Raw genomic sequence first — 115343 nt, 5'->3', positions numbered from 1 at the left:
TTAAGCCCCTTCGCATTTGGGCGGCTGATGGAAAGTGAAGGGTTATTCTGCACCTTAAAATTCAATTCGCTCGTATTCCCTTGAACATCCTTGACCACATATTTTACCTCATGCACCTCATTGTCTTTCAACGTTATTTTACCGAGGTTATCCAAGTTTTTGAAGATGTTGATCGGATTGTTAGGATCTTTGAAGCTCTTTTGCACGCGTACCCCTGACTTTTTTAAATAAGGGTAGTCTACGTAGGACTGTATCGCACGGGTCTGATCAAAAGGAATGGATTCGAACAGTACCGTGCTGATGTTTTTATTGTCTAAAAATAGTTCAATCGAATATACACCATATGTAAAAGAGATTCCTCTCCGTTTATCAACGGTGTTGATTCCCAATCCAAAGGTACCATTCACAGAGATAGGGGCGTTTGTTGCTAAACTATAATTGCCGCTACCAACAGATCTGATGGTTTGATGCCTGCGGGGCGTATTTTCATCAAACAGTTCGGAACCCAAATCGTAGACCGTCATACCGCGGATAATCGGTTTGACACCGTCTGGAAACAACAGTCCAAACAATTGCGGATTGAGCGGCAATTGTGCTTTTGTATCCCGGATTTCAAAATGAAGATGTGGACCTGCAGACCCGCCTGTATTGCCCGAATTTGCAATAAACTCACCTTTTCTTACAAGTACTTGGTTGGGTTTGAGAAATATATCGACATCAAAACGTTTTTGCTTGTACTGCTCATCTTTAACGATTTTCGCAAGATCCGAATTAAAGCTTTCGAGGTGCATGTACACCGAGGTGTAACCATTGGGATGATCAATGTAAACATAATTACCACCACCACCTATCTGTACCCTGACGCGGGATACAAAACCTTCGGCTGCTGCATGTACAGGAATATTGATGCGTTGTTGTGTCCGGTAATCGTCTCCACCATGGAAATGCGTTGCGCGCAATTCGCCGAACGATCCTGAAGCCTGCGGCGCAATGTCCATGGGCCGTACAAAATAGTTTTGTGGATAATTGCGGCTTTTGATAATATCTTGTCCCTTGCTTAGACCTGCCATGCAGGCCAGCAGGGAGAGCATTGCTGTCGTTTTTTTTATCATGCTATTCCCAGCTATTTGATTTTACAGCTAAACATCTTCTGTTCGCCAATGAAACCTTCCAATAAATCGCCGATGGCTACAGATCCGACACCAACTGGAGTTCCGGTGTAAATGAGGTCACCTTTGCGTAGGGTAATAAATTTGGAGGTATATACAATCAGATCTTCGTAGGAAAATATCATATCCTTGGTATTTCCCTGCTGAACTTTTTGCCCATTTTGCTGCAGGGAGAAATCAATCGAATTTACTTCCGCAAATTCTTCTTTAGGAATCAGGTTGCTGATGACTGCCGAATGGTCAAATGCTTTTGCCAATTCCCAGGGAAGGCTTTTTGCTTTAAGTTCCTGCTGTACATCTCTGGCGGTGAAGTCAATCCCTAGGCCGATAGCATCGAAATAGGTTGATGCAAATTTTGGTGTCACATGTTTTCCTTCCTTACAGACCCGGAGGACAACTTCGGTTTCGAACTGAATGTTTTTGGAGAATTCGGGGTAATAGAAATCTTTGTTATCCTTTAAGACCGCTGTATCGGGTTTTAAAAATATAATGGGATTCTCTGGGACTGGATTATTGAGCTCTTTCGCGTGGTCGATGTAATTGCGACCTATTGCAATTATTTTCATGATATAAATTTTTAAGGCAATGAAACTTTCAGATTTCTTGCGAACTCATGAGCTCGGTTTTCATCGCGTGTACATTTGAGGCGCTATTAGAAAGTACTATATGCTATTTGTGAATTACCTACACTTGGCCGGAATGCGCTATGCTAACGAACGTCATGTGAGGAACGATATGGTTATCTTCTAAAAACTTATCGTGCATCCATACTCGGTATACTTTAGTTTTCATTTACCACAACAAACTTAATAAATGTCCAAAGCTTATCCAAAAATGGAGAAAAACAACTACATGCGTAATTTAGATCAAAGTATATATTTATATAGGTTTTAGTTAGGTTTTGTTTAGGTTTTAGTTAGGTATAGTATAGGTTATAGCTAACTAAAACCTATAGTATACCTAATCTAATACTAGTTCATACCTAATTTAATTCAAACATTAATACAGATCGATTGTTAAGAGATCATTGTTAAGATGATAATTAAACAAAAAAATTAAAATATGGCAATACTAGAAGATGGACCCAATGGTGGCTTTCGAGGTAAAGTTGGTTCGATATATGGATACAATCGTATGGGGCAATGGATTATTCGCGGAGCAAGGAGAAAAAACAGTAAACCTCCGACTGAAGCTCAGCGATTACATCGCCAAAAAATGAAGGCTGTCGGAAAATTTTGTGCAGAGAACAAAGCTGTCTTTGATTTTGGCTATGAGTTAAAAAAAGAAAATGGATCTAAATATGGTGCATTTCAGCTTGCGCAAAAGCATGTTTTCAATGATGTGTTGGCTTTTGATACTGACTATAATCCCGTCGTGAATTTTGAAAATTTGAACGTGTTTGTGGGGGATTTAATACCGCCTGAGGGTACTAAGGTGAGTGTGAGTGAAGGACGTATATTTTTGGAATGGATACCAAACCCAGCGTATGATGATGAAATTTATAAGTTAAATCTAGCATTTGTTAGCTTAAATGATTTCTGCTCGTTAAAACCAGCAGTTGCATCTGCTAAGGATGGTCAATGTTTCGTCAATGTACCAGTTGAATTAAATCAGAAAGCTGATTATCATGTCTACATCGGGTTTTGGGATACCTATCATGGTGCATTCTCAAATTCGACCTATTGTGGCGTCATTTAATAGGATTTTTCCACCTACTTGTGTATCTTTAACACTATGAATAAAATACAGGCGGTATTGTTCGATCTAGACGGTACGTTAATTGATTCGGAATATTTCTATTTCAAAAATTGGGCACCTATATTAAAACAGGAATTTAACCTTCAGATCAGCTATGAAGATTGGATTCGCGATTTTGCTGGACATACTTTAGCACATAATGTCAAGCGTCTTACCGAGGACTATGGCTACGACGTGACGGAAGAACATATGTGGAAGCGTACACGTGCGGCTTATGCCGATTCTAACATGAGCGATATAGAATTGATGCCTGGAGCACGAGAAATTTTAGCTTTTTTGAAAGCAGAAGATATCCGTATTGGGCTGGTGACCTCAAGTTATAGAAGCACTGTCGATACTGTTTTGGGCAAACATGAGCTTTTGGATTATTTTGAGTTTTTTGTCACGCGTGAGTGTGTGGAGCTGCCAAAACCCAATCCGGAACCTTATCGTTTGGCATTGACACATCTGGGTCTACCAGCCGACCGCTGTGTGGCTATTGAGGATACGTCAACAGGAAGTACATCGGCATTGGGAGCAGGGACACAGTTGATTGCAGTTACGAAGCAAGAGGTAGAACGTGCTAGACTAACAGCTGTTGATAACATTGTGGAAAACTTATCTGAGGCGAAAGCCCTGTTGGCGCAATGGATTTGAGGGTTGTAAAATAATTTAATCGTTTTAGCATTTGTATTTTTAGTCGGATATATGTAATATTACCGAATTGTAAAGGGAACTCTGATTATGAACCGTAGAACCGCAATAAAGCAATTTTTCATTATAGCTGGCGGACTGACAATTTTGTCGTCCTGTCTGAATGATGGAGGTGCATCAATTGTATTAAATAAGCTGAAGATTTCGGCGGAAGATGAGCAATTTTTGGGCGATCTGGCTAACATCCTGATTCCGAAATCGGATACACCGGGAGGAAAGGATCTGAACTTACATCTTTTCGTCATCAAAATGGTAGATGACTGTGAGTCGCCAGAAAATCAGGCTAAATTTGTCGCTGGTTTCAACAAATTGCGAAAACAGTTGAATTTAAAAAATAACAAAGAGACTGAGACCACTTTGGCGGGGTTAAAAGACCAAACCGACGAGAAGGCTTTTTTTGAGACCTTCAAATCGCGTGCAATTCAGGGGTATATGAACTCAGAATACGTGATGAAGAATAAGGTGATTTATAAACTTATTCCGGGTCCGTACAATGGTGCGGTAAAAGTTAAGGCATAAATAGCACATGGCAAATCTAAATATTGACAGTGAAAAAAACAGAACCTACGATGCGATCGTGATCGGTTCGGGAATTAGTGGCGGTTGGTCCGCAAAAGAGTTGTGCGAGAAGGGCTTGAAAACATTGGTTTTGGAACGTGGACGTGATGTACAACATATCAAGGATTACCCAACCACCAATATGATGCCTTGGGAGTTTGAACATCGGAATGAAATGCCTTTCAAAGTAAAAGAAGAAAATCCGATTGTCAGCAAATGTTATGCATTCCATGAAGATGCGGCCCATTTTTTTGTAAAAGACAAGGAACATCCTTATATTCAAGAGAAACCTTTTGACTGGATCAGAGGCTATCAAGTTGGCGGCAAGTCGTTATTATGGGCGAGACAGACGCAACGTTGGTCTGACTTTGATTTCGAAGGGCCAGCGAGAGATGGTTTTGCCGTAGATTGGCCGATACGTTATGCTGATTTAGCACCTTGGTATGCTTATGTCGAAAAATTTGCCGGTATTGCAGGTAATCACGATGGACTTCCTGAATTGCCTGACGGTGAGTTTTTGCCAGGGTACCCCTTAAATATTGTCGAGAAGTATTTTAAAGAAAGCGTCCAAAAGAAATTTCCGGAGCGCAAAGTGATTTCAGCACGTTGTGCACACTTATCTAAACCAAATCAGATTCACATCGAACAAGGACGTGTACAGTGTCAGAATCGCGTACTTTGTCAGCGAGGATGTCCTTTTGGTGGATATTTCAGTTCCAATGCAACGACAATTCCTTGGGCCGCCAAGACCGGGAATATGACGCTACGTCCATTTTCTGTTGTTCATTCAATCCTCTATGATGAACAAAAAGGAAAGGCAGTGGGTGTACGTGTTATTGATACCAATACAAAAGAGGAAATTGATTTTTATGCCAAACTGATTTTTGTCAATGCGGCTGCAATCAATACGAATTTGATCTTATTGAATTCTAAATCGAACCGTTTTCCAAATGGTTTGGGTAATGATAGTGGTGTGCTCGGAAAATATGTTGCCTTTCACAACTATAGTGCACGCATTTACGCGGAGTATGAAGGATTGATGGATTTTACGGCCGAGGGGCGGAATCCAGCAGGTGGAGGGTATATTCCACGTTTCAGAAACTTGCACAAACAGGAAACGGACTTTTTAAGGGGCTATGCCGCCGGTTTCGGAGCTTCACGTAGTAAAGAGTCGGATCGTTCGGGTTTAGGGTTGGATCTGAAAAACAATTTGTTGAATCCTAAATTAGGTGTTTGGCAGGTTGGATCTCACATGATGGGTGAAACAATACCAAAAGAATCGGGAATGGTTTCATTGGATAGCAGTAAGAAAGATGACTGGGGTATTCCGTTGTTAAAAATTGCTGTCGATTATGATGAGAACGATGAAAAAATGAAAAAGGATTACATTGCCGTCATGACGGAGATGTTTACGGATGCTGGTTTCACAAACATTCGGCCAGATACACACTGGCAGGCTCCAGGTTTGGATATCCATGAAATGGGCGGAGCACGTATGGGCCACGATCCGAAAACTTCGGTATTGAATAAATGGAATCAGATGCATGCTGTGAAAAACGTTTTTGTCACAGATGGTGCAAGTATGACCTCCACATCAACACAAAATCCTTCATTGACCTATATGGCATTTTCGGCTCGATCTGTCGATTATGCGGTTAGCGAGATGAAGAAAGGAAATATTTAATTTTACCGGGGAAAGGTTTTGAAAATAAATCTTTCCCTTGTAAAATTAAAGTGCTATCTTTCCACCTGAATAGCACGTTAAAACCAAGAAAGAATAACCAAAAAGGAAAACAATAACGAATAAACAATTAATGAACCAATAGGTAATCAAAAAAAAGCAATTAAAAAAACCAAAATAGGGAAACCAAAAAATTTTACAACAAAAGCAAAAGCGATTTAGCAGACTTTATTGCAGATTCTATGCGGCAATAGTACCATAGACATTTGAACCCAGACGTTTTCTGTTAAATGAAAGCAATGGAATATAGCAGGCAATTTTAAGAAAGCAGATCGATTTAAAAAACATCAATTAAGGGAAAACTAAATTAAACTAGACGTTCTAAGCATCTTTAGCTAAAACGTTTTTATAAACCAAATCACTATTAATATGAGCAAAGTTGCGGTAAAATCATTTGCGCAGCTTGGGAAAAAATCAAAGTTATTTTTCTCATTGGTTGTCATTGCTGGTACTTTCCAACAAGTCAATGCCGCGGTCGGAACTTCAGCCAATTACGATGGAAAATCCTTCGTAAAAGAAGTAAACCATGTGCAGCAGCAAGTTAAAGGACGTTTTTTTTAAAAATAAATGATTAATAATTCATAGGGTTTAATCTATTACGATAGAAATGAGGCTCACGTATTCGTATTAATTTTTTAAAAACTAATTAAACATGATCGTTTTAGTTTTGATCAGCTAAACGTTTTATAAACCAAAATCACTAGTTATATGAGCAGAATCGATTTAGAATCATTTGCCCGCTTAACGAAAAATACCAAGCTGTTTTTTTCGTTGGCTATTATCGCCGGGACGATACATCAGGCAAATGCGCATGTCATCGCCAAGGGGGAAGACTCAAAAGAGACCTTTATCCATAAGTTCGCTAAGTTTCAGGATTTAATTAAAGGAAAGGTACAGGATGCAAAGACTGGAGAAGGGGTCTCCGGTGTTTCGGTTACCGTCAAGGGATCAGTAAAAGGTACAACATCGGATGGGCAGGGTAATTTTGCCCTGCAAGCCAAGATAGGAGATGTCCTTGTCGTTTCGTCTATTGGTTATCGAACAAATGAAGTCAAAGTAACGGGAAATGCTCCGCTTGATATTAAACTCTCAGCGACAGAGGATCAATTGGATGAGGTGATTGTCGTCGGTTATGGTACACAAAAGAAAAGCGAAGTTACCTCAGCTGTAGCTTCTGTAAAAGAGAAGGATTTCAATCAAGGTGGTATGCGCAATCCAATGGATCTGGTACAAGGTAAAGTTGCCGGTCTAAACGTGACACGGACCCAAGGCAGTAACCCCAATGCTGGTTCAGATATCCAATTGCGGGGTATGGCCTCCATGAAAGGCGGAAACTCCCCGCTGATTGTCATTGATGGCATTCCTGGCGGAAATCTAGATTTGATCAAGCAAGGAGATATTGAATCCATAGACGTGTTAAAGGACGGATCTGCAGCGGCTATTTATGGGACGCGGGGTAATGGTGGTGTAATTTTAGTAACCACTAAAAAAGGCAAATCTGGAGAACCACGATTTGAATATTATACCTATGGTCAACATGAGTCTGTCGCAAAGAAACCTTCGATGCTGAGTGCGCAGCAATTTAGAGATTATGTGGTCAACGGACAGAATAAACCTGATCTTGACCTTGGCGCTTCAACAGATTTGTATGACGAATTGATCAATAAAGGTAATTTCTCAACATTTCATAATTTTGTTGCCAGCGGTGGTGGCGATAAATCCAACTACCGTGCTTCAATTAACTATGAAAATGCCGAAGGCATTGCTAAACAGAATGGACGTCAGCAATTTGGCGGTCGTGTCAATTTTTCGCAAACTGGATTAAAAGATCGATTGACTTTCTCCGGTAATATTGCTGCCAATTTCAATAAAGCAGATCTTTTGGGTGGAAAAACGGAATATTTCGAACAGGCAATCCAGCGTAATCCAACTGCTCCACTATACAATCCCGATGGAAGTTTTTACCAAACCCAGGGTTATAATAATTTTAATCCGCTGGATCGTATGGCCAACCGTGTAGATCAACGCAATCAGGAAACTTTTTCGGGAGACGCACGTATGAAACTCAAGATTATAGAACCATTGAGCATCTCAGCCTTCGGATCCTATCTTAGAAATAATTGGAACGATCGTCAATATCGTTCGATCAAAGATTGGGACCAACGCCAAAATTCTGAGTATCAGGGTATGGGCTATGCTTGGAAAAGAAATGAGTTAAATTGGTCCAAGACCTTTGAAACAACAATTGATTACAACCAAACATTCAACGACAAGCATAATATAACGGGTTTGCTCGGTTACAGTTTTCAATATAATGGTTATGAGCGGTTTGAGATGTCCAATAATGGTTTTACAACAGACGCTTTTCAAGATTGGGACATGGGAAGTGGTACGGCTCTGACAAATACCAAATTGCCAAGACCATCGATGGGCTCATTTAAGGAAGACAATAAATTGATTGCTTTTTTTGGACGGGTAAATTATAATTATGACCAAAAGTATTTTGTGAGTGCAATTCTTCGCCGAGAGGGATCTTCGCGATTTGGTGCTAATCATAAATGGGGTAATTTCCCTGCCATTTCTGCGGGATGGACCATTACAAACGAAGACTTTTTCTCCAATAAAGACCTTGTCAACAATCTGAAGCTCCGTGTGGGGTATGGGGTAACCGGTAATCAGGGCTTCCCAAATTACAATTCGTTGATCTTGTTGGGAACAGGTGGGGTATATCCGCAGGATGGCATCTATTATCAAACGTATGGACCGACCCAGAACCCCAATCCCGACTTAAAATGGGAACAAAAAGCCGAATTGAATATCGGGCTCGATTTTGGTTTGTGGAATAACCGACTAACAGGGTCTCTAGATGTCTATAATCGTAAAACCAAAGACTTACTATACCAGTATAAGGCGCAACAGCCAGCCTATGTGAGTACAAACATTTGGTACAATGTAGGCGAGGTTTCGAATAAAGGTGTTGAGTTGCAATTGTCTGGAGTTCCAATTCAAAAAGAAGATTTTAAATGGACGGTGGATTTTGCGGGAAGCTATCAAAAGAATAAACTCGTTACCATGTCCAATGATATCTTTAAGAGTAATTGGATGACTTTTGGCGGTCTGCCCTCTCCAGGTAATCTTGGAGATGCCATTCGTCTTGAAGAAGGCGGTGAAATTGGTTCCTTCTATGGAAAACGTTATGCGGGTCTGAATGATGCTGGAGAATGGCTCTTCTATAAAGCTGACGGCTCCAAGGCTACCATTGCGGATATAAATGATAATGATCGCGCCTATATTGGAAATGGTGTTCCCAAATTCAATGCGTCGCTAGGTAACCGGTTTGCCTATAAGGGCTTCGATCTGACCGTATTTTTCAGAGGGAAATTTAAGTATGATATTTTAAATACAGCGGATATGTTCTTTGGTAATCAAAAATGGTTGCCTAATAATGTTTTCGAAAGTGCTTTTACTAAACATGCCGACCTTAAACAGGATCCACAGTATTCGGATTACTACCTTGAGAATGGAAGTTTTGTGAAACTGGATAATATTACATTGGGATATAACTTTAAACTAAAGACTGATTATATCAAAAGTCTATATGTATATGCGACAGGGAGAAATATCGCAACCATGACCAAATATACGGGGATTGATCCAGAGTTGCAGGATACAGGTTTTGAAGCAGGGATTGATTCGCGCAGTTTCTATCCAAGAACAAGATCTTGGACAATTGGTTTAAATGTTGGATTTTAAAATAGTAAGGTTATGAAAAAAACAAATAAATATTTATTCGCCATTCTGAGCACTGTTACCTTAGGTATCTCTTTTAGTTCCTGCACCAAGTTGGATGAGACAGTGTATAGTAAGATCAAGGATGATAATTTTTATAAGAATAAACGGGAGGTTATGCAAGCTGCGCTCCGCCCTTTTACACATATGCAGGCCTGGCTTGCACCTACAGGTGGAAATGGCTTTTATTATCATTCCGAATTAAGTGCCGATCAGGTGGCCTGGCCGCAAAAGGGACGCCATGGATATGACGGTGGAGACCATATCCGGCAGCACTATCATACCTGGACAAGCAATGAAAGCCGAATGCGTGGGGCCTGGGAGTTGATGTGGGGCGGCGTTGGCTATGTCAATAATGCTATTCAGGATATTGAGAAACTTGATATCGCTAAAATTGCGGATCTGACAGAGGATGAACGCACGCAAATACTTGTGCAATTAAAAGTAATGCGGGCATTTCACTACATTAAGATAATGGATCTTTGGGGCAACGTTCCTATCGTGACAAAGGTAGCCGATCCTATTAACCCCGAAACCAAACCGAGAACAGAGGTTTTTGCATTTGTGCAGAAGGAGCTGGAAGAAAATGTGGATAAGTTGCCTAAAACCTCGGCCAGTAATATCGGTCAGGTATCTATGGCTGCGGGTTATGCCATGCTGGCTGAACTCTATCTCAATGCCGAAAAATGGTCGGGTAAGGCAATGAATGATGAATGTATCGCTGCTTGTGATAAGATTATTTCCGGACAGGCTGGCGGCATTGGAGGGGCTCCCAAATTGAGCCCTGATTTGAATGCATTGTTCAGTAATACCAATTCGGCGAATCCGGAATCCTTATTTCAATTTCAATATAGCAGACAGGCGGGGTTTACATTCGATTGGTCGGGATTCTATATGAGTTATGACTATATGAAGGAAGTGCTCAAAGTTGGTTACGGTGGATGGAATGCATTTGTTGTTATCCCTACCGCATTTAATGCCTATGCTGAAAATGACTTGCGGAAGAAAGAATGGTTTTTGTTTGGACCACAATATAAATACGGCACCACTACACCTGTATTGGGAACGGAAGAGTATTCAGGTAAACCGCTGGTGTTTGTCAATTCGATCCGCAGAGAAAGCGAAGGTGATAAAACTTCAGAAGGTGGTATGACAAAAGGAGAAGAGAATTCTGGAGCTCGATTTAATAAATATAAATCAGGTACCTTGGACGATGCCAACTACTGGGAGAATGATTATATTATTTATCGTTTAACGGAGATCTATTTCGATAAAGCTGAAGCACTTATGCGTAAGAATGGTGGAAAAGCCAGTAGTGAGGCTGTGGAGTTGGTCAATGAATCCAGAAAAAGAGCATTTAGTAAGGCTGACTGGCCTATGGCGCAGTATACTGTCGCTACATTGACGCTGGATGAATTACTTGCGGAACGGGGACGTGAATTTATTTTTGAAGGAAAGCGCCGGACAGATCTAATCCGATTCGGAAAATATATATCCGGATCTTGGTGGGATCATAAAGCTACGAACGATAAGAATAAAGAACTATATGCGGTACCGATGGATCAATTGGCAATCAATCCCAATTTAAAACAAAACCCTGGTTATTAATGTTCAGGAATAGTAGATGCCGCATAGGTATCTACTATTCTTTTACCTAAAACACATGAAAAGATATTTTACGTTGTTTCTTCTGAACTTTATTGGTGTAACCTTATTTGCACAGAAAAATAATTTTCAGAACTATGCTATCCAAACTTTAGATAGCATCTATAGCAAGTTTGGAAATACCAAGAATCAGCTCTTGGCTGAAAAATATCCCTTTGATGAAAACTTCAAAGCTGATTATTTGGATAATAATCAACAGGCAGCACAGCAAAAGAAATATGCTTATCTATGGCCTTTCTCGGGTAGTTTCTCGGCTGTAAATACCTTGATGGAATTACCAAAAACAAAAAAGGCATTTCAGTTCATACTTGACAAAAAAGTCCTGATGGGGTTACAGGAATATAGAGATGAAAGTAGGTCGCCTATTGGCTATGCTTCTTATTTAAATACAGCTCCTCCCTCGGATCGTTTTTATGACGATAATATCTGGTTGGGTATCGATTTTACAGATAGCTATATCCATACAAAAAAAATAAACTACCTGACTTCGGCCAAAGAGATCTGGAATTTTGTAAAGAGTGGGGAGGATGATAAATTAGGCGGTGGCGTTTATTGGTGTGAACAGAAAAAGGAATCTAAAAATACGTGTTCGAATGCACCAGCAAGTGTATTTGCACTGAAGTTATTTATGGCAACCAATGATAGGTACTATCTGGAAGAAGGGGAGCGTCTTTATGAATGGACAAAAAGAAATCTTCAGGATCCCGAAGATAAGTTGTATTGGGACAATATGCAGCTCAATGGAAAGATTGGAAAAGCTAAGTTTTCGTACAACGCCGGACAAATGTTGCAGGCGGCAGCCTTGCTTTATAAACTAACGAAAAATAAGCAGTACCTTGAAGATGCGCAACAGCTGGCTGAGGCTTGCCTGGGATATTTTTTTGAGAAAAGTGGCGAACTGAGTTTTCCAAAACTAAAAAATAGCAATTTATGGTTTCATGCGGTAATGATGCGCGGTTATATGGAGCTTGCTGCGGTGAATGGCAACCAAAAGTATCTTGCAATTTTTGCGGAAAACCTTGAATTTGCCTGGAAGCATATGCGCGACAAAGAAGGGCTTTTCAGCCCAGACTGGACTTTGAAGGATCAACATCAATCGAAGTGGCTCCTTGATCAATGTGCTTTTGTCGAGATGTATGCACGGTTGGCAAAAGCTGGGTACTGATCCCTTATTATCTGCGTGACTTGTAAAATATGATGTTGATCTAGCATGTGAGCGATTCATTGGATAGGCGGGAGATCAGGTTATTTGATTGATAACAAAGTCGTTCAAAAGGTCATTAATACCAAAGATGATGATGAAGCGGCTTTGAATACCACCGTGGACATTATAAAGAAAGAGAAACCGACCATTACTTTTGTGCATTTCGATCAACCTGATGGTGTAGGGCACAATATTGGACATAATACCCCGGAATACTATGCCGAGCTAAAACAGGTCGACAGACGCATAGGCACTTTGCAGCAGGCGGTAAAAGATGCGGGAATAGCTGATGAAACAATTTTTGTTATTGCTGCGGATCACGGTGGCACAGGAAAAGGACACGGTGGTAAATCGCTGGCGGAGGTGGAGATTCCCTGGGTAATGACCGGACCTGGTGTACCCAAAGGGAAAGAAATTAAGGAAACTTTGATGATTTATGATATCGCGCCTACGTTAACTTGGTTGCTTGGTGCACCGCTTGATGCCGCTTGGCGCGGAAAGGCGATCAAAGCATTCCAACAATAGTTGTTGCCCGTCAAACAAAAAGCCCCAAAGAAAACTCTTTGGGGCTTTTTGTTTGACAAATTGTCAATATTATATATCTACGACCACATCCATTTTAAAATCATCATCTTTTAGATGAACAATTTCCGTTGCTTTTTCGTAGTTAGTTGATTTCTTGGAGAAGAAGTCATGTTGTGTCGTTTCAGTATTCAATCCATTCAATACGATTGGGTTGACTTGTTTTACTTCGAAGATCGGATCAAAGCCCAAATTCATCAATGCTTTGTTGGCATTGTAACGAACATATTCTTTTACCTCTGCAGTTAAACCAACTTCAGTGTAGATCTCTTCTGTATATTTCAGCTCATTTTCATACAAATTGTAAAGCAAGGCCAGGAAACGAGCTTTTACCTGATCTTGATTTTTTAATTTTTTGAATTGATCTTGGGCTATTAATCCAACGAATACACCGTGGATAGATTCGTCTGCGATAATTTTCTTAATGATATCGGCAGAAGCAACCATTTCGCCCTGTCCACATAACCATAATGGCAAGAAGAATCCAGAATAGAATAAGAAAGACTCCAATAATACGGATGCAGCCATTGCCATATAAATCTCCTCTTCGGAAGCATCTTCTTTATCGATCGCGCGGTAGTAGCCATCAATCGTTTCTGCTTTGTATTGAAGATATTTATTTTGTTGAACCCATTCGAAAATATCATTTATTTCGGCGGTCGTAGAAACTGTCGTGAAAATGGTGGAATACGATTTTGCATGGATAGCTTCCATCATACACATATACGACAATACCGCTTTATTCTGTAAGGTGTCGATATGATCGATGATTTTAGGCATACCTGTATGGCTTTGAAGGGTATCCAAAAGGGTCAATCCTCCTAAAGCTTTTTTATACGCATCTTTCATTTCTGGACTGATACGTTTCCAGCTATCGATATCTTTTGATGGAATGTATTCCGTGTCGATCCAGAATTGACGGATATTTTGTTCCCAGAACATCAATACATAATCGTTCTCAGGGGTATTCCAGTTGACAGCTTTATATGTTTTACTCATTTTTAGTTTAAAGTATTAGGCATTTATTATCACGTATTTGGATTGTTGATTTTAGATAAGCCAAAAGCCGCCAATGGCTTAGGCAACTTTTGACTTTCTCCCATTATATATCCAAATACTAAAATCTCAAAATTAAGCTGAACAAGAAACACATTCGTCGATGGTCGATTTTCTTGTCCGTGTATAATAAAGGGATTTCAATCCCAATTTATGTGCATAGATATAATATCTTGACAAATCTCGTGTCGAATCCTTTGAGTTTGTATGCAAAATAGTAGATACACCCTGATCAATATGGCGTTGGATGACCGAAATCAATTTCAAGACTTTGAATTGATCCATATCATAAGCCGATTTGAAGTAGAAATAATTATCGTTTGTCAAATATGGCATTGGATAGTAAGTCGTACTATCTCCATATTCACGCACTTCAATGATATCGACGATTGGCATAACTGATGCAGTTGCATTCATGATATACGAAGTCGATTGATTTGGAGCAATGGCCAAACGGTAAGCATGGTAAATACCATGTTCTTTGATTTTTGCTTTTAATTCCAACCAATCTTCTACCGTTGGGATATGTATCCCTTCAAATAACTCCGCTACCTTAGCAGTTTTAGGCATATAATCGCGGTTTACGTAATTGTTGAAATACGTACCATCGGCATAGGCTGATTTTTCAAATCCAACAAATGTTTTACCACGTTCTTTGGCAATTTCCATCGATGCTTCCAATGAATAATAGTTCATCATCATAAAGAAGGTATTGGCAAAATCGAGCGCTTCGTTAGATTCATACATAATGAAGCTTTTTGCAAGGTAACCATGGAGGTTCATTGCACCTAGCCCTACAGAATGCAACTCACGGTTTGCTTTTGCAATAGAAGGAACCATGTCGATATTGGTTACGTCTGTAACGACAGTCAAAGCACGCATAGCCGTTTTTACGGTTTCTTTGATACGTTTGTTGTCCATTACAGTAGCAATATTTAAGGAGCCTAAGTTACAGGAAATACCATAACGGATCGTGTCCTGTTTGCCATAGATCTCAATATCGGATACTTGAGATACTTGCATAATTTCAGTACACAAGTTTGAGAATTTCACTTGACCGATTTCATTCAATGCATGGACACGGTTGGTGTTCTCTTTGAAGAAAATATAAGGATATCCTGATTCTTTTTGTGTCTGTGCAATTTTAACTAAAAGGTGACGAGCATTGATTTTTTTCTTTTTCACGTTTGGATTCGTGATCAATTCGTCGTACATCTTGTCCATATCCATCTCATCCAAGAATTGTCCATACTCTTGCATTACCGTATGTGGGTAGATCAAATAGCATGGTTCATCTTTTTCTGCCAATTCCATGAATTTATCCGGAACGATGATACCGATCGACAATGATTTGATACGTACTTTCTCGTCAACGTTGATTTTTTTACAATCCAAAAATTCTTCGATGTCAGAGTGGAAAATATTGAGGTATACTGCCCCAGCACCCGGACGTTGTCCCAACTGGTTCGCATATGAAAATGTATCTTCCATAATCTTCATGATTGGAAGTACACCGCCGGCACGGCCTTCAACACCTTTAATCGCTTCTCCGCGAGCACGGATTTTGGAGATATTGAACGATACACCACCACCGATAGAAGACAGCTTCATGGCGGAATCAACAGCATAACCGATACCATTTAAGTTGTCGCCGATTTCATCCAAGAAACAAGATACCAATTCACCCGAGCGTTTCTTTCCTGCATTCAAGAATGTAGGTGTCGCTGGCTGGTATTCTTGATTGATCATGATTTCAGCATATTCGATCGCTTTTTGAACACCCTCTTCTCTTGCTAAGAACAAGGAAACAGCAACTACACGATCCTCATAGCGTTCCAGGAACTTTTCACCAGAATCGTCACGTAAAGCGTAGCTCTGGAAGAATTTGAATGCCGCCATAAAAGATTCGAAACGGAATTTTTTCGCATACACATAGTTGAAGACCGTTTCCATTTCTTCAAATGTAAACCATTGGTAAAAGTCAATATAATAGTTGTTTTCTACCAAATAGTCTATTTTTTCTTTTAATGTATAAAAGAACACTGTGTTCTTATTTACATATTCTAAGAAATATGCACGAACCGCTTCCTTATCTTTATGTAAGCTGAATTCGTCATCATGCTTAATCATGATTTCATTATTAAGCAATATCCAGTTTTTTGCTACTTCGTTTGCTACCATCGCAAAAGTTCTTTAAGATGTCAATAAATTGATTAATATCTTCCATTGTTCCGGACAGTTCAAATTTGAACGCCAGTGGAATGTCGAAATCCTGTGAAATGCGATCAGCTGCTAGACCAAAATTCGGTCCCCAGTTGCGGTTGCCACTGGAAGTAACAGAATAAATATTTTTAGCTTCGCGTTTCATGAATTCTTTTGTATTTTCGGGCACCTGTCCAAAATTTGTGGTGAAAGTGACCAAATGCCCAGGGTCTTTTACCGTTAAATCGGCGGTGATTTTATGGATTTGCCAACCCGTTATCTGAGCTACTTTATCCATAAAACGTTGTACGTTCCCCGTTCTGGAATCATAATAAATGTGTATCATGTCACTGTTTCATTTTAATGATACGCTAAATTTATTAAAGTGCAATGGCAGCCAATTCCTCTGGTTTAAAGCCAATGATACGGTGTTGAATCTCTTCATTTTCCAACACAATTACCGTAGGAACAGTGCGGATTTTGAATCTTGCGGCCAAGTCTGGTTCATCAAAAGGATTAACCGTTTCATATTGGATACCTTTTTGATCCAAATAAGCCGATACTTGTGCACAAGGAGCACAATCGTTTTTCTCAAATTTGATAATTCTTGCCATGTTTACTTGTTTATTTTTTTACTCCAATCTTTATAGAAAAACCCGGTACGAAGTTAATGGTATCAATTTTAATCGGGGAGACTAGATTGAAGGTTAATCTAGCCATTTAAAATAGACAATTCGCCAAAAAGAAAAGTCTGTATTTCGATACTTAAAAACTTCGTTGAGTTGCCAATTCTTTCATTAGCTTAACAAATATCTTATATTTTCTTTCGATGCGGTAGTTTGACTTTTCCACATTTTGGGCAAAAGTTTGTCAGAGAATGCGTTTGCTGAAGATTCGTGTTTTTAAATTGCTGGTTTTCTGTATTTTGTAAATGTGGATAACTTTAAATTAGTAATTTTTACCGCTATTTTACAAATGATTTAAGTTTAATTTTAGTGTCATAAAAAAGCTACAAAGCTTGCTTTTTTATGAAATTTTTATTACCTTATTTTGCCCTAATTTGAAAAATAAATTTATGAAGAAACTATTCTATGGTCTCTTGCTTCTAGCATCGCTACAGACGCAAGCGCAGGAAAACATTACCTTTCAAAAACCCTCTACTGAAATTTTGGCCTTAGCCGATTATGTGCGCCCACCTCAAATAAAGATTTCAAGCGATAAAAATTGGATGTTATTTACGTTTCGACCTACGTATAAAAGCCTGACCGACTTAGGCCAGGAAGAAATGAAACTGGCGGGATTGCGGATTAATCCGAAGACGAACATGGAAAGTTCAACAATCTTTTTCGATAAGATTGCCTTGAAAAAAATAGGGCAAAATGTGGAATTTTCCGACTTCACGGGGATACCCGAAAAAGCGGCGATGGCCAATTTTGTATTCTCTCCAGACAATAAGCTTTTGGCATTTAGCAATACAAATGAAAGCGGAACGGCCTTATTTGTCATTGATCTTGCAACTCGAAATGTCAAACAGTTGACTGCCTACAATCTGAATGGAACATTAACAGCGCCATTTCAGTGGCTGAGAAATTCTTCCGGTTTACTGATTACAAGCCTGCCAAAGGATAGGGCTGCACTGTTAGATCCTTCAAAAGATTTGCCGACAGGACCTATTGTCTCAACGAGTGATGGGAAGGTGTCCCAATTGAGAACGTACCAAGATCTGCTTAAAAATCCGCAGGACGAAGCGAATTTCGAAACATTGGTGCAATCCAATCTTGAACTTGTGGACCTTGACGGTAAGATTTCTTCCTTTAAAGATAAAGCCATTTATACGGGAATCAGCTTCTCTCCGGATGGCGAGTACGTGATGATCACGACTATCACAAAACCTTATTCCTATGTAGTTCCCGTCTCGTCTTTTCCACAGCAGATTCGTATTTATGATCGATCGGGCAAAGAAATAGCGCTTGTGAATGAGACCCCCTTGACAGAGGTAATGCCAAAGGGTTTTTCGTCGACACGATCGGGAAAACGGGCCTGGCATTGGCGGAGTGATCAGCCAGCTACGTTGGCCTATGTAGAAGCTTTGGATGGTGGGAACGCGAATAAACCTGCTGAGTTTCGTGATGCCTTATATACTTTATCTTACCCTTACAACGGTGCGGGGAAACTTATTTTTAAAACCAAAGACCGTTATGCTGGTGTAACATGGGGAAATGATAAATATGCATTGATCAATTCGCAATGGTACGATACGAGAAATGCAAAAACTTTTGTGGTGAATCCTTCTACCGGAGAATCCAAACTGTTGCAAGAGCGGAACAGTCAGGATGTGTATAATGATCCAGGAGATGTGTATATGGAAAAAAATAGTTTAGGCACTTATTCAATGTATGTAGATAAAGATAAAGCACTGTTTGTTGGTAAGGGATTTACTAAAAATGGTGAGTTTCCTTTTGTGGATGAGCTTGATCTGCATTCATTGAAGAAAAAACGCATCTACACTGCTCCAGCATCTGAAATGCAAGAACGTATCGCCCAACTAGTGAACCCTAAAACTGGTGATCTGTTGATTTCGCTTCAGTCAGCATCGATTTATCCGAATTATTTCATGAAAAATATGAAATCGGGGAAACAGGTGACGCTCACCACGTTGGAAAACCCGTTTAAATCGTTGGAAAAAGTCCATAAAGAGATTTTAAAATACAAGCGCAAGGATGGAGTCGAACTTTCCGGAACGTTATATTTACCTGCCGGTTATGATTTTACGAAGAAAGAGAAGTTGCCTCTGCTAATGTGGGCTTATCCACGGGAATATAAAGACAAGAATACAGCAGGGCAAAGCACGGCCAATCCGAAAGAGTTTACCTTCCCAAGTTATGGTTCTTTTATCTACTGGGTATCGAAGGGCTATGCTGTATTGGATAATGCGGCCTTCCCTATTGTTGGAGAGGGAACAAAAGAACCGAATGATACCTTTATTGAACAACTTGTGGCAAATGCCGAAGCTGCAATTGATGCGGTAGATCATTTGGGTTATATCGATCGGAAAAAAGTTGCTGTGGGTGGGCATTCCTATGGTGCGTTTATGACAGCACATCTGTTGTCCAATTCAAAATTGTTTGCCGCAGGAATAGCGCGTTCTGGAGCATACAATCGGACCTTAACACCATTTGGTTTTCAGAGTGAACAACGTAACTTCTGGGATGATCCAGCCTTGTATATGACCATGTCTCCATTTGTGAGTGCTGATCGGATGAAAACCCCACTTTTGTTGGTTCATGGCGGAGCCGATAATAATCCCGGAACATTCACCCTGCAGACAGAACGCTATTTTCAGGCCCTGAAAAACTTGGGAGCTCCCGTGCGTATGGTCATTTTACCACGCGAAGCACATGGATATGTCGCCAAAGAAAATATCTTCCATTTACTATGGGAACAAGATCAGTTTCTAGAAAAATATTTAAGAAACTGACCATTTAACTAACCGAAATCAATAGCATTACAGAGTGAACACTTAAATAGAAAAAGGAAATAATTATTATTCCCTTTTTCTATTTAAGTGTTTATTTTCTTGAGGCCTGTTTTTTTTCATTAAGTACCAATGATCTCAATCGTTCTGTTTATAAAAATTGTTCAGACTCATTGACTTCAATACACTCCTTTCACTCGGTTATTGCTCAGAATATACCTTGTGTCTACTTTCATAGCCTCTATTCTTGCAAGATGATAAATATTTTGTAGCTATTTACTCGCTTTAACCATAAACGGAACGACATACTGTCCCCATTCTAAAGAGACGGTTCCTTGCGGAGTTGCATTGATCTTAAATTGTTCCTGTGAATTGCTTGCTGTGGCATTGCTAACAGAAACACGTAAAGCATCTTCGTTGGCATCATATTTTGTTCCCCACTGATTCCACACTTTATTGAACATAATTGTTGTTTCGTGTTCTCCAGGGATGCTGTAAAGGCCATATTTACCAGCAGCTAATTTCTTGCCTTCAACCAATACATCTTTATTAAATTCGATGGTGGTCGCTTCATTTGCTCCAGTACGCCATACAATACCGATAGGGGCGATATCAACACCAAGCTGACGGCCTTTCAATGAAGGGCGGCTATAATTAATGTCAATCGTGACACCATCGGTGGTGGTTACCTTAGTGTTGTCTGGAGGACTTGGGCGTTTACTTTTGTCGGTCTGAGCAAAAGTAAGTTGACCTATTAAGGTCAGAATCGTTAAAATTAGTACTCTCATTTTTCGTATAGTATTGATTAAACAATTAAACTTAGATAAATTACTTTTTATATGCAATATGCCTTTGGTCAAATAAAAATAATTTATCGCTCTCTCCTAAGCTATTGAATATCTTTTAATAACGGAAATATACGATTTTTTAGGTGATGGAATTGTTAGTTTTTTTTGAATATTTGGGGAATGGCAATTGTATTCTTATAAACAGAAAAAGCCCGTGATTTGTGCACGAGCTTTTTTCTGTTTATACGCTTTTACTTATACAAGGTATTCAAATAGTGTCTGGTCTTTATTGATTTCAATGACATCAAACTTATATTCTTTCATGCGTTCAATCAGTGTTTCGTAATCCTCAGGCTTGTTGAGCTCAATGCCGACTAGCGCTGGACCTCTTTCGCGTTCGGTTTTTTTGATAAACTCAAAACGGGTAATATCATCCTTAGGCCCCAATACTTCAGAAACGAAGAGTTTTAAGGCGCCTGGACGTTGTGGGAAACGAACGATAAAATAATGCTTGTACCCTTCGTAAAGTAGAGACAATTCTTTGATTTCACTCATGCGGTCGATATCGTTGTTTCCACCGGATATGATGCAGACGACTTTCTTACCTTTAATTTCATCTTTGTGAAATTCAAGAGCGGCCACGGATAGAGCGCCTGCAGGCTCAACGACAATTGCATCCTTATTGTACAGCTCTAGGATACAGGTACAGATCTTTCCTTCGGGAATAGAGCGTGTATCATCCAACAACTGTTTGGCAATTTCAAATGTCGTTGCACCGATCTTTTTAACGGCGGCCCCATCAACAAATTTGTTGATATGCTCGAGCTCGATCGGTGCGCCATGTGTCAAAGCCGCTTGCATAGAAGGAGCTCCTTCGGGTTCAACACCATAACATTTGATCGCTTTGTTTTTACTCTTCAGGTAATAGCTTGCTCCCGCGGCAAGTCCACCTCCACCAATTGGGATAAATATGGCGTCCATATCGGGAAGATCTTGTAAAGCTTCAACGGCTACAGTACCCTGTCCTTCCACAACTTTGAGATCATCAAATGGCGGAATGAAAGTCATGCCATGCTCTGCTGTATAAGCCAGCGCCGCTTTTTGGCAGTCATCAAAAGTGTCTCCGGTCAAGATGATTTCTACATTACCGTTACCCCACATTTCCGTTTGTGAAATCTTTTGGCGTGGTGTCGGACCCGGCATAAATATCACGCCTTTGATGTCGAGTTTATTGCAGGAGAAAGCAACGCCCTGAGCGTGGTTGCCTGCGCTGGCACATACAACGCCACGTTGTCGCTCTTCCGCTGTTAAGGAAATAATTTTATTGTAGGCACCGCGTAATTTATAGGAACGTACGACTTGTAAATCTTCCCGTTTGAGATAGACTTCAGCGCCATATTTTTCGGATAGATGCCGATTATATTGAAGCGGTGTTCTGTTGACCACAGACTTGATGCGGTCAAGCGTAGCTTCTGAATTGATGTTTAAGGTTGATAGATTCATTGTTAGATGATTGCCTAGTTAAGGTAGCAAATAAAACGCAGATATTCGCTGTTATATGAGAGATTCTACCTATACAGTGTTTAAATTTAGTTGATTTTGAATGGAAGACCGTCTGAACACATGCTAAAATAATAATCAGCTATGTGTCATGTGGATCCTTTTAAAAAAAATGTACTTATGATAAAAAAAGGCTGCATCTGCAGCCTTCCTTTTTTTATATTTTTTCCTGGATGAGGCTTTTTAGGTCATCATCACAAATATTTTTCTTTTCGTCGGCTAAAACCAGGAAACGTTGATAGCAATCTGCTAAATCATCTTTTTCAAGATGGAAACCTAAACGCTCCAAATGGTGCTTAAGGGCATGTCTACCTGAACGAGCTGTCAGGATAATATCAGCTTCAACCAAACCAACATCTTCTGGTCTGATGATCTCATAGTTTTCGCGGTGTTTTAGGAAACCATCTTGGTGAATACCCGAGCTATGCGCGAAGGCATTACGGCCAACGATTGCTTTATTCGGTTGGACAGGCATGTTCATCATTTCACTTACCTTGCGCGATAAGTACGTAAACATGCGGCTATCGATGTTTGATGTTAAGCTTCCAAACGACTGGTTGTGTACTTTAAGGATCATGGCCACTTCTTCAAGCGACGTGTTTCCGGCACGTTCACCGATACCGTTGATTGTACATTCTACCTGGCGGGCTCCATTTTGAATGGCAGCGATAGAATTTGCTGTTGCAAGTCCTAGGTCATTGTGACAATGTGCGGAAATAATTGCCTGATCGATATTGCGTACATTCTCCTTGAGGTAATTGATTTTTGAGCCATATTGGTCTGGCAGACAATAACCGTTTGTATCGGGGATATTGACTACCGTAGCACCGGCAGCAATCACCGATTCAACCATTTTAGCTAGAAATGCCAAGTCTGCGCGACCCGCATCTTCTGCATAAAACTCGACATCTTCCACATAGGATTTGGCATGTTTTACAGCCGCAACGGCACGTTCTAAAATTTCTTCTCTTGTGCTGTTGAATTTATATTTGATATGCATGTCCGAAGAACCAATACCGGTGTGAATACGTGGGCGTTTGGCATATTTTAATGCCTCAGCAGCTACGTCAATATCGTTTTGATTGGCACGGGTCAATGCACATATAATGACATCGTTTACCGCTTTAGATAATTCGACGACCGATTGAAAATCACCAGGGCTAGACACTGGGAAACCGGCTTCGATAATATCCACCCCTAGTTTTTCCAGGTCTTTAGCAATCTCAATTTTCTCCGGAGTGGTTAATTGGCAGCCTGGTACCTGTTCGCCATCACGTAAGGTGGTGTCGAAAATGTAAAGATGATTAGGATCGTGTAACATAATTTCTTAATTCAAAAGATTTACAAATTAAAAAGGGTATACTATTTAATAAAATCCAATACTTTTTCACCCATTTCCTGAGTACCTAAGATTTTTGAAGCTTCTGTGCTGCTGTTGGCAATATCACCGGTTCTCCAACCAGCTTTTAATGTTTCTGCAACAGCATTGGTAACCGCTTTAGCTTCCTCCTGTAGACCAAAGCTAATATCAAGCATCAAGGCAGCAGATAAAATTGAAGCCAATGGATTTGCTTTATTTTGACCAGCGATATCGTGTGCAGAGCCGTGGATAGGTTCGAAGAAGCCTGTGCCATCACCTACGGAAGCAGAAGCCAACATACCCATCGAGCCTGCGATCTGTGACGCTTCGTCTGTCAGGATATCACCAAAAAGATTGGCTGTCAATACCACATCGAATTTCTTTGGATTTTTCACCAATTGCATGGCCGCATTATCGATAAACATGTGCTCGGTTTCAACATCCGGATATTCCTTTTGCGATTTCCTGGACAACTTCTCTCCACAGGCGGGATGTTTCCAATACATTGGCTTTATCAACAGAGCATAGTCTTTTGTTACGCGTACGTGCTGCATCATAAGCTTTACGTGCGATACGCTCAACCTCGTAACGGTGATAATTCATCAAGTCTGAAGCAAAGGTATTATCCTCATTGCGATTTTTCTCACCAAAATAGACATCACCTGTCAGTTCACGGAAGAAAAGAATATCTGTACCTTGAAGAATTTCGGGCTTTAAACTCGAAGCATCCAATAACTCATCGAATAAAAGGATTGGACGAAGATTTGCGTAAAGACCTAGTTCTTTACGGATTTTCAACAAGCCTTGTTCAGGTCTTACCTTAGCAGAAGGATCATTATCATACTTAATATGGCCAATGGCGCCGAAAAGGATCGCATCAGAAGCTTTTGCTTTAGCTAATGTCTCATCAGGTAGCGGGTTGCCTGTCGCTTCAATTGCAGTATGGCCCATGATAGCTTCATCAAAGCTGAACTCATGACCATAATTTTCACCTATTTTTTCTAAAACTTTTTTACCCCAAGTTGTTACTTCTTGGCCTATGCCATCTCCAGGTATGATTAAAATATTTTTCTTCATTGTATTTTTAATATTGAGCTATCAGAGATAGGTCTATTGAAACTTTGGAAAATAGGCCTAAAGCCTATTGAGTTATCTTTATTTTTGACTTTTGATTTCCAGTGTTTTCCGATATCTTGATTCTCTTTTTATTTTTTTGTTCTTATTTTCGAATTAATTGAAGTTTTCCACAATTTTTATGTTGATAAAGTTTCTTTTTTGTGGATAACTTCGGATATAGCCTTTACTTCTCCCTTTTCCAACACGATTTTATTGTCAATGCACGTTGGTAGCTGGGTTTGGAAGTGACCTACATAAATGAGCGTCTGGCCACTTTTACTGAGGTCATCGATGACGTCGTTGAAATACTGGGTCTGCTCTTGGTCTAAACCCTGACAAGGTTCGTCCAAAATCAGCAATTCTGGATGTTTCACGATCGTGCGAGCCAATAGGACCAAACGTTGTTGGCCTAATGGTAACGACCCCAAGGTTTTGTGTTTAACCTCTTTAAGGTCAAAAAAATGGAGAATTTGCTCGAGCTTTTGCTGTTGTTCAAACCCTAATCGCTGGTATAGGCTCATGGAATCAAAAAATCCAGAAGCAATCGTCTGCCCAACGTTGGCATTCATATCATAGTACCAATGCAATTCTGGCGATATAATACCCAAATGTTCTTTGATATCCCAAATACTTTCTCCAGATCCTCTTTTTTTGCCAAAAAGATGGATGTCATTAGCGTAAGCCTGTGGATGATCGCCGTTGATGAGACTAAGCAAAGTTGATTTTCCTGAACCATTATGCCCTTGTAGCAACCATTTTTCACCGGCTTTTACTTCCCAGTCAATATTCTTTAAGACTTGTTTTTCGCCGTATGAAATATTGATTTTGTTCATTTTTACCATGACCTGGGCGGATACCTGAGGAGCCTGTTGTAGAAAATAAGGCAGCGCCTTTCTTGTTCGGGGCAAGCCTTTGGATAGCTCTTCACTCCGTTGGCGAATCCTGATTTTACCTTCCTGAATTTCCGCAAAACGATTGATACAATCCGGTTGTTCGTCATCATTACTGATCAACAACAAGGTGACCCCTTTATCCGCAAGCTGATCGAAAATCTGATTGAGATCTTCCCGAGACTGTGCATCTAGTCCTGTATAAGGCTGGTCGATAATGAGCACCTGAGGTTGAAGCCACAGAGCTTTAATCAATTGCAGCCTCTTGTGTTCGCCACTCGAAAGTTCAATCAACTGCTGATCTTTGAAATTTTCGAATCCGAAAATGTTCAGGTAAGAACGTACATTTTCAAAAGAAAGCTGTTCTTCTTGCGCAAAATGTTTCAACTCAGCAAAAACCGTTAATGTATCGTTTTTTGCAAATTTGTTGTAGCGCTGTTGGTAATAGAAATTGCGATCGCCTTCAAGATTGGTAAATTGAAACCAATTGGAAACGTAATGAATTTTTGCCGGCAGTGGGCTCGTTGGATCAAGGTGGAATGTGATCTCGCCTTCATACTTCAATTGCCCGGCAATCGCTTTTGCAAGTGTGGTTTTTCCTGTACCGCTCGGACCGCCTAAGATCCATTGCTCGCCAGGAAAAATTTGCCAATTTAAGTCGTGCAGTACGGTATCTTTACCGTACTGAATGGTTAAATTGGCAATATGGACGACAGGATCTACCATTGTCTGTTTGCTTCAAATGCTTCGATTGAATCTTTTTGGTTAAGGATAAAATCAATGTCATCATATCCATTGATCAAACATGATTTTTTGTATGGATTGATTTCAAACTCAAATTGATCACCTGTCTCTGTCAACATGACTGTTTGTTTTTCAAGATCAACGATAATCGCTGTTGTCGGATTTTGGTGCACCAATTCGAAAATTTTTGCCAAAAACTCTTCGGGTACCTGAATCGGTAATACACCATTGTTAAGGGCATTTCCTTTGAATATATCGGCAAAGAATGAGCTGATGACCACGTCAAAACCATAGTCTTGAATAGCCCATGCAGCATGCTCGCGGCTTGAACCACAACCAAAGTTTTTACCGGCAACCAATATTTTTCCTGTATAGGTTGGGTTGTTCAATACAAAGTCAGTTTTGGGCTGATTGTCTGTATCAAAACGCCAGTCGCGGAATAAATTATCACCAAAACCTTCGCGCGTAGTTGCTTTTAGAAAGCGTGCGGGTATAATTTGATCGGTATCAATATTTTCGATAGGTAGAGGGACTACCTGTGACGTTAAAGTTTCAAATTTTTTCATTTTTTTCTGCTTAGATCAACTCTCTTACATCTGTTACTTTACCTGTTACTGCCGCAGCTGCTGCTGTCAAAGGAGATACCAGCATGGTGCGGGCATTCGGTCCCTGACGCCCTTCGAAATTTCTATTTGAAGTCGAAACACAATATTTACCAGCAGGGATTTTATCTTCGTTCATACCTAAACATGCCGAGCATCCTGGTTCACGTAACTGGAATCCTGCCGCTTCAAATATTTTATCCAAGCCTTCTTCTTTAGCTTGTTTTTCTACTTGTTTTGAGCCCGGTACAATCCATACTTCAACGTCTTGTGCTTTTTGCTTGCCTTTAACGAATGAAGCTACTTCACGTAAATCTTCAATACGGGAATTGGTACAACTTCCGATGAACACATAATCAACACGGTTGCCTAAGACTGTTGAGTCATCTTTGAAGCCCATGTAATCCAATGCTTTTTGGTACGATGGTCTTTCTGATTCCGCTTGTGCGCTAGTTGCTGGAATATGCTCCGCAATACCCATACCCATGCCTGGATTGGTACCATAAGTAATCATTGGCGCAATGTCTGCAGCATCAAAAGTCAACACTTTATCAAAGATGGCATCTTCGTCAGAATACAATGTTTTCCAGTACGCTAGGGCTTTATCCCATTCTTCACCTTTCGGTGCGAATTCACGGCCTTCTACGTAGTCGAAAGTGATCTGATCTGGAGCAATTAAGCCTCCACGTGCACCCATTTCTATACTCATATTACAAATGGTCATACGTGCTTCCATGCTTAAAGAACGGATTGCTGAACCAGCATATTCAATAAAGTAACCTGTACCGCCCGCAGCAGAGATTTTAGAGATGATATATAGGATGATATCTTTTGCTCCAACACCTTTTTGAAGGGTACCGTTGACTTCAATTTTCATTGTTTTTGGCTTCGACTGCAACAAACATTGTGTTGCGAAGACCTGTTCAACCTGAGAGGTTCCAATACCAAAAGCAATAGCTCCAAAAGCACCATGTGTTGAGGTATGACTATCGCCACAGACCATCGTTTTACCTGGTAGGGTGATACCCAGCTCCGGACCAATAACGTGTACAATCCCTTGGTATGGATGTCCTAAACCATATAATTCAATACCAAATTCAGCACAATTTTTGGTGAGCATATCAACTTGATAACGGGATAGCTCTTCTTTGATCGGTAAATGTTGATTGAGTGTCGGTACGTTGTGGTCGGCAGTAGCTACCGTTTGCTTTGGACGAAAAACTGGGATTCCTCTTTTACGCAAGCCATCGAAAGCTTGAGGTGAAGTAACTTCATGAATCAAGTGGGTGTCGATATATATAATATCCGGAAACCCTTCTTCACGCTTGACGACGTGCGCATCCCAAATCTTTTCTACTAATGTTTTTGACATTTTTTAATCTCTCTTATGTTATTTTTATATGAACCAAGGTGATATTGCAAATGTCTCAATATCACCTTGATTTCGATATACTAAATTACGAAATATTCATGATTTTTGGAGCATGTATAATTTCGTATGGACTTTTAAACAGTTTTGATGGCTTTCATTGCAGTCATCGCTTTGCGCAATTTGCGACCGACGATTTCTACAGGGTGATCGCGTAGAATTTCATTGATGACAACTAATTGTGCGTTATCAACTGCAGCATCTCTACCTTCATTGAAGTTTTTACCTACGAGATCAGTATCAACAGTTTTCATGAAGTCGGCCAACAAAGGTTTACAAGCTTGGTCGAATAGGTAACAACCGTATTCTGCTGTATCAGAGATAACACGGTTCATTTCGAACAATTTCTTGCGAGCGATTGTGTTAGCGATCAATGGTGTTTCGTGCAATGATTCATAATATGCTGATTCTGGTTTGATACCTGCTTCAACCATTGTTTCGAATGCCAATTCAACACCTGCACGGATGAAAGCAACCATCAGTGTATAGTTGTCAAAGTATTCTTGTTCGTTGATTTTAACATCACCAGCAGGTGTCTTTTCGAATGCAGTTTCACCTGTTTCGGCTCTCCATTTCAATAAATTCGCATCACCATTTGCCCAGTCTTCCATCATGGTCTTGCTAAAGTGACCTGACATGATATCATCTTGGTGTTTTTGGAATAAAGGACGCATGATATCTTTCAATTCTTCAGAGATCTCAAAGGCTTTTACTTTTGCAGGATTGCTCAAACGGTCCATCATACCGCTTACGCCACCATGTTTCAAGGCTTCAGTGATAACTTCTACACCGTATTGTACCAATTTGGATGCGTAACCAGCTTCGATACCTTTCTCGATCATTTTGTCGAAAGATAAGATCGAACCTGTTTGCAACAATCCACAAAGAATCGTTTGCTCACCCATTAAATCTGATTTTACCTCGGCTACGAATGAAGATTTCAATACACCGGCTTTATGTCCACCTGTTCCTACGCAGTATGCTTTTGCTTCAGCCCAGCCTTTTCCTTGCGGATCATTCTCTGGGTGAACAGCGATTAAGGTAGGAACACCAAAACCACGAAGGTACTCTGCGCGAACCTCAGAACCTGGACATTTTGGAGCAACCATGATGACAGTGATATCTTTACGGATTTGCATACCTTCTTCAACGATGTTGAAACCGTGTGAGTACGATAATGTAGCACCTTCTTTCATTAACGGCATGACAGCGTTGATTACTGAAGTATGTTGTTTATCTGGAGTCAAGTTGATAACTAAATCCGCAGATGGGATCAATTCTTCGTAAGTGCCTACGTTAAAGTTGTTGTCCGTAGCGTTTTTCCAAGAATCTCTTTTTTGTTCAATAGCTTCTTTACGCAAAGCATAAGAAACGTCCAGTCCGCTATCTCTTAGGTTTAAACCTTGGTTCAAGCCTTGCGCACCACATCCTACGATTACGATTTTTTTACCTTTTAAAGCATTTACACCATCTGTGAATTCAGTGTTGTCCATGAATTCAGCGTGACTTAATTGTTCTAACTGCTCTCTAAGCGGTAAGGTGTTGAAATAATTTGCCATTGTTTTACTTTCTTTCTGTTATGGGTTGTTGATTATTTATTTTAATTATTGTACTAATCTGCGTTGCGCCATGGCGTAACCGAAATGAACGTTATCGTGACCTGATGTCAGGGCAATAACTTCTTCGATGGTATCCATTGGATAGCCATAGGTTGCTGTTGAAAAGGAGGTGATTTCTCCGAAAACACCGTGTTCATAGTCAGCAGCAATTTGCTCAATACTGCGGATTGCGATTTCTTTCAATTCATCAACCTCTGCTTGTTCAACAAAGCGGGTTGGCTTGGTGTCTTTTTTATAATCTTCATTATATTTTACCCAGGTCGTGTCGGCTTTAATACCTGTACGGACATAGACTAAGGTCTGTGTACTGACGACAATGTGGGCAAAATTCCAGATGATATTATTGTTAAATCCCGTGGGAATTTTGTTAAGCTGTTCAATGGAAAGACCGTCAAGTAATTCAATGAATTTTTGACGTGACTTTAAGATAAATTTAAATGTCTCTTGCATAATACTTTTAAAGCTTACATTGTAAATACATCATCTCTTTTGTCGAGATACTCGTTCTCTACAATTTCTATCGATGGTTCCTTGGCTTCAAACTGAACCAATTTGGAGTGGAAACCTGCGCTATCTTTAATGATGGCGATACGTGCGCCACGGACAAATTCGATCAAACCATATTTGGTCAATTCTTCTGTCAACTTATCGATCTCCTCACGGTGACCTGCAGTTTCAAAGACGATATAGTCGTTGCGGATCACAACAACATTGGCACCATATTGACGCAATAAACGTTCTACATATACCTTTTCATTCACAACATCCGCAGGCACTTTATAGAGCGCCTGTTCTTGCCAGATCACTTCATCATTGGTATTGTAATAGGCCTTGAGGATATCAATCTGTTTTTCCAGTTGACGACAAAGCTTACGCAGAACATCTTCAGCCTCCGTGATGACGATGGTAAAACGATGTATCCCTTCTACTTCAGAAGGGGAAGTATTCAAGCTTTCAATATTAATTTTTCTTCTTGAAAAAATGGTTGAGATTCGACCGATAAGACCGATTGAATTCTCTGTATATAGGGTGATGGTATATTCTTGTTTTTCCATGTCAAATTCTACTTTAAACGTATCTCAGATACCGATGTTCCTTGTGCAACCATTGGAAATACATTGTTTTCCTTACCTACCATCACTTCCAATAGATATGCTCCGTCGTGATCAATCATGGTTTTCAGTGCATTACGTAAGTCTTTACGTTCCGAAATCTTCTGACCGTCGATGTAATAGCCTTTCGCAACAGCAACAAAGTCAGGACTCGTGATATTCACGAATGAATAACGTTTGTCATGAAACAATTGCTGCCACTGGCGTACCATGCCCAAGAACTCATTGTTGAGGATCATGATTTTGACTTTTGCACCAAATTGCATAATTGTTCCCAGCTCCTGGATCGTCATTTGTATACCACCATCACCGATGATTGCTACGACAGTTTTCTCTGGCGCGCCATACCAGGCACCGATTGCTGCCGGAAGACCAAAGCCCATCGTTCCTAAACCCCCGGAGGTTACATTCGATTTGCTGTTGTTGAACTTAGCATAGCGACAAGTGACCATTTGATGTTGACCGACGTCCGTTGTAATGATCGCATCACCGCCTGTCAATTCATTCAACACATGGATGACCTCACCCATGGTCATAATATCGGTTTGTGGGTGAAGTTCGTTTTGGATGACTTCCTTGATTTCTTCTTTTTCAAGTTCACGGAATTGTTCCAACCAAGCGGAGTGATCTGCGGCATTTACTAATTCCGTCAGCATGGGAAGTGATTCCTTACAATCGCCCCATACAGGTACGGTTGTTTGTACGTTTTTGTCAATCTCTGCGGGATCTATATCCAAATGGATTACTTTTGCCTGTTTGGCATATTTGTCCAAACGACCTGTCACACGGTCATCGAAACGCATGCCGATGGCTATTAAAACATCACATTCATTGGTCATGACATTTGGCGCATAGTTGCCATGCATACCCAGCATCCCGACGTGAAGTTTATGATCCGTTGGAAGTGCACTTAACCCCATGACAGTCGATGCCGAAGGAATGCCAGTTTTCTCGATAAAAGCTTTGAATTCTTCCTCTGCTTTTCCAAGAATGATGCCTTGTCCAAAAAGAACAAATGGTTTTTTTGCATCGTTGATTAACGCTGCAGCTTGCTCAACATATTCTTTACGAACTTGTGGTGCAGGTCTGTAACTGCGTACATGGCTGCATTTTTCGTAACCGAAGTAATCGAACAATTGTAGCTGTGCATTTTTGGTAATATCGATCAATACCGGTCCTGGACGACCTGTGCTGGCAATATAAAATGCTTTTGCGAGTGCGGCTGGAATTTCAGTTGCGTCGGTGACTTGGTAGTTCCATTTGGTGACAGGTGCCGTGATATTGATGACATCTGTTTCCTGAAAAGCATCCGTTCCCAAAAGTGAAGCAAAGACCTGGCCTGTGACACAGACGATAGGGTTACTATCGATCATGGCATCAGCCAGTCCAGTAACTAGGTTTGTTGCTCCAGGGCCACTTGTCGCAAAGACGACGCCTGTACGACCTGAAGTTCTTGCATAACCTTGCGCCGCGTGGATTCCACCTTGTTCATGGCGCACTAAAATATGCTTCAGACGATCCGTATAATCATAAAGGGCATCATAGATCGGCATAATTGCGCCTCCAGGATAACCAAATACGGTATCAACTCCTTCGCTCAATAAGGCCTCCAATACAGCTTTCGATCCCGAAATTTGTGTCGGAGTTTGCTGCGCTGTAGCGGCCTTATTTTCTGTTATTTCCAGTGTACTCATTACGTTGATTTTTTTATTGTTGATTATTCAGTCTTTTAGTATTTAGATATTAGATCTGAGACATTAAGCGTCGATTGTTTAGGTCTGTATTTGCTTAATGTCTCTGTTTTTTATTTTCTACTGATCCGTTACACAGCCTTCTGATGCATCGGCAACAGTTTTAGCGTATTTGTATAAAACTCCTTTGCTAACTTTTAACGCTGGTTGTACCCAAGCGGCACGGCGTTGCGCAATCTCTTCATCGGAAAGCAGCACATTGATGCTGTTATTTACCGCATCGATCTCGATAATGTCATCATCATTTACAAGACCGATCAATCCGCCTTTGTAAGATTCTGGTGTGATATGTCCGACGACAAAACCATGTGTACCACCCGAGAAACGGCCATCGGTGATTAAAGCAACAGATTTACCAAGGCCAGCACCAATAATCAAGGAGGTTGGTTTAAGCATTTCAGGCATGCCTGGCGCTCCAACAGGACCTTCATTTTTGATCACCACTACATCTCCTGGTTTGATTCTACCAGATGCGATGCCCGCTACTAAATCATGCTCTCCATCGAATACGCGTGCAGGACCAGTGAATTTTTCACCTTCTTTGCCGGAGATCTTAGCAACAGAACCTTTCTCTGCTAAGTTCCCGTAAAGAATTTGTAAGTGTCCTGTAGCTTTGATTGGATCGCTCAAGGGTTTGATAATCGGTTGATCATATTCCATGATTGATTTAACATCCGCCAAGTTCTCAGCGACCGTTTTTCCTGTTACCGTGATACAGTCACCATGCAATAAACCTTCATTTAAAAGATATTTCATGACAGCAGGTGTTCCGCCAAATTGCTGAAGATCTTGCATCAAGTATTTACCCGACGGTTTAAAGTCAGCTAATACAGGGGTTTCATCACTCATGCGTTGGAAGTCGTCTTGCGTGATGTCTACGCCTACGGCTTTGCCTATTGCAATAAAGTGAAGTACAGCATTGGTACTCCCACCCAAGATAACAATGGTACGTAGCGCGTTCTCAAATGCTTTACGTGTCATGATATCAGAGGGTTTAATATCTTTCTCAAGCAGCGTGCGGATATGTCGACCTGCTTCTAAACATTCATTTTTCTTTTCTTCCGAGATCGCCGGATTGGAAGATGAGTAGGGTAAACTCATTCCCAAGGCTTCAATTGCCGAAGCCATGGTATTTGCGGTATACATTCCGCCACAAGCACCAGCACCAGGGCAGGTATGTTTGATAATGCCTTCATAGTCTTCATCGGAAAGATTTCCGCAGATGCGTTGTCCCAATGCTTCAAATGCAGACACAATGTTTAATTCTTCACCTTTATAGTGTCCTGGAGCGATGGTACCGCCATATACCATTAGAGAAGGACGGTCCAAACGGGCCATGGCCATAATAGCACCAGGCATGTTTTTGTCACAGCCAGGAATAGAGATCAAGCCATCATAATATTGTCCGCCACAGATCGTTTCGATACTATCAGCGATCACATCACGGCTTACCAACGAATAACGCATTCCATCGGTACCATTGCTCATACCGTCACTGACGCCAATAGTTCCAAAGGTCAAACCCACTAACTCATTGTTCCAAACGCCCTTCTTGACGATTTGTGCCAAATCATTTAAGTGCATATTACACGTATTACCATCATATCCCATGCTGGCAATACCGACCTGTGCTTTGTCCATGTCGGCATCTGTAAGACCGATACCATAAAGCATTGCTTTTGCAGCAGGTTGCGTTTCGTCTTGTGTAAATGTACGGCTGTATTTGTTCATTGTGTTTTCGCCGTTAGATGATGACTTCATAATTTTCGTTCTCTAATACTAAATTTTTATATCTTCTTTGGATTGATGCACCTATGCTGTGTTCCCAGGCTTCTTTGTAGATGACATCATCGACTTGTTTGATTCCGATAATTTCTGCCGCAGTTCCACATAAGAAAGCGCTGTCAGCAGTGTAAATATCCTCTACCGTCAATTGCTTTTCAATGACTTCGAAGTTTAATTTTTTACAAATGTTTTTTACCGTCTGGCGTGTAATGCCCGGAAAGATATTCTTCGCTGGCGGCGTATAGATTTTGAAATCCTTTTCGATGAAAATATTTTCACTGGATGCTTGGGCAACGTAGCCTTCGTGGTCGAGCATTAAAGCTTCGTCGTAGCCTTTCCTGATGGCTTCTGTTGTCGCAAGAATGGAGTTAACATACTGCCCAGAGATCTTCGAGTCAATTTTAAAGGATTTTGGATTGGGTCTTTTGATATCAGAGATACATACCTTTAATAGGTTTTGACCAAGATATGGACCCCATTCCCATGCTGCCATCATGAGGGTTGCTTCGGTTGATGAGGTGAGATGCATATTTGAACCAGTCAATACCAAAGGACGTATATAAGCTTCTCTTAGGTTGTTGTTGGCCAAGAGCTCATAACAGATGTCGATCAGCTCTCGGTTGCTCCAGCGATAGGGGATATTAACGGCTTCACATGATCTCTTTAAGCGATCGAAATGCTTGTCAGCTTTAAAGATACGTGGTCCATTGTGGGTGTTATACGCACGTAAACCATCGAACACCGCATACCCATAATGCAATGACTGTGCAAAGGGATCCAATGCAGCCTCGGAAGCTTTTACAAAAGCTCCATCTAAATAGATCAATGTGTTTTTATCGTAATATTTCATAACCCAAAATTTACCTGATGATAGTAGTTCCCTTTGTTGTAATATTGGTGGTAAATCATGCTATCTCGAGCTTCTATAAAAACTTTCGATTTTCATTTCCTCAAGGTAGCAGGAATTACAATAATTGGCAATAGGTAAAGTGCTAATTTTGTATTTAGAATAAAATTTCATTAGGTGTGTTTTTATGAAATTTTATTTTTTAATAATGCCTTTTATTCGGTTTTATATTTTGTTAGTCGCATACCATATTTAAAATTGGTCTACACGGTTGAAAAATTATTTTTTGTTACAATGGTTGATTTTCTTCCTAAAATGAAGAAAATGTCAAAAAAACTTTAAAAAAAAAGCTTCCGATATTTCTATCGGAAGCTTTTTAGATTTTATAAAATCGATTTGATTTAATCTCCGATAATTCCTTCAGCAAGCACGGTAATGACATTGTTTTTTGCTTCCACAACACCACCTTTAATGAACACTTCCTGTTCACCTTTACCTTGTTGAATAATTACTTTTCCATCTTCCAAAGTAGAAACGATGGCAGCATGGTCTTTCAAAATTTGAAAAGAACCCGCAGTGCCCGGTACAGTAACGGATGTTACTTCGCCTTCGAATGCTAATTTGTCTGGAGTGATAATTGTTAACTTCATTATTCTTAGATATAATCTAGATTAAACTGCTTCTGCTAATAATTTTTTACCTTTTTCGATAGCATCATCAATGTTACCGACTAAGTTGAAGGCAGCTTCAGGGTACTCATCTACTTCACCGTCAATGATCATATTGAAACCTTTGATGGTATCTTTGATGTCTACCAATACACCTTTTAAACCTGTAAATTGTTCTGCAACGTGGAAAGGTTGAGATAAGAAACGTTGTACACGACGTGCGCGGTGTACTGTTAATTTATCTTCTTCCGATAATTCGTCCATACCTAAAATGGCGATGATATCTTGTAATTCTTTATAACGTTGAAGAATTTCTTTTACACGTTGTGCAGTATTATAGTGTTCGTTACCTAAAACGGCAGGAGAAAGGATACGTGATGTAGAATCCAAAGGATCCACAGCAGGGTAGATACCTAACTCAGCAATTTTACGAGACAATACTGTCGTTGCATCCAAGTGAGCGAAAGTTGTCGCTGGAGCAGGGTCAGTTAAGTCATCGGCAGGTACATATACGGCTTGAACCGAAGTGATTGAACCGTTTTTAGTTGAAGTGATGCGCTCTTGCATTAAACCCATCTCAGTTGCCAATGTTGGTTGGTAACCTACGGCTGAAGGCATACGACCCAATAGGGCAGATACTTCAGAACCTGCTTGTGTAAAACGGAAGATGTTATCAATGAAGAATAATACGTCACGGCCTTGACCTTCGCCATCACCGTCACGGAAGTATTCCGCTACTGTCAAACCTGATAAAGCAACACGTGCACGTGCCCCAGGAGGCTCGTTCATTTGACCGAATACGAAAGTACATTTTGAATCTTTCATCAGTTCGTGGTCAACAGTTTCCAAAGGCCATTCGCCTTTTTCCATGCCTTCCATAAAGTGCTCACCATATTTGATGATACCAGACTCCAACATCTCGCGCAATAAGTCATTACCCTCACGTGTACGTTCACCTACACCGGCGAATACAGAAAGACCACCGTGACCTTTTGCGATATTGTTGATTAATTCTTGGATTAATACAGTTTTACCTACACCGGCACCACCGAATAAACCAATTTTACCACCTTTAGCATATGGCTCTAAAAGGTCAATAACTTTGATACCAGTAAAAAGTACTTCGGATTCAGTTGACAAATCTTCGAATTTAGGAGGTACGTTGTGGATAGGACGACCATTCTCTTTATTCAAATTTTGGATCCCGTCTATGGCATCACCAACTACATTGAATACACGACCTTTGATTTCTTCACCAACAGGCATTTTGATAGGAGCACCAGTATCGACAACTTCCATTCCGCGAACTAAACCTTCAGTTGCGTCCATGGCAATTGTACGTACACGATCCTGACCTAAGTGTTGTTGAACTTCTAATACAACACGTTGTCCATTTTCTTTTTGAATGTACAATGCATCGTAAATTTTAGGTAGATTTTCACTGTCGGCGAAGTTGACGTCAACAACTGGGCCGATAATCTGCGCTATTTTACCAATCTTGGGCATATTATAGGGACTAAATATTTATTAATCAATTTTATATAAGAGACATAAAAGGCCTCTTTTTTGGTCAGCAAAAATAAGGTTATTCGTTTTTAAAAACAAATAGAATTTGCAATTAAATTACAATTTTATTAATGTAGGTCAAAATGTTATCGATTGTAATTCTGTATGTTTCGATTTCTATACCTGCAAATATAGTTTTTCTCTTTTATTCGGCTAGGTATTTTTGAAGTTTACTGCATTACTTCGTTGAATCTTTTGTTTGTTTTGAGGAATGGTACCTGATGAAATAAAATCGACCTGTAACGGAGTACCTCAAGGAGTCGTTACAGGTCGATCAAAATAAATATGCTATTTTATGAGAAGCAGGACTATATTTTTTTATTTAGTTCGTCCTGCAACTGGCGCTTGAGCAGCTGTTCCTTTTCCATGGATTTTTTACGGAACGTAGCGAATTCTTCTTGCGATTGCTCCGCTGTCTTTTGGAATTCCACCGTGTCCACTTTCGCTTTCCGATAAGAAAATAAAAAGATAAATGCTGCTACGGCCAATACCGCAATGATCGTCCAAACAACTGTATTGTAAAAAGTTTTAGAGGTATTGATGCCCAAGAAAGAAAAACTTTCTGTTTTTTCCTTCTCCTGCGCCAGCTGATCTTTTAAAACCTGAATAGAATCTTGCAAAGTTTTGGTATTGGATGTATAGTTGCTTGAAGATGATTTTAAAGAGCTGATTTCCTTGTGGAGTTTTGCTACGGTATCTATGACATTTCGTTTCACAATATCCAGATTGGTTTTTCGCACCATCTTGAAATCATAGTTGTTTTTCGAAATATAATTCAGGTGGTCAAATTGATTTGCCAAACTTCCTTTTTTTAATCCATCCGGACTGTACTTGAAAGCATTATCCTGTTGTGCTGCTGTAGTGGCGGGAGCCGCAGTAGGAGTTTGTGCCTCCAGTAATGTATGTGATGAAATAAATAAAATTGTAAAGAATATAAATGCTAATCTCAATTTGCTCATGTTGTTTATTTTATAAAATGCGTTAATCCAGCCTATCCAAATTGCAAAACCAGGATATACCTGTGATAAATATAAGGAATTATTGAAAAAACGAAAATGTTAAGTGAAATATATTCCAATACATACCTGATTTTCCGTCACTTTATTATGATTCGATCGACCAACTTGGCAAATACCGTAAAAAGGACATGATCTTTTCCTTATAGATCGCCGTGTTTAGTTTGAAATAGTAGGCTCCTTTTTTTGAATTTTCCTTATCCTTTTCCTCCAGTTTGATGATGAGGTCTGAGGAAAGCAGTTTTCGGCTGAAATTCCGCTTGTCCAACTCAATATTGTAAACACCCTCATAAAGTGCTGCAATTTGGGGAATCGTGAATTTCTCGGGCAGCAGTTCAAATAATATCGGATACAAAGCCGCTTTCATGCGTAGACGGTGTTGTGCCGAAGCGATCATTTGATCATGATCGAAGATCAGTGTTGGGTGCTCCCGCAATGGAAACCATTGGGCTTCGTAATCGTCGCTTAGGATATGTTTATATTGCTGTGTGTCAATCAATGCAAAATAACAGATACTGACAACCCGGTCGCTAGGTTCCCGATTAGGTTCGCCGAATACACTACATTGCTCCATGTATACATTTTCAAGTCCTGTTAGCTGTTTGAGTACTCGGCTCGCGGCCTCTTCCGGACTTTCGTCAGATTGAACGAAACCACCCATCAGACTCCATTTATTTCTTTCTGGTTCGAAATCACGTTTAATTAAAAGTACTTCAAGGGATTCGCCGTTAAATCCAAATATGATACAGTCAACTGCCAAAAGGATCCCTGAATCTTTTTTATAATATTCCATCGTCTATCGTTTTATCTTTTTATCTGACACCACCCCATTTATTCCACGAGCAAAACTATGTAAAAAAGTAAATAGCTAAAAATAAGTATAATAATTGTCTGATACATCCCTTTAAAAGGCATTTATACCCCTATATCAGGAATTCGGGTTAACCATAATTTGCTGCTATGAAGTTAGCTCTATTTTTTAAATATGAAAATTTTCTTTCATATTTAAAAAAATAAATGTTTATTTGACACTAATTATTTTTTCAAGGCGAACTTCAGAAAGGGGGGGATTGAAGAATAAGGCGTTAGAGACAATTATAAGTTATAAACCAAATTCAGCAAAAATGAATAAATCGTATGTCATTGGGGTGGACTATGGAAGTGATTCGGTCCGTTCGGTATTGGTTGATGCTAACAATGGCGAGGAGATAGCTTCTTCTGTATTTTACTACCCGCGTTGGAAAAGAGGGGCGTATTGTGATGCTGCTTTAAGTCAGTTTAGACAGCACCCGTTGGATTATATCGAAGGCTTGGAAGCAACAATAAAAGATTGTTTGCTCAAATCGGAAATCGACAATATTGGCGCAGCTGTAAAAGCAATTTCCGTGGATACAACGGGATCTACTCCAGTTGCCGTAAACGCAGCCGGGGTTCCATTGGCGTTGTTGGACGAGTTTAAAGACAACCCCAATGCCATGTTTGTTTTATGGAAAGATCATACAGCTGTTGGAGAGGCCAAAGAAATTAACCTGCACAATCAAAATAGTTCGGTGGATTATTTGAAGTATGTGGGCGGAGTATACTCTTCGGAATGGTTCTGGGCCAAATTACTTCATGTTTTTAGGGCTGATGAAAAGGTCCGTGCCGCCACATATAGCTGGGTTGAGCATTGTGATTATATTCCTTTTCTATTGACAGGGGGAACACAGGTGTCTGCTATGAAGCGTGGGGTTTGTTCAGCGGGGCATAAATCGCTTTGGGCTGAAGAATTTGACGGCCTACCTCCAAATTCTTTCTTTTCAACACTTGACCCATTGTTGGATGGTTTGGTTGATCGCCTGTTTTCAGAAACCTACACTGCTGATCAATCTGCAGGTCAGCTTTCGGAAGAATGGGCGCAACGATTAGGTCTTACAACATCAGTTGTTGTTGGTGTAGGTGCATTTGACTGCCACATGGGTGCAGTTGGAGGACAAATTGAGCCCTATTATCTGAGTAAGGTGATGGGGACATCAACCTGTGATATGTTAGTTGCTCCAAAAGAGGAGGTACAGCATACGTTGGTCAGGGGAATCTGTGGTCAGGTAGACGGTTCCATTATACCAGGAATGATAGGTATGGAAGCTGGTCAGTCGGCATTTGGAGATGCTTACGCCTGGCTGAAACAGGTGTTGCTATGGCCAACGAAAAATTTGATACAAGATGTTGAAGAGATCGATGAACGAACGCGCGAACAATTGATCGCAGCGTTGGAAGAGAAACTATTGGTCAGTCTAAGTGAGCAGGCGGCATTACTTCCCGTAACAGAAACATCAGAATTAGCTTTAGATTGGCTCAATGGCCGCCGAACTCCGGATGCGGATCAATCCTTGAAAGGGGCGATCACAGGCTTACACCTCGGAACAGATGCGCCGCGGATCTTCAGAGCGATTGTCGAAGCGACCTGTTTCGGTGCAAAGGCTATTGTTGACCGTTTCGTGGAGCAGGGTATTCCTGTAAAAGGCTTAATCGGTTTAGGCGGAGTTGCAAAAAAATCACCTTTTATTATGCAAATGATGGCCAATGTGATGAATATGCCTATTCGTATTCATAAAAGTGAACAGACTTGTGCCATTGGCGCAGCCATGTTTGCCGCAACAGCAGCTGGTTTATATAACCGGGTCGAGGATGCCATGAAGGCAATGGGGCAAGGTTTTGAACGGACTTATATCCCTGAGGAAAAATGGGTGTCCATTTATGCCGAGCGTTATGAACATTACAAAGCGCTGGGTGCTTTTGTCGAAGGAAAGGAATCGCTCGCCATTACTGTTTAACCATTCAAATTTTAATCATGTATAATTCAATTAAAGAAGAAGCCTACCATTGCAATATGCAATTGCCCCAGCTGGGATTGGTGCTTTTTACATTTGGAAATGTGAGTGTTGTTGACCGTCACCATGAAGTTTTTGCCATTAAACCCAGTGGGGTCCCTTATGAGGAGCTTACACCGGAACATATGGTGATTGTAGATTTTGATGGTCATGTGGTTGAGGGTAATCTTCGGCCATCATCAGATACGAAAACCCATGCCCTATTGTATAAACAGTGGAAAGAGATTGGCGGTATAACACATACACACTCCACCTATGCGACAGCATGGGCACAGGCACAGCGGGATATTCCCATTTTTGGAACGACACATGCCGATCATTTGACCGTCGATATTCCTTGTGCCCCACCAATGCACGATGAGATGATCGCCGGAAACTACGAACATGAAACGGGGTTTCAAATTATCAATCACTTTGTCGAAAATAAGCTGGACTATAAAGAAGTGGAAATGATTCTGGTTGGCAACCACGCGCCGTTTGCTTGGGGTAAAACCGGAATAAAGTCTGTCTATAACAGTGCGGTGTTGGAACAGGTGGCGAAAATGGCTTGGTTGACAGAACAGATCAACCCGAATGCACCTCGATTAAAGTCTGCGCTGGTCAAAAAGCATTACGAGCGGAAGCATGGGGCCAATGCCTATTATGGTCAATAATTTTAATAAAAAATCTATAGCAAAAACTACAATTTACATGAATATCAATTTAAAAGAGCTTGAAGTCTGGTTTGTCGTGGGAAGCCAAGACCTTTATGGTGAAGAGACCTTGCGACAAGTGGCCCTACATGCTGAAGAAATAGCCCATTATTTAGATACCCAAGCGGTGATTCCGGTAGCGGTAAAATATAAACCGATCGTAAAAAATACAGACGAGATTTATGCAACATTGGCAGCCGCCAATAGTGAAAAAAATTGTATTGGGGTCATTACTTGGATGCATACCTTTTCACCTGCAAAGATGTGGATCCGAGGATTAAAAGCGTTGCAAAAGCCATTGTTGCATCTGCATACGCAGTACAACCAGGATATCCCGTGGCATAGTATCGATATGGATTTTATGAACCTTAACCAAAGTGCGCATGGGGATCGTGAATTTGGACATATCGTTAGCCGCTTAAAAATAGCGCGTAAAGTCGTCACTGGCCATTGGCAAGATGCGGAAGTATTGGAACGGATTAATGTTTGGGCGCGTGCAGCCGCAGGCTGGCATGACTGGCAAGGAGCCAAATTTGCACGCTTCGGTGACAATATGCGTTATGTGGCTGTTACAGATGGCGATAAAGTGGAGGCAGAGTCGCAATTTGGTTTCGCTGTAAACACCTATGCCATTGGGGATCTAGTGGAGGTGATTAATGCGAGCACTGAAGCGGAAATCGCGGCATTATTAGCAGAGTACGAAGCAACTTATGAGCTAGCCGAAAATGTGAAAGCTGGCGGTGAATATCGTGCTAACCTCATCGAAGCTGCTAAGATAGAAATTGGCCTACGGAAGTTTTTGGAACAAGGAGACTTTAAAGGTTTTACGGATACTTTTGAGGATCTGCATGGCATGGTACAACTTCCGGGCCTGGCGGTACAGCGTTTAATGGCTGAGGGGTATGGTTTTGCCGGTGAAGGGGATTGGAAGACGCCGGCTTTGGTGCGTGCTTGCAAAGTAATGGGAGCAGGATTACCGGGTACGACGGCATTTATGGAAGACTACACCTATCATTTTGATCCGCAGAATCCCATGGTACTTGGCTCACACATGTTGGAAGTGGACCCCGCATTGGCAATTGGAAAACCACGAATAGAAGTGCATCCACTAGGCATTGGCGGCAAGGCAGATCCTGCTCGCTTGGTTTTTAATGGCCAAAGTGGTGATGCATTGAATGCTTCTTTGGTCGATATGGGAACGCGTTTCCGTTTGATCGTGAACAAAGTACAAGGTGTTGCTGTAGAAGAAGAACTCCCTAAACTTCCTGTCGCACGGGTGTTATGGAAACCGCTGCCCGATATGAAAACAGGTTGCAGTGCCTGGATTGTGGCTGGGGGTGCGCACCATACTGCCTACAGTTTGAGCTTAACACCCGAATACCTGGAAGATTTTGCACGTATGGCGGGTTTAGAATATGTATTGATCGACGAGGACACTACGGTAGCAAGACTCGAAGACCAATTGAAATGGAATGAACTCTATTATTTACTGGGTAAATAATAACCTAAGCCATTTATACCTGTTCTTCGCGGTATAAATGGCTTATTGATAATAACCAATTTGGGAAATATGGAAAAATTTGCAACGGTAGATTACATCATCTTCGTAATTTACTTCTTTATTGTAGCCGGCTATGGCTATTGGATTTATCGTAAAAAGACGAATAGTTTAAGCAGCAGCAAGGACTACTTTCTGGCAGAAGGATCACTGACCTGGTGGGCCATAGGCTCTTCATTGATCGCATCGAATATTTCTGCTGAACAGTTTATTGGCATGAGCGGCAATGGATTTGAGGTTGGTATTGCTGTAGCTGCTTACGAGCTCATTGCTGCGGTAGCGTTAATTATTGTTGCGGTTTGGTTTATTCCGGTCTATCTGAAAAACAAGATTTTCACGATGCCTCAGTTTTTGAACAACCGATACAATGAAACGACGAGTCTCATCATGGCAATCTTCTGGTTGTTTTTGTATGTTTTTGTCAATCTGACATCTATCCTGTATCTCGGGGCAATTGCCATTTCGAGTATGGCCGGAGGTGGCGACAGCTTCCACACCATTACAGTTGCTTTAGCCGTATTTGCCGTCATCATTACGCTGGGGGGAATGCGTGTTATTGGTTTTACAGATGTTATTCAGGTTGTTGTATTAATTATTGGCGGTATAGCGACGACCTATGTGGCATTGACCTTGGTCAGTGAACATTTTGGTTTGGGACAAGACGCCTTGGCTGGATTCAATAAATTGATGGAAGATTCGCCGGAGCATTTTAACCTATTTGTCGATAAACCAGGGCCAGGAGCTAGTCAGGAAGATATCAATAAGTATCTGATGCTGCCTGGAATAGGAATGTACCTTGCCGGAATCTGGATTGTCAACCTAAATTACTGGGGTTGTAATCAATACATCACACAACGCGCTTTGGGAGCCGATCTAAAGACTGCACGCACAGGGATTCTTTTTGCGGGATTTCTAAAATTGTTTATGCCAATTATCGTTATGCTTCCAGGGATAGCCGCTTATGTGCTATACAAAAATGGTGCGTTACAACACGAAATGGCTCCTGGAGGAGTGTTTCACGCCGATAATGCATATTCAGCGATATTGGGCTATCTGCCCAATGGAATGAAAGGGCTTGCGCTGGCGGCGCTTACAGCGGCTATTGTGGCCGGATTGGCCGGAAAGGCCAATAGTATCGCAACGATCTTTACATTGGATATCTTTAAAAAATACATCAATAAAGATGCGAGCGAAGCAAAAATGGTGTGGGTTGGAAAGATAACCATCGTGATCTCTATTCTACTTTCTGTTTTGTTTACCTGGAATGATGCGCTGGGCATCGGTGGTGCCGGCGGATTTACTTTTATCCAAAAATATACAGGCTTCATCAGCCCAGGTGTTTTTGCGATGTTTTTGCTAGGAATGTTTTGGAAAAGGACGACAGGTGCAGCCGCCATTACAGGCCTTGTTACGGGATTTGCGTTGTCTATATTTTTCAATGAGTTTGCAACAAAGGTTTTCGGACCAGAGACATGGATCTATACGGCATATCTCAACAAAGCGGGCGTTTATGAAATACCATTCCAAATATGTATGGGACTCGCATTTGTATTTACAATGATTGCTATGATTGCTGTGAGCTTATTTGGACCAAAGGTTAATCCAAAAGCTTTTGTATTGGATCGGTCGATGTTTAAAGTAGAACCATCCGTATTGGCATTAATTGTTGTGACTTTATTGTTGGTGACCGCTATCTACGTGCGTTTTTGGTAGAATGTTGCCATTTGAATAATTAAAAAATTATGAACCATTCCTAATGAAAATTAGGAAGCCTCCATCAGACCGATGGGGTAAAACTTAATTACAGATGAATAAGAAAATTATTATTGGTTTGTTGACTTGTGCTTCATTGGCCTATGGCTGCCAATCTTCATCAACTCAAAATAAGCAAGCAGCAACGATGGCTGATTCTACTTCCAGCCCTGCTTTCGACAGTCAGATTGATGGTAAAGAAGTTAAACTGTTCCAGCTCAAGAACGACAAACTCGCCATTACGTTGACAAATTATGGTGCACGTCTGGTGAGTTTAAAAGTCCCGGATAAGAACGGTAAAGCGACTGATGTGATTTTGGGCTATGATTCGGCCAAAGAATACAAGGATAACTATAATAATTTTTACGGCGCCATTGTAGGGCGTTATGGTAACCGGATCGGGAAAGCATCATTTAAACTGAATGGTGAGGTGTATACGTTGGAAAAGAATGATGGCGAGAACTCACTTCATGGCGGTACCAATGGCGTTTACAATAAGGTGTGGGATGTTGTTAGTAGCACTAATACATCAATCACATTAGCCTATACCTCACCTGATAAAGAAGCGGGGTATCCAGGAACGGTCAAGATGGAGGTTACCTACACCCTGGAGGACAATGGTGCTTTGGCCATAGCCTATCAGGCGACAACAGATAAAGAGACGGTCTTAAATCTGACCAACCATGCGTATTTTAACCTCAATGGAGCCGGAGATTCTTCTATTTTGGATCATGAACTTCAGATTGATGCAAAGGCAATTACCGAAGTTGATAATACCTTGATCCCAACAGGAAAGAGCTTGCCTGTCGCGGGCACCGCATTCGATTTTACCAAACCGACACGCATTGGCGCTCGTATTGAAGATCAAAATGCTCAACTGAAGATTGGAAAGGGCTATGACCATAATTTTGAACTCAACAAGAAGGATGGTTTCCAGAAGGTCGCACAGGTGTATGCTACCAAGACAGGTATTGAAATGGACATCTACACAACCGAACCAGGCTTGCAGTTTTACAGCGGTAATTTTATGAAGGATTCGGATCCTAAAGGGAAAGAGGGAAAAGTGTATCCATTCCGTTCTGCCTTCTGCTTGGAGACACAACATTTTCCAGATGCACCAAATCACCCCAGTTTTGCGTCAACGGTGTTAAAACCTGGCGAAAAATATAGTTCAAAGACAACCTATCAATTTAGTGTGAAATAATAAAATCGATATGATGAAGCTAAGATTAAAATTAGGCGTTGTTTTTACGCTGGCCACTGGATTACTGTATGGACAGAGTAGTGTAAGATTGGAAACACCACAGCAGGAGCAGATTATAAGTCGACATATCTATGGACATTTTGCCGAACATTTGGGACGCTGTATTTATGATGGATTTTATGTCGGTGAGAAAAATGATTCGATTCCCCATGCTGACGGCGTCCGGAAAGATATCATCGAAGCTCTTAAGAAGTTGAATATTCCCAATTTGCGTTGGCCAGGAGGATGTTTTGCCGATACGTATCATTGGAAGGATGGCGTTGGCCCCAAAGCCCAGCGTCCTGCTATCGTAAACAATTGGTGGGGAGGCGTGACAGAGGATAACTCTTTTGGTACACACGATTTTCTCAATATGTGTGAATTGTTGGGTGCAGAGCCTTATCTGGCGGGAAATGTGGGGAGCGGTGAGGTGCAGGAACTTGCCGACTGGGTTCAATATGTGAATTTTAAAGGCGAGAGCCCCATGTCGGATTGGCGACGAAAAAATGGTCGGCAAGAGCCTTGGAAGGTGAAATTCTGGGGCGTAGGAAATGAAGCCTGGGGCTGTGGCGGAAATATGACTGTCGATTACTATACAGACATCTACCGCAAATACGCCACGTTTATGTCGGACTGGACCAATGGAAGCGGTTTGTATCGAATCGCCTCGGGAGCCAATAGTGCCGATTATAATTGGACGGAGACTTTGATGAAGAAAATTCCAAGTGGTTTGATGAAAGGCATGGGACTTCATCACTATGCCGTGATCAACTGGGACGACAAGGGCTCTGCAACGCAATATTCGGAGGAGGAGTATTTTAAAACCATGAAATCAGCTTGGTTTATGAATGAGCTCGTGGAAAAGAATATCGCCATCATGGACAAATATGATCCGAAAGGACTGGTGGATCTGATCGTAGACGAATGGGGCGGCTGGTATGCGGTAGAACCTGGCACGAATCCGGGCTTTCTCTACCAACAAAATACCATGCGTGATGCCATGATTGCAGGAATGACACTCAATATCTTTAACAATCATGCTCGCCGGGTGAAGATGGCCAATCTTGCCCAAGCCGTGAATGTATTGCAAGCTGTTATCCTGACAGAAGGAAAGAATATGATTTTGACGCCGACTTATCATGTGATGGAAATGTATAAGGTACATCAGGATGCCAAGTTAATTCCTATTTCCCTTCAATCAACGGATTTTGAATTTAACCAAGAAAAAATTCCGGCCGTGTCGGTTTCAGCCTCTCAAGATCAGCAAGGTCGTACACATATCTCCTTAGTAAATATTGATCCGAAAAAGAATAATAAGGTAAAGGTAGATTTGGGTTCGGTGAAAGCTGGAAAAGTAACAGGTCGAATACTTACCGCGGACAACCTACGCGATTATAATTCCTTTAAGAAACCCGCAACAATTGCACCTGTTGTGTACAATAAGGCAAAGGTTGTAAATGGTACAATTGAAGTGGACATTCCTGCATTTTCAGTTATTGTATTGGAATTAATATAACAGCTAATTTTGATAGGGTTGTCATGTCGTGTTACCCTATTTGTGCTGTTAAAGCTGGTGTAAAACCTGAAATAATAAATTATTGTTGAAAAAATAAATATAGGGATGAAAAGAGTACTGTCAACACTGTTACTGTTAGCGAGCTTGGGCTCTTCAGCATTGGCGCAGTCACCGATAACATTAAATGTTGCGTTGGATAAACCTACAGGCAACATATCGCCGCATATGTGGGGCGTCTTTTTTGAAGATATCAATCTTGGTGCCGATGGGGGAATCTATGCAGAATTGGTAAAGAATAGATCATTTGAGTTTGATCAGCCTTGGATGGGCTGGAAAAAGCTCGAAAATGGTCCTGAGGGAAGCTACCTGCTACTAAACGATGGCAAACGTAAAGGGAACAAACGTTATTTAAGGATACATAGTGCAGCTAACCTGAAATTAGGTCTACAAAATGAAGGCTTTAGAGGAATGGGAGTGAAAGCGGGTGCAGCATATGAGTTCTCAGTACAATACCAAAGTGCAGCTAAAGGAATGAAAATCCATGTTGAACTGCTCGATCAACAGAATAAAGTTATTGGAACAGCTGAACTTCCGCTTGAATCCGTCGGATCATGGTCTGAAGCTGCAGTCAAATTTCCTGCCAACCAAACGACAGATAAAGCCAAATTAAATGTGTGGTTTACAGGGACAGGTACGTTAGACGTCGATATGCTTTCGTTATTTCCAGTAGACACCTGGAAAGGTAGACCGAAGGGTTTACGTAAAGATATGGTTCAGATGCTTGCCGATATGAAACCCGGCTTTATCCGTTTTCCTGGCGGCTGTATTGTTGAAGGGAGAGATTTGGCCAATCGGTTTCAATGGAAAAAAACGGTTGGACCAATAACGGAAAGGGAATTGATTATCAACCGCTGGAATACCGAGTTTAGCCATCGTCTGACACCTGATTATTTTCAAACCTTCGGTTTAGGATTTTATGAATACTTTTTGCTGGCGGAAGATATTGGCGCATCTCCGGTGCCAATTCTCAATTGCGGTATGGCCTGCCAATTTAATACCGGTGAAGTGGTACCCTTAGATGAGTTAGATACATATGTTCAAGACGCTTTGGATCTGATTGAATTTGCTAACGGCACAACAGCTACAAAATGGGGAAAATTACGAGCGGATATGGGGCATCCTGAGCCTTTCCACCTCAGCATGTTGGGCGTTGGAAATGAAAATTGGGGCCCGCAATATATCGAGCGGTTAACCGTCTTCAAGAAAGCGTTAAACGAGAAACATCCGGAGATCAAAATTATCGCCAGTTCGGGTACCGATCCCGAAGGAGATCGTTTTGACTTCTTAGATGATAAACTGCGGGCGATGAATATCGATATCATTGATGAACATTATTACCGCCCACCATCCTGGTTTCTGTCGAGCGCCAATCGTTATGATAATTACCCTAGAAATGGGGTGAAAATCTTCGCAGGGGAATACGCTTCGCATACCACACGACCAAACGGTCCTGGCAAAAGTACCTGGGAGGCGGCCCTCTCGGAAGCCGCTTTCATGACGGCCTGGAACGAAATGGCGACGTAGTGGAAATGGCATCTTACGCGCCATTATTCGGTCATGTCGAAGGCTGGCAGTGGTCACCTGATTTAATTTGGGTGGATAACTTGCAGGTATATGGAACACCGAGCTACCAAGTGCAAAAATTATATGCGACCAATAAAGGGACAAGCATTGTTCCGATCAAACGGGATGGTGAATTCGTAGCGGGCAAAGATAGCCTATATGCTTCTGCAGTATTTGATGCCGTTGCGCAACAGCTTATCGTGAAAGTCGTCAATTACAATAGTAAGCCGATGAAAGTGAACCTTGCCATAAATTCGAAGAAAAAGCCTGCTGCGACCGCAGAGAAAATCACCTTGGCCAACGCCAACTTAAACCTGAGTAACAGTATCGAGGAACCATTGAATATCCGTCCAAAGCAAAATACAATAACTTATAAGGGGAAGACAATTGTTGAAACATTTGAACCTTACTCCTTGACCTTGATAAAATTGACCGTAAAATAAGATGAATATCCGCATACTCATTTTTACAACCCTGATGCTATTTGTGCAGAACTTGTTTGCACAGGTGAAGGAATCGGATCTGGCTGCTTACCTCATGGTTTATTTTAAGGATGAAAGCCATGGTCTGTATGTTGCTGTCAGTCAGGATGGCTATTCTTTCACCGATATCAATAAAGGAAAACCGATCATTGCTGGTGATAGCATTGCACAGCAGAAAGGTATTCGCGATCCCTATATCATGCGTGGAAAAGATGGTTATTTTTATATGGTCATGACGGATCTACATATCTACGGACAAAAGCAAGGGTATAGAAATACGGAATGGGAGCGCGACGGAGTCGCATTTGGATGGGGTAACAACCGCGGTATTGTCTTAATGAAATCGGCTGATTTAATTCAATGGACCCATACGGAGCTCTACTTGGAGAAAGCCTTTAAAGGCTGGGAAAATGTTGGCGCCTTTTGGGCTCCCGAACTCATCTATGATGATCGGAACGGTAAAATGATGATCTATTTTACCATGCGGTTTGGCAATGGACTGAATCAGCTCTACTATGCCTACTTAAATAAGGAGTTCACAGCATTTGAATCAGAACCACAGCTCTTGTTTCAATACCCCAAATCAAATAAAAATTACATCGATGGCGACATGACGAAAGTAGGTAATAAATACCATCTTTTTTATGTTGCCCATGATGGTGTTCCAGGCATTAAGCAAGCTGTTTCAGACTACCCGAATGGACCCTATCAATATGATGATCGTTTCTATGACCCTGAGCCAGAAGCCTGTGAAGCTCCGAATGTGTGGAAAAGGATAGGGGAAGAAAAATGGGTGTTAATGTATGATATCTATGGGATATCGCCCCATAATTTTGGCTTCAGTGAAACAACAGATTTTAAAAATTTTGTTGATCTGGGACACTTTAATGCAGGTAAAATGAAATCCACTAATTTCACTTCGCCTAAACATGGCGCTGTCATCCCAATAACAAAACAAGAGTTGGAGCGATTAGCGAAGCATTGGCAGTTTGATTTGTCTTTGCCAAAAAAATAGAAGCGCGTTAGCGCTGATCTTCGTACCTTATTGCCTTTGTATGGCAATAAGGTACTTAACCAAATAAATTGCTGGTGAATTTCAGCTTAATACCGAGTTGAAAATTATGGATTGTTTTGAAGATCTCTTTAATTGTCGCCTTTTCGATATTGGTTAAGCTATCGATAGGTACGTAATTGTTGGGCGCCAGTTTAGCGATACGGATCTGGTTGGCCTGATTTTTTAAACGGATCGACATCAGGTAATAATAGGATTGATTTAATTCCTCGTACTGTTCTTGTGTGAAGATGCCCAATTCAAGGAGCTGTTTCAACCTACCACCGGTATTTTCTTCATAAATTCTGTTTTGCAGTGCGTAAACCCGGACTAAGTCAACAATGGGTGTCATCGCTTTCTTGATATTGAAGACTTCAGAAGAACCTATTGTTTGCGTTTTTATTGCCTTGAAAAATGTGAGCGGCGGTTCATATTGCAGCGCATTCTTTGCAATGAACGTAAAAAAACGCTCGTTGGGTTTTTGTAGCTCAATATTGAGAAATTCTTTGAGTTGATCAATAATGCCCTGGTCACCATATAATCGCCTACAGTCGAAGAAGGTCGAAAATTTAATCGCATTCTCGGGGATGCTCTCTTCAATCCATTTCTTGTAATTTTTCTTCCAATGCGACAGCGAATGTGTCCATTCGGGATTACTGGCCATATATCCACCGGTACAGTAGCTAAAACCGATGGTATTGAGATGATCCGACACACGACTGGCAAAATTGAGGAAATACGCGCGTACGAGCTCCCGTTGTTCGTTTGCTTTATCTTCATAAATAATGGCGTTATCTTGGTCGGTCATTAGCGTTTGTTCTTTCCTTCCTTCGCTGCCCGTTACCATAAACACAAATTTGGCGGGTGGCTCGCCCATTTCCCCGATCACTTTTTCAATTACTTTAAGGGCAATACTGTCGGCAACGGTCGTGATGACCTGGTTCGCAATCTCGGCATTTACACCCCTACCGAGCAATTGGTGGATAATCTCGGGGACATTATTCCATTTTTCACGCAATTCATCCAGCGTTTCGGCGAGTTTAACCGATTGAATGAATACGAGCGGAGACTGCCCCTGTTCACTCAATAGCCGATTTCGACTAAGGAAACCGATATAATTGCCCGCCTTCTCGACAAGGAGATACCTCGATTTCGTGCGGAACATCATCAGTACCGCCTCGTAAAGATAGGCCTGATCGGAAATACTGACAATGGGGTTATCCATAACCTGAGCGATAGATTGTGTTGCCGGAATCTGCTGGGCCACGACATTGTCTCTTAAGGTAATATCGGTTGCATAGCCGAGAATCTGCTCCTCCTTTTTAATAAATATGCAGCTTACCTTGTGTTTCGCCATGGTCTGTGCAGCCTCAAAGATGGGGGTATCGGGTGTACAGGATACGATATCTTTATAGGTAATATGCTCAATTTTGCGCGAATAGAGTTGGTCTGCCGCAAAGTAGCTTTCCTCAAAGGAAGCTGGCGACTTCACAAAATGAGAAAACTCCTCATCTAACATTCTTTTTCCAAAGGAATTGGTGAAAAAATGGAAAAACTCTTCATTCGCATTACACAACTCAATAAAGTCTTTTCGGGGTAAACGATAAATAATTGTACCTTTTTTGGCGATAACAGACTTGAGTGCTTTTGTTCGGTTTAATAAGACTGATATTCCACCAAAACAATACGGCTTATGGTGTATCTCGACCAATCGTTTATTATCAGAAACATCCAGAAAGAACGTTTCATATTCACCTTCGAGGATTAAATCAACACCATCCATGTCGGTAATGTTCTGCCGATAAACTAAGGTATCTTTGGAAAAACGATGTTCATTGAATCTGTCGACGATACTCAATTGTAGGGTTTCGGGCAGAATTTGAAATGGCTGAGTCGATTTCAGTAGGCGTAGTATAGCGTCGGGGTTTTTCATGGAAGTTACATTAACAGATGTTTTCGAATTCAGCTTGCTGATTTTGTATGTCCTGCTCGGATAATTCATCTTTTCGAATCATTTCAAAATAACATTTAGCGGTAATCTCGGCATCTTTTTCTGCATTATGCATTTCGGTCGCTGGACTCGAAAATAGCGTTTCATGTAGCGATGAAAGTGGAAGATGTACCATATTTGGATTCCGAACGTATTTTTTGCTATGCAACAAGGTGCAAAAATATGCTAAGTTATGAAATGGAATAGCCAAGTTGGATCGATAGAATTCGGCTGCTAATACCTGCAGGTCGAATGATAGAAAATGGCCGATTAACTGCGGCTTATATTTTTTGATGTCATGACTGAATTTCCGTAATACGTCTTTTTTCTTCTCACCATATTTCATTAGAAAAGGTGGTGTCAATCCATGAATCTGTTCGGATGCAGGGCTAATTGGTATTAACGGCTCGTAAATATATTTATTGGTTCGTTTAACTTCCTGTTGGTCTTCGTCATAGATGATCCAGGCCAATTGTAAAATATGGGGCCAATTGTCACTGTCCATATAACTTTTGTTCCATTTTTTCGGTAAACCAGATGTTTCCGTATCTAAGAATAGCAAATATTTTTTCAATGAATTGTCGGTAATTAATAATTAAAAGTAATCAAAATTTGTTGCAGGATAGCGGGCTATATCGAAATAATTTAGCTATAGCGTAACTATTTTGTCGTTACAACATAACAGTACATAACAGTTCCTTTTCTGAAATCATTTACTTTAGATATCTAATACCTAAATACATAGATAATGAATGCTGTTTTCGGAGTAATCTTCCACTTTATAGGCGGTTTTGCGTCTGGAAGTTTTTATGTGCCTTATAAAAAGGTGAAAGGTTGGTCTTGGGAATCCATGTGGATTTTAGGCGGACTTTTTTCGTGGATCATTATACCTCCTATCGCAGCAATGCTCACGATACCCAATTTTATGGAGATTATTAAAGAGACCGATCGACCCATTTTGAGTTATACTTTTTTGTTTGGTATGCTATGGGGGATAGGCGGTCTGACTTACGGTCTTGGTGTTCGTTACCTCGGCGTATCGTTGGGAAGTAGTATTATTTTGGGACTCAGCATGGTGTTTGGATCCTTGATGCCTAGCATTTATTATTTTTTCAATCGGGCCGAGGGTAAACACGGTATCGATTATTTCTTTACGACACAGCCGGGTGTTTGTATTCTCATTGGACTGTTGGTCTGCTTGGTCGGAGTCTATCTATGTGGCAAGGCTGGTATGTCCAAAGAAAAGCATCTTTCAACATTATCAGCAGAAAGTAAATCTGATTACAACTTCGGCTTAGGTATCGTCGTGGCGATCGTTTCAGGTATACTAAGTGCCTGTTTCAATTTTGGTATAGAGTCTGGGAAACCCATGGCGGATGTGAGCAATGCGGTATGGAAGGCCGCTAACCCCAATCAAGGAGAGTTTCTCTATCAAAATAATGTAACCTATATCGTAATTCTGTGGGGCGGCTTTATGACAAATTTTATTTGGTGTCTCTATCTGCTCGTCAAGAATAAGTCTTTTAAAGATTATACGAAACCAGCAGTGCCGAAGTTGCGGAATTTTCTTTTATGTGCTTCAGCAGGGACAACCTGGTATCTCCAATTTTTCTTTTACGGTATGGGGGAAAGCCGACTGGGCAATGGCGCAAGTTCCTGGATATTACATATGGCTTTCATCATTCTTATTTCAAATGCCTGGGGCGTTGTATTAAAAGAATGGCGAGGGGTGGACCGTGTAACCTATCGTTCCATTATTGCTGGAATTATCACAATTATCATTTCCATTTGCATAGTAGGCTTTGCAAGGACATTAGAAAATTAATACTTAAACAATATAGAAGAGGTGAAAATGTATAAACATGTCAATTACTTATGGGACGATGAGAAAGCACGTACACTAGACGGTGATGAAGTGGCTTTATTATTATATCGTTCGAATATTTTAGGCGCGGATCTAAGAATCACAAATTATGGTGGTGGCAATACCTCCTGCAAAGTTTTTGAAAAAGATCCATTGACCGGAGAGGATGTGGAAGTGATGTGGATAAAGGGCTCAGGAGGAGATATTGGGACGCTTAAGAAATCGGGGTTAGCAGCACTGTATCTTCAACGGCTGCGCAGTTTAGCGCATGTTTATCAAGGCTTGGAGCATGAAGATGAGATGGTTGAACTATTTAACCACTGTATTTACGATCTGGATTCTAAAGCACCATCTATTGATACACCATTACATGGGTTTTTACCATTTAAACATATTGATCATTTACATCCCGATGCTGCTATTGCTATTGCCGCTGCAAAAGATGGGAAGAAGATTACACAAGAATTGTTTAATGGGGCGATCGGCTGGGTAGATTGGCAGCGGCCGGGATTTGATCTAGGCCTTAAGTTAAGAGCCTGTTTAGCAGAAAATCCAGGTATTCGCGGTATTATGTTGGGGTCACATGGTTTGTTTACCTGGGGCGATACAGCATACGAATGTTATATCAATTCCTTGGATGTAATCGAAGCTTGCGCGGAATATCTTGAGCAAAACTATGGTAAAAAAGCACCTGTATTCGGTGGTCAGCAAGTAACTAGCCTGAGCAAGGAAGAAAGAACTGCACAAGCAGCTAAACTTGCGCCGGTTTTAAGAGGTTTCTGTTCTAGTGAGCGTCACATGATCGGACACTTTACAGATGATGAACGTGTATTGGAATTTATAAATTCAAACGATTTACAACGCTTAGCTCCGCTTGGTACGAGCTGCCCGGACCACTTCTTAAGAACTAAAATCCAACCGTTAGTACTGAATTTGGATAAATCAGAAGATTTGGATAATGTTGAAGAGCTAAAAGCGAAATTGGCGCCATTGTTCGAAGCATACCGTGAAATGTATGCACAATATTATGAAAATTGCAAGCATGAAAACAGTCCAGCTGTACGCGATAAAAACCCGGTGATTGTTTTATATCCAGGTGTTGGTATGTTTGCGTTTGCGAAAGACAAACAAACTGCACGTGTAGCGGCAGAATTCTACACCAATGCGATTAACGTAATGAAAGGAGCGGAAGCTGTAAGTGAATATACTGCCTTGCCTCGTCAGGAAGCTTTCGATATCGAATATTGGTTACTTGAGGAGGCTAAATTGCAGCGTATGCCGAAACCAAAAGCACTTTCCGGAAAGATTGCTTTGGTGACAGGAAGTGGTGGTGGAATCGGAAAAGCCATTGCCAAGAAAATGGCACAGGAAGGGGCAGTGGTTGTGCTTAACGATATTAACGCTGAACGTTTAGCGGAATGCGAACAAGAATTCGTGGCACAATTTGGCCAAGATGCAGTGATCTCCGTCCTACTGGATGTGACCGAGGAAGTACAGATCCAAAAAGCCTTGTATAAAACTGTTTTAGCATTTGGTGGGATAGATATCATAGTGAATAATGCCGGATTGTCGATTTCTAAATCTATCGAGGACCATACCCAAAAAGATTGGGACCTATTGTATGATGTATTGGTTAAAGGACAATTTTTGGTCACCCAAGCGATCACGCCAATTTTAAAGGGGCAGAACATCGGTGGTGATATCTTAAATATAGTCAGCAAAAATGCGCTTGTCAGTGGTCCGAATAATGTCGGTTATGGTAGCGCGAAAGGTGCACAATTGCACTTAAGTAGATTATGCGCCGCGGAGCTTGGACCTTTCAAAATTCGTGTCAATGTTGTTAACCCCGATGCAGTGATTTCCGATAGCAATATTTGGGCTGGCGGATGGGCAGAGGGACGCGCAAAGGCATATGGTATTCACATCGAGGAACTGCCTACATTTTATGCTAAACGGACCTTGTTGAATGAAGTGATTCTACCTGAGGATATTGCAAATGCCTGTTTTTGTTTTGTGGGTGGTTTGCTCTCGAAATCTACAGGTAATATACTCAATGTAGACGGTGGCGTAACAATGGCATTTGTGCGCTAATTTCGCTATCTTCGGTATTGTGTTTTCAATAGATCGAGAAACCACAATACCCTATTTTAATAAACCGAAAACAGTACTATTATGATTTTAGACAAGTGTGCTATCGCGGCACATAATGACCAGTTGCAGGCGAGGCATCAGCGAGCCTTTGATTTTGTTTCTCACGAGATTGTACAAACAGAAGAGATTTTAGAAAAACTACAGCAATTCCAGATTGCTATCCCTAGTTGGGCATTGGGTACAGGTGGAACGCGCTTTGGCCGTTTCTCTGGTGCCGGTGAACCGGCAACACTGGAGCAGAAAATTGCAGATGTCGGCTTGCTGCATGCATTGAATGGATCGAGTGATGCTATTTCATTGCATATTCCCTGGGATATTCCTAAAGATGCTGAAGCATTGAAGCAGTATGCAGCAACCTTTGGAATTCACTTTGATGCGATGAATTCAAATACATTTCAAGATCAGGTCGGGCAGGAGCACAGCTATAAATTTGGGTCTTTGCATCACGTTGATCCACGCGTCCGTCAACAGGCGATAGACCATAATATAGAAGTAATCGACTTTGGAAAGCAGTTGGGGTCAACGTGCTTGTCGGTATGGCTGGCTGATGGTTCATCATTCCCTGGGCAGCTTAATTTTAGACAGGCCTTTGAAAATACCCTTGCCAGCCTACAGGAAATCTATGCGCATCTACCCGTAGACTGGAGCCTGTTTATAGAGTATAAAGCATTTGAACCTTATTTCTATTCGACGACCATTGGCGATTGGGGACAGTCTTTACTTTTAGCAAATAAGCTGGGACCACAGGCTTTTACCTTGGTGGATTTAGGGCATCATCTACCAAATACAAACATCGAGCAAATCGTATCGCTGCTGTTGATGGAAGGGAAATTGGGCGGCTTTCATTTCAATGATAGCAAATATGGAGACGACGATCTGACGGCCGGTTGTATGAAACCTTATCAATTGTTTTTGATATTCAGTGAATTGATCGATGGGATGGATGCGCGGGGAATGGCTCATGAATCGGCTTTAGGCTGGATGATCGATGCTTCACATAATCTGAAGGACCCATTAGTTGATTTATTACAATCGGTAGAAGCAATTAAAATAGCCTATGCGCAGGCCTTGCTTATCGATCGAAAATCGCTTCGCGATGCGCAAGCTCAAAACGATGTGGTAGCTGCCCAGGAAATTTTGCAACAGGCATTTCGAACCGATGTAAGACCATTGCTTGCTGAGGCGAGACGACGCATCGGTGCGGCATTGGATCCAATAGGGCTCTTTAGGGAACAGGCGTTACGAGATAGATTGGTGGGGGAAAGAGGAAAAAATAGCGTCGCTACAGGCCTCTAAAAGATACACGACATGGAAAACAAAGGTATACCTGTCGTAGCCGTATTTGATGTTGGAAAAACGAATAAAAAACTTCTTTTATTTGATAAAAACTATAGCGTGCTATGGGAACGATCTGCTCGATTTTTAGAAACTGTCGATGAAGATGGGGATCCCTGTGAAAATCTTGAAAGCCTTCGTCTGTCGATTTTTGATGCCTTGCATGAAGTACTCCGGCGAGACGAATTTGATATTCAGGCAATCAACTTTGCAGCCTATGGGGCTAGCTTGGTTTACATTGATGCACAGGGTAAACCTTTGACTCCCTTATACAACTATCTCAAGGATTTTCCTGCGGATATACAGCAACAGTTATATGATGCGTATGGAGGTGTTGTCGCATTTTCATTGGCAACGGCATCACCATCATTGGGTAGTCTGAATTCGGGCTTACAGCTCTTGCGTCTGAAGCGTGAAAAACCTGATTTATTTGGGCAACTTGCTTATGCGGTACACTTACCTCAATATTTAAGCTTTTTGGTTTCAGGCAAGTTGTGTACAGATTTGACTAGCATCGGCTGCCATACTGCACTTTGGGACTTCAAACAACACCATTATCATCAATGGGTAGAAGACGAGGGCCTCGTTGGAGCTTTCCCGCCAATTGTTTCGGGAGATACAGCCTTTAAAAGTACGTTTCTAGGTAAATCATATTGGGTTGGAACGGGGTTACATGATAGTTCCGCGGCACTCATTCCTTATCTAATGAGTAATAAAGAGCCCTTTATTTTAATTTCTACAGGCACTTGGTGCATTTCATTAAACCCATTTGCGTCGATCGATTTGACAATAGAGGAGCTGCAGCAGGATTGTTTGTTCTATCTTTCCTATCGCGGTACTCCAGTAAAAGCCTCCCGTTTATTTGCAGGGTATGAACATGAAATTCAATCAAAGCGTATTGCCGATTTCTTTGCGGTGACCACGGCCAAATTTAGAACGCTTGAAATCGACTGGGACATTATCGCGGCTTTGACAGCGCTTGATATTCCGAACGCGATAGATTTGAAATCTTTTGAAGCCATTGACCTGCATCGTTATCCAGATTATCAAACCGCTTATCACAGCTTAGTCTGGTGTCTTGTCAAGGCACAGGTAGCCGCCACCCAACTTGTTCTTCGCTGTACACAGACTGCACGGATATTTGTCGATGGTGGATTTAGTCGAAATCAGATTTATATGAGTTTGATTGCACGTGAATTTCCAGCTATGGAGGTGTTTGCTGCAGCGATGCCGCAAGCAACAGCTTTGGGTGCCGCACTGTTGATGCATCAGCATTGGAACACTGCAGAGATCCCACAAAACTTGGTGGAATTAAAATTATTTAAGCCACATACTGTTTCGTAAATGATTTTAGAACAGGATAGTACGGTACAGCTGTTCAGTTTGTTTTCTATTACTTCGATATAGAATTATAAACAAATTAAACCAAATTAAATTAAACCTCTAATCAGAATGGAAAGTAAATTAAAACATTACTCATTAATTCTTTGCGTGGCAATGATGATGGGAATGCCGTTTGCGTTAGTTGCTCAGGTGACCAAGACTATACAGGGTCATGTGGTGGGTAGCAAGAGCGGGCGACCTATCGCTGGAGCTTCGATTAAAGAAGTCGGTGGTAAAAATGCTAGTTCAACAAATGAAAATGGTGATTTTACCCTTTCTGTCGCGAGCAACAAAGTTGTTCTTTCAATCCAATATGTAGGGTACATTGCAAAAAATATGGAAGGGACTGTGGGGATCCCACTTCGTGTTGAACTGCAGGAGGACAACACTGTGCTGGATGAAGTTGTTGTCGTTGCTTATGGTGCGACGAAAAAAAAGGATCTGACGGGATCCGTATCCACAATTGACAATAAAGCATTGAATATGCAGTCAAATTCGACGGTCAGTAGGGCCTTGGAAGGGGCTGCACCCGGTATTCAGGTGTCGGCAGTGGATGGACAGCCTGGTATCGACATGGGAATTCGTGTGCGTGGTATAGGATCGGCGAGTCAGAATACCTCAAACGCTCTGGTCGTCATTGATGGTGTTCCCGCACAAAATGATAATCCGCTCGCTACCTTAAATCCAAAAGATATCCAGAGTGTTTCTATCTTGAAGGATGCGGCATCGACGGCCCTATACGGCGCTAGAGGTGCCAATGGTGTCGTCTTGGTGACAACAAAAAAAGGCGTGTCAGGGCAGCCCCGCATTTCATTTGAAGGAAAGCTCGGCGTCAATCAGGTGGGACCGTATCAATTCGATAAAATTTCCAATCCGAAGGATATTTATGAATTCGCCTGGCTCTCTGTGTACAACTCTGTACGCTATGGAGTGGATGGTACCGGTATTTCAAAAAGATATACAACAAATGTGCAGAATCCAAATATGTCGCACGAACAGGCAGCCGAATTTGCCAGTTCGCACCTATTTGACTACATCGGGTCTACGACTAAATTTCAACGAAACAGCTTAGGTAACTGGATGTTGTATGATGTGCCGGGAGCGGTCTATACACCCTCAGGCACAGGAGCTGATGCGAGTTCAACCATGAGTGGCGCATACCTCGTCAATACAGATGGTAAATTGAATCCTGGAGCTCGCCTGTTATACAGCGACAGATATGATGATTATCTAATGGAGAATAGATTACGACAAGATTATGATCTATCGGCCTCTGGTGGTAACGATAAAGTAAATTATTTCCTTTCAGGTGGATACTTGGAAGACCCATCTTATATTCGGGGATCTTCCTTCAAACGCTATAATGGACGTGCCAATTTTGATGCGCAATTGAATGCCTGGCTAAAATTGGGTGCTAATATTGGCTACTCCAATCGGACCACACAATCGCCGGCGACACGCTTCGGCCGTAATCCCGGTAGTTCTACAGCCAATGTTTTCCGGTTTATCAATGGACAGAATCCGCTGGTGCAGCTCTACGCACGCGATAAAAATGGCGCCCTGATTGATGACAATGGGAAAAATAAAGTCCATGTACTTGCCGGAGATACCTACTCTCCACTGGGGTTAACATCGGCTGCACTATCTTCTACCAATGTTTTGACGGTGCTGGACAATGATTTGGATCAACGTGTCTCGGATGATTGGACAACAAGGGTCTATGGGCAGGCCAAATTCCTGAAAGACTTTACGTTTACAGCAAATGTCTCGATGGACAAGTTTAATGAGATGCGTACGCGTTACTGGAACAGCGAATCGGGACAGGCAGCAGGCATTGGAGCCTTTGGTAAGACCGCATCCAATACAACGATTTTAAACCTGCAACAATTACTGAATTATGCGAAAACAATAGGTTTACACAATATAGAGGCGCTTTTAGGGCATGAATATGATTCATTCAAGAACGAGCAGCTCAACTACCGATCATCTTATGCATTGATTGATGATTTTGCATCTTATATCAACTTTGTCGGACGTTATGACGGTGGAACATTCCCAAATCCGGGGGGCGGTGAGGATAAACGTACCATGGAAAGTTATTTTTCCCGGGTCAATTACAACTACAACGACAGGTACTTTTTTCAAGGATCTGTCCGTCGGGATGGCTCGTCAAAATTCAAGTTGAAAGATAAACGCTGGGGTACGTTCTGGTCCGTTGGTGGCGGTTGGCGTATCGACAGTGAGCAATTTATGGAAAGTAGCAAAGGCTGGCTCGACCTCCTAAAAATACGCGGCAGTTATGGTGTAATCGGTAATCAGAATGGAATATCCAACTATTCGGGATACCAAACATGGAGTTACGCCGCCACGTATACACAGACGACAAGTGGAACGGGTATACCCGCAAATATCACCTTAAATCAAAATGCATATGTCAATGACCAATTAACCTGGGAAAACATACATACATTAGATGGTGGTATTGATTTTAGCTTCTTTGGACGAGTACGTGGATCACTCGATTATTATAACCGCGTCACGGTAAATGCCATCTGGAATCAGCCTATTGCCATATCCAAAGGACAGTCTTCCATTGCGACGAACTCCGCAAAAATCGGAAATAAAGGTTTTGAAATCGACCTATCAGTAGACATCATCAAGAAACCTGATTTCAACTGGACAGTATCGACAAACGGAACACATTATACCACTAAGCTGAAAGCTGTACCAAATGGTGTCGGTTCAGATGCTTTGGGAGGAAATTGGACCGCAGGTACCGATGCTTGGGCTGCCGCGGGAACAAGTGCTGTGGCAAATATTACCTATTTACGTGGAGTCAACAAAGATTTCTTTAACCTCTATATGTTGAAATATGGCGGTGTGGACCAAAATACGGGTTTACCACTTTACTATCATCAGATTAGCAAAGCCGATGTTGACGCAGGTACTTATCCCGGATATAAAGAGGGCGAAAGTATAACAACCACAGACTATTCAAAAGCTAGCCGCTACGAAATGGGGAGCGCGTTACCTAAATGGATAGGCGGATTTAGTACTTCCTTACGTTACAAGAATTTTGATCTGTATTTGGCATTGGCTTACCAATTGGGCGGAAAGTTTTTTAGTACGGAGTACGGAAATAATTTGTATGTAAGTGAAGATCCTGGAAAAGCGCTTTCATCGGAACTCATCGGTAATACCTGGACACCGAACAACACAGGTGCAAAATTCCCTATGGTGATGTATGGTAATACCTATGGCAATGGTGCAACTACAGGAAGCTGGCTCTACAGTGATTTGGGCTTATTCAGTGCTTCCTATCTCAATTTTAAAAATGTGACGATAGGTTATACTTTGCCAGAAAGTATCTTGTCAAAAATGAAAATCAAGCGGCTTCGGATATTCGCTTCTGGTGATAACCTTTTTATGAAAACAGCCCATTCGGGAATAGATCCACGTCAGTCTCTTGTTGGTGGATTTGAAGTGGCGGCATATTCTTATCCGACCATGAGAACATTCTCCGGTGGTGTAAGTTTGGAATTTTAATGTTTAAAAAATCAGTTATGAAAAAGATATTTTTATGTGCATTGGCGGTGACATTATTGTTTTCTTGTAGTAAGGAATTGGACATTGCACCCCCAAATAGTATCACGGATGAACAGATCCGGAAACTACTCGAAAGTGGTGATGAGAAGAAAATTCAGGCTGTATTGGGCGGTATGGCGAACAATATGCCTAAACTGGTCAACTTTGGGGCATTATCATCCGAGTCACGTTATGGAAGCAACCAGGGATTTGATGTGATGCGGAACCTCGAAGGCAATGATATTGTATTCGGCAATAGATTGCTTAATATATTTGGCTCCGACGAGTATAATCTGCTGGATTTTATTTCAGATGCTTCAGACAAGAATACCCCGTATTGGAATTATGCCTGGAATATGGTCAATACAGCAAATAAAATGCTGAACTACCTTAATCCGGAGACTGTCGGTACGAATAAAAAATTACAGGAATACAAGGGCCGCGGACTGATATTGCGTGCCTACGCCTATAATTACCTGATGGAAAACTATCAGAATGCCTACCAGCAGGGAGGAAAAGCAAAATTAGGTATGCCGCTTTATGATACCTATTCCCCGGTTCAGGAAAGCAAGGCCCGATCTACTGCGGATGAGACCTATGCTTTTATCAAAAACGATATCAATGAAGCGATCCGGCTTTTTAGAGAAGCGGGAATTGGCTTTACAACAGACCCCTCCGATTTTGATCTTGGTGTAGCTTACTTTATGCAGGCAAAAGTAGCGTTGTGGACCGGCGACTGGAACACGACGATAAACGCCAGCAACGAAATACTGACCAAGTATCCAACGTTAATGAGCCAGGCAACCTATGGTGCCACGAATAAAGGAACCCAGACGGCGCCTGAAATGAGACCCGAGCAAAATGGTTTTCTCAATATTACCATTAACCCCGAAGTGTTGTTTGGTTTTGCGCTTGGAGAAGCCGTTACCGTACACAATTGGTGGATGAACCCTTTCGCCGAAGGAAACGGCGGAATTGGACAAGGTTTCCAGCGGATTGACAATCGGCTGTATGCCAAAATTGATAACCGGGACTATCGAATGGGTTGTTTATGGCATCGGATTGGGGAGATTATACTTACCCGACCAATGGTGATAAACGAACTATTCCGATGTATACCAATCTCAAGTTTGCCGCCACCCATGGCTTGGGAAGTGACGATAAGAAGAATGCGGGACGAGTAAGTTGTTATTATATGCGCAGTTCGGAGGTATTATTGATGAAAGCTGAAGCGCAGGCACAGAATAAAGATGACCAAAGTGCGAAACAAACGTTAAACACCTTATTGGCTGCACGAACGAAAGTTGGGCAGACCACATTGACCTGTGACAACTATACTTCCATGCAGGGTTTATCGACCTTGGAGATGGTGCAATTTCAAACGCGGTTGGAGCTCTGGGGTGAGGGAGGACGTGAATTCTATAACAATAAACGCTGGAACATTGCTGTCGGCCGTACTGGATCAGCCACACATGTAGATAAATCAACTTATCCTGTTAGTAAAATGACGCTACAGATACCTTTGGATGAAATGTTATATAATAATAAGATGGTTCAGAATTAAATGAGCCAACAGATTTAATGATTTCATTTCTTAAAAGTACTAGGAAGGATCGTAATCGTCCTTGCTGGTACTTCCCTAAAAATACAGGATAGTTCAGGATACAACTGTAGCTGATCTTGTGTATTTTCAAGTACTATAGATTACTTCGACAAAACCTAAAATTTAATGATATGAAGAACCAATTGACTGAAGAACAGATAGCCTTTTACCAAGAAAATGGTTACATCGTTATAGAAGATTTTTTAAATCCCGAGGAGCTTGAAAGCTGGCGTACAATTGTATTTGAAGCTGTAGAGCAGCGCGCAGGTCAGAAAATGCCCGGAAAGGAAGCCAAAGTTGGCGAAGATGATGGTATCAATAAGGATGCAGACTACTTTGGAAAAGTGTTTGATCAATTGTTAAACCTTTGGCAGACCAATGAACAGGTGAAGGAGCTGATGGTCGATCAGCGGATTGGAGAAATGGCAGCAAAGCTGGCCGGTGTTGACGGTATCCGTATTTGGCATGACCAAGCCCTATTTAAACGCCCATTTGCGAATCCTACTGCTTGGCATCTGGATACACCTTTTTGGTCATTTGCCGATCGAAACGCACTTTCCATATGGATTGCACTCGATGACTCCACACTGGAAAATGGTTGCATGTATTTTGTTCCGCAATCGTATAAGCAAACCGGATTTGAGAATTTGGGTATCGGAAAAAATATGGGGACAATTTTCGAACACTATCCCGAGCTTGCACGGGTAAATCCGGTGGCTACACCGCTCAAAGCCGGAAGTTGTACTTTCCATAATGGATTGACGATTCATGGGGCAGGACCTAACATGACCAACGGGTTTAGAAGAGCTATGACCTGTGCTTACATGCCTGACGGAAATGTATTCAATGGACAAGCGAATATTTTACCGGAAGATTATCGCGCAACCTTAGCGGTAGGGGATCTGTTGAATAATGACGAGCAAAATCCGTTAATCTACCATGCAGGATGGTAAAACTTGACTTTTTTTATCCACGCTGGGGAAATGGGCACGTTGCATGGGAAGATTTTCTGGATCGTGTAGTGAAGGCTGGTTATGTTGGGGTCGAATGGTTTCCTTTTGGCGAAGATACCGATCCGGAGAAGGTCGTAAAACTGTTGCAGAAGTATAAGCTCAGGTACACGATTGTGACCTGTGTTCAAAAAAAAGCGAACTCAATCAGTGCATACTTCGCCTTGTTGGAAGAACAGTTGAACTACTATGGAAAGCTCGCGGAAAAATATTTCGCTCCACTTTTTATATCCGTGCAGATGGGACGGGAATATTTCTCACCCGAGGATGTGCTTACAGGGCTACAACTTTGTACGCGTGTTGAAAAGCAATACGGGATCGAAATTTTGCAGGAAACTCACCGTAATAAATGGAGTTATGGACTGCATACCGTGGCGCCAATGGCGGAACTATATCCGCAGTTGAAACTGACCTTGGATATCTCTCACTGGTACTGTGTCTCGGAGAGTTTTCTTGAAGATCGGCAGGAGGAATTGAACCGCCTGTTGTCCCATGTAAAACATGTACATGCCCGTGTTGGACATAGTCAGGGATCCCAGGTACCTGATGTCCGAAAAAAAATCTATCGGGATATTGTCGCCACACACTGTGCTGTCTGGCAACGCTGGATAGACCTCAATAAACCCGATGCGCGGCTGACCATGACGACTGAATTTGGTCCGCCACCGTATCTCATTCCCTCAGGGAATCAAGTGCTCGATTGTGAGCGCCAATGGAAACAAAACTTATGGATGAAAAACTACCTATCAAGGCACCTTATAACCTAATTTCAGCATGATGAAGCGAAGAATATTTTTACAGCAAAGCAGTTTTTTGGGAGCCTCCTTCTTATTCGCCAAGCATTTAAAAGCATTTGACAAGGAATCAGTGGATATGGACCGCTACTATACACAGTTTCAAAATCCGTCGGCTGCGCAAAGACCTTTCGTGCGCTGGTGGTGGAATGGCAATAAAATCAATAAAAATGAACTGCTTCGCGAACTGAAGCTATTAAAGGATGCCGGAATAGGTGGAGTGGAAATCAATCCCATTTCCTTTCCGAAGCGTACCGACGATATGGGTATTCCATCATTAAAATGGTTGAGCAAAGAATGGGTAGATATGGTACAGTATACAGCCAATGAAGCAAAAAAGATGGGTATGACCACCGATCTCATCGTTGGTTCCGGCTGGCCTTTTGGTTCAGAAGATCTTCGGGAAGAAGAAACCGCTCAGGTTGTGCTGGTGCATTGTGAACCCATTGAGGGACCCACAACCTATGTTGTCCGACCCTACCATGTTTTTAATATGATAGATCCCGCTGTAACGGATAAAAACCCATTGCGCAATCCCGAGATCCTCGCCATCAAATTGGTAAAAGATCCGATGCAGTCCATCGATGATGCGGTTGATTTTGCGGCAGAAATTGGCAAAGACAAAATTGAAATTCCTGTTCCTTCGGGAAAGCATATCCTCTATTTCCTGGTGAAATTTAAGGCTTTTGCCTCCGTCATCAATGGAGCCCCGGGAGCAGCGGGCTCCATACTCAACCACATGGATAAGGACACTGTGTCTCGCTACCTCGAGCGCATGTCTACACAAATGCAACAGCAGATAGGACCATTAAAAAACTATGTTCGGGCATTGTTCACCGACAGCATGGAACTCGAAGGCTGCAATTGGTGTGATGACTTTGCTATTGAGTTTCAACGCCGTCGCGGTTATGATATTATGCCTTATTTGCCTTTCATTTTATTTAAGGTCGGGCGCTTGGGGGCTGTGGTCGACGAAAACTACGGTGCAAAGAAAGGTGCGAAACTTACCGAGATGCTAAATCGTGTACGCTTTGATTATGAATATACCAAAGCCTCTTTATTGAAGGAACGATTTACGGATACGTATGTCAACTGGTGTCGCTCGCTTGGGGTGAAATCTCGTGCCCAGGCCTATGGGAGAGGTTTTTTTCCATTGGAAAGCAGCTTGGAGTACGATATTCCGGAAGGAGAATCGTGGACAACAAATTATTTGCGCCATAAGCTGGGTGAAGAGATGCCTGACGAAGACTATCGTCGCGGCCGTGGTTATACCATGATTGATAAGTATGTCTCCTCCGCAGCACATCTGAAAGGAAAACGGCTTGTGAGCTGCGAGGAGATGACCAATACGTACCTTGTTTTTAATACGCAACTCGAATTGTTAAAGCTGGGATCGGACCAGAGTGCAATGACCGGGATTACACATTCTGTTTGGCATGGATTTAATTATTCGCCCTTAGAAGCTCCTTTTCCTGGATGGATTCAATACGGCTCTTTTTATAACGAACGCAACAACTGGTGGCCCTATTTTAACTATTTAAATAATTACAAAGCTCGCCTTTCATCACAGCTGCAACAGGGCGATTATTTCGCAGATATGGCCATTTTGCCGGCCAATTATGATCTCTGGACAGAGAACGGTGTGCAAACGGATCCCTTTCCTGAGAAATTGAATGTCCCCTATACTTCCTTACTTTGGGAAGCTATCAGCAAAAATGGTGGGAATGCAGATTATATAACGGAGATGATACTGCAGGATTGTAAGGTAGAGCAGGGAAATCTATGTTACGGCAAAAGAAAATATAGCGTGCTTTTTTTGCCCGGTATCAAACGGATGTCGCCGAAGTCAATGGCTCGCCTCCTTGAGTTTGTTAAATCCGGTGGGCGTGTTGTGGCGATTGAAACCTTACCACAGATGAGCTTGGGATTGCAAGATCAGGTAAAAAATGATGCCGAAGTGCAAGCAATACTGCGTAAGCTGCAATCCTATCCAGATCGATTTATTGCCACGCCGAAACCTGAGGACAATAACTTTATGGACTGGTACCATTTGGCCATGCAGCGGTTCAGGCTACCCCATTACTTGCATATTGATCAGCCTAACCGTTATGTGATGCAGATGCGTTCTATTCGGGATGATGGTAGTGAATGCTATTTTATCCAGAATGCACACCGGGCGAATAGTGCAAGACTAAACATCTCATTTATTGCGCCCGAAATTAGAAAGAAAACATGTTGGCTATGGGATCTGGATACGGGTAAACGTTCTCGGGTAAACCTGGATCGTGAAGACAGTTTGTTACTGGATATGGGGCCTACAGATGCTTTCCTTTTTGTATTTGACAACCATCGGGAAGGTACAGTGTGGCAGCCTTTGGCAACAACGGGAAGTCATGCCCTGGATTTGAGTACCCAATGGAAAGTAACATTAAAACATAAACAGGAAGGTACATCCCAACAACTTGTACTGCCGCGACTAATAGACTTTAAAGAGGATGAACAATTGATGTGGTTTTCAGGAACAGCGATCTATCAGCGTTCATTTAACTGGTCGGCAGCAGGACAATGCCTGTTGAATCTTGGAAAGGTAGCGGGTGTTTCTGAGGTTTTTGTCAATGACCAATCACTTGGCGTAAAATGGTATGGAAGGCGGATTTACGACCTCGCTGCCGTGTTAAAAAATGGGGAGAACCAGATCGAAGTGCGTATTACGACCACTATGGGAAATTATTTGAAAACGTTGAAGGATAATGAAAATGCGCAATATTGGGTCAATAGAAAAGGTCGGGAGCAGGAAATACAATCTATGGGCCTGATCGGTCCAGTCACTTTATATACAAGCTAAATCATGAAAATATTACCTATTTTTCTTTTCATCATCCAGGCTTTAACAGTCAGGCTGGTCGCAGCACAGGATTATCAAGCTGTAGATTTTGGTATTCGCGGTGATGGTGAAGCACTGAATACACGGTCTATCCAGGCCGCCATTGATTATATTACAGCCAAAGGTGGTGGAAAGCTCATCTTTACCCCAGGCAACTACATCACGGGATCTTTTTATCTGAAGTCCAATGTGACCTTACAACTGGATCAGGGAGCAAATCTCTTGGGCTCCAACAATCCTTTTGATTACCATAAAGATACCGTCGTCAACTGGCAGTCGATGATCTACGCGATTCGACAACAGAACATTGGTATTATCGGCAAAGGAACGATCAATGGCCGCGGTTTTCAGACGGCAATGAATGCCGTTCAAAATGTTCATAAGGGAATTGTGCAGGATGAACTTAAATTAGATCGACTGCGGGAGTGGAACCGCCCCGAAAATATTTACTTCCGGGAGTGTAAAAATGTACTGATTAAGGATATTACCTTACGTGATCCCGGTAGTTGGAATCAGACCTACGACCAATGTGAAGACCTCCATGTGGAAGGTATTTATGTAGACAGTAAGTCGTATTGGAATAATGACGGCATCGATGTGGTAGACTGTAAGAATGTAGTGATCCGGAATTGCTATTTCGATGCGGCTGATGATGCCATCTGCTTTAAGTCACACGATGCGAATGCAGTCTGTGAGAATGTGCTGGTCGAAAACTGTACGGCGCGCTCCAGTGCCAGTGCCCTAAAATTTGGGACAGTCTCCCGCGGTGGTTTCCGAAATTTTGTTGTCAGGAACCTCGTAGTCTATGATACATATCGATCAGCAATCACTTTTGCTGCCGTAGATGGTGGATTCGTCGAAAATATCCTGGTGGACGGTGTCAAAAGTATCAATACCGGTAATGTCATTTTCTTGCGTATTGGTGATCGCTGGAGCAAGGGAAAGAAACCTTTTATGAAAGATATAACGATTCGCAATGTATATGCAGAGGTACCCGCCAATAAACCCGATTTGGGATATAGTTATGAGGGACCCGTAGAAGATATGCCCCGGAATATTTCTCCGGCAAGCATCATCGGCTTACCTGATCATAAGATCGAAAATGTTACGCTGGAGAATATAGAGATCGTTTATCCCGGAGGTGGAAATCCGTTATATGCTTACCGCGGGATTGATCCTAAGTCATTGGATGGTATTCCCGAAATGGCTAATGCTTATCCAGAATTTTCACAGTTTAAAGAGTTGCCAGCTTGGGGATTATATATCCGTCATGCCAAACAGATCAATTTAAAAAATGTGACTTTCCGTATTAAAGGTGCAGATTACAGGCCTACGATTGTTGCCGATGACCTCACTGGGGGCGCCTGGGATTTTAAATCCTATTTGGATGGAGATCGGTTAAAGGACAGTTTCCATTTATATCAAACAAAAGATGTCAAAATTAATTAGACAGCGTAACATGAAGAAGTATCTATTTTTGATCGTGTTATGGGCGAGCTGCTTCAAGCTGTTTGCTCAGGACTATAATGCATCGCTTTTCGGTTGTAAGTCCGATGGTGTAACCAATAATATGGGATCTATACAATATGCCATTGATTATATTGCCAAAAAAGGCGGCGGTAAACTACATTTTTATGTCGGACGTTATCTGACGGGGACATTTAGTTTAAAATCCAATGTATCCATCGAACTGCATGAGGGCGCTGTATTGGTTGGCAGCAGCAACATATTTGATTACAGCCTTCAGGATGGCAAGAGAGCTCTCATTGTTGCAGTCGGTCAATCTAATATTCAGATTGGTGGGAAAGGCGTCATTGATGGGCAGCAGTCTTTATTGCGTAGCCAGGTCGCAGCGCTAAGACAGAAAGGAAACATTGATCTATCTGAAAAAGTGGAAGACATTAGCCTAATTTATTTGAAAGCTTCTAAAAATATCCAGATCAACGGCATAATGGAATTGAACCTGCTCGGAGCAGCACAATTTATTGATCAGTGTGCGGATGTTACCCTAAGCGCATTGGACATAAATAGTCCGGGCAGCATTGGTGTGTATGTCAGCAATTCCAAAACGGTGCGTCTGTCCAATGTTTTCTTTCAAGCCATTGGCAAGGCATTGGTTGAATCGGAGGGGAGTCAGCAGGTCATCAAAGAAAATAGCCGGTTGGCTAATGGTAAAACATTATAAATGGGATGTTTATGAAAATTAAACTTATTCTTGTCATGATCTTCCTCTATGGTGGTATACTGACATTACAGGCGAAAGAATACAATGCTTCTCTTTTTGGCATTAAATCGAACGGAACAACATTAAATACCACTTCTATACAAAGAGCAATTGATTTTATTCATGAGCAGGGTGGGGGGACGTTACGATTCTACGTTGGACGTTATCTGACGGGAACTGTCGTGCTCAAAGAGAATGTGCATATTCAACTCGAAGAAGGCGCAATCCTGGTCGGCTCAACCAATATTTATGACTATAATATCGATGTCCCGAATTGTGCTTTGATTTATGCAAAGGACGCTAAAAATATCACCATTAAAGGGAAGGGAGTTATTGATGGACAAGGGCGTGAAGTTGCTTATAATTTGCTTGCACAGATCCAGAGCGGCGTGCTCAAAGATCCCTTAGACTATGATCGCCCGCGCAATAGAAGGCCAAAGGCCATTTATATGCGCTCTTGCGAAAATGTACGTATTCATGGTGTCACCATCAAAAATTCAGCCGACTGGGTTCAGGTCTATGATCAATGTGTCAATACGGTCGTAGATAGCATCACAGTTGATAGCAAGGCTTTTTGGAACAATGATGGTATCGACATTGTCGATTGTCGTAACTTTAAGTTGCTCAACTCTTTTATCGATGCTTCAGACGATGCAATATGCCTAAAGTCGCATGATGCAACGAAGAGCTGTGAAGATGTTGAGATCCGCAACTGTACAGCACGGTCGAGTGCAAATGGTATTAAATTCGGTACTGTTTCCGCTGGCGGTTATAAACGCATTCGTATCATCAACAATAAAGTCTATGATACCTTTCGTTCGGCTTTGACGATTGCAACTCCCGATGGCGGCATAATAGAAGATATTCTTGTCGATAGTCTGACCGCATTTAACACGGGGAACCCTTTTTATTTGCGCATTGGCGCACGCTGGAATAAAGGACGCATCGGCTCCATTAATAATGTTGTGATTCAGAATGTAAAAGTTGAGGTGGCAAAAGGGAAACCAGACCGCGGTTACTCCTACGAAGGGCCTATTGAAGATAATCCGCGCAATCCATCGCCTTCGAGTATTGTAGGACTGAAAAATGCGCCCATCCGAAATGTGACCTTTAGGAATATCGAAATCAGCTACCCGGGTGGCTCGAACCCCCACTATGCCTATCGGGGGACGAGCAGAACGGATCTCGACAGTATTCCCGAAATGGAAGCATCTTATCCCGAATTTTCCCAGTTTAAAGAGCTTCCTGCCTGGGGTTTTTATATTCGACATGCAGAAAACATACATTTTGAAGGGGTCGTCCTCAAATTGAGGGAGCCGGATTATAGACCGATGTTGGTGCTGGATGATGTCAATGGATATGCACTGTCCAGGGTAAAGCAGGAGGGAGCAAAAGGAAAGAAAGAATTGGTAGCGCAGGGATCCAAAAAAGTTAAACCTTAACGGAAATACGTAACTTGTTGGCCAAGATATACCTGTTAAATTGAATGTTATGCGATTACACCTGATGCTGGCCTTAACAGGCTTGATACTCTCCCTGGGATTACGCGCCCAAAATACAGCGCAGGATTCTGTTTATGTTTATGCACATTACACAAAACAGGAAATTTATATTCCCATGCGGGATGGAAAAAAGCTCTATACAGCGATTTACACCCCCAGAGATACGGCAAAGAGTTATCCTATTATGATGATGCGGACACCCTACAGTATTGCACCTTATGGGGAACAGAATTTTCGAATTCCGATCGGTCCAAGCATGGAATTTGTGAAGGAAAAATTCATTTTCGTTTACCAGGATGTCAGGGGAAAATATAAGTCTGAAGGAGATTTTATTGCCAATCGACCCTATACAGATACGCCAGGGGCGGTCAATGAATCAACAGATACCTACGACACAATTGATTGGCTTGTGAAACAGCTGAAATCGAATGGTAACGTGGGGATATGGGGGATTTCCTCTCCCGGGATGTACGCATCGATGTCACTGATTGATTCACACCCTGCATTGCGGGCCGTATCTCCGCAGGCACCGGTAACGGATTGGTTTCTAGGGGATGATCGCCATCACAACGGGGCTTTTATGTTGATGGGGAGTTTTTCGTTTCTATCCTCGTTTGGAAAAAAACGCGATTCTATCGGCAGCAAGGGGGCAGCGGGATTTTCCAATTATGGAACAGATCAAGCGTATTCTTTTTTTCTGAAAGCAGGAGCTCTATCCAATCTCAATCAGCAGTATTTAAAGGGCGAAAGTGTCCTCTGGAACGAAATGATGTCTCATCCAAATTATGATGACTACTGGACGTCGCGAGCCTATCTTTCTCGAATCCGTGAGCTGAAACCAAAGGTACTTGTTGTTGGTGGATGGTTTGACCAAGAGGACTTATATGGACCGTTGAAAACCTATCAGGCACTACAAAAAATTGCGTCGGACCGTGTAAAACTAGTGATGGGCCCCTGGTATCATGGTTCCTGGTCTAGGGGAAGTGGCAGGCAACTGGATAGCCTGGATTTTGGTCAAAATACAGCCAGTTATTATCGGAAAAAGATTGAACTTCCTTTCTTTGTAAGCCATCTCAAAGGGCAGGGTAAAGACGGACTTGCCGCGGCTACAGTTTTTGTAACAGGCGAGAATAATTGGTCTTCACACCGGACATGGCCTGTGGAAGAGGTACGGTCACAGCCCTTATTTCTTACAGCAGATAGAAAATTGAGTTTGAAGCCAGCTCCCAAATCGGCATCTCCCTATGTCTCCTATATTTCTGATCCCAGCAAACCTGTTCCCTATACACGGGAAAAAACTGTTTTGCGCGGCTATAAATACATGTATGAAGATCAATTTTTTGCCGCGCAGCGACCAGATGTGCTTGTCTTTGAAACTGAAGTCTTAGAACAGGATGTAAAGTTGATGGGGGAATATTCAGGCGAATCTGTTTGTCAGCAGTACCGGCAGTGATGCCGATTTTGTCGTAAAACTGATCGATGTGCATCCGTACAAAAAAGGGGATAAACTTTCGGATTGTCAATGTCTGATTCGTGGGGAGGTTATGCGGGCCAAATATCGAAAAAGCTTTGCTCATCCGGAAGCGATGAAACCCAACAGGATTGAGGAAGTACGTTTCGATATGCAGGATGCTGCTCATGTATTTAAAAAAGGGCATAAGATTATGGTGCAGATACAGAGTTCCTGGTTTCCTTTGGTTGATCGAAATCCGCAGCAGTTTATGAATATTTATGAGGCTGCCGACAAAGACTTCAAGACGCAGGAACATCGGATCTATTGTCAGGGGCAATATGCTTCTTTTATTTCATTACCTATTGTTACGTCTCATGAAAATTAAGTATTGTTATTGTTTTGTTCTTTTCTTTATTTCCAGCTTTTCGCTACGGGCGCAGGTCGACTATGCGCGAAGCTGTTGTAAAGGAGCTGGCATCCAAAGCCTATGCAGGTCGTGGATATGTGTTTGATGGTGATCGAAAGGCCGCCGCTTTTATTGCGAAGGAGTTTAAGAAGAACGGATTGCTGCCTTTGAGCGATCATTATTATCAACCTTTTGTAATGCCCGCAAATGTATTTCCTAAGGATGTAAAATTACGATAGATGGCCAAAAAACTCCGTATGGGTGAACAGGTATTGATTGAAGCATCCAGTCCGTCCCTCAAAGGGAAATTTGGACTGACGGAGGTCATGATATCGTCTGATACGGATGCTTTGGATAAACTGATGCAAAATACTGCATTTCAACACAAAATTTCTAGTACTTGATGAGCGCAAGGCTTTGGAAACAATGAAGCCAGACCAATTCCGGTCTGCCTTGCTGCGCCTTGCCCAAGGGGGGCATTATCGTGGGATTCTGGTGCAAACCAAGCAAAAGCTACTTTGGCGGGGAGCTACCAGTCAGCTCAATCGACCAATTGTTTATGTGAAAAATAATGCTGCTGTAGCGCTGGAGGGGAAGCAGATCAATCTGGCAATCCATGCCCGCTTTCAGCCAGACTATACGACAAATAACGTCTGCGGTATGCTGAAGGGAACCAGTGCATCGGACTCTACGATTGTCATCACGGCGCATTATGATCATGTGGGGGCGATCGGTAGACATACTGTTTTACCGGTGCCAATGACAATGCCAGTGGTACTGCGCTCATGCTCTATTTGGCACGCTACTATCAGCAGCATCCGCCGCGCTATAACATGGTTTTCTTGGCCTTTTCGGGTGAGGAAAGCGGTTTACTAGGCTCGAGTTTCTTTGCTAAGAATCCACTTATTGACCTCAAAAAAATTAAGATCCTGCTTAATTTTGATATGGCAGGTACAGGCGATGATGGCATTCAAGTGGTGAACGGCACGATATTTAAAGAACAATTCGAACGACTAACGGCAATCAATACGGAAAAAAAATACCTACCTCAGGTAAAGGTGCGTGGACCAATGAACCGTAGCGATCACTATCCTTTTTATGAAAAAGGAGTGCCTTCATTTTTCATCTATACTCTGGGTGGCATTGATGCCTATCATGATATTTATGATCGATACGAAACGTTGCCCTTTACACGGTTTAATGAGTACGTAAGGCTCATGGTTGATTTTATTGGCACCATTTAATTGGGGACTATAATCTGTTAAATTTTTCGATATGAAGCATCTTAGAAGAGCGTTGACCTTAGCACGGAAGATTTTCTGGTATAGTTTGTTTTACTTCATTCCATTTTATAGCTTCGGCCAACTGCAATTGGTTGTTTCACCTGACGGAAGTGAACATGGAGACGGTTCACTAGCGCATCCCTTGGCGTCGGTCGCTCAAGCGCTAACGTTGTTGCGCACACAGCGGGGGGAGAAGCCGGAGCGTACAGCCTTCGTGCTTCTCCGTGGAGGAACTTATTTCTTTGATTCGGGGATTTCGTTGGATGAAAGAGACAGCCATACCATCATTCAGGCTTATGGCAATGAAAGGGTTATTTTTAAAGGCTCCATTCCGCTGTCGACAACAGGTTTGTTCCGTACACGCGAGAACGGATCGATCAATTTCTATCAACTGAATTTGCTGGAACATGGTGTCAAGGACTTGGGACAGTTGCGCCAGGTTGGTTTTTCCAGAGCCAGTGGCAATGCTCCGGGCGAATTATTTGTGGACGGCATAGCTTTTCATCTGGCGCGTTGGCCCAATCAGGGAATGGTGCCTATGGGGAAAGTGATTGATACAGGTTCCATTCCACGGAATCGGGATTCGAGTAATCGGGGCGGTGTTTTTCAGTATAAAGAATCACGTATCGATGCCTGGGCAAAGGAAGATGACCCTTGGATTGCGGGTTATTTCAAATGGGGCTATGCCGATGATATGGTACGTGTCAAGACCATTGATCAAAACAAAAAAACAATAACAACAAAGGAACCCACATTGTACGGCTTTGACTATAAGAAAAAATACAGGCAATGGCGGGGTATAAATCTATTGGTGGAATTGGACACTGTAGGTGAATTTTATCTCGATAGAAAACATGGCGTACTGTCATTTGCTGTTGATAAGCCCATAAAGACATTGAGCTATTCTGTCTTGGAAGAACCATTTTTTAGTCTGATCGGTACGCAGCATACACAGATTAGGGGTATTGAGTTTGAAGAATCCAGAGGAATGGGGGTTTACCTGCGGGATACCTATGCCGTCGAGATTGATGCGTGTAGGTTTAGCAATTTGGGTAGCCTGGGCGTTGCTGTTGGGTATGGAATAAAACCTTTTGAGCGTTTGCAGCACGAAGGTACGGGAGAAGCGCTTGACAACAGTATTGGAGATCTACATCAGCACCTGTATAGTCATCCGACATTTGATCAGAAAGGAGGTGAACAGAATGTCATTCGCCATTGTCATTTTTCACATCTAGGAGCCGGCGGGGTTTCGTTGTCGGGTGGAGACCGTAGCAAATTGACGAAAGGGAATAATCGAATTGAGGACTGTATCTTTTTTGATCTGAACCGTTTGGAGCGGTCCTATCGACCGGCGATAGCACTTTATGGCGTGGGCAATACCGTCAAAAATTGTGAGATATCAGATTTGCCGAGTATGGCTATTCTCATTCATGGCAATGAGCATAAAATCGAATATAATTACATTCACAAGGTTGCACAGGAAGTTGATGATCAGGGAGCGATTTATATCGGACGGGATCCTTCAGAGCGGCACAATCTGATACAATATAATCTACTTGCAAATATTCCGAAAACATTAAGGACTTCTGGCATATATCACGATGATGCATCAAGTGGTACCAAAGTATTCGGTAATATTTTCGTCAATGCCGGTGAGCGATCGGTATTTATTGGCGGGGGCTCAGATAATTGGTATGTGAATAACCTATTTGTAAGTGCCGGAAGATGGGCGGTACGTGTGGACAATCGGTTGGAAAACTGGCTTAAAAACCTGAATGTGTACGGATCGGGGCACTTGTTCTATGACCGTTTGGTGGGTGTCAATTATCTGATAAGCCCTTATCGCGAAGCCTATCCCGAATTAGCATTGCAGTTTAGCCGAAATGGAAAACCTACAGGAAATGTATTTCAGGATAATCGGTTTTACAATTGTAAGCACATTCTAAAAGGTAAAAGAAAATGGCTTGCCTGGGATCAAAGTAACAAGGAAGGTTTTCTGCTGGATTTCCGTCGGGATTTTCAGACAATGAATTTAAAGGATCTCAAAGTTGTTCTAGGGACGAAAGCCCTAGAACAACAGATTCCGATAGACAACATTGGCCCTCAATAATAGATCTATTTTTCCGTTTGCTGTTTTATCCAGTTGAACCATTCGGTTTTTTGATCCGGATGGGTCCAATGTCCTGTTTCCTTGTAGATATGCAATGTTTTGGGTGCGGTGATGCCATTGTAGCTAGCGTACATCGAAGTAGGAGAGCAAATCACATCGTTGAATCCCCAGGAATAGAATCCCGGTACTGTAATGCGTTTGGCAAAGTTGACCACATCGTAATACGATAACGTTGTTTCGATATCACGGATGCCTTTTAAGGCACTGTAATTTGCTGGAGCAAAATAGTGGGGCCATCCACCAGCACGTTGATGCAGGTAGCCCGTCACGTCCGACAGCGCAGGATAGAGTGCCGCAACTGCGGTCACACGTTTATCCAATGCTGTGGTTGCGATACTCAGCGCACCGCCCTGACTACCACCCATAACAACGAGGTTTTTTCCATCCCATTCAGGTAGTGAAGTGAGGTAGTCGTTGGCTCGCAGACAACCTAAGTAGACACGCTTATAATAAAACTGATCTTTATCCTGCAGATTATAGTTATAATATGCCTTCAAAGCACCTGCAGCTAGGTCTTTGTAGATCGCGGAGTCTAGGTCAACCGGAATGCCATGTATGCCAATGCTTAAGACTATCATTCCTTTGGCGGCCAATTCAATCTCAGGGCCATAAGGGCGAACGCCAGCACCGGGCACACGCAATACAGCTGGATATTTTCCCGGATCTGAAGGCATGCTTAAAATACCATATATTTTGCTATTTCCAACGTTGTTAAATGATACACGATAGACGTCGACCTCTACAGTACTTTTGTCAGGAAGCAAAGTTTTGCTGGCCTCGATGGGAACAGCCTGAAGTACTTTGATCGCCTTATCCCAGAACGAATTAAAATCCACCGGATTTTGTTGTGTAGCAATGATTTTTTCGGGTGAAAATCCGATTGTGCATAGCTTTTTGGTCTGCTTTCCGTTTTTAGTCACAATAACAGTACAACGCAGAAAGCCTGGTTTCTTCAACGTGAAAGGAGCACTTTTAAAATGCCCCTGAAAGGACGGTATCTGTGCACTGACAAAAGGCCTGACCATTTCAGGACCTATTTCGTAATACACACTATCGCTATGGAAAGCTTGCCCCCCTGCATTGACCTGAATATCAAAACTAACTTGATCGCCGGGTTTTGCGAGCCAGTTGTCGTACGCTGTATTAATCTGTATGTCTAATTTTTCGGTTTGCCCTTTACTGTTTATGGCACAGAACAGAAGCAAGGTTAAGAAAAGAAATTTGTTGATTTTTTGCATAGTAGTAGGATGAATCTAAATGGATTATTTCCCTGCTTCAATGAGCAGCAGCAATCCGAGAATAAATAAGCAAAACATAAATCCGAGCCACAGCATGGTCTGTTTGCTGGCGCCTTTGAATTCGCGCCAGATAAACACACCCCATAAGGCCGCAACCAAAGTTGCACCCTGACCTAATCCATAGGATATTGCTGGCCCGGCTTTACCCGCAGCAATTAGATTAAGGGAATTGCCTATTCCCCAAATGATACCGCCGAGAATACCGACAAGGTGTACACTGAAATTACCTTTAAAATAATCGCTATAACGAAGAGGTGGTCCCGCTAGTGGCCTTTTCATGAGTAAGGTGTTGAAAATAAAATTGCTCAATAAGATACCGCATGAAAAGATAAATACTGCCGTATAGGGCGTCATTTTTCCGATTGCTGGCGACTCAAAATTATTCAGGTCCATGGCGGATGCTATAAATCGATAAAATAACGACATCAACAGCCCTGCGAGCACGCTAAGAAAAATTCCTTTCGAGGAAAGTTTCTGCTGATTTTTCATCATTCTTTTATAGGCAAAAGCATTGATAACAATGGCTACCGCGATACAGGCTACTCCAGCAAATAGGAGGGATGGATTACCTTGCATTGCTGCAATATAGTTGATAAGGACTCCTAAAATCAATGCCGTACCGATACCAACCGGAAATGCAACAGCCATACCTGCCAGGGAGATCGCCGATGAAAGTAGGATATTGGCAGCATTGAATATAATCCCACCAAGTAAGGCATTGCAAATATTGCTGCCCTCTGCTTGTTGCAGGTCGGCGACAAACGGTCTGCCGAGCTCGCCATGACTGCCTAGTGTAAAGGCAAACAGTAAAGAAAGGAGAAAAATGCCGAGCACATAATCCCAGTAGAAAAGTTCATAGCGCCAGCTTTTGTTGGCTAGTTTTTGGGTATTTGCCCAAGAACCCCAGCAGATCATCGTAATGATGCAGAAGATGATGGATTGGGTATAGCTTGTTACAATAAACATGTCTTCTTGTTGAGTCTGTTGATATTTGAGAAAGGGTACCATTATCGACTTATAGCAGGAACCCAGAGTGTCGAAAAACCTCCAGTTTGACTGGCATCGGCATAAGGCACAAATACCAGCGACTGCTGCCCATTGTCGGCGGTTTTGATCTCGGTGGCATAAGCCAATGTTCCAACCCAGCCTTTCGGTAGCTTGTCCTGTGCATCGGTCAGTTTGATATTGTCTTGAAGCGGATAAACAAATTTTGTTTTATCCAGCTGGAGCTGCGGATTCAGTGATTGATCCAGGGCAAAGATCTGCGGTCCCCTTTTTAATGTAAAGCTATTGGGATAAGTTTTCCCACCATTGATAATTTCTGTTTCTATATCAAAAGAAACGACGATTTTATCCTTGTCTTTCCATTGGCGCTCGATTTTTAGAAAATGATCGGGACCAGATTTATAGCTTTTGCCATTGACTGTTGCGGTATAGTTTTTAGCCCATTCCGGAACGCGCAATTGAAGTGGAAATTGTGCTGAGCCTGGAATATGAACTTGTACAGTCGCGGTTCCCTTTCTTGGAAATTCACTTGTTAGGGTAAGTTCCAACGGTATAGTCTTTTGGGATGAAGTCTTGATATTCTCTTTGATCTGTGCCGGTTCATATAGCAATAATGTCGGGATATTGTTGAGCATACCAAAATTCAAGTAGGGAATAAGTGCTATTCCTCGTGGAACGCTGCTCAGGCAGCAGGTGATATTACAGCGGTAGGGTTTTTCGCCAATAAGAGGCGTATAGTAACTTACACAGCCAGTCTGCGGATTTTCGGCACCGAGTAGGTGGTTGTAGATCGTTTTTTCAATTTCATTATAATATTTTAGATCGCCAGTAATTGAAAAAAGCTGTGTATTGAATTGAAGCCAAGTCGTGGTGACACAGCCTTCCCCCATGTGGGCCGAGGTGTCGGCTAGGAGGTAATGGTTGTCCTGAAATCGCTCATGATCACTGGATGTACCTGTTGCAAATAATCTGTTGGCGCTGATATCATCGAAGGTGTAATTGATGACCTGAAGTAATTGACTATCCCCAGTCAGACGGTACATCTTGACCAGTCCGACGATATTTGAAAGCATCTCATAGGCTTTGGCATTAGCTACTTTATCGACGCGTTTATGCTTTAAAATGGAGTTAACAATAGCTGGACCACCTTCAAAGTCATATGCGCGAATGATGTAACGGCAAAATTCAAGGTATTTTTTGTCGCCAGTCCATCGGTATAGATCTAGCATCGGGTCAATGACGGAAGTTGCGGCCATGCCGACATGCGATCCTGATTTCAGAATATTTTTTTTTCCGGGGGTATCGCCGAAAGTGCTGCAAATGAGGTCGCCAATTTGTACAGCTGCTTTCAATGCCTTGGTATCTCCAACGGCGCCATAGTAAGCAAGCAATCCAAAGAGATCATATTTATGCACCCAGACATCCCAGGAGGTCCAACGGTTTTCAGCTAGGTAAGTGCCCAGATATCCATCTGTATCCTGTGTTTCGACCAGGCGATGAAACATGCGATCCATCTGTTGTTTCAATCGAGGATCTTTGGTGACAAGCCAGGTGTTTGCTGCGGCCTCAAGATATTTTCCAATATGCTCACCGATCCATCGTTGTTTTCCTGGACGGTTTTCAAAACCGGCTAATAAACCTTCTTCATCTACCTGAAGCAGTCTTTTTTCGAGATTAAGCTGATAGCGATTACCCAAATAGCCGCTGAGCAGATCTATTTGAGGGATTTCAAGGTCGTAGCGAGAGGGCACAACATAGTCGACTTTTGGATTGGCCGCTGCGGTAATCAGCTGTGCTTTGGAATGCTGAATCGAGGTAAACAGCAGCAATGCTGTAGCTGCTAAAATAAGACGAAGAGACATGATTATGTAAATGAGGTTAATAATTGATTTTCAGGTTATAAGATGCTGTATTCTTGCCAAAAAGGAATGGACGTCTGCGCTCCCATGCGGGTAACAGAGATTGCTGCAGCTTTGGAAGCTAGTTTGACTGCATCGACGATCGGCATTTCCTTGGCAACACAGGCGGCAAGGACGCCACAGAACGTATCTCCTGCTCCGGTACTGTCCACTGCATTGACTTCTTCCGCTGGAATCTGAATATAGTTATCCTTTTCCTTGAGCAGTGAACCTTTAGCGCCTAGGGTTATGATGATTATACCCGGGCACTTTTGATACAGGTAGTCTGCCGCTAGGGCGGCCTCTTCCCAGTTTTCAATCGTCATGCCGGTATAAAATTGTGTTTCGGATGTATTAAGTATGAGGATATCGACTTGTTGGAGTAGTTGATCTGTCAGGGCCTGTGCAGGAGCTGTGTTGAGTATAATTTTGGTATCATGCTGCACGGCAATGTCAATGGCCTGTTCGATGGTTTCTATTGGAATTTCAAGCTGCATAAGCAGTACATTGCCAGAGATGATTGTATTCTTAACCGATTGAAGTTCCTTGGGTGTAAGTGTCGCATTGGCTCCTGGTGCGACGAGGATGCAATTTTCACCTTTCGCATCCACGGAGATGAGGGCTATGCCAGAAGGATTTTCTTCATCCCGGAAGATCATGTCAACCAGAATGCCTTCTTGCTGGTAATGCGCAATAGCCTGTTGACCGAAGATATCTGTGCCGACTTTAGCGATAAAAGCGACTGCGCTACGGGACCGCGCCGCCGCAACCGCCTGATTGGCTCCCTTGCCACCGGGGACCATGAAAAATTGACCACCTAAAATAGTTTCTCCGGGTGCAGGGAGATGTGCTGCTTTGACCACCATATCCGTGTTTGAACTGCCTAAAACGACAATATTTGCGCTGCTCATAATAATTAGGTTTATACGCTGTTACTTAATTGATAACCAAAAGTACAGATTTCGTATTTCAGTTAATTATAACGGCTATTTTTTTCGTACAGGTAAGGGCAGGATAGTTAACGCAACATCTTTCCTATTTTTTGATTTATATAAAGTATCTTAGTATATATTCTCCGAGAGGGGATAAGACCAGTTGTAACTTATAAAGTTTTTAGCGTATTTATCATGTAGATGTTCAAGCTATGAATATGACCAATGCAATAGCTCAATTTTTAAAAAATACTTGAAATAAGTGACTTTTCTGCTACGCCCAAGTATCTCCAGTTAGCAAATACGATTGTTGATGCCGTTAAAAATGAAATTTTATCGAAAGATGATATGTTGCCTTCGATTAACGAGCTGAGCGGTTATCTCGATATTTCACGCGACACGGTGGAGAAAGCATACCGTTATCTAAAAAAACAGGAAATTATTGCATCTAACCCGGGCAAAGGATATTATATCAATAAAATAGATGTACAGTCCAAGGTAAAGATCGCGCTCTTTTTAAATAAGCTCAGCACACATAAAAAAATTGTCTATGACTCCTTTGCGCGTGAGCTGGGTGACTATGCCAATTTGGATTTATTTGTTTATAACTCGGATCTTTCCTATCTGAATACGTTGCTTGGAAGTTTGACCAAGACGTATGATCATTACGTGCTATTTCCACATTTCAAAGAAGGACGGGATAAAGCTCCGGATATCATCCGAAAAATTCCTGCAGAAAAACTCATGTTATTGGGTCGCTTTATTGAGGATGTACCGGGCGAATTTCCTGCTGTTTATGAAAATTATGAGCAGGATATTTATAGTGCCCTGGAGGAGGCTAACGAGTCATTAAGTAAATATCAGATGCTCAAATTGGTGTTTCCAGATCATAGCGATTTTCCAAAAGCTATTATTAAAGGATTTTATAAATTCTGTCAGCAATATGCTTTTGATCACGAATTGGTCGCCGACCTCCATCGTGAAAAAGTTGTAAAGGAGACTTGCTACATCAATATTATTGAAGATGATCTTGTCAAGTTATTGAATAAGATTATACAGAAAAAATTGGTCATCGGGATGGATGTTGGGGTTATATCCTATAATGAAACACCATTGAAAAAATTTATATTGAATGGTATTACGACGATATCGACCGATTTTGAAATGATGGGGCGATTGGCTGCCGAATTGATCAGAAGTAAATCAAAGGAACGTGTTGAAGTCCCATTCTATTTAAAACTTAGGCCTTCTGTATAGACCAAAAAAAACAGACTAATCGTGCTGATTAGCCTGTTTTTTTGATAAATATTTCCTAGCTCTTTTCGTATTATGATGCAATAATCAAAGAAGCAGCTAGTTGATTTTTATTTCTTTAAGGTCTTCACAGGAAATAGATCAATAACACCTTTTGCAACCTTGCTGATGTTATTAATTGCTTTTTCTGGATTGTCAACATCGCCAGAACCACGTGCCTGCCAGATCACTGCGTTTGTTTTACGATCGATGGCTTCGATAATCAAATGACCATAACGATAGCGTTCTTTTGCAACTGGGTAATAACCGCCACCATAGTAATATGGTGAAAACCATGGACGGTACCAACCCCAGGGGCCACCCCATCCGTAATAACCGCCGCCGCCATAGATCAAACGGCTTTTATTGTTGACAATGGTAATATACCGAAATAGTAAATCAGGATTATCTTTAGAATATTGTAGGCCCTTTGCCTCCAGCGCAGTATTCGCGGCATCCAGGATATTAGCTTTGGCGATATCGTTGTCAAAATAAGACTTCGAAAGCGAGTCTACCGGAGGTAACCAAGCATACGTCTTGAAAGGAGTAAAATCCATCTTTTCTACCCGAGTGGTATTGTATTGATAAGACGAACATGATGCGAGTGCAACGCAAAGCACCAAAAATAATAGAATCTTTTTCATCGTAGTAATTTATTTATCAACTGTGATGAATCTACCATGAGTATTCTGTTGCTGCATTGGACAACCACACTCATGATGGTTCATGGCCTATATGGAACTTATATTTATTTAACTAATTTGTTCTTATTCTTTATCCGCATACCTTTCAATTGTAAAAAATAGTACAGTTGACGGTCTTCATGGCAATTGTTTTTTAATCGTCCGGGATGCTGCCATCCTTTTTGATTTTACAATCTATTACTTTAGACAAAAAACTATAAATATGGTTTAATCCGAATTGTAAAATTAATAAGGATATTTTGCCACCAACGGAATCTGCCTTCCTGGACCAAAAGCTTTTGGACTAACACGCAGGATAGGCGGAGCTTGAAAACGCTTGAATTCCGCATTATTAACCAATTTACATACCCTTTCTACTAACGATTTTTCAAAGCCCATTGCTACAACCTCAGATCCTGCTTTCTCATTTTCGATGAGTTCAAAGAGGATTTGATCCAATAGATCGTATTCCGGCAGCGAGTCCAAATCTTTTTGATCTGGCCGAAGTTCCGCAGAAGGCGCTTTTTCAATGGTATTGACTGGAATGATCTCCCTTTCTCGATTGATATAGCGCGCTAAATCATAGGCTTTGGATTTGTAAACATCACCGATTACAGAGATGGAACCTGCCATATCACCATAGAGTGTACCATATCCTACAGCAGCCTCACTTTTGTTGGATGTATTGAGTAAAATATTGCCGAATTTATTGGAAGCGGCCATCAGAATTACCGCACGTGCGCGCGCTTGAATATTCTCTTCAGTCGTATCTGGCTGCAGCCCTTCAAAAAGAGGAGCTAAACTATGTTCGAAGGCATTGGCAATATCTTTGATCGGAACGATATAATGTTTGCAACCGGTATTGTTGACGAGATCCATCGCATCTTTTATCGAATGGTCGGAAGAGTAGACCGATGGCATCAGTATGGCTAATACATTATCGGCACCCAGAGCCTCGCAGGCCAAAGCAGCAACTAAGGCCGAATCTAGCCCACCGGACAAACCTAAAACCGCCTTCTTGAAACCAGATTTTTGAAAATAATCACGTAGCCCAAGGATCAATGCATCATGTATAAGAGCCATCTCAGCTATAGACTCTTTCGAAGATGCTGTGGTGGAGGTTATATTTTGTTGATGGTAGGTGACAAATTGAAGATCTTCTTCAAAGCTTTTTAGCTCAGCAATTTTTGTTCCTTCATTATTCAGGGCGATTGAACGGCCGTCAAAGATAATATCCATGTGAGCACCAATTTGATTGACATAAATGAGCGGTCTGCCAGATTTTTTTAGCTGTTGGCTGAGTACCTTGATCCGTTCATCAAAATGGGTATAGGAAAAAGGGGATGCCGCAATGTTGATGAGGAGGTCTGGATTTTCTTTTCTCAACTCTGCCATGGGGTCTCCAACGTAAGAATTGCCCCCTTCGTCATCATCCCACAAATCTTCACATATGGTTAAGGCGATTTTTACGCCGTTCAACTCGATACAATCAAAACGTCTGCTGGGTTCAAAATAACGATATTCATCAAATACATCATAATCGGGCAAAAGGCCTTTTTTAACAATGTTTCGGACTGCCCCATGCTCAATAAATACAGCAGTATTATAAAGCTCTTTACCCTCAGGATCACTGTTTTTGACTGGTGCCCCAATGATACAGGCGATATCCTGACAATGGGCTGCGATTTGATGAATAGCTTCATCGCATTGACGTTTAAAGGCCTTACTTCGCAAAAGATCCTTGGCAGGGTAACCACCAATTGCAAGTTCGGCAAAAATAATAAGATCGGCCGTTGCTTCTTTGGCCTGTTGGATCGCGTTAATTATTTTTTTAGTATTTGCTTCAAAATTACCGATATGGTAATTCAATTGTGCTAAAGCTATTTTCATATGCTATTAATCGTCTAACTAAATAGGATACCAATTGATGTTGGATCTTCTCACAAATTTATTTCTTTTTTTTGATACTCTGTCCGTCCTTATGCGAATAAAAGCGCTAAGATTTTATTGCCACTTTCGGCTCGCAAGCGGAGTGCATGCACAGTGAGTCCACGTTGGGTCCACCTTTTAAACTGCTGTCATTGTAGATGCACGCTTTTTACAAGTTGGGAGCAAATCGACGTTAGGAATAACTTTTTTATATGCTATTTACAAGAAGCAGTATGGAAAATTGCAAATGAGCACCGATTGGTTATACAGCCCTTTGGCTGAAGATTTTTGTTAGGGAAAGTCGAAAGGTTAGTAGACTCCCTTTTAAGGCACAAGGAGTGCTAAATTGTTTTAACATAATTTTAACAACGTTAAATGCTGTTAAATTTCTTGACATGAAAGCAGATCTGTAGTACCTTTGATATATCAAAAGAAACGAAAGATATTAAAAATAATATATAAAGAAGAAAGATATTAAAAATAATATATAAAGAACTTTTCATAATTTAGGTTAATAATTGGTTAGGTAAAGCTCGGAGTTCCCCACTTCGAGCTTTTATTTTTTTGAAGATAAATTTCATGCCTTTTCAAATCTAATTTTAAGCCTTTGGGTGTTTTTTCAGAACAGCTCTTCCAATAACGTTAAATTTACCGCTTGAGATAGGTGACTCAGTAGAAACGGTTGCACGAGTCTATTGTTGAATACCCCTATGGAACGAAAAAGCTCCTAAAATGAGATCATTTTAGGAGCTTTTATGCTTTATTGTTTCAGAAGGGGCGATAATTATTTGATATCTGTAACTTCAATGACAAAATCCAATGGTGAGTTTGCCGGAATAGTTCCCACAGCCTGGTTTTGGTATCCATAAAGGGAAGGTGCCATGATGTGAATTTTACTGCCTTTTTGTAGACCTTTTTCCGTTAAGCCGCCCAATTTCATGTCACCGATTTTTTGCGGAGCAAAAGCAAAGGTCCAAGTAGGAATAATGGTGCTATAAAATGGATATTGATACCCTGTGTTTGTGATGATTTCAAATTCTTTGGCAGTATCAGTTTGATCAAATACACTTCCACTCAATAATTTTCCAACATATTTTACAGTCGGTTTAAATTTTAAGTATTTACCATTTAATGTGTCAACCACTTTATATTCATAATTTCCGGTTCCTTCGGCAAGAATTTCATACCAAATTCCTGTTTCGCTATTGTATTGTGCAGCAGGGTAATTTTGGCTAACGTAATTTTTAAGTGTTACAGAATCCGTTTTAAATTGTGCATTCGCATCATAAACAGGCGCATCGTCACTTTTGTTACAGCTTACAATAAGAAAAGCGATTGCTGCAATTCCCATGAATAGTGGTGATAACAGTTTTTTCATTGTATTTTTTTATTGGTTTTTCAAGGAAAAGCTATTTTCTTTATGAAAGTAGCTTTGCAAATGTATATTATTTTTTCTTCGTTAAAAGTTTTCACTGTAAGAATTAACATTTTGATACAGTAATTTACACTTCTGGACGTGGAATTAGCTGTTTGGTATTGAACCGACATAATTACGCAGATCAGCATGTTGACTATGCTGGCACATTGGCTACTTTTGGTGAGTGCCTACAAAAAAGCCATTTTCACTAGGAAAATGGCTTTTATTTTTACTGAGAATTTTAAAAAGGTCATTATATTGTTGTTATGCAAAATATATTGGCTGTTCGTGTGAGGCCAGAAGTGGCTAGGTAAACTTTGAGTTATACCGTAAAAAAGGTTTCGCCCACACGATTTTATTCTCAGGAGTCTGAACAGTACTTAAGGCCGCGAAGCGAGCTTGAATAAAACAAAAGGATAGACGAAGGAGAATTGAGTCAATATGATTTAAATTCTTAATTATGGCTATTAGAAAGCAATGCATTGGGATAGATATCTCAAAATCAACCTTTACAGCTTGTTTATGTCAACAGGCGGAAGATGGCAAATTAACGTTCTCAAAGGTCCTGGACTTTGGTAATGATAGTAAAGGCTTCAATCAATTATTACGTTGGGTGAAAGGTCTGATTGTATCAGATTCGGAGCTAGTATTTCTCATGGAAGCCACAGGCGTTTATTATGAGAACCTGGCCCACCATCTATACAAAATCAAAAAAAGGGTTCATGTTGTGCTTCCCAACACCTCAAAACACTATTTCTCTAGTCTTAATGTGAAAACAAAAACAGATGCAGTTGATGCGCGAATTCTAAGTCAGTTTGGTATTGAGAGAGTTCATAAGTTGTGGTCCCCACCACCAAGCACACTCTTGCAGCTCAGGAATCTAACTCGTTACTATGTTCAGCTTCAGGAACAAAAGACAACACTTGGCAATATTAGTCACAGCAAGGACTGCGCACATGATATCCAAGTATTTATTACCAAGAGCAACAAAAAACTCATTACTGAGATAGATAAGGAAATCGAAAGATGCCTGAAAGAAATTAAGAAAGCTATCGAAAAGGAAGATGTACTGAAGGAGCATGTCAGAAAGGTTTTGACGATAAAAGGTGTAGGATTGATTACGGTAGCAACGATATTAGCTGAAACAATGGGTTTTGAGCAGTTTCATAGTTCAAAACAATTGGTTAGCTATTCAGGCTATGATGTAGTGCAAAGAGAATCTGGCACCTCGATTAAAGGCAAGACTAGGATCTCCAAGAAAGGAAACAGATATATCAGAAATGCACTTTATTTCCCAGCGATGGTGGCCTGTAGGTACAATGAAGCATTAAAAGAAACTTATATCAGAATCAATAAAAACAATAAGGCATCGAAAATGATTGGACAGGTGGCAATACAGCGGAAACTCTTAGTGTTGATTTATACGCTTTGGAAAAACGATACTGAATTTATTGAAAACTACCAAAGAGGTAGTCTCGATCCGAAAACCGAGACTACGCAAGATAGTTCAGTAGCTGAACTTCTTTAGAATACAAAAATACTTTTTTGTCTAAATATTTGGAATTTATAACAGTACCTTTTTTGTCTACTGTATTTTTAGTAGATATAATACAGAATTGTTAGCTGTTTTTATGAAACAAGACAATTATTATTGATTTTTGATGTCAATAACCTCAATCGTAAAATCTAAAGGAGATTTTGCAGGAATAGTAACATTTCCTGTTGAAGAGTCTTTTTGGTCATTATCACCATATGCCCATGGAGAGGGTGTAATAAATCTAATTTTTGATCCTTTTTTTAGCCCGTTTGTTGTAATGCCTCCTGTATTTTCTTCTTTACCATTAAAAGTAATTGATTTTGGTAAAAAGGCAATTTGCCAAGCTGGAATTACTTTGGAAAGGTTGAAAGAAGCTGTTTTTCCCTCCTCTGTTTGCTGAAAGACAGTTCCACTTGGAACAAGTTTTCCAACATATTTTACGGTCACATTAGGGGCAATAATTCCGCCATTTCCACTGAATGAGTAAGTGTAAGAACTCTCATCTCCTGCAGCTAAAACTTGATATGCTAATCCCAATGAATCAATGTATTGTACATTTTGAAGTTGGTTATCTGCAACATATTTTTTAATCAGGGGGAATTGTTCATCAATTCTTTTTTTATTGATCGAATCTTGAACACGTTGTTTCTCTATTTGCTCTTTGTAATAAGCATCCCAATCAAAATTATCTTTATTACAAGCTGTAAAAAGAACCCCAAGACACAAAAACGCCATTAATAATTTCGTGATATTTTTCATAATTTCTTAAAGTGTGTATTAATTATAAAATCCAAAACGCAGGAATAATGGAGTTCGCTACACGTAAATGTTAAATTATTCTAAAAAAATAGCTAACTCCTTTGAGTTCAAGTATTTTTGTTGTATGTTTTTTAGCCGAAATTCACTGTCAAAACGTAGGAGAGTTGGGAAAATCATTTTTCTCCCTTGTAGCAATTGCAAAGCTAAAGGATGGAATTGTCCTGTTTTTTTTCTTTTCTTTAAGGGCTTCCATATGCTTCGATCAAAAGCAATCTCATCGATAGATTCTGCATCTAAATGAACGGCGTAGTAGCGCTTGTTGATTAATTGGACAATCTCCTTTTTTGTAAAGATTTCCTGTTCCATTTTCCGGCAATAGCTACACCAATCCGTATGAATAAAGAGGAGCGTTTCGCGCGGAGAAACATTCAGGAGTGAATCCAGTTGTGCAAAATCAATCCAATTTATCCGCTCCTGTCCTTGAGAACAGAGCGGATAAAAGAATAGGATTAAGAGCACATATATTTTTTGGAAATGCTTCATATCCCAAATCCATGTTAATGAAAATGACCAACACGAAGGCCAAATGTATAAGTTCGAGGGCGTGTTGGACCGTAGATATAATCTGAATCACGTAGCGCTCCCTTGTCAAAGTCCTTCTGAAAAGCATTGAACATGTTTTGTACACCCCCAAAAATTTCAATGCTGAAATCTTTATGTATTGGAAAGGTATACCCTAGGCGGAGATTTAATTCCACAAAGTCCCGGGCATTTTTAAGGGTCATCACATCATTTTGAATGTGTGGAACAATCATTTTTCCCGTATATACTCCAGTCAGATCGATCGCAAATTGTTTGGTTGCTTTCAGGTTGCTATTCAAATAACCATAAATGTTGGGCGTACGGACATATTTTTTGGTGAGGATATCCTGCCCATCTTCTTTTCCTGTATAGATGATTTGGTCTTTCTTGTAACGTGAGCGCTGGATCGTCCCGCCGGTTTGGATAGAAAACCAGGAGGATGGCGCGATATTGATTTCAATATTAGAACCATACACCCGGGCCCCTTCACCATTTTGCATTTCCTGGATAATCAATCCGTCTTTTTCAGACGCCATGACGTTGACAAACTGATTATTTAGATCCGTGTAAAATCCCTCCACGAGCAAACTGGTTTGTACATTTCCGAAATTTTTATTGTAGCTAAAAGAACCTGTATACGCATTGGAGTATTCTGTTTTCAGATTTTCACCGATCAATACAAATACTTGGTTTCCGCCAATGGAAGTGACGTGCATGTCTTCATTAAATGCTTGTGGTGCGCGGAAGCCACGTGCATAGCCGCCTCTAAATTGAAGGTCTTTTGTGATATCGTATAAGATGGTCAACCGTGGGCTAAAGGTGCCGAAGCGCTGATCCGAGTTTCGGTTTATACCTGCAAGACTATATTTACCGTCAACATAGGTGTAATCATATCGCGCTCCGATTAACGTTTTAAAATTGCTTAAAGGCTTCCATTCGTATTGGGCATAACTGCCTAGTCCTTTGTTCTGCTGATCAATGGTTCGTTTATAACCTGGTATTTCATCCTGGGTATTGTTGTATGAAAACTCCACTCCGGCAGTAAATACATCTCTTTCAAAGTTGTAGGTATATTGTCCCCCGGCAACTAGCGCAATATCATTCGTTTTTCCATAGGCATTTGCTGCTAATGTGCTGTCCGCAAGGGTTGTTCCGCCCCCAAGACCGCCATAGTAGCTGTCGCGAACAGTTTTCTGTATAGAGCCATACAACGACATTTTTTGCTTATAATCTGTGGAATAGTGATCGTATGTGATTCCGCCAACAAGCGAACTGGTTTCCAACTGCTCGGTGATCTGCGTCAGGTGCGGTACTTTATCGAGTTGATCACCACCGCGGCGGAACTCGTTCACGGTGCTAAAGTCCACCGTTATCTTATCCAGGTCACTCGGCTTGTAAAATAATTTTGTGCCGAACGTGGTGTTACGAAGTTTGGTTATTTCCGAAAAACCATCGCCATTCGCATCGTAAGCTTCCCGATTACGGTGCATACCGTAGAATGTGGCTCCTCTTTTGAGGTCTTCCGAAACGGTGGAGGTATTAAAATCCACTGTATTATCCCAGCTTTTGCCGCCAATGAGTGAGTTGGTGGATTTTACTTGCCAGTCGTTTTCTACCGGATCTTTTGTAATAATATTGATTGTTCCAGCGATCGCATTGGCACCAAATAATGCCGAACCACCACTGCGCACAACCTCAATACGATCGATCATACTTGTTGGAATCTGATCCAATCCATACACGATATTTAATGCGGAAAATACCGCCCTACTGTTGATCAATATTTGTGAATAGGGGCCTTCGAGGCCATTCAGGCGGACTTGTGAAAAGCCGCAATTCTGGCAATTGTTTTCTACCCGTACACCCGGCTGATAATTCAATGTTTCCGACATGGCAACAGATTGTGTTGCATTAAATAATTTAGGCCCTATGACATTGACAACCACGGGGGCGTCCTTACGTTTGACGCCATAGCGTGTAGCCGAAACAACGACCTCATCCAAATTGAGGTTGTCTTCTTCCAGTTGAATTTGCAAAGGCGACTTCAACGTGTCTAAAGAGATGACTTTGCTGAAGGAGCGATAGCCCACTGCCGATATATTTAAGGTTACTTTTTGCGTTGGTATGGCGGATAGCTTAAAGTACCCGTTTGGATCGGATGTAGTTGCGAGCTTGCTGTTTTTTAAAGTCAGTGTACCAGAGGGAACCGCCTCATGGTTTTTGTTGAATAAGTAGCCTTCAAGTTTTGATTGGGCGTATATAGTGGATGTACCAACCAGTAATGTGGCCAGTAAAGTGTATTGCTTTAGCATCGTAATTTTATGAAAATTTTAAAAATACAGGCCTCGTATAACATGATCTGTTCCTCGTTATGAACGGCGTTCAAGGCATTGCGTCTTATCGGAAGCAGGGTAATAGCTTGTTTCCGACAAGGTAATGTATGCCGATGAGCTCACTGAAACCATCGTAACAGTATTCAGCGAAAGTTCGCTATTGTAACAGGGACAATTCTCAAAGAAGAGGCAAATAAAAATGGGATCAAAGATGATATATTGATAGCGGTATTTCATGCTGTCGTTCTGGAGCCAAGCGATTTAGCACATACGTAATCTCTTACTTGTTTGCACCAAGTTCGTTTGATCGTTATGGAACTAGGGACAGGCCCTCGAAATCTTTGATTTTTGGTTTATGCTAAGCTGGGGGGACCACGTAAGTGGTAATGATCGATCGTTGTGGTGATCGCCTCCGGACAAAATGAATTATAATGCTCTTCTTTTACTTCACGCGGAATAGGAAGTTCAAGGACGGTAAATTCGGTTTGTACGTAGGTATTGTGATAGATGACATTGAGGTATTCGATCTGGTCATCTGTTTCTTGCGGCTTTTGTTTTTTTGTAAAATCATAAGGGTGGGTGTGCATGACAATTTCACCGGTTGATTTTACCTCCTTGTGCATAAAAACAACACCCGAAATAATAATCAGCGACATTAATACCAATTGGCATAATGCGATAAGCTGACGTGGGGATTTTGTTGTTTTTCGGTACATAAAAAAGCGCTACTTTTTAGGGTAACGCTTCAAAAATACGATTTTATTTTGTGAGTATTCGTGATCCACTCATTAAAAAATTATAAAGTTTCTATGTGCTAAGCTTAACTTGCTTCCTGATTATTTAATCAGATGATTGTTGTCGTCTGGAAATACAACGGAAGGTTTAAACTGCTTAGCTTCTTCAAAGTCCATGTTCGCGTAGGAAATAATGATGACGATATCGCCAACTTGAACCAGGCGAGCCGCAGCACCATTCAAACAGATAATACCTGATCCACGTTGACCTGGGATGACGTATGTTTCAAGACGGGCTCCATTATTGTTGTTTACGATTTGAACTTTCTCGTTAGCGATGATATTTGCGGCATCCATCAAATCTTCATCTATTGTGATACTACCCACATAATTCAATTCCGCTTGTGTGACTTTAACGCGGTGAATCTTGGATTTCATTACTTCTATTACCATGGCGCAAAGGTAGGGCTTTCTGCTGAATTTGAAAGATTTGTCAATTAATTTGACAAATTATTCAGAATCATATTATCAATCAAACGGACACCTTCAACCCAGCCAGTGACAAGTGCGACATGCTGCTTGCTGAAATCGATGTGGTTGACTTCTTTTAACGTTGAACTTTCACATAGCGCAAAGTATTCAACGCTAAGCCCATCGGTGTCTGTTAAAATCTGCAGGGCTTTGTCTTTTATTTCCGCTAGTGGGATAGGGTCATGTATATGATCTTTTACGAATTGCAGAGAACGGGAGAGTGCCAAAGCTGTTCTTTTTCCAGCTTCACTTAAGCGCGCGTTTCTAGAGCTCAGTGCTAGGCCGTCTTGGTCTCTAATGATAGGACATATCGCCAATTGAATCGCGAGATCCTTCATGGCTATCATGCGTTTAATAACCATGACCTGCTGAAAATCTTTCTGCCCGAAACAAGCAATATCCGGTTGTACCAATGTAAATAATTTATAGACCACCTGCGTGACTCCTTGGAAATGGCCGGGGCGTCTTTCACCTTCCCAAATTTGGTCCAGTTCGCCAAGATCGAGATGCCAGGCCTCATTTTTATCGGGGTACATCTCATCAACACTTGGTAAGAAAAGAATGTCGCAATCAACGGATTCCAGTAATCTGATGTCGTTTTCAATGGGCCGTGGATATTTTTCGAGATCTTTCGGATCGTTAAATTGTGTGGGGTTTACAAAAATGCTGCAAACACGAATATCACTGATCGGTTTTGCATAATTTAATAGGGATAAATGTCCTTCATGTAAAGCGCCCATCGTAGGGATTAGGGCGATTTTTTGACCTGTTGATCGGGCTTCTTGCAGGTATGCTTGGAGAGATGCTTTCGTTTTGAAAATTTCCACTTTGCTATTTAGTTTTTTGTTGGCAAAGGTGCATAATATTTTGGGAATATAAAACGATGATTAATAGTAAATTGCATAGTAAGTATTTTTTTCGTACCTTTGTAGACCGATTTTACTGTTCGAAAATAATAAATAAAAATAACTGGAGATGGCAAAAACGAAGATATTGTTTATTACTCACGAGATGTCGCCTTTCCTCGAATTAACTAAAATTTCTGAAATTACACGTCAACTTCCGCAAGCGATGCAAGAAAAGGGTTTTGAGATCCGGATCTTAATGCCGCGTTTTGGGAATATCAATGAGCGTCGAAATAGATTACATGAGGTTATTCGTCTTTCAGGCTTGAACATTGTTGTGGATAATAATGATAATCCGCTAATTATTAAAGTTGCTTCATTACCTGCGGCCCGTATGCAGGTATATTTCTTGGATAATGAAGACTACTTTCAGCGTAAAAAAGTTTTTAGTGATGAGCATGGCGAATTCTTTGCAGACAATAATGAGCGTTCGGTGTTCTTCTGTAAAGGAGCATTGGAAACTGTGAAGAAATTAGGTTGGTCCCCTGATGTAGTACACTGTCATGGATGGTTCTCTGCTTTGGTACCGGCTTACGTGAAGACAACGTATAAAGACGATCCTACATTCAAGGATGCAAAAGTGATGTACTCTTTGTTCAATGAAGAATTTAAAGGTACATTAGGTACAAAGTATGCTGAAATGGCGCCCGAGGGCTCCTTTAAGGCTGCGGATGCGCAGGTGTACGGCGATGGTAGTTATGAGGCGATCTACAAAGGTGCTTTGCATTTTACCGATATGGTGGTTGTCGCTGACGAAAATGTCAACACGGAAATAGTTGATTTTGCTCGATCAAAAGATATTCAGGTTTTTGAGCCTAATGGCGATCAGGACTACGATGCTTTTGGAGAAGTATATGATCAGTTTGCGCCAGAAGAAGTAGAAGCTTAAGCTTTACCTTTCGAAGCGTTTCGAAAAACAAACAGACAATAATATAGAAAAAGGCTATTCTCAAGGATAGCCTTTTTTTTATGCGACTCTTTTTCTTCTGGTCGAACCGTTATTTCAATGATTTTCGTTGCGCTACCTGCCAGAAACCTTTTGTCGCAATAAATATAGCTGCGAATTGCTATCTTCGCAGTAATCTGTCAATGATTTTAGATGTTCATACCAGGGAATCTCAGCGAAGATGAATCGGTTTTGATCTATACCTCATAGGTTAGGTTATCAAATAGCATACATTGGCTGTATTTTATTGTATATAATTCGTGTCATGAAAATTAAGGTAGGATTTGGATTTGATGTCCATCAGATGAAAGAAGGTCATCCATTTATTGTTGGTGGAGTGCAATTGGAGCATCATGCTGGTGCCTTTGGGCATTCTGATGCCGATGTGTTGGTCCATGCGATATGTGATGCCATTTTGGGCGCTGCCAATTTAGAAGATATTGGCTACCACTTTCCAAATACAGATATGCGCTGGAAAGGCATTAGTAGCTTATTGTTGTTAAAAGAATGTATGGCGCTGATTGCTGCGAAGGGATATACGCTTGGCAATATTGATGCGATGCTGTGTCTCGAAGCTCCTAAGATCAAACCCTATATTCCACAAATGAAGGTTAAACTGGCTGAAGCAACGGGTTTGGATATCGATGACATCTCTATTAAAGCAACAACAAATGAAACGATGGGATTTATCGGTCGTCAGGAAGGGGTGGTTGCCTATGCGGTTTGCTTGATTGAACGCGCGTAGTTCGCCACAATATTTTCACGTTTAAATTCTTGCTTTTGGCCCAATTAGTAATACCTTTGCCAAAGTAGGGATTCTTGGCACACTATCTGATAGAGTGTGCATTAATGTCTTAATTGAAGTCTTTAAAGATCAAAATGATGCCCTATCCAAGTTTGCAAAATGCAACTGCGGTTGGAAAAATGGTCTCTGCATTGCGGTCTTTACAATGAATAATATTTACGTCTGAAATTTAGTAAATAGATGAAACGAGTATCAAAAAAAAATCAACTTACTGAGGCTGATGTCAAGCGGTATACGTTCAATTTTTGGAAAATTATCGTCGGGATTGTCGCGATAGGTTTTCTCTTTATATTGAGTATACGTCTTGGCCTATTTGGAAAATTACCCTCCTTCAGTGATTTGGAAAACCCCAAAAGTAATTTAGCGTCTGAAGTTATCACGGAAGATCATAAGGTATTGGGAACGTATTATGTCCAAAACCGTTCCAATGTAAAGTATAGTGAATTGTCGCCTTATTTGGTCAAAGCATTGGTTTCTACAGAGGATAAACGCTTTTATGATCACTCCGGGATAGACTACTCACGGACATTTACAGTTATCTTTCACACCTTGACCGGTAACAAACAGGGGGGAAGTACCATTACACAACAGCTGGCTCTGAATCTATTTTCGGATGGACGGCAAAAGAATTTTCTAAAGCGTGTCATCCAAAAATTTCAGGAATGGATTACCGCTGTTCGTTTGGAAAGAAATTATACCAAAGATGAGATTATTACCATGTATTTTAATACGGTAGACTTTGGTGCTTATAATACCTACGGAATCAAATCCGCTGCGCGGACTTATTTCAATACGACTCCGGATAAACTGACGGCGGAACAAGCAGCCCTTTTGGTAGGAATGCTTAAAGGCCCGGGAGCATATTCTCCTGTGCGGTACCCCGAAAAATCACGTACGCGCCGTAATACAGTATTGAACAATATGGTTGCCGCTAATTTTATTTCGGCAGAGGAGGCTACCAAAGCGAAGGAGAAACCACTTGGTTTAGAACTGAAGATTGCAAATTACGGTGAAGGTTTGGCACCCTATTTTAGAGCGGTATTAAAGGATGAAATCAAAAAAGAATTCGCAAAATTGTCCATCACCAAACCAGATGGTACGCCGTATGACCTCGATCGTGATGGATTGAAAATCTATACGACGATCAATATGTCGATGCAGCAATATGCAGAGGATTCGCAAAAAGAATGGATGAAGCAATTGCAGTCTAAATTTTCCGCACAATGGAAAAATAGGGATCCTTTTAAAGGCGACAAAGCCAAACTGCTCATGAGTGGAATGAAGCGCTCTGACCGTTACCGTATTTTGAAAGAAGAGGGCTTGAATGAAGACGCAATCAAAAAGGCTTTCAATGTAAAGGTTCCGATGAATATTTTTACGTGGAAGGGAAGTGTTGATACGATGATGACGCCAATGGATTCCATTAAGTACAATAAACTCATGTTGCGCAATGCGATGATGTCTATGGAGCCGAAGACCGGACACATCAAAGCTTGGGTTGGTGGTATTGATTTTGACCACTTCAAATATGATCAGGTAAAAATGGGTACACGTCAAGTCGGATCGACGGCGAAACCATTTACGTACGCGGTGGCGATTGACAACGGTTATTCACCATGTTACAGTATTCCCAATTACCAACAAACCTATAATGGGTGGACGCCAAGAGGAAATGCACAAGGTGGGAACCCGATTACTTTAGCGAAGGCATTGGCTTATTCGCAAAACTATGCGACGGCCTATTTGGTACACGAAGTTGGTGCTGCAGAAGTGGCCGCATTGACTAAACGGATGGGTATAACAAGTGATGTGCCTAATTATCCTTCGATCTCATTAGGTGCTTATGAAGCGTCGGTCTTTGATATGGTGGGTGCTTATTCGGCATTTGTGAATCAAGGAACCTGGATTGAGCCAACTGCGATCTTACGTATTGAAGATAAAAATGGTACACCGATCTATGATAAAGCACCAAAGGTCGTAAAAGCCTTAAATAGTGAATCTGCTTATATTATTGTTGATATGTTGAAAAAGGTGGTATCCCAAGGTACGGCGAGACGTATTCAATGGATGTATAAGCTCACCAATCCAATTGGTGGTAAAACAGGTACAACCAACGATAACTCAGATGCCTGGTTTATCGGTATCACACCGGAACTGGTTACAGGGGTTTGGACCGGTGCAGAAGATCGAGGTATTAGTTTCGACAGGATGGAGTACGGACAGGGGGCCGCAGCAGCGATGCCTGTATTTGCGTACTATATGCAGAAAGTATATAAAGATTCAAATCTGAAGTATACCAAGGGCGATTTTGAGCAACCGCAGGGTGGGCTTACCCGTGTCATTGACTGTAATCAGTATTGGGGCGGTGGTGGCTCTGATGTCGAAGATGGATCTACGGATTCAAGCGGTAAAGATGCAACTAAACTAAAAGATGATCGCTTAGGTTTCTAAGTTATTTTAACGATTACCATTGGGCCAGATAATAAATTTTTTCGAGATTTGTTGTCTGGCCTTTTTGCTGAACATGTTTGATATTGGAACGTAATGGACGTATTTGATTATAGAGAAGAATTAAAAAAGATACCACATCGACCGGGAGTCTATCAGTATTTTGATAAAAATAGTGAGCTGATCTATATCGGTAAAGCGAAGGATCTGCGTAATCGGGTCGGTTCGTATTTCGTGAATGAAAATCAGCTGAATGGCAAAACCCGTGTTTTGGTTCGCAAGATCAACCGTATATCTTTTACTATAGTTGATACAGAGATTGATGCTTGGTTGCTTGAGAATTCATTAATCAAGAAACACAAGCCCAAGTATAATGTTCTGTTGAAGGATGATAAAACCTATCCATGGATTGTCATCAAGAACGAACCTTTTTCCGCGGGTTTTTTGGACCAGACAATATATCAAGGATGGGTCTCGTTATTATGGCCCCTATCCTTCGGTGGGGATGATGCATATTGTATTGGATCTGATCCGTGAACTATTTCCCCTCCGTACCTGCAATTTGGCTCTCACACAGGAAAACATACGGAAAGGCAAGTTTAAGATCTGTCTTGAATATCAAATTGGAAATTGTAAGGGGCCCTGCGAAGGGTATCAGTCCGAAGACGACTACGATCAGAACCTGAGTGATATCAAGGATATTCTGAACGGAAAGATTGCTGTGGTGACCAATCGTTTAAAGGAAAGTATTGGTACAGCAGCAGCGGCTTTGGATTTTGAAAGGGCACAGTTAATGAAGGCCAAGTTGGATAAGCTGGACAACTACCAGAGCAAGTCGACGGTGGTCAACTCATCCATTACCAATGTGGATGTATTTAGTATTGCTTCAGACGAGGGTTACGCTTTTGTCAATTACCTGAAAGTCATGAATGGTGTTATTATTCAGACACAGACCCTCGAAATGAAAAGGCGTTTGGACGAGAGTGAACAGGAGCTTTTGGCCTTGGCCATACCGGAGATTCGGGAGCGCTTCAAAAGCCTCTCGCGGGAAATTATCGTACCTTTTGAATTGGATATTGAAGAGAACGAACGGATTCGATTTACGATTCCGAAGTTGGGCGAAAAGAAAAAATTGCTGGAACTTTCCCAAAAGAACGTGGCATTTTTTAGAAAAGAGCGTCTGTTGCAATATGAAAAGCTTAATCCGGATATTCGGACGGAGCGCATCTTAAAGCAGATGCAAAAAGATCTGCGCATGAATGTGCTCCCGCAACATATTGAATGTTTCGATAACTCGAATATTCAGGGGAATTATCCCGTATCGGCTATTGTTGTCTTTAAGGATGCAAAACCTTCGAAGAAAGATTACCGCCACTTTAATGTGAAAACCGTGGAGGGTCCCAATGATTTTGCCACGATGGAGGAGGCTGTTTTTAGACGCTATAGGCGATTATTGGATGAAGATCAGCCTTTGCCGCAATTGATCATTATCGATGGGGGAAAGGGGCAGCTGGGCGCAGCCTTAAAGAGTCTGCGCTTGTTGGGGATAGAACGGAAAGTCACGGTCATCGGCATTGCCAAAAGACTGGAGGAGCTATTCTATCCGGGTGATCAATATCCACTTTATCTGGATAAGAAGTCTGAAACCCTCAAGGTCATTCAACATCTCCGGGATGAAGCACACCGTTTCGGAATCACCTTCCACAGAAATCAACGTAGCCGCAAAACCTTCGTTTCAGAGCTGGAAAATGTTCCGGGTATTGGAAAAACAACGGTTGAGAAAGTGTTAACCGAGTTTAAATCGGTAAAAAAAGTGAAGGAAGCCTCCGATGAAGAACTAAAAAAAGTGCTTAATCTGAAACAGATTAAAGCACTTCGTGAATATTTTGCAACGTAAAAATTTAAAAGAAGAATAGTTCGTGCAGTCGAGGTCGGTAAAAAAGGTCTCCGTACGAACTTTTCAAAGCGAATTAATCATCGTAACCAAAACGTTTAAGGTAGTTCTTTTTACTTCTCCAGTCAGGAATCACCTTAACAAAAAGTTCGAGGAATACTTTTCCATCGATAAACTCTTCAATATCCTGGCGGGCATAGGTACCGACTTTTTTGATCATGGCACCTGCTTTTCCGATGATAATATTTTTTTGAGAGTCGCGCTCTACAATAATTTCGGCAGCAATACGTGTGATATTTGCTTCTTCTTTGTATGATGTGACGATTACCTCTGTACTGTAGGGGATTTCCTTATCGTATAGTTTGAATACTTTTTCACGGATCATCTCAGAGACGAAGAAACGCATGGATTTATCCGTTAGCTCATCTTTCTCATAATAGGCTTCGTGAATCGGTAACTTGTCCTTGATGTAGTGCATCACGGCGGCGACATTATGATTTAATTTTGCTGAAATTGCAAAAACGGTATCTGGATTTAATTTTTCCTGCCAAAATTCAATCTTAGCCTTGACCTCTTCTTCCGAAGATTTATCAATTTTGTTGATAAGCACGGCAACAGGGGAATTTGTTTTACGCAATTTCTCCAGAACATCGTTCTCATCGTATTTTTCGTGGATATCTGTCACAAATAAAATAATGTCTGCATCGATCAACGATCCTTGGACAAAATTCATCATCGATTCTTGTAAAGAATAGTTTGGTTTGATGACACCAGGGGTGTCCGAAAACACAATTTGATGGTCTTCATCGTTTACAATACCGATAATGCGGTGTCTTGTCGTTTGCGCTTTGGGTGTAATGATAGACATTTTTTCACCCACTAAAGCGTTCATTAGGGTGGACTTACCAGCATTTGGCTTTCCGATGATACTTACGAATCCTGCTTTGTGTGACATTTTTCTAAATTTTATTAGGATTACAAAGAAACAAAATATATCTTTGTACTCCAATTCGGAAGGATCATAATCTTGTTTTTTCAAAAGAAAAAAGCAATTTTGTTCAAAAATATATTGCGGGGTGGAGCAGTTGGTAGCTCGTCGGGCTCATAACCCGAAGGTCACTAGTTCGAGTCTGGTCCCCGCTACTAAAGAAAGAGCCGATTGCAATGATCGGTTCTTTTCAAGACATTTAAAATACATTGCGGGGTGGAGCAGTTGGTAGCTCGTCGGGCTCATAACCCGAAGGTCACTAGTTCGAGTCTGGTCCCCGCTACTAAAAGAAAGAGCCGATTGCAATGATCGGTTCTTTTTAAGAAATTTAAAATACATTGCGGGGTGGAGCAGTTGGTAGCTCGTCGGGCTCATAACCCGAAGGTCACTAGTTCGAGTCTGGTCCCCGCTACTAAAGAAAGAGCCGATTGCAATGATCGGTTCTTTTCAAGACATTTAAAATACATTGCGGGGTGGAGCAGTTGGTAGCTCGTCGGGCTCATAACCCGAAGGTCACTAGTTCGAGTCTGGTCCCCGCTACTAAAGAAAGAGCCGATTGCAATGATCGGTTCTTTTCAAGACATCTAAAATACATTGCGGGGTGGAGCAGTTGGTAGCTCGTCGGGCTCATAACCCGAAGGTCACTAGTTCGAGTCTGGTCCCCGCTACTAAAAGAAAAAAGCCGAGGTGAATATCTTGGCTTTTTTTTGTATCCTAAATCACGCTATAATACCACCTGTCTTTCAGGATTATCTTTTTCCTGCTCGTCTAAATTTCTCATTGTCGACTGTCCTGAGGTTGTTAAAAAACTGTCTTTTGCTGTTAGTTAATCGCTCTAATTTTTTGATAGTAGATTGTACTGTAAAATGTGTGTTTATGCAATCGTTTGTTTAATTGGCGCAATCGATTTCGTTGCTGCTAAATTTTGATATACTGTCATCATCCTTTAGTTTTAGCATTCATGTACCTAAATTTTGATTAGCACGCTAATCAATTTTTAAACTAACTATTAAATATTATGATTTCAAAGATTCTCGACAATCACAAGTTGAGTCTGTTATCATTAGCTTTACTCATTACAAGTACACACAACTCGGCTAATGCTAATGGTCTTACGTTTCCAGGCAACAATATTTTGTTGAATGACGCGGTTTATCAACAAAAAGTGAATGGAAAAGTGCAGTCAACAGACGGCCCATTGGCTGGTGCAACCATTAGTGTTAAGGGGAGCGCTAAGTCGACATCGGCAGGAGTAGATGGACGGTTTACCATAGATGCTAAAAATGGGGATGTACTAGTCGTTACAAGTGTTGGTTATAAGACACAGGAAGTGACGGTGACAGGACCGGTTGTTAACATCAATCTGGAGTCCAATAGTGAAGCACTTCAGGAGGTTGTTGTCGTTGGGTATGGATCACAGCAGAAAAAAGAAAGTTTGACTGGTGCCCTTCAAGCTGTTAAGGGAAACAAATTGCGTGATGTCACTACGCCATCGGTTGAAAACATGCTGAATGGTAAGGCTGCCGGTGTATATGTTGCACCAGGGGCTGGCAAACCGGGGTCAAATGGTGGTGTTGTGATTCGTGGTCAGGCAACCTTAAGTGGCACGACGAGCCCATTGTGGGTTATTGATGGTGTTATCGTCGGCTCAAGCCCAGGTGATATCAATCCAGATGACATTGAATCGTTAACGATTCTAAAAGATGCTGCCTCAACGTCAATTTATGGTTCGCAAGGTGCAAATGGCGTTGTTGTGGTCACAACAAAAAATCCTTCGGCATCCAAAACAAGCATTAGCTTTTCTACAAAAATGGGTATCAACCAGCTTTCCAATGGAAACATGGAAATGATGAATGGGGCTGAACTTTATGACTACTTTGCTTCGTTTTCAAATCCCGCTGATATCAAATTCCCGCGTTGGAATTCGGATTTGCGCAATAGCAACTTTGATTGGTGGAAGCTGGCAACAAAGACCGGATTTGTCCAAAATCACAATTTATCCATTCAGGGAGGAAATGATAAATTACAGTCTTATTTGTCTTTAGGTTACTACAACGAAGCCGGTGCGGTAAAAGGGTATGATTACGATCGTTATAACTTTAGATTACGTACCAACTATAAGCCTTTTGACTGGTTGACCATCAAGCCATCTATTGCCGGTTCGAGACGTGCGGTAGATGATCGTCAATATGATGTCAATGCCATGTATGGAAACCTACCTTGGGATAGTCCATACGATGCAAATGGAAATTTAGTGCCACACCGTTATAGTGGCTGGGTCAATAATGCAAGCACGAATTACTTGTATGACTTGCAATGGAATCATAGTGCCAATACCAATTATGAATTTATGGGTAACTTAGATTTCGATGTCAAATTAACGGATTGGTTGACCTTCTCCTCTGTCAACAATTATCGCTACAATACGTATTCTGACAGTGGTTATCAAGATCCGCGATCAAACAGCGGTGAAAGTGTAATTGGTCGTGTAACGGATTACCGCATGGAGTTTGCACGTCGTTATACCAACCAAATCTTGCGTTTCAACAAGACTTGGGATAAACATAGCCTGAATGGATTGGCTGCATACGAATTTAACGACTACTGGACCAAAACCTTAGATGCTTACGGAACGGGTATTGTCAATGGTTTCGAGGTATTGGATGTTGTTGCAAAACCAGAACGTACGAAAGGTGGAATTTCCGAATGGGCAGTACAGTCATTCTTGTCGAATGCAAACTATGCATACGATAATAAATATCTGGCACAGGTATCTTTCCGTCGTGATGGGGCATCCAATTTTGGTACCAATGCGAAATACGGAAACTTCTTTTCCGTTAGTGGTGGCTGGAATATCAATAAAGAAGAGTGGTTCAAGGCTGATTGGGTAGATAACTTAAAACTGCGAGCGGCTTATGGATCGGTAGGTAATAGACCGAGCTCATTATATCCACAATATAGCCTTTATTCGGTATCAGCATCATCAAGCTATAATGGAATACCAGGGGCATTAATTAGCCAAATCGGTAATAAAGATCTGACTTGGGAAAAAACATACACAACAGGATTTGGTGTGGATGCAGCCTTATTTAAGAATAGGCTAAGACTTAATGTTGATTATTACGATAAGAAGACTGATAATGTGCTTTATCAAGTGCCGATCAGTGGTCTGACAGGTGTCACTTCTATCTGGAAAAATATTGGTAAGATGCAAAACCGGGGGATTGAATTGACCATCGGTGGCGATATCGTTCGCAATGATAATGTACATTGGAGTTTGGATGTTAATTTAAGTCACAATGTGAATAAATTGACGGAGCTATTTGCGACAAAAGATGCCAATGGTAATCTTGTTTCGAAACCAATTATCGCAGGGGACGGATCAGGGATAGCTGGATCGGCGCAACGTTTGCTTCAACCTGGTTATCCGGTAGATACCTATTATCTAAAAGAATGGGCTGGTGTCAATGTTGATAATGGTTTGCCAATGTGGTACAGATACGAGACAGATGTCAATGGCAATGAAACAAGGACAACGACGTCGAACTATTCCAATGCAACTTTCCGTAATGCAGGAAAAGGAAATGCAGATCTCTTTGGCGGTTTCAGTACAGCCTTAAGTTATAAGCAGTTTGATCTAAATGCCGTGTTCGGGTTCTCTTTGGGCGGTAAGTTGTATAATTATTCGCGCCAAGAATTTGACTCGGATGGAACTTATACCGATCGTAATCAGATGAAGTTACAGGATGGTTGGAGCCGCTGGGAAAAACCCGGTGATGTTGCTACTCATCCGATAGCAAGATACGATAACCAAGATAAAGGTAATTCACCGTCAACACGCTTCTTGGAAAGTAACAATTTCTTAAAAATGAGATCCTTGACTTTGGGTTACAACTTCGATCTGAAAAAGTATAACATCAAAAATTTACGTGTATTCTTAGCTGGAGAGAATTTGTTTACGATTACAAACTACTCGGGTGTTGATCCGGAGCTTCCATTGACTGAACCAGATGGTAAAGGCGGGGGTGGTCAAATGATCAGATCTACAGGCGTCTCTGTATATCCAATGGTTCGTAAATACATGTTCGGCGCAAGTGTGACATTTTAATTTTAACGTTTAGAAAATCAATAATGAAAAAGATATTAATCGGACTTTTGATCGCATCGGCAGTATCCTCCTGCGATATCGATCGTCTTCCTTATACTTCGATGGACGAAGAGAATATTGTGAGTAATCCTGATGCCATGGTAACAGGTACTTATGCGCAGTTAAAAGCTTGGTCCGACCCAATGCACCGTCTTGGTGAATACGCTGGTGATAATATGATGATCCGCGGGTCATCGACAGACGCATTTTACGAATTTATCTCCTATGCGAGAACACCTAATAATTACCGTTTGCAGAACTTCTGGGATAGCGGTTATAAAGCTATCGCGCAATCTTCGAACGTCATTAAGATGTTTGCCGAAGGTCAAAGTGAAGAGATGGATAATAAATTGGGTGAATGTTATTACATCCGTGGAATGATGTATTTTTACCTTTGCCGTGCGTTCGGGAAGCCTTATTACCAAAGTCCCGAGACAAACTTGGGTGTTCCAATTGTCAACGGTACACCTGAAGATGTATTCAATGATTTGAACTTGCCAGACCGTGCGTCTGTAAAAGATACCTATGCGCAAGCAATCAGTGATCTGAAGAAAGCAGAAGCTTTATTGAAGATCGATAAAGGGGCAGTGTATGCTTCAAAGGGGGCGGCACAAGCAATGCTTTCCCGTATATACCTGTATATGAGCGGCACGTATAAAAATCCAAATGCAGAATATGCACGTCTTTCTGTAGAATACGCAGACAAGGTGATTAATTCAGGTAAATATGTTCTATTGGCTCGTGAGCAATTCATGAAATACAATACCTTTAGACCAGAAGATAACAAAGAGACGATCTTTGCGGTGAAACGTGTCGCTTCTGAATTTTCAGGTGATGATCACTATTATGGTATTGGTGGTATGTACTCCAATATCGGTGGTATGGGCTGGGGCGAGATGTATTCCAGTGCCAAGTACATTGATTTATTAAATGAAACAGGTCGCAATGACTGGAGACCTGATCATTATACGATTGTCGATGCACGTTCGGCCTTTATTGAACCTACTTATTCCAAAGATAAGGCCGGCAAATACTCAACTGTGTTTCGATTTATCAAACAAGATATACCTGCGAAAGCCGGTGATCCTAAAACAATGAGCTATCTGCAAATTCCAGTTGTAATTAACGGAAATACTGTTGTTGCACGAGAAGTCAAAAAGATAGGTGATAATGAGGTTGTTAAAGAATATACATTGACGGCAATTAATGCTAATCAACAGACCTATTCAATTACTTATGAAGATGGCAATACCTACTCCGGTATGATCGATTACTATATTTCCTTAAACCGTGCTTATCCACAATTCTATATTGTGAAATGCTCACGTGAAGGCGAGGAGTCGCAATTGCACTCACCTGTAATCAGCCGCTTGGGTGAAATTTATTTAAATCGCGCAGAGGCTAATGCAAAATTAGGTAATTATGGTGCTGCGCTAAATGATTTAAATACCATCAGAAATCGTTCTATTGTCAATGGGGGATATACTTCAATTGATGCTACCAATGCAAGTAAACTGATCGACAAAGAGCGTCAGTTGGAATTGGCTTACCAGGCTGAACGCAGTTATGATGTGTTTCGTAATGGCTTGCCGTTAAATAGAACTTATCCTGGGCCACAAAAACAATTTGAGGATATTGTGCCGACAGATTTTAGAGTGACTTATTTTATTCCACAGGATGCGATCAATTCATATCCAGGGAAATTGACTCAGAATCCAACGTCTAATTAGGCGAATATTGATAATTTAAACCCTATAAATGGCTTTACTTCACGGTAAAGCCATTTTTGTTTTTGTGTCGCGATAATCCCTTTCGAATCCGTATCTTTGTTCCCTTAAGTATATTTTTAGCATAAAAGTGCCACCTGCTGTGATAGTGGGTGGATCAAATAAAATAAATATGGCAAATATTGTTGCAATTGTTGGTCGTCCAAATGTTGGTAAATCTACCTTATTCAATCGTCTTACAGAAAGTAGAAAAGCGATTGTTGATGACTTTAGCGGGGTGACGCGCGACCGTCATTATGAAACAGCCGAGTGGATCGGAAAGAAATTTACAGTAATTGATACAGGTGGTTTTGTACATGGTTCGGATGATGTCTTTGAAGAGGCTATTCGTGATCAGGTCTATATCGCTATTGAAGAAGCTTCGGTCGTTATATTCATGGTGGATGTCACCACTGGCATTACCGACTTGGATGACGAAATCGCTGATATTCTGAGAAGAAGTTCTAAGCCCGTGTATGTCGTGGCTAATAAAGTCGATCACGCTAAATTGCACCATGAATCGGCAGAGTTTTATGCTTTTGGTTTAGGTGAGGTTTTTAATATCTCGTCGGCTACAGGATCCGGTACAGGTGAATTGTTGGATGCTGTTGTTTCTCATTTTGAAGTGGAAGAGGAAGAAGAAGAATCTTTACCGAAATATACCATCGTGGGGCGCCCGAATGTGGGTAAATCCTCCTTGACAAATGCCTTGATCGGCAAAGATCGCAATATTGTAACGCCAATGGCCGGGACAACACGTGATTCAATCCGTATACATTACAATCAATATGGACATAACTTTTTATTGATCGATACAGCAGGTCTTCGTCGTAAGTCCAAGGTAAATGAAGATATTGAGTTTTATTCGGTGATGCGTACCATCAAAGCTTTGGAAGATTCTGATGTGACAATTTTAATGCTTGACGCACAGGATGGATTAGAAGCGCAGGACGTTAATATTTTCAACTTGGCGGAGAAGAACCGCAAAGGTATTGTCATTGTTGTCAATAAGTGGGATTTGATCGAAAAAGACAATAAGACAATGAAGGCTTTCGAAGATCGTATCAAAGAGAAAATAGCACCATTTACAGATGTGCCTATTATCTTTACTTCCGTAACCGAAAAACAACGTGTCCTTAAGGTGTTGGAAGTTGCGGATAAGGTATACGCCAACAAGACCAAAAAGATTCCGACTTCCAAGTTGAATGAAGTGATGTTGGATATTATCGAGAATTATCCACCCCCATCCTTAAAGGGTAAATATATCAAAATTAAATATGCAACACAGTTGCCTGGACGGACGCCGATGTTTGCATTCTTCTGTAATCTGCCACAATACATCAAAGATCCATACAAACGTTTTATTGAAAACAAATTGCGTGAGCACTTTGACTTTACAGGTGTGCCAATTCAAATATATTTCAGACAAAAATAGATTTCCAAGCAGCGATTAAACATGGACCATAATCTCTATTTATACAATACGCTTTCGCGAACAAAAGAAAAATTCGAACCTATTCATCCCAACCTCGTTGGTATGTACGTATGTGGACCCACCGTATACAGTGATGTGCATTTGGGTAACTGTCGGACGTTTGTATCTTTTGATTTGATTTTTAGATACCTGCGTCATCTTGGTTATAAAGTGCGTTATGTGCGCAATATTACAGATGCGGGGCATTTGGAAGGCGATCGTGATGAAGGGGATGACAAATTTGCAAAAAAAGCAAAATTGGAACAATTGGAGCCGATGGAAATCGTTCAAAAGTATACGATAGGTTTTCATGACGTATTGCGTCTTTTCAATACGTTGCCACCGAGTATTGAGCCTACTGCGACAGGACATATCTCCGAGCAGATCGAAATGATCGAACAGATTATCGAGAATGGTTATGCCTATGAGCGGAATGGTACAGTCTATTTTGATGTTGAAAAATACGTTGAAACATACGATTATACGATATTGACCAATCGTAAATTGGAGGATATGCTCAATAATACCCGAGAATTGAGTGGTCAGGATGAGAAAAAAGGGCGTTTGGATTTTGCCTTGTGGATCAAAGCAAAACCTGAAACGATTATGCGTTGGCCCGCACCTTGGAGTGTCGGCTTTCCAGGTTGGCATATCGAATGTTCGGCCATGAGCAGAAAGTACCTAGGTGATCAGTTTGATATTCATGGCGGTGGAATGGATTTGGCAGCAACCCATCATACCAATGAAATTGCACAGTCCGAAGCATGTAACCATACGAGCCCTGCCAAATATTGGATGCACACGAATATGTTGACTGTCAACGGTGCGCGTATGTCCAAATCTGCAGGGAATGGATTTTTGCCGGGCGAGCTATTTACTGGAAATCATCCCTTATTGAATAGAGGCTATTCGCCGATGGCTGTACGTTTCTTTATGTTACAGGCCCATTATAGAAGTACGTTGGATTTCTCCAATGAGGCGCTGGATGCGGCCGACAAGGGGTATAAAAGGCTGATGACTGCAATCAGTCTATTAGACAAATTGAAGGTGTCGAAAGGTGCTGATTCATTCAATTTGGCTGAAATTCGCCGTAAATGTTACGCGGCTATGGATGACGACTTTAATAGCCCTGTACTCATTGCTGAATTATTTGAAATTGTACGTATCATCAACTCGATTTATGATGGTAAAGCGAAAGTAACGGCAGAAGGATTGGAGGGCCTTAAACTATTCATGAAAGAATTTGTAGAGGATATTCTAGGCCTTCGAAACGATCAGACTTCAGCATCCGATGATATCGATGACGTCATGAATCTGGTCATCAAGCTACGTAATGAAGCAAAAGCAAATAAAGACTTCGTCACCTCAGATCGTATTCGTGATGAGCTTAATTCTATTGGAATTCAATTGAAAGATAGCAAAGAAGGAACACTTTGGAATAAGATTTGATAGATAAGAAATCGAATTTATACAAGAGGAATGCAATGGAATATTCTTATTGGGAAAAGACCTTATCGTGGAAACCAATGGATATTCCATATCACCTTTAAAAGAAAGATCATTTTGCATATGAATTTTTGGAATAGGCTATCCGTCGTCGCATTGATGAGTGTTGCTGGTACAACACTATATGCGCAGATACCTGAGAAAGTTGGAAGCCTATTGCAGGCCGATAAGGATGCTGCTGCCTTGGCGAAAGCGTCTACGCCACACCAGGCGTTTCTTTCGATCATTGATAAGGAATCTACGTTTTATGTCCCATCGGCAGTAAATGCCTATAACTATCTGAATAATAGACCAAATATTCCCGATGTTTTAAATTGGCAGCCTACCTTTGCGTTGATTGCTAAAAGTCAGGAGTTTGGTGTGACTTCGGGGTCTATGGACTTTCAGAAAGTAGGTGCAAGATTGCGTCATGGAGAATACTTGACTGTCTGGAAACGCAACAAAAAAGGTAAGTGGCTGGTCGATATTCGTGCCGAAGTTGAAAACAACGGGAACGACGGGGAGTTTGATCTTGAATATATCGAACCTACCGACTCGTGGTATCTGAAGCATCGTTCTAAAGTACGCTTAAACCAGCGTGAAGATATTGTCCTGGAGACAGACAAATTGATGTCAACCGTTTTGAAAGCCGACAATCCAACCGCATATAAGGAGTTTTTAAGTGAGGATGTCCGGTTTTTGTTCCCTTGGACCAATCCGATGGAAGGAAAAGCTAAAATGATGGCCTATCTCAAAAAACAACGCATGACGATAGAGACAGTCCCCGAAGAAGTAAAACGTTCATATAGTGGCGATTTTGCCTATACCAAGGGAACTGCAACGGTGCGACAAAAGGATAAGGTGGTGAAGTATAATTATATTCGTATCTGGCAATTGAGTGAATTAGCGAAGGATGATGTGAAGAAAGCGAACTGGAATATTCTGATCGAGATGATGTTTGAGAAATGATAGGACGATTGCAACATAAAAAAAGGGCTTGAATATATACTATTCAAACCCTTTTTTTATAGGATAAGTGTATTGTACACTTATTGTTTTTTCCATTTTTTCAATCCTTCACTCTGACCAAAGTCATCACTGATATTGATGTAAGTGGTCTTCAATTTATCATCGAACCATTTGCTCAGATTACGATTGGTTTTATCCTGAACGGCGGCTTCTTTGATCTTTGTGAAATCTTCGTCCAAGTTTGCTTTGTGCGGTGGTATACGTGTTTTCAGGTAATTGAAACGGTAACCAACATCGCCCATTTTGTCTGTAAATTGCTCTGGTTTGGAGTATTCTCCCGGTTTTAGCGGATCGATCGCTGTAAATACTGATTTCTCCAAGCCATCCATAGGAATTACGGTTGTGCGGCTTGAACCCTCTTGATTTAGGATCATACCACCATTGAATTTACTCTCCTCCGCATCAGAATAATTTGTTGCGGCATGATAGAAATCCATTTTTTTGTCAACGACCAATTTATAGATACTGTCCAATTTATTTTTTGTTCGTTCTAATGCTGCAGGGCCAGGATTGATCTTCATCAGGATATGGCGTGTGTGTACCTCTTCGCCACGTCTTTCCAGCACCTGAATAATATGAAAGCCATATTTGGATTCGACAATAGGTGATATTTCTCCCGGTTTTAATTTAAAAGCCATGGCAGAGAATTCTTTGACATAATTATCACGTGTACCAAAGCCTAAATCACCGCCATAGGGGGCAGATCCGGGATCTTGAGAGTATATACGAGCCATTGTACCAAAGTCGGAGCCATCTACAATCTGTTTGCGGATACCTTCAATCTTCTCGCGCTGTTCCTTTTTCTCTGCATCGGTCAATTTGGGCATCATGACAATTTCACCGATTTCTACCTCGGTATTGAAGTAAGGGAGACTGTCTTTATTCAAGCCCTCAAAATAACGCTTTACTTCCAATGGAGTCACATCTATTTTGGAAACGATGTTTTGTCTCATTTTCTGTGCTTTTAATTGCTCGAAAACACTAGGACGCATTTCTTCTTTGTATTGTAATAAGGAACGGTTGAGGAATTTTTCAAGACGTTCTTGCCCTCCTGCCTGTTGTGACATGTGGCGCAGACGCGCATTGAGGTTGTCATCAACTTCGGTCTCGGTTACATCGATGGAGTCAATTACGGCTTGTTGTGATAATAATTTTTGGACAATTAACTGTTCCAATATACCATCTTTATAGTTTTCATCTGGTTTATTCCCTTGCGCCAACCATTGAGAATATTGCATATCCACGTCGGACTGTAAGATAATGCCCGATCCAACCGTTGCTACAACGCGATCAATAACTTGACGTTGCGCAAGACTGGCCTGAATTGATGCAAACAGCAATAAAAACAATATATAA

General features: G+C 41.4%; 86 protein-coding genes, 5 tRNA genes and 3 pseudogenes (2 of these 94 only partly in view). 54 read left to right on the top strand and 40 right to left on the bottom strand.

Translation table 11 applies throughout. The features are described from left to right. Together DTA23_RS12855 and DTA23_RS12850 are read right to left on the bottom strand one after the other, a co-directional pair. Positions 1–1112, bottom strand: the 5' portion of a protein-coding gene (locus DTA23_RS12855; protein ID WP_239468766.1) for a M23 family metallopeptidase. Its footprint begins 619 nt before the window's first position; the window shows 1112 of its 1731 coding nt (coding positions 1–1112); it begins with the start codon at positions 1110–1112; its stop codon lies beyond the left edge, outside the window. Between the two features lie 11 nt (positions 1113–1123). Then, positions 1124–1735 (bottom strand): fumarylacetoacetate hydrolase family protein, encoded by a 612-nt coding sequence (locus DTA23_RS12850; RefSeq protein ID WP_070570197.1) that lies wholly within the window; start codon positions 1733–1735, stop codon positions 1124–1126. A 496-nt stretch (positions 1736–2231) separates the two neighbouring features. Here DTA23_RS12850 and DTA23_RS12845 point away from each other — a divergent pair, with 496 nt between their 5' ends. From DTA23_RS12845 to DTA23_RS12805, 9 genes are all read left to right on the top strand, one after another. Beyond that, positions 2232–2867 (top strand): DUF6266 family protein, encoded by a 636-nt coding sequence (locus DTA23_RS12845; RefSeq protein ID WP_112374978.1) that lies wholly within the window; start codon positions 2232–2234, stop codon positions 2865–2867. A gap of 36 nt (positions 2868–2903) precedes the next feature. Further along, positions 2904–3563, top strand: coding sequence for an HAD family hydrolase (locus DTA23_RS12840; protein WP_112374977.1), 660 nt, complete (start codon positions 2904–2906; stop codon positions 3561–3563). 87 nt (positions 3564–3650) lie between these two features. Next, the gene (locus tag DTA23_RS12835) at positions 3651–4139 is read left to right on the top strand and encodes a gluconate 2-dehydrogenase subunit 3 family protein (protein ID WP_070570191.1); all 489 of its coding nucleotides are present in this window, start codon (positions 3651–3653) and stop codon (positions 4137–4139) included. A gap of 7 nt (positions 4140–4146) precedes the next feature. After that, the gene (locus tag DTA23_RS12830; RefSeq protein WP_112374976.1) at positions 4147–5862 is read left to right on the top strand and encodes a GMC oxidoreductase; all 1716 of its coding nucleotides are present in this window, start codon (positions 4147–4149) and stop codon (positions 5860–5862) included. Between the two features lie 426 nt (positions 5863–6288). Beyond that, on the top strand, positions 6289–6480 hold the full coding sequence (locus DTA23_RS12825; protein WP_112374975.1) for a hypothetical protein: 192 nt from the start codon (positions 6289–6291) through the stop codon (positions 6478–6480). Positions 6481–6627: 147 nt separating this feature from the next. Further along, positions 6628–9672 (top strand): SusC/RagA family TonB-linked outer membrane protein, encoded by a 3045-nt coding sequence (locus DTA23_RS12820; protein WP_112374974.1) that lies wholly within the window; start codon positions 6628–6630, stop codon positions 9670–9672. 12 nt (positions 9673–9684) lie between these two features. After that, positions 9685–11316 carry a RagB/SusD family nutrient uptake outer membrane protein gene (locus DTA23_RS12815; RefSeq protein WP_088163117.1) on the top strand — a complete coding sequence of 544 codons (1632 nt, stop codon included), beginning with the start codon at positions 9685–9687 and terminating at the stop codon, positions 11314–11316. A 55-nt stretch (positions 11317–11371) separates the two neighbouring features. Next, positions 11372–12538 (top strand): glycoside hydrolase family 76 protein, encoded by a 1167-nt coding sequence (locus tag DTA23_RS12810; protein WP_112374973.1) that lies wholly within the window; start codon positions 11372–11374, stop codon positions 12536–12538. An 84-nt stretch (positions 12539–12622) separates the two neighbouring features. After that, entirely contained in the window at positions 12623–13102 is a 480-nt protein-coding gene (locus DTA23_RS12805) for an alkaline phosphatase family protein (protein WP_204990860.1), read from the top strand. Positions 13103–13171: 69 nt separating this feature from the next. Here DTA23_RS12805 and nrdF read toward each other — a convergent pair whose 3' ends face one another. The 4 genes from nrdF to DTA23_RS12785 form a co-directional block, all read right to left on the bottom strand. Further along, complete coding sequence (gene nrdF, locus DTA23_RS12800) at positions 13172–14158, bottom strand: class 1b ribonucleoside-diphosphate reductase subunit beta (protein ID WP_046673716.1); 987 nt, start codon at positions 14156–14158, stop codon at positions 13172–13174. A 132-nt stretch (positions 14159–14290) separates the two neighbouring features. Continuing rightward, complete coding sequence (gene nrdE / locus DTA23_RS12795; RefSeq protein ID WP_046673717.1) at positions 14291–16396, bottom strand: class 1b ribonucleoside-diphosphate reductase subunit alpha; 2106 nt, start codon at positions 16394–16396, stop codon at positions 14291–14293. After that, a complete protein-coding gene (gene nrdI, locus DTA23_RS12790) occupies positions 16356–16763 on the bottom strand; it encodes a class Ib ribonucleoside-diphosphate reductase assembly flavoprotein NrdI (protein ID WP_053003630.1) in 408 nt (135 codons plus the stop codon). Before nrdI ends, nrdE begins: the two co-directional genes overlap by 41 nt. A 34-nt stretch (positions 16764–16797) precedes the next feature. Beyond that, complete coding sequence (locus tag DTA23_RS12785) at positions 16798–17031, bottom strand: thioredoxin family protein (protein ID WP_046673718.1); 234 nt, start codon at positions 17029–17031, stop codon at positions 16798–16800. A 461-nt stretch (positions 17032–17492) separates the two neighbouring features. On the opposite strand from DTA23_RS12785, the gene DTA23_RS12780 reads away from it, so the two are divergent. Next, entirely contained in the window at positions 17493–19895 is a 2403-nt protein-coding gene (locus DTA23_RS12780) for a S9 family peptidase (protein WP_112374971.1), read from the top strand. 269 nt (positions 19896–20164) lie between these two features. On the opposite strand, the gene DTA23_RS12775 is transcribed toward DTA23_RS12780, so the two are convergent. From DTA23_RS12775 to DTA23_RS12695, 17 genes and pseudogenes are all read right to left on the bottom strand, one after another. Further along, positions 20165–20680, bottom strand: coding sequence for a DUF2911 domain-containing protein (locus DTA23_RS12775; protein ID WP_112374970.1), 516 nt, complete (start codon positions 20678–20680; stop codon positions 20165–20167). A 255-nt stretch (positions 20681–20935) separates the two neighbouring features. Then, complete coding sequence (gene ilvA / locus DTA23_RS12770; RefSeq protein ID WP_088163111.1) at positions 20936–22183, bottom strand: threonine ammonia-lyase IlvA; 1248 nt, start codon at positions 22181–22183, stop codon at positions 20936–20938. Positions 22184–22397: 214 nt separating this feature from the next. Then, a complete protein-coding gene (locus tag DTA23_RS12765; RefSeq protein ID WP_083296124.1) occupies positions 22398–23561 on the bottom strand; it encodes a 2-isopropylmalate synthase in 1164 nt (387 codons plus the stop codon). A gap of 41 nt (positions 23562–23602) precedes the next feature. Next, a pseudogene (leuB, locus tag DTA23_RS12760) lies at positions 23603–24677 on the bottom strand (3-isopropylmalate dehydrogenase). Between the two features lie 176 nt (positions 24678–24853). Further along, a complete protein-coding gene (locus DTA23_RS12755) occupies positions 24854–26332 on the bottom strand; it encodes an ATP-binding cassette domain-containing protein (RefSeq protein WP_112374969.1) in 1479 nt (492 codons plus the stop codon). After that, on the bottom strand, positions 26326–26916 hold the full coding sequence (gene leuD, locus DTA23_RS12750) for a 3-isopropylmalate dehydratase small subunit (protein ID WP_075994369.1): 591 nt from the start codon (positions 26914–26916) through the stop codon (positions 26326–26328). Before leuD ends, DTA23_RS12755 begins: the two co-directional genes overlap by 7 nt. Before the next feature lie 10 nt (positions 26917–26926). After that, on the bottom strand, positions 26927–28324 hold the full coding sequence (gene leuC, locus DTA23_RS12745; RefSeq protein WP_075994368.1) for a 3-isopropylmalate dehydratase large subunit: 1398 nt from the start codon (positions 28322–28324) through the stop codon (positions 26927–26929). A 134-nt stretch (positions 28325–28458) separates the two neighbouring features. After that, positions 28459–29940, bottom strand: a complete 1482-nt coding sequence (gene ilvC / locus DTA23_RS12740; RefSeq protein ID WP_075994367.1) for a ketol-acid reductoisomerase — start codon at positions 29938–29940, stop codon at positions 28459–28461. Positions 29941–29985: 45 nt separating this feature from the next. After that, positions 29986–30450 (bottom strand): DinB family protein, encoded by a 465-nt coding sequence (locus DTA23_RS12735; RefSeq protein WP_236560296.1) that lies wholly within the window; start codon positions 30448–30450, stop codon positions 29986–29988. Between the two features lie 14 nt (positions 30451–30464). After that, positions 30465–31055, bottom strand: a complete 591-nt coding sequence (gene ilvN, locus DTA23_RS12730; RefSeq protein WP_070570155.1) for an acetolactate synthase small subunit — start codon at positions 31053–31055, stop codon at positions 30465–30467. An 8-nt stretch (positions 31056–31063) separates the two neighbouring features. Beyond that, on the bottom strand, positions 31064–32806 hold the full coding sequence (ilvB, locus tag DTA23_RS12725) for a biosynthetic-type acetolactate synthase large subunit (RefSeq protein WP_070570153.1): 1743 nt from the start codon (positions 32804–32806) through the stop codon (positions 31064–31066). A 117-nt stretch (positions 32807–32923) separates the two neighbouring features. Next, positions 32924–34624: a dihydroxy-acid dehydratase gene (gene ilvD / locus DTA23_RS12720; RefSeq protein ID WP_070570151.1), complete on the bottom strand. Its 1701-nt coding sequence runs from the start codon at positions 34622–34624 to the stop codon at positions 32924–32926. Beyond that, positions 34608–35498 carry a branched-chain amino acid transaminase gene (locus DTA23_RS12715; RefSeq protein WP_112374967.1) on the bottom strand — a complete coding sequence of 297 codons (891 nt, stop codon included), beginning with the start codon at positions 35496–35498 and terminating at the stop codon, positions 34608–34610. The genes ilvD and DTA23_RS12715 overlap by 17 nt, the downstream gene beginning before the upstream one ends. Positions 35499–35896: 398 nt before the next feature. Then, positions 35897–36145 (bottom strand): ATP synthase F1 subunit epsilon, encoded by a 249-nt coding sequence (atpC, locus tag DTA23_RS12710; protein WP_070570148.1) that lies wholly within the window; start codon positions 36143–36145, stop codon positions 35897–35899. A gap of 21 nt (positions 36146–36166) precedes the next feature. Beyond that, the gene (gene atpD, locus DTA23_RS12705) at positions 36167–37669 is read right to left on the bottom strand and encodes a F0F1 ATP synthase subunit beta (RefSeq protein WP_070570146.1); all 1503 of its coding nucleotides are present in this window, start codon (positions 37667–37669) and stop codon (positions 36167–36169) included. Between the two features lie 368 nt (positions 37670–38037). Beyond that, a complete protein-coding gene (locus tag DTA23_RS12700; protein ID WP_070570144.1) occupies positions 38038–38688 on the bottom strand; it encodes a hypothetical protein in 651 nt (216 codons plus the stop codon). Positions 38689–38833: 145 nt separating this feature from the next. Continuing rightward, on the bottom strand, positions 38834–39538 hold the full coding sequence (locus tag DTA23_RS12695) for an NUDIX hydrolase (protein WP_070570142.1): 705 nt from the start codon (positions 39536–39538) through the stop codon (positions 38834–38836). A 331-nt stretch (positions 39539–39869) separates the two neighbouring features. Between DTA23_RS12695 and DTA23_RS12690 the strand changes: the two genes are divergently transcribed. The 9 genes from DTA23_RS12690 to DTA23_RS12655 all read left to right on the top strand — a co-directional run bounded on the left by DTA23_RS12690 (position 39870) and on the right by DTA23_RS12655 (position 51496). After that, positions 39870–41558 (top strand): ribulokinase, encoded by a 1689-nt coding sequence (locus DTA23_RS12690; RefSeq protein WP_112374966.1) that lies wholly within the window; start codon positions 39870–39872, stop codon positions 41556–41558. Between the two features lie 17 nt (positions 41559–41575). Continuing rightward, complete coding sequence (locus tag DTA23_RS12685) at positions 41576–42268, top strand: L-ribulose-5-phosphate 4-epimerase (RefSeq protein ID WP_070570140.1); 693 nt, start codon at positions 41576–41578, stop codon at positions 42266–42268. A gap of 37 nt (positions 42269–42305) precedes the next feature. After that, positions 42306–43808: an L-arabinose isomerase gene (araA, locus tag DTA23_RS12680; protein WP_070570341.1), complete on the top strand. Its 1503-nt coding sequence runs from the start codon at positions 42306–42308 to the stop codon at positions 43806–43808. Positions 43809–43877: 69 nt separating this feature from the next. Then, the gene (locus DTA23_RS12675) at positions 43878–45578 is read left to right on the top strand and encodes a sodium:solute symporter family transporter (protein ID WP_112374965.1); all 1701 of its coding nucleotides are present in this window, start codon (positions 43878–43880) and stop codon (positions 45576–45578) included. A 94-nt stretch (positions 45579–45672) separates the two neighbouring features. Then, positions 45673–46821, top strand: coding sequence for an aldose epimerase family protein (locus DTA23_RS12670; protein WP_112374964.1), 1149 nt, complete (start codon positions 45673–45675; stop codon positions 46819–46821). Between the two features lie 10 nt (positions 46822–46831). Beyond that, positions 46832–48376 carry an alpha-N-arabinofuranosidase gene (locus DTA23_RS12665; RefSeq protein ID WP_239468765.1) on the top strand — a complete coding sequence of 515 codons (1545 nt, stop codon included), beginning with the start codon at positions 46832–46834 and terminating at the stop codon, positions 48374–48376. Between the two features lie 105 nt (positions 48377–48481). Continuing rightward, a complete protein-coding gene (locus tag DTA23_RS12660; RefSeq protein WP_218565380.1) occupies positions 48482–49960 on the top strand; it encodes an alpha-L-arabinofuranosidase family protein in 1479 nt (492 codons plus the stop codon). Between the two features lie 5 nt (positions 49961–49965). Further along, positions 49966–50442 (top strand): alpha-L-arabinofuranosidase C-terminal domain-containing protein, encoded by a 477-nt coding sequence (locus tag DTA23_RS27730; RefSeq protein ID WP_218565379.1) that lies wholly within the window; start codon positions 49966–49968, stop codon positions 50440–50442. A 1-nt stretch (position 50443) separates the two neighbouring features. Continuing rightward, positions 50444–51496, top strand: a complete 1053-nt coding sequence (locus tag DTA23_RS12655) for a glycoside hydrolase family 43 protein (RefSeq protein WP_112374962.1) — start codon at positions 50444–50446, stop codon at positions 51494–51496. A 55-nt stretch (positions 51497–51551) separates the two neighbouring features. On the opposite strand, the gene DTA23_RS12650 is transcribed toward DTA23_RS12655, so the two are convergent. Both DTA23_RS12650 and DTA23_RS12645 read right to left on the bottom strand, forming a co-directional pair. Beyond that, complete coding sequence (locus DTA23_RS12650; RefSeq protein ID WP_112375437.1) at positions 51552–53465, bottom strand: DUF294 nucleotidyltransferase-like domain-containing protein; 1914 nt, start codon at positions 53463–53465, stop codon at positions 51552–51554. Positions 53466–53475: 10 nt separating this feature from the next. Further along, on the bottom strand, positions 53476–54084 hold the full coding sequence (locus DTA23_RS12645) for a 3'-5' exonuclease (protein ID WP_256604058.1): 609 nt from the start codon (positions 54082–54084) through the stop codon (positions 53476–53478). A gap of 186 nt (positions 54085–54270) precedes the next feature. On the opposite strand from DTA23_RS12645, the gene rhaT reads away from it, so the two are divergent. The 19 genes and pseudogenes from rhaT to DTA23_RS12565 all read left to right on the top strand — a co-directional run bounded on the left by rhaT (position 54271) and on the right by DTA23_RS12565 (position 79109). Further along, entirely contained in the window at positions 54271–55347 is a 1077-nt protein-coding gene (gene rhaT, locus DTA23_RS12640) for an L-rhamnose/proton symporter RhaT (RefSeq protein WP_112374960.1), read from the top strand. A 27-nt stretch (positions 55348–55374) separates the two neighbouring features. After that, a complete protein-coding gene (locus tag DTA23_RS12635) occupies positions 55375–57477 on the top strand; it encodes a bifunctional aldolase/short-chain dehydrogenase (protein WP_112374959.1) in 2103 nt (700 codons plus the stop codon). Positions 57478–57558: 81 nt separating this feature from the next. Beyond that, entirely contained in the window at positions 57559–58833 is a 1275-nt protein-coding gene (locus tag DTA23_RS12630) for a sugar isomerase (protein WP_112374958.1), read from the top strand. 12 nt (positions 58834–58845) lie between these two features. After that, positions 58846–60216 (top strand): FGGY-family carbohydrate kinase, encoded by a 1371-nt coding sequence (locus DTA23_RS12625; RefSeq protein ID WP_112374957.1) that lies wholly within the window; start codon positions 58846–58848, stop codon positions 60214–60216. A 108-nt stretch (positions 60217–60324) separates the two neighbouring features. After that, complete coding sequence (locus tag DTA23_RS12620) at positions 60325–63801, top strand: SusC/RagA family TonB-linked outer membrane protein (RefSeq protein WP_112374956.1); 3477 nt, start codon at positions 60325–60327, stop codon at positions 63799–63801. A 17-nt stretch (positions 63802–63818) separates the two neighbouring features. Next, positions 63819–65024, top strand: coding sequence for a RagB/SusD family nutrient uptake outer membrane protein (locus DTA23_RS12615; RefSeq protein WP_218565378.1), 1206 nt, complete (start codon positions 63819–63821; stop codon positions 65022–65024). Then, positions 64952–65404 (top strand): RagB/SusD family nutrient uptake outer membrane protein, encoded by a 453-nt coding sequence (locus DTA23_RS27725; protein ID WP_218565377.1) that lies wholly within the window; start codon positions 64952–64954, stop codon positions 65402–65404. Before DTA23_RS12615 ends, DTA23_RS27725 begins: the two co-directional genes overlap by 73 nt. A gap of 170 nt (positions 65405–65574) precedes the next feature. Beyond that, positions 65575–66396 carry a phytanoyl-CoA dioxygenase family protein gene (locus tag DTA23_RS12610; protein WP_112374955.1) on the top strand — a complete coding sequence of 274 codons (822 nt, stop codon included), beginning with the start codon at positions 65575–65577 and terminating at the stop codon, positions 66394–66396. Next, positions 66390–67220, top strand: coding sequence for a sugar phosphate isomerase/epimerase family protein (locus tag DTA23_RS12605; protein WP_112374954.1), 831 nt, complete (start codon positions 66390–66392; stop codon positions 67218–67220). Before DTA23_RS12610 ends, DTA23_RS12605 begins: the two co-directional genes overlap by 7 nt. Before the next feature lie 7 nt (positions 67221–67227). Continuing rightward, positions 67228–70092 carry a glycosyl hydrolase gene (locus DTA23_RS12600; RefSeq protein WP_239468761.1) on the top strand — a complete coding sequence of 955 codons (2865 nt, stop codon included), beginning with the start codon at positions 67228–67230 and terminating at the stop codon, positions 70090–70092. Positions 70093–70095: 3 nt separating this feature from the next. Continuing rightward, positions 70096–71580, top strand: coding sequence for a glycoside hydrolase family 28 protein (locus tag DTA23_RS12595; RefSeq protein ID WP_112374952.1), 1485 nt, complete (start codon positions 70096–70098; stop codon positions 71578–71580). Between the two features lie 10 nt (positions 71581–71590). Further along, positions 71591–72316 carry a glycosyl hydrolase family 28 protein gene (locus DTA23_RS12590; protein WP_172462408.1) on the top strand — a complete coding sequence of 242 codons (726 nt, stop codon included), beginning with the start codon at positions 71591–71593 and terminating at the stop codon, positions 72314–72316. Between the two features lie 11 nt (positions 72317–72327). After that, the gene (locus tag DTA23_RS12585) at positions 72328–73797 is read left to right on the top strand and encodes a glycoside hydrolase family 28 protein (RefSeq protein WP_112375436.1); all 1470 of its coding nucleotides are present in this window, start codon (positions 72328–72330) and stop codon (positions 73795–73797) included. A 49-nt stretch (positions 73798–73846) separates the two neighbouring features. Further along, positions 73847–75310 (top strand): CocE/NonD family hydrolase, encoded by a 1464-nt coding sequence (locus DTA23_RS12580; protein ID WP_256603625.1) that lies wholly within the window; start codon positions 73847–73849, stop codon positions 75308–75310. Beyond that, entirely contained in the window at positions 75273–75695 is a 423-nt protein-coding gene (locus DTA23_RS29120; protein ID WP_370445110.1) for a CocE/NonD family hydrolase, read from the top strand. Before DTA23_RS12580 ends, DTA23_RS29120 begins: the two co-directional genes overlap by 38 nt. Before the next feature lie 62 nt (positions 75696–75757). Then, on the top strand, positions 75758–75955 hold the full coding sequence (locus tag DTA23_RS12575; RefSeq protein WP_112374950.1) for a hypothetical protein: 198 nt from the start codon (positions 75758–75760) through the stop codon (positions 75953–75955). Continuing rightward, on the top strand, positions 75956–76120 hold the full coding sequence (locus DTA23_RS27140; RefSeq protein WP_172462407.1) for a hypothetical protein: 165 nt from the start codon (positions 75956–75958) through the stop codon (positions 76118–76120). A gap of 360 nt (positions 76121–76480) precedes the next feature. Further along, positions 76481–76960, top strand: a pseudogene (locus DTA23_RS12570) (M28 family metallopeptidase); the annotation flags it as partial. Between the two features lie 31 nt (positions 76961–76991). Further along, complete coding sequence (locus DTA23_RS12565; RefSeq protein WP_112374948.1) at positions 76992–79109, top strand: right-handed parallel beta-helix repeat-containing protein; 2118 nt, start codon at positions 76992–76994, stop codon at positions 79107–79109. A 5-nt stretch (positions 79110–79114) separates the two neighbouring features. Here the strand turns inward: DTA23_RS12565 and DTA23_RS12560 are convergent, their stop codons facing one another. From DTA23_RS12560 to rbsK, 4 genes are read right to left on the bottom strand one after another with little or no spacing between them, the layout of a single operon-like run. Next, positions 79115–80407, bottom strand: coding sequence for an acetylxylan esterase (locus DTA23_RS12560; protein WP_112374947.1), 1293 nt, complete (start codon positions 80405–80407; stop codon positions 79115–79117). A gap of 24 nt (positions 80408–80431) precedes the next feature. Further along, positions 80432–81433: a GRP family sugar transporter gene (locus tag DTA23_RS12555; RefSeq protein WP_112375435.1), complete on the bottom strand. Its 1002-nt coding sequence runs from the start codon at positions 81431–81433 to the stop codon at positions 80432–80434. 41 nt (positions 81434–81474) lie between these two features. Continuing rightward, positions 81475–83334: a beta-L-arabinofuranosidase domain-containing protein gene (locus DTA23_RS12550; protein WP_112374946.1), complete on the bottom strand. Its 1860-nt coding sequence runs from the start codon at positions 83332–83334 to the stop codon at positions 81475–81477. A gap of 35 nt (positions 83335–83369) precedes the next feature. Continuing rightward, positions 83370–84281, bottom strand: coding sequence for a ribokinase (gene rbsK / locus DTA23_RS12545; protein ID WP_112374945.1), 912 nt, complete (start codon positions 84279–84281; stop codon positions 83370–83372). 270 nt (positions 84282–84551) lie between these two features. On the opposite strand from rbsK, the gene DTA23_RS12540 reads away from it, so the two are divergent. Next, positions 84552–85559: a GntR family transcriptional regulator gene (locus DTA23_RS12540; RefSeq protein WP_112374944.1), complete on the top strand. Its 1008-nt coding sequence runs from the start codon at positions 84552–84554 to the stop codon at positions 85557–85559. Between the two features lie 107 nt (positions 85560–85666). Here DTA23_RS12540 and DTA23_RS12535 read toward each other — a convergent pair whose 3' ends face one another. From DTA23_RS12535 to DTA23_RS12525, 3 genes are all read right to left on the bottom strand, one after another. Beyond that, complete coding sequence (locus tag DTA23_RS12535) at positions 85667–86239, bottom strand: DUF4136 domain-containing protein (RefSeq protein WP_112374943.1); 573 nt, start codon at positions 86237–86239, stop codon at positions 85667–85669. 285 nt (positions 86240–86524) lie between these two features. After that, positions 86525–88168, bottom strand: a complete 1644-nt coding sequence (locus DTA23_RS12530) for an NAD+ synthase (protein ID WP_112374942.1) — start codon at positions 88166–88168, stop codon at positions 86525–86527. A gap of 823 nt (positions 88169–88991) precedes the next feature. Beyond that, a complete protein-coding gene (locus DTA23_RS12525; RefSeq protein WP_112374941.1) occupies positions 88992–89585 on the bottom strand; it encodes an FKBP-type peptidyl-prolyl cis-trans isomerase in 594 nt (197 codons plus the stop codon). Between the two features lie 499 nt (positions 89586–90084). On the opposite strand from DTA23_RS12525, the gene DTA23_RS12520 reads away from it, so the two are divergent. Further along, positions 90085–91152, top strand: coding sequence for an IS110 family RNA-guided transposase (locus tag DTA23_RS12520; RefSeq protein WP_112374335.1), 1068 nt, complete (start codon positions 90085–90087; stop codon positions 91150–91152). 120 nt (positions 91153–91272) lie between these two features. Here the strand turns inward: DTA23_RS12520 and DTA23_RS12515 are convergent, their stop codons facing one another. The 6 genes from DTA23_RS12515 to panC form a co-directional block, all read right to left on the bottom strand. Next, a complete protein-coding gene (locus DTA23_RS12515; RefSeq protein WP_112374940.1) occupies positions 91273–91920 on the bottom strand; it encodes an FKBP-type peptidyl-prolyl cis-trans isomerase in 648 nt (215 codons plus the stop codon). A gap of 75 nt (positions 91921–91995) precedes the next feature. After that, positions 91996–92463, bottom strand: coding sequence for a thioredoxin family protein (locus DTA23_RS12510; protein WP_112374939.1), 468 nt, complete (start codon positions 92461–92463; stop codon positions 91996–91998). Between the two features lie 14 nt (positions 92464–92477). Continuing rightward, complete coding sequence (locus DTA23_RS12505; protein ID WP_112374938.1) at positions 92478–94814, bottom strand: TonB-dependent receptor; 2337 nt, start codon at positions 94812–94814, stop codon at positions 92478–92480. Positions 94815–95188: 374 nt separating this feature from the next. After that, positions 95189–95551, bottom strand: a complete 363-nt coding sequence (locus DTA23_RS12500) for a DUF8478 family putative metalloprotein (protein ID WP_070570114.1) — start codon at positions 95549–95551, stop codon at positions 95189–95191. A gap of 120 nt (positions 95552–95671) precedes the next feature. Beyond that, positions 95672–96022, bottom strand: coding sequence for an aspartate 1-decarboxylase (gene panD / locus DTA23_RS12495; RefSeq protein ID WP_070570112.1), 351 nt, complete (start codon positions 96020–96022; stop codon positions 95672–95674). 44 nt (positions 96023–96066) lie between these two features. After that, positions 96067–96927: a pantoate--beta-alanine ligase gene (gene panC / locus DTA23_RS12490; RefSeq protein WP_112374937.1), complete on the bottom strand. Its 861-nt coding sequence runs from the start codon at positions 96925–96927 to the stop codon at positions 96067–96069. A 148-nt stretch (positions 96928–97075) separates the two neighbouring features. Here panC and DTA23_RS12485 point away from each other — a divergent pair, with 148 nt between their 5' ends. The 4 genes and pseudogenes from DTA23_RS12485 (at position 97076) to uvrC (ending at position 103101) form a co-directional block, all read left to right on the top strand. Next, on the top strand, positions 97076–97894 hold the full coding sequence (locus DTA23_RS12485; protein WP_070570107.1) for a glycogen/starch synthase: 819 nt from the start codon (positions 97076–97078) through the stop codon (positions 97892–97894). Between the two features lie 322 nt (positions 97895–98216). Then, entirely contained in the window at positions 98217–98696 is a 480-nt protein-coding gene (ispF, locus tag DTA23_RS12480; protein ID WP_070570337.1) for a 2-C-methyl-D-erythritol 2,4-cyclodiphosphate synthase, read from the top strand. A gap of 240 nt (positions 98697–98936) precedes the next feature. Beyond that, a complete protein-coding gene (locus DTA23_RS12475; protein WP_112374936.1) occupies positions 98937–101207 on the top strand; it encodes a penicillin-binding protein 1A in 2271 nt (756 codons plus the stop codon). A gap of 93 nt (positions 101208–101300) precedes the next feature. Then, positions 101301–103101 (top strand): annotated as a pseudogene (uvrC, locus tag DTA23_RS12470) (excinuclease ABC subunit UvrC). 73 nt (positions 103102–103174) lie between these two features. On the opposite strand, the gene era reads toward uvrC, so the two are convergent. Further along, a complete protein-coding gene (gene era / locus DTA23_RS12465) occupies positions 103175–104053 on the bottom strand; it encodes a GTPase Era (RefSeq protein ID WP_070570335.1) in 879 nt (292 codons plus the stop codon). Between the two features lie 115 nt (positions 104054–104168). Here era and DTA23_RS12460 point away from each other — a divergent pair. The 10 genes from DTA23_RS12460 (at position 104169) to DTA23_RS12415 (ending at position 113927) form a co-directional block, all read left to right on the top strand. Beyond that, a tRNA-Met gene (locus DTA23_RS12460) sits at positions 104169–104241 on the top strand. A gap of 55 nt (positions 104242–104296) precedes the next feature. Next, positions 104297–104369: transfer RNA gene (locus DTA23_RS12455), tRNA-Met, on the top strand. A 56-nt stretch (positions 104370–104425) separates the two neighbouring features. Further along, positions 104426–104498, top strand: a tRNA-Met gene (locus DTA23_RS12450). Positions 104499–104553: 55 nt separating this feature from the next. Beyond that, a tRNA-Met gene (locus tag DTA23_RS12445) sits at positions 104554–104626 on the top strand. Positions 104627–104681: 55 nt separating this feature from the next. Beyond that, positions 104682–104754: transfer RNA gene (locus DTA23_RS12440), tRNA-Met, on the top strand. A 350-nt stretch (positions 104755–105104) separates the two neighbouring features. Next, the gene (locus tag DTA23_RS12435; RefSeq protein WP_112374935.1) at positions 105105–108194 is read left to right on the top strand and encodes a SusC/RagA family TonB-linked outer membrane protein; all 3090 of its coding nucleotides are present in this window, start codon (positions 105105–105107) and stop codon (positions 108192–108194) included. A gap of 23 nt (positions 108195–108217) precedes the next feature. Then, positions 108218–109963: a RagB/SusD family nutrient uptake outer membrane protein gene (locus tag DTA23_RS12430; protein ID WP_112374934.1), complete on the top strand. Its 1746-nt coding sequence runs from the start codon at positions 108218–108220 to the stop codon at positions 109961–109963. Between the two features lie 169 nt (positions 109964–110132). Beyond that, positions 110133–111434, top strand: a complete 1302-nt coding sequence (gene der / locus DTA23_RS12425) for a ribosome biogenesis GTPase Der (RefSeq protein ID WP_112375434.1) — start codon at positions 110133–110135, stop codon at positions 111432–111434. 21 nt (positions 111435–111455) lie between these two features. After that, complete coding sequence (gene cysS / locus DTA23_RS12420) at positions 111456–112922, top strand: cysteine--tRNA ligase (RefSeq protein WP_112374933.1); 1467 nt, start codon at positions 111456–111458, stop codon at positions 112920–112922. Between the two features lie 30 nt (positions 112923–112952). Further along, positions 112953–113927, top strand: coding sequence for a DUF4440 domain-containing protein (locus DTA23_RS12415; protein ID WP_239468760.1), 975 nt, complete (start codon positions 112953–112955; stop codon positions 113925–113927). Positions 113928–114007: 80 nt separating this feature from the next. Here the strand turns inward: DTA23_RS12415 and DTA23_RS12410 are convergent, their stop codons facing one another. Further along, a protein-coding gene (locus tag DTA23_RS12410; RefSeq protein WP_112374932.1) for a peptidylprolyl isomerase crosses the window boundary here: on the bottom strand, positions 114008–115343 show its 3' portion. It continues 14 nt past the right edge of the window; 1336 of the gene's 1350 nt are visible here — the last part of the coding sequence; its start codon lies beyond the right edge, outside the window; its stop codon occupies positions 114008–114010.

The organism is Sphingobacterium multivorum (assembly GCF_900457465.1).
GTDB classification, from domain to species: Bacteria; Bacteroidota; Bacteroidia; order Sphingobacteriales; family Sphingobacteriaceae; genus Sphingobacterium; species Sphingobacterium multivorum.
Note: the sequence above shows the minus strand (reverse complement) of the source record. Positions and strands in the feature narration are given on the sequence as shown.

Excerpts from the sequence above, each read along its gene's own strand:
- DTA23_RS12850 (WP_070570197.1), bottom strand. The coding sequence starts at position 1,735 with ATGAAAATAATTGCAATAGGTCGCAATTACATCGACCACGCGAAAGAG.
- DTA23_RS12845 (WP_112374978.1), top strand. The coding sequence starts at position 2,232 with ATGGCAATACTAGAAGATGGACCCAATGGTGGCTTTCGAGGTAAAGTT.
- DTA23_RS12840 (WP_112374977.1), top strand. The coding sequence starts at position 2,904 with ATGAATAAAATACAGGCGGTATTGTTCGATCTAGACGGTACGTTAATT.
- DTA23_RS12835 (WP_070570191.1), top strand. The coding sequence starts at position 3,651 with ATGAACCGTAGAACCGCAATAAAGCAATTTTTCATTATAGCTGGCGGA.
- DTA23_RS12830 (WP_112374976.1), top strand. The coding sequence starts at position 4,147 with ATGGCAAATCTAAATATTGACAGTGAAAAAAACAGAACCTACGATGCG.
- DTA23_RS12825 (WP_112374975.1), top strand. The coding sequence starts at position 6,289 with ATGAGCAAAGTTGCGGTAAAATCATTTGCGCAGCTTGGGAAAAAATCA.
- DTA23_RS12820 (WP_112374974.1), top strand. The coding sequence starts at position 6,628 with ATGAGCAGAATCGATTTAGAATCATTTGCCCGCTTAACGAAAAATACC.
- DTA23_RS12815 (WP_088163117.1), top strand. The coding sequence starts at position 9,685 with ATGAAAAAAACAAATAAATATTTATTCGCCATTCTGAGCACTGTTACC.
- DTA23_RS12810 (WP_112374973.1), top strand. The coding sequence starts at position 11,372 with ATGAAAAGATATTTTACGTTGTTTCTTCTGAACTTTATTGGTGTAACC.
- nrdF (WP_046673716.1), bottom strand. The coding sequence starts at position 14,158 with ATGAGTAAAACATATAAAGCTGTCAACTGGAATACCCCTGAGAACGAT.
- nrdE (WP_046673717.1), bottom strand. The coding sequence starts at position 16,396 with ATGGTAGCAAACGAAGTAGCAAAAAACTGGATATTGCTTAATAATGAA.
- nrdI (WP_053003630.1), bottom strand. The coding sequence starts at position 16,763 with ATGATACACATTTATTATGATTCCAGAACGGGGAACGTACAACGTTTT.
- DTA23_RS12785 (WP_046673718.1), bottom strand. The coding sequence starts at position 17,031 with ATGGCAAGAATTATCAAATTTGAGAAAAACGATTGTGCTCCTTGTGCA.
- DTA23_RS12780 (WP_112374971.1), top strand. The coding sequence starts at position 17,493 with ATGAAGAAACTATTCTATGGTCTCTTGCTTCTAGCATCGCTACAGACG.
- DTA23_RS12775 (WP_112374970.1), bottom strand. The coding sequence starts at position 20,680 with ATGAGAGTACTAATTTTAACGATTCTGACCTTAATAGGTCAACTTACT.
- ilvA (WP_088163111.1), bottom strand. The coding sequence starts at position 22,183 with ATGAATCTATCAACCTTAAACATCAATTCAGAAGCTACGCTTGACCGC.
- DTA23_RS12765 (WP_083296124.1), bottom strand. The coding sequence starts at position 23,561 with ATGTTACACGATCCTAATCATCTTTACATTTTCGACACCACCTTACGT.
- DTA23_RS12755 (WP_112374969.1), bottom strand. The coding sequence starts at position 26,332 with ATGGTAGATCCTGTCGTCCATATTGCCAATTTAACCATTCAGTACGGT.
- leuD (WP_075994369.1), bottom strand. The coding sequence starts at position 26,916 with ATGAAAAAATTTGAAACTTTAACGTCACAGGTAGTCCCTCTACCTATC.
- leuC (WP_075994368.1), bottom strand. The coding sequence starts at position 28,324 with ATGTCAAAAACATTAGTAGAAAAGATTTGGGATGCGCACGTCGTCAAG.
- ilvC (WP_075994367.1), bottom strand. The coding sequence starts at position 29,940 with ATGGCAAATTATTTCAACACCTTACCGCTTAGAGAGCAGTTAGAACAA.
- DTA23_RS12735 (WP_236560296.1), bottom strand. The coding sequence starts at position 30,450 with ATGCAAGAGACATTTAAATTTATCTTAAAGTCACGTCAAAAATTCATT.
- ilvN (WP_070570155.1), bottom strand. The coding sequence starts at position 31,055 with ATGGAAAAACAAGAATATACCATCACCCTATATACAGAGAATTCAATC.
- ilvB (WP_070570153.1), bottom strand. The coding sequence starts at position 32,806 with ATGAGTACACTGGAAATAACAGAAAATAAGGCCGCTACAGCGCAGCAA.
- ilvD (WP_070570151.1), bottom strand. The coding sequence starts at position 34,624 with ATGAAGTCATCATCTAACGGCGAAAACACAATGAACAAATACAGCCGT.
- DTA23_RS12715 (WP_112374967.1), bottom strand. The coding sequence starts at position 35,498 with ATGAAATATTACGATAAAAACACATTGATCTATTTAGATGGAGCTTTT.
- atpC (WP_070570148.1), bottom strand. The coding sequence starts at position 36,145 with ATGAAGTTAACAATTATCACTCCAGACAAATTAGCATTCGAAGGCGAA.
- atpD (WP_070570146.1), bottom strand. The coding sequence starts at position 37,669 with ATGCCCAAGATTGGTAAAATAGCGCAGATTATCGGCCCAGTTGTTGAC.
- DTA23_RS12700 (WP_070570144.1), bottom strand. The coding sequence starts at position 38,688 with ATGAGCAAATTGAGATTAGCATTTATATTCTTTACAATTTTATTTATT.
- DTA23_RS12695 (WP_070570142.1), bottom strand. The coding sequence starts at position 39,538 with ATGGAATATTATAAAAAAGATTCAGGGATCCTTTTGGCAGTTGACTGT.
- DTA23_RS12690 (WP_112374966.1), top strand. The coding sequence starts at position 39,870 with ATGAATAAATCGTATGTCATTGGGGTGGACTATGGAAGTGATTCGGTC.
- DTA23_RS12685 (WP_070570140.1), top strand. The coding sequence starts at position 41,576 with ATGTATAATTCAATTAAAGAAGAAGCCTACCATTGCAATATGCAATTG.
- araA (WP_070570341.1), top strand. The coding sequence starts at position 42,306 with ATGAATATCAATTTAAAAGAGCTTGAAGTCTGGTTTGTCGTGGGAAGC.
- DTA23_RS12675 (WP_112374965.1), top strand. The coding sequence starts at position 43,878 with ATGGAAAAATTTGCAACGGTAGATTACATCATCTTCGTAATTTACTTC.
- DTA23_RS12670 (WP_112374964.1), top strand. The coding sequence starts at position 45,673 with ATGAATAAGAAAATTATTATTGGTTTGTTGACTTGTGCTTCATTGGCC.
- DTA23_RS12665 (WP_239468765.1), top strand. The coding sequence starts at position 46,832 with ATGATGAAGCTAAGATTAAAATTAGGCGTTGTTTTTACGCTGGCCACT.
- DTA23_RS12660 (WP_218565380.1), top strand. The coding sequence starts at position 48,482 with ATGAAAAGAGTACTGTCAACACTGTTACTGTTAGCGAGCTTGGGCTCT.
- DTA23_RS27730 (WP_218565379.1), top strand. The coding sequence starts at position 49,966 with ATGGCATCTTACGCGCCATTATTCGGTCATGTCGAAGGCTGGCAGTGG.
- DTA23_RS12655 (WP_112374962.1), top strand. The coding sequence starts at position 50,444 with ATGAATATCCGCATACTCATTTTTACAACCCTGATGCTATTTGTGCAG.
- DTA23_RS12650 (WP_112375437.1), bottom strand. The coding sequence starts at position 53,465 with ATGAAAAACCCCGACGCTATACTACGCCTACTGAAATCGACTCAGCCA.
- rhaT (WP_112374960.1), top strand. The coding sequence starts at position 54,271 with ATGAATGCTGTTTTCGGAGTAATCTTCCACTTTATAGGCGGTTTTGCG.
- DTA23_RS12635 (WP_112374959.1), top strand. The coding sequence starts at position 55,375 with ATGTATAAACATGTCAATTACTTATGGGACGATGAGAAAGCACGTACA.
- DTA23_RS12630 (WP_112374958.1), top strand. The coding sequence starts at position 57,559 with ATGATTTTAGACAAGTGTGCTATCGCGGCACATAATGACCAGTTGCAG.
- DTA23_RS12625 (WP_112374957.1), top strand. The coding sequence starts at position 58,846 with ATGGAAAACAAAGGTATACCTGTCGTAGCCGTATTTGATGTTGGAAAA.
- DTA23_RS12620 (WP_112374956.1), top strand. The coding sequence starts at position 60,325 with ATGGAAAGTAAATTAAAACATTACTCATTAATTCTTTGCGTGGCAATG.
- DTA23_RS12615 (WP_218565378.1), top strand. The coding sequence starts at position 63,819 with ATGAAAAAGATATTTTTATGTGCATTGGCGGTGACATTATTGTTTTCT.
- DTA23_RS27725 (WP_218565377.1), top strand. The coding sequence starts at position 64,952 with ATGTATACCAATCTCAAGTTTGCCGCCACCCATGGCTTGGGAAGTGAC.
- DTA23_RS12610 (WP_112374955.1), top strand. The coding sequence starts at position 65,575 with ATGAAGAACCAATTGACTGAAGAACAGATAGCCTTTTACCAAGAAAAT.
- DTA23_RS12605 (WP_112374954.1), top strand. The coding sequence starts at position 66,390 with ATGGTAAAACTTGACTTTTTTTATCCACGCTGGGGAAATGGGCACGTT.
- DTA23_RS12600 (WP_239468761.1), top strand. The coding sequence starts at position 67,228 with ATGATGAAGCGAAGAATATTTTTACAGCAAAGCAGTTTTTTGGGAGCC.
- DTA23_RS12595 (WP_112374952.1), top strand. The coding sequence starts at position 70,096 with ATGAAAATATTACCTATTTTTCTTTTCATCATCCAGGCTTTAACAGTC.
- DTA23_RS12590 (WP_172462408.1), top strand. The coding sequence starts at position 71,591 with ATGAAGAAGTATCTATTTTTGATCGTGTTATGGGCGAGCTGCTTCAAG.
- DTA23_RS12585 (WP_112375436.1), top strand. The coding sequence starts at position 72,328 with ATGAAAATTAAACTTATTCTTGTCATGATCTTCCTCTATGGTGGTATA.
- DTA23_RS12580 (WP_256603625.1), top strand. The coding sequence starts at position 73,847 with ATGCGATTACACCTGATGCTGGCCTTAACAGGCTTGATACTCTCCCTG.
- DTA23_RS12575 (WP_112374950.1), top strand. The coding sequence starts at position 75,758 with ATGCGCGAAGCTGTTGTAAAGGAGCTGGCATCCAAAGCCTATGCAGGT.
- DTA23_RS27140 (WP_172462407.1), top strand. The coding sequence starts at position 75,956 with ATGGCCAAAAAACTCCGTATGGGTGAACAGGTATTGATTGAAGCATCC.
- DTA23_RS12565 (WP_112374948.1), top strand. The coding sequence starts at position 76,992 with ATGAAGCATCTTAGAAGAGCGTTGACCTTAGCACGGAAGATTTTCTGG.
- DTA23_RS12560 (WP_112374947.1), bottom strand. The coding sequence starts at position 80,407 with ATGCAAAAAATCAACAAATTTCTTTTCTTAACCTTGCTTCTGTTCTGT.
- DTA23_RS12555 (WP_112375435.1), bottom strand. The coding sequence starts at position 81,433 with ATGTTTATTGTAACAAGCTATACCCAATCCATCATCTTCTGCATCATT.
- DTA23_RS12550 (WP_112374946.1), bottom strand. The coding sequence starts at position 83,334 with ATGTCTCTTCGTCTTATTTTAGCAGCTACAGCATTGCTGCTGTTTACC.
- rbsK (WP_112374945.1), bottom strand. The coding sequence starts at position 84,281 with ATGAGCAGCGCAAATATTGTCGTTTTAGGCAGTTCAAACACGGATATG.
- DTA23_RS12535 (WP_112374943.1), bottom strand. The coding sequence starts at position 86,239 with ATGAAAAAGATTCTATTATTTTTGGTGCTTTGCGTTGCACTCGCATCA.
- DTA23_RS12530 (WP_112374942.1), bottom strand. The coding sequence starts at position 88,168 with ATGAAAATAGCTTTAGCACAATTGAATTACCATATCGGTAATTTTGAA.
- DTA23_RS12525 (WP_112374941.1), bottom strand. The coding sequence starts at position 89,585 with ATGAAAAAACTGTTATCACCACTATTCATGGGAATTGCAGCAATCGCT.
- DTA23_RS12520 (WP_112374335.1), top strand. The coding sequence starts at position 90,085 with ATGGCTATTAGAAAGCAATGCATTGGGATAGATATCTCAAAATCAACC.
- DTA23_RS12515 (WP_112374940.1), bottom strand. The coding sequence starts at position 91,920 with ATGAAAAATATCACGAAATTATTAATGGCGTTTTTGTGTCTTGGGGTT.
- DTA23_RS12510 (WP_112374939.1), bottom strand. The coding sequence starts at position 92,463 with ATGAAGCATTTCCAAAAAATATATGTGCTCTTAATCCTATTCTTTTAT.
- DTA23_RS12505 (WP_112374938.1), bottom strand. The coding sequence starts at position 94,814 with ATGCTAAAGCAATACACTTTACTGGCCACATTACTGGTTGGTACATCC.
- DTA23_RS12500 (WP_070570114.1), bottom strand. The coding sequence starts at position 95,551 with ATGTACCGAAAAACAACAAAATCCCCACGTCAGCTTATCGCATTATGC.
- panD (WP_070570112.1), bottom strand. The coding sequence starts at position 96,022 with ATGGTAATAGAAGTAATGAAATCCAAGATTCACCGCGTTAAAGTCACA.
- DTA23_RS12485 (WP_070570107.1), top strand. The coding sequence starts at position 97,076 with ATGGCAAAAACGAAGATATTGTTTATTACTCACGAGATGTCGCCTTTC.
- ispF (WP_070570337.1), top strand. The coding sequence starts at position 98,217 with ATGAAAATTAAGGTAGGATTTGGATTTGATGTCCATCAGATGAAAGAA.
- DTA23_RS12475 (WP_112374936.1), top strand. The coding sequence starts at position 98,937 with ATGAAACGAGTATCAAAAAAAAATCAACTTACTGAGGCTGATGTCAAG.
- era (WP_070570335.1), bottom strand. The coding sequence starts at position 104,053 with ATGTCACACAAAGCAGGATTCGTAAGTATCATCGGAAAGCCAAATGCT.
- DTA23_RS12435 (WP_112374935.1), top strand. The coding sequence starts at position 105,105 with ATGATTTCAAAGATTCTCGACAATCACAAGTTGAGTCTGTTATCATTA.
- DTA23_RS12430 (WP_112374934.1), top strand. The coding sequence starts at position 108,218 with ATGAAAAAGATATTAATCGGACTTTTGATCGCATCGGCAGTATCCTCC.
- der (WP_112375434.1), top strand. The coding sequence starts at position 110,133 with ATGGCAAATATTGTTGCAATTGTTGGTCGTCCAAATGTTGGTAAATCT.
- cysS (WP_112374933.1), top strand. The coding sequence starts at position 111,456 with ATGGACCATAATCTCTATTTATACAATACGCTTTCGCGAACAAAAGAA.
- DTA23_RS12415 (WP_239468760.1), top strand. The coding sequence starts at position 112,953 with ATGCAATGGAATATTCTTATTGGGAAAAGACCTTATCGTGGAAACCAA.